The 113,935-nt window shown below is 72.1% G+C and carries 104 protein-coding genes and 1 tRNA gene (2 of these 105 cut by a window edge); 62 read left to right on the top strand and 43 right to left on the bottom strand.

From position 1 onward, the window contains the following. Nucleotides 1-230, top strand: the 3' portion of a protein-coding gene (locus ABD332_RS18610; protein ID WP_344503216.1) for a hypothetical protein. The gene continues 196 nt to the left of window position 1, outside the view; only the last 230 of its 426 coding nucleotides appear in the window; the start codon falls outside the window, past its left edge; it ends in the stop codon at nucleotides 228-230. On the opposite strand, the gene ABD332_RS18605 is transcribed toward ABD332_RS18610, so the two are convergent. Together ABD332_RS18605 and ABD332_RS18600 are read right to left on the bottom strand one after the other, a co-directional pair. Continuing rightward, nucleotides 227-574, bottom strand: coding sequence for a winged helix-turn-helix transcriptional regulator (locus tag ABD332_RS18605; RefSeq protein WP_344503215.1), 348 nt, complete (start codon nucleotides 572-574; stop codon nucleotides 227-229). The two genes, ABD332_RS18610 and ABD332_RS18605, sit on opposite strands and share 4 nt — an antisense overlap. Then, the gene (locus ABD332_RS18600) at nucleotides 574-1,254 is read right to left on the bottom strand and encodes an iron-dependent transcriptional repressor DtxR (RefSeq protein ID WP_344503254.1); all 681 of its coding nucleotides are present in this window, start codon (nucleotides 1,252-1,254) and stop codon (nucleotides 574-576) included. Before ABD332_RS18600 ends, ABD332_RS18605 begins: the two co-directional genes overlap by 1 nt. Nucleotides 1,255-1,457: 203 nt before the next feature. Here ABD332_RS18600 and ABD332_RS18595 point away from each other — a divergent pair, with 203 nt between their 5' ends. Then, complete coding sequence (locus ABD332_RS18595; RefSeq protein WP_344503253.1) at nucleotides 1,458-2,618, top strand: acetoin utilization protein AcuC; 1,161 nt, start codon at nucleotides 1,458-1,460, stop codon at nucleotides 2,616-2,618. Between the two features lie 166 nt (nucleotides 2,619-2,784). On the opposite strand, the gene ABD332_RS18590 is transcribed toward ABD332_RS18595, so the two are convergent. Continuing rightward, complete coding sequence (locus ABD332_RS18590; RefSeq protein WP_344503213.1) at nucleotides 2,785-3,054, bottom strand: DivIVA domain-containing protein; 270 nt, start codon at nucleotides 3,052-3,054, stop codon at nucleotides 2,785-2,787. A 40-nt stretch (nucleotides 3,055-3,094) separates the two neighbouring features. On the opposite strand from ABD332_RS18590, the gene ABD332_RS18585 reads away from it, so the two are divergent. Beyond that, a complete protein-coding gene (locus ABD332_RS18585) occupies nucleotides 3,095-5,665 on the top strand; it encodes a bifunctional acetate--CoA ligase family protein/GNAT family N-acetyltransferase (protein WP_344503212.1) in 2,571 nt (856 codons plus the stop codon). Nucleotides 5,666-6,018: 353 nt separating this feature from the next. Here ABD332_RS18585 and sigB read toward each other — a convergent pair whose 3' ends face one another. The 6 genes from sigB to ABD332_RS18555 form a co-directional block, all read right to left on the bottom strand. Further along, nucleotides 6,019-7,017 carry an RNA polymerase sigma factor SigB gene (gene sigB / locus ABD332_RS18580; protein ID WP_344503211.1) on the bottom strand — a complete coding sequence of 333 codons (999 nt, stop codon included), beginning with the start codon at nucleotides 7,015-7,017 and terminating at the stop codon, nucleotides 6,019-6,021. A gap of 111 nt (nucleotides 7,018-7,128) precedes the next feature. After that, complete coding sequence (dtd, locus tag ABD332_RS18575) at nucleotides 7,129-7,551, bottom strand: D-aminoacyl-tRNA deacylase (RefSeq protein WP_344503210.1); 423 nt, start codon at nucleotides 7,549-7,551, stop codon at nucleotides 7,129-7,131. After that, entirely contained in the window at nucleotides 7,548-9,011 is a 1,464-nt protein-coding gene (locus tag ABD332_RS18570; RefSeq protein WP_344503209.1) for a DUF7782 domain-containing protein, read from the bottom strand. Before ABD332_RS18570 ends, dtd begins: the two co-directional genes overlap by 4 nt. Nucleotides 9,012-9,028: 17 nt before the next feature. Further along, nucleotides 9,029-9,370, bottom strand: a complete 342-nt coding sequence (locus ABD332_RS18565) for a hypothetical protein (protein ID WP_344503208.1) — start codon at nucleotides 9,368-9,370, stop codon at nucleotides 9,029-9,031. Between the two features lie 56 nt (nucleotides 9,371-9,426). Next, the gene (locus tag ABD332_RS18560) at nucleotides 9,427-9,873 is read right to left on the bottom strand and encodes a hypothetical protein (RefSeq protein ID WP_344503207.1); all 447 of its coding nucleotides are present in this window, start codon (nucleotides 9,871-9,873) and stop codon (nucleotides 9,427-9,429) included. A gap of 43 nt (nucleotides 9,874-9,916) precedes the next feature. Continuing rightward, nucleotides 9,917-10,378 carry a heme-degrading domain-containing protein gene (locus tag ABD332_RS18555; RefSeq protein ID WP_344503206.1) on the bottom strand — a complete coding sequence of 154 codons (462 nt, stop codon included), beginning with the start codon at nucleotides 10,376-10,378 and terminating at the stop codon, nucleotides 9,917-9,919. 139 nt (nucleotides 10,379-10,517) lie between these two features. Between ABD332_RS18555 and ABD332_RS18550 the strand changes: the two genes are divergently transcribed. Next, a complete protein-coding gene (locus tag ABD332_RS18550; protein WP_344503205.1) occupies nucleotides 10,518-10,949 on the top strand; it encodes an SRPBCC domain-containing protein in 432 nt (143 codons plus the stop codon). Here the strand turns inward: ABD332_RS18550 and ABD332_RS18545 are convergent. From ABD332_RS18545 to ABD332_RS18530, 4 genes are all read right to left on the bottom strand, one after another. Next, nucleotides 10,933-12,555, bottom strand: a complete 1,623-nt coding sequence (locus ABD332_RS18545; protein ID WP_344503204.1) for a glycosyltransferase 87 family protein — start codon at nucleotides 12,553-12,555, stop codon at nucleotides 10,933-10,935. The two genes, ABD332_RS18550 and ABD332_RS18545, sit on opposite strands and share 17 nt — an antisense overlap. 166 nt (nucleotides 12,556-12,721) lie before the next feature. Continuing rightward, nucleotides 12,722-13,069, bottom strand: a complete 348-nt coding sequence (locus ABD332_RS18540) for a type II toxin-antitoxin system PemK/MazF family toxin (protein WP_344503203.1) — start codon at nucleotides 13,067-13,069, stop codon at nucleotides 12,722-12,724. Next, on the bottom strand, nucleotides 13,066-13,344 hold the full coding sequence (locus tag ABD332_RS18535; RefSeq protein WP_344503202.1) for a hypothetical protein: 279 nt from the start codon (nucleotides 13,342-13,344) through the stop codon (nucleotides 13,066-13,068). The genes ABD332_RS18540 and ABD332_RS18535 overlap by 4 nt, the downstream gene beginning before the upstream one ends. A gap of 143 nt (nucleotides 13,345-13,487) precedes the next feature. Then, nucleotides 13,488-14,147 (bottom strand): DUF998 domain-containing protein, encoded by a 660-nt coding sequence (locus ABD332_RS18530; RefSeq protein ID WP_344503201.1) that lies wholly within the window; start codon nucleotides 14,145-14,147, stop codon nucleotides 13,488-13,490. Nucleotides 14,148-14,454: 307 nt separating this feature from the next. Here ABD332_RS18530 and ABD332_RS18525 point away from each other — a divergent pair, with 307 nt between their 5' ends. The 3 genes from ABD332_RS18525 to ABD332_RS18515 are packed head-to-tail and all read left to right on the top strand — an operon-like array spanning nucleotide 14,455 to nucleotide 15,911. Further along, a complete protein-coding gene (locus ABD332_RS18525; RefSeq protein WP_344503200.1) occupies nucleotides 14,455-15,048 on the top strand; it encodes an HhH-GPD-type base excision DNA repair protein in 594 nt (197 codons plus the stop codon). A 10-nt stretch (nucleotides 15,049-15,058) separates the two neighbouring features. After that, a complete protein-coding gene (gene mscL / locus ABD332_RS18520; protein ID WP_344503199.1) occupies nucleotides 15,059-15,508 on the top strand; it encodes a large conductance mechanosensitive channel protein MscL in 450 nt (149 codons plus the stop codon). A gap of 31 nt (nucleotides 15,509-15,539) precedes the next feature. Further along, nucleotides 15,540-15,911 carry a DUF3099 domain-containing protein gene (locus tag ABD332_RS18515; RefSeq protein WP_344503198.1) on the top strand — a complete coding sequence of 124 codons (372 nt, stop codon included), beginning with the start codon at nucleotides 15,540-15,542 and terminating at the stop codon, nucleotides 15,909-15,911. 118 nt (nucleotides 15,912-16,029) lie between these two features. Here the strand turns inward: ABD332_RS18515 and ABD332_RS18510 are convergent, their stop codons facing one another. Together ABD332_RS18510 and ABD332_RS18505 are read right to left on the bottom strand one after the other, a co-directional pair. Continuing rightward, the gene (locus ABD332_RS18510; protein WP_344503196.1) at nucleotides 16,030-16,923 is read right to left on the bottom strand and encodes a carbohydrate kinase family protein; all 894 of its coding nucleotides are present in this window, start codon (nucleotides 16,921-16,923) and stop codon (nucleotides 16,030-16,032) included. After that, complete coding sequence (locus ABD332_RS18505; protein ID WP_425552231.1) at nucleotides 16,920-17,828, bottom strand: pseudouridine-5'-phosphate glycosidase; 909 nt, start codon at nucleotides 17,826-17,828, stop codon at nucleotides 16,920-16,922. Before ABD332_RS18505 ends, ABD332_RS18510 begins: the two co-directional genes overlap by 4 nt. Nucleotides 17,829-17,890: 62 nt before the next feature. Here ABD332_RS18505 and ABD332_RS18500 point away from each other — a divergent pair, with 62 nt between their 5' ends. Continuing rightward, entirely contained in the window at nucleotides 17,891-18,169 is a 279-nt protein-coding gene (locus ABD332_RS18500; protein ID WP_344503194.1) for a DUF3039 domain-containing protein, read from the top strand. A 142-nt stretch (nucleotides 18,170-18,311) separates the two neighbouring features. Further along, entirely contained in the window at nucleotides 18,312-20,024 is a 1,713-nt protein-coding gene (locus ABD332_RS18495) for a DEAD/DEAH box helicase (RefSeq protein ID WP_344503193.1), read from the top strand. A gap of 1,295 nt (nucleotides 20,025-21,319) precedes the next feature. On the opposite strand, the gene ABD332_RS18490 is transcribed toward ABD332_RS18495, so the two are convergent. Together ABD332_RS18490 and ABD332_RS18485 are read right to left on the bottom strand one after the other, a co-directional pair. Further along, nucleotides 21,320-21,553 carry a DUF7455 domain-containing protein gene (locus ABD332_RS18490; RefSeq protein WP_344503192.1) on the bottom strand — a complete coding sequence of 78 codons (234 nt, stop codon included), beginning with the start codon at nucleotides 21,551-21,553 and terminating at the stop codon, nucleotides 21,320-21,322. A gap of 295 nt (nucleotides 21,554-21,848) precedes the next feature. Further along, on the bottom strand, nucleotides 21,849-23,495 hold the full coding sequence (locus ABD332_RS18485) for an RNA polymerase sigma factor (RefSeq protein WP_344503191.1): 1,647 nt from the start codon (nucleotides 23,493-23,495) through the stop codon (nucleotides 21,849-21,851). A 251-nt stretch (nucleotides 23,496-23,746) separates the two neighbouring features. Between ABD332_RS18485 and ABD332_RS18480 the strand changes: the two genes are divergently transcribed. Next, nucleotides 23,747-24,544, top strand: coding sequence for an inositol monophosphatase family protein (locus tag ABD332_RS18480; protein WP_344503190.1), 798 nt, complete (start codon nucleotides 23,747-23,749; stop codon nucleotides 24,542-24,544). Between the two features lie 40 nt (nucleotides 24,545-24,584). Here the strand turns inward: ABD332_RS18480 and ABD332_RS18475 are convergent, their stop codons facing one another. Continuing rightward, entirely contained in the window at nucleotides 24,585-25,121 is a 537-nt protein-coding gene (locus tag ABD332_RS18475; protein ID WP_344503189.1) for a LytR C-terminal domain-containing protein, read from the bottom strand. Between the two features lie 357 nt (nucleotides 25,122-25,478). On the opposite strand from ABD332_RS18475, the gene ABD332_RS18470 reads away from it, so the two are divergent. After that, nucleotides 25,479-25,775, top strand: a complete 297-nt coding sequence (locus tag ABD332_RS18470; protein ID WP_344503188.1) for a DUF4193 domain-containing protein — start codon at nucleotides 25,479-25,481, stop codon at nucleotides 25,773-25,775. A gap of 79 nt (nucleotides 25,776-25,854) precedes the next feature. Next, nucleotides 25,855-26,652: a hypothetical protein gene (locus tag ABD332_RS18465; RefSeq protein ID WP_344503187.1), complete on the top strand. Its 798-nt coding sequence runs from the start codon at nucleotides 25,855-25,857 to the stop codon at nucleotides 26,650-26,652. Here the strand turns inward: ABD332_RS18465 and ABD332_RS18460 are convergent. After that, entirely contained in the window at nucleotides 26,639-27,079 is a 441-nt protein-coding gene (locus ABD332_RS18460; protein WP_344503186.1) for a DUF3093 domain-containing protein, read from the bottom strand. The genes ABD332_RS18465 and ABD332_RS18460 overlap by 14 nt on opposite strands. 51 nt (nucleotides 27,080-27,130) lie before the next feature. Between ABD332_RS18460 and dut the strand changes: the two genes are divergently transcribed. From dut to ABD332_RS18440, 4 genes are all read left to right on the top strand, one after another. Beyond that, a complete protein-coding gene (gene dut, locus ABD332_RS18455; protein WP_344503185.1) occupies nucleotides 27,131-27,592 on the top strand; it encodes a dUTP diphosphatase in 462 nt (153 codons plus the stop codon). After that, nucleotides 27,589-28,356, top strand: a complete 768-nt coding sequence (locus ABD332_RS18450) for a DUF3710 domain-containing protein (protein ID WP_425552229.1) — start codon at nucleotides 27,589-27,591, stop codon at nucleotides 28,354-28,356. The genes dut and ABD332_RS18450 overlap by 4 nt, the downstream gene beginning before the upstream one ends. Before the next feature lie 63 nt (nucleotides 28,357-28,419). After that, nucleotides 28,420-28,827, top strand: a complete 408-nt coding sequence (locus ABD332_RS18445; protein ID WP_344503184.1) for an OB-fold nucleic acid binding domain-containing protein — start codon at nucleotides 28,420-28,422, stop codon at nucleotides 28,825-28,827. A 6-nt stretch (nucleotides 28,828-28,833) separates the two neighbouring features. Continuing rightward, entirely contained in the window at nucleotides 28,834-29,553 is a 720-nt protein-coding gene (locus tag ABD332_RS18440; protein ID WP_344503183.1) for a DUF3159 domain-containing protein, read from the top strand. A 69-nt stretch (nucleotides 29,554-29,622) separates the two neighbouring features. Here ABD332_RS18440 and ABD332_RS18435 read toward each other — a convergent pair whose 3' ends face one another. Next, the gene (locus tag ABD332_RS18435) at nucleotides 29,623-30,333 is read right to left on the bottom strand and encodes a potassium channel family protein (protein ID WP_344503251.1); all 711 of its coding nucleotides are present in this window, start codon (nucleotides 30,331-30,333) and stop codon (nucleotides 29,623-29,625) included. Beyond that, the gene (locus ABD332_RS18430) at nucleotides 30,330-30,995 is read right to left on the bottom strand and encodes a potassium channel family protein (RefSeq protein WP_344503182.1); all 666 of its coding nucleotides are present in this window, start codon (nucleotides 30,993-30,995) and stop codon (nucleotides 30,330-30,332) included. Before ABD332_RS18430 ends, ABD332_RS18435 begins: the two co-directional genes overlap by 4 nt. 97 nt (nucleotides 30,996-31,092) lie before the next feature. On the opposite strand from ABD332_RS18430, the gene ABD332_RS18425 reads away from it, so the two are divergent. Continuing rightward, entirely contained in the window at nucleotides 31,093-33,102 is a 2,010-nt protein-coding gene (locus ABD332_RS18425; protein WP_344503181.1) for an APC family permease, read from the top strand. Nucleotides 33,103-33,110: 8 nt separating this feature from the next. Further along, nucleotides 33,111-34,274 carry a class I SAM-dependent RNA methyltransferase gene (locus ABD332_RS18420; RefSeq protein WP_344503180.1) on the top strand — a complete coding sequence of 388 codons (1,164 nt, stop codon included), beginning with the start codon at nucleotides 33,111-33,113 and terminating at the stop codon, nucleotides 34,272-34,274. Nucleotides 34,275-34,281: 7 nt separating this feature from the next. Here the strand turns inward: ABD332_RS18420 and ABD332_RS18415 are convergent, their stop codons facing one another. After that, complete coding sequence (locus tag ABD332_RS18415) at nucleotides 34,282-35,823, bottom strand: TROVE domain-containing protein (protein ID WP_344503179.1); 1,542 nt, start codon at nucleotides 35,821-35,823, stop codon at nucleotides 34,282-34,284. 112 nt (nucleotides 35,824-35,935) lie between these two features. Next, nucleotides 35,936-36,003: transfer RNA gene (locus ABD332_RS18410), tRNA-Ser, on the bottom strand. Nucleotides 36,004-36,091: 88 nt separating this feature from the next. Here ABD332_RS18410 and ABD332_RS18405 point away from each other — a divergent pair. From ABD332_RS18405 to ABD332_RS18365, 9 genes are all read left to right on the top strand, one after another. Next, nucleotides 36,092-36,874, top strand: a complete 783-nt coding sequence (locus ABD332_RS18405; protein ID WP_344503178.1) for an RNA ligase family protein — start codon at nucleotides 36,092-36,094, stop codon at nucleotides 36,872-36,874. A 47-nt stretch (nucleotides 36,875-36,921) separates the two neighbouring features. Beyond that, entirely contained in the window at nucleotides 36,922-37,647 is a 726-nt protein-coding gene (aroD, locus tag ABD332_RS18400; protein WP_344503177.1) for a type I 3-dehydroquinate dehydratase, read from the top strand. A gap of 227 nt (nucleotides 37,648-37,874) precedes the next feature. After that, the gene (locus ABD332_RS18395) at nucleotides 37,875-38,144 is read left to right on the top strand and encodes a hypothetical protein (RefSeq protein ID WP_344503176.1); all 270 of its coding nucleotides are present in this window, start codon (nucleotides 37,875-37,877) and stop codon (nucleotides 38,142-38,144) included. 496 nt (nucleotides 38,145-38,640) lie between these two features. Further along, complete coding sequence (locus ABD332_RS18390; RefSeq protein WP_344503175.1) at nucleotides 38,641-40,287, top strand: hypothetical protein; 1,647 nt, start codon at nucleotides 38,641-38,643, stop codon at nucleotides 40,285-40,287. A 31-nt stretch (nucleotides 40,288-40,318) separates the two neighbouring features. Next, entirely contained in the window at nucleotides 40,319-41,569 is a 1,251-nt protein-coding gene (locus ABD332_RS18385) for an ABC transporter substrate-binding protein (protein ID WP_344503174.1), read from the top strand. Between the two features lie 105 nt (nucleotides 41,570-41,674). Then, complete coding sequence (gene dxs, locus ABD332_RS18380) at nucleotides 41,675-43,627, top strand: 1-deoxy-D-xylulose-5-phosphate synthase (RefSeq protein WP_344503173.1); 1,953 nt, start codon at nucleotides 41,675-41,677, stop codon at nucleotides 43,625-43,627. A gap of 185 nt (nucleotides 43,628-43,812) precedes the next feature. Further along, on the top strand, nucleotides 43,813-45,225 hold the full coding sequence (locus tag ABD332_RS18375; protein WP_344503172.1) for an outer membrane protein assembly factor BamB family protein: 1,413 nt from the start codon (nucleotides 43,813-43,815) through the stop codon (nucleotides 45,223-45,225). A 31-nt stretch (nucleotides 45,226-45,256) separates the two neighbouring features. Beyond that, nucleotides 45,257-46,630, top strand: coding sequence for an outer membrane protein assembly factor BamB family protein (locus ABD332_RS18370; RefSeq protein WP_344503171.1), 1,374 nt, complete (start codon nucleotides 45,257-45,259; stop codon nucleotides 46,628-46,630). 126 nt (nucleotides 46,631-46,756) lie between these two features. Next, nucleotides 46,757-48,019 carry a hypothetical protein gene (locus tag ABD332_RS18365; protein ID WP_344503170.1) on the top strand — a complete coding sequence of 421 codons (1,263 nt, stop codon included), beginning with the start codon at nucleotides 46,757-46,759 and terminating at the stop codon, nucleotides 48,017-48,019. Between the two features lie 112 nt (nucleotides 48,020-48,131). Here the strand turns inward: ABD332_RS18365 and ABD332_RS18360 are convergent, their stop codons facing one another. After that, on the bottom strand, nucleotides 48,132-49,499 hold the full coding sequence (locus ABD332_RS18360; RefSeq protein ID WP_344503168.1) for an outer membrane protein assembly factor BamB family protein: 1,368 nt from the start codon (nucleotides 49,497-49,499) through the stop codon (nucleotides 48,132-48,134). 182 nt (nucleotides 49,500-49,681) lie between these two features. Here ABD332_RS18360 and ABD332_RS18355 point away from each other — a divergent pair, with 182 nt between their 5' ends. From ABD332_RS18355 to ABD332_RS18345, 3 genes are all read left to right on the top strand, one after another. After that, the gene (locus tag ABD332_RS18355) at nucleotides 49,682-50,347 is read left to right on the top strand and encodes a response regulator transcription factor (RefSeq protein WP_344503167.1); all 666 of its coding nucleotides are present in this window, start codon (nucleotides 49,682-49,684) and stop codon (nucleotides 50,345-50,347) included. Continuing rightward, the gene (locus ABD332_RS18350) at nucleotides 50,344-51,546 is read left to right on the top strand and encodes a sensor histidine kinase (RefSeq protein WP_344503166.1); all 1,203 of its coding nucleotides are present in this window, start codon (nucleotides 50,344-50,346) and stop codon (nucleotides 51,544-51,546) included. The genes ABD332_RS18355 and ABD332_RS18350 overlap by 4 nt, the downstream gene beginning before the upstream one ends. A gap of 82 nt (nucleotides 51,547-51,628) precedes the next feature. Next, nucleotides 51,629-53,386: a diguanylate cyclase domain-containing protein gene (locus ABD332_RS18345; protein ID WP_344503164.1), complete on the top strand. Its 1,758-nt coding sequence runs from the start codon at nucleotides 51,629-51,631 to the stop codon at nucleotides 53,384-53,386. Nucleotides 53,387-53,673: 287 nt separating this feature from the next. Here ABD332_RS18345 and ABD332_RS18340 read toward each other — a convergent pair whose 3' ends face one another. The 4 genes from ABD332_RS18340 to ABD332_RS18325 form a co-directional block, all read right to left on the bottom strand. Beyond that, on the bottom strand, nucleotides 53,674-54,768 hold the full coding sequence (locus ABD332_RS18340; protein WP_344503162.1) for a peptidoglycan DD-metalloendopeptidase family protein: 1,095 nt from the start codon (nucleotides 54,766-54,768) through the stop codon (nucleotides 53,674-53,676). A gap of 123 nt (nucleotides 54,769-54,891) precedes the next feature. Then, nucleotides 54,892-56,961: a 3-hydroxyacyl-CoA dehydrogenase NAD-binding domain-containing protein gene (locus tag ABD332_RS18335; protein ID WP_344503161.1), complete on the bottom strand. Its 2,070-nt coding sequence runs from the start codon at nucleotides 56,959-56,961 to the stop codon at nucleotides 54,892-54,894. Beyond that, nucleotides 56,958-58,151, bottom strand: a complete 1,194-nt coding sequence (locus ABD332_RS18330) for a thiolase family protein (RefSeq protein ID WP_344503160.1) — start codon at nucleotides 58,149-58,151, stop codon at nucleotides 56,958-56,960. The genes ABD332_RS18335 and ABD332_RS18330 overlap by 4 nt, the downstream gene beginning before the upstream one ends. 101 nt (nucleotides 58,152-58,252) lie before the next feature. After that, the gene (locus ABD332_RS18325) at nucleotides 58,253-59,527 is read right to left on the bottom strand and encodes an HRDC domain-containing protein (RefSeq protein WP_344503159.1); all 1,275 of its coding nucleotides are present in this window, start codon (nucleotides 59,525-59,527) and stop codon (nucleotides 58,253-58,255) included. Between the two features lie 472 nt (nucleotides 59,528-59,999). On the opposite strand from ABD332_RS18325, the gene ABD332_RS18320 reads away from it, so the two are divergent. Both ABD332_RS18320 and ABD332_RS18315 read left to right on the top strand, forming a co-directional pair. Next, nucleotides 60,000-60,941, top strand: a complete 942-nt coding sequence (locus ABD332_RS18320; protein ID WP_344503158.1) for a S1C family serine protease — start codon at nucleotides 60,000-60,002, stop codon at nucleotides 60,939-60,941. 93 nt (nucleotides 60,942-61,034) lie between these two features. Beyond that, on the top strand, nucleotides 61,035-61,853 hold the full coding sequence (locus ABD332_RS18315; RefSeq protein ID WP_344503156.1) for a hypothetical protein: 819 nt from the start codon (nucleotides 61,035-61,037) through the stop codon (nucleotides 61,851-61,853). Between the two features lie 46 nt (nucleotides 61,854-61,899). Here the strand turns inward: ABD332_RS18315 and ABD332_RS18310 are convergent, their stop codons facing one another. Further along, entirely contained in the window at nucleotides 61,900-62,448 is a 549-nt protein-coding gene (locus ABD332_RS18310; RefSeq protein ID WP_344503155.1) for a DUF3000 domain-containing protein, read from the bottom strand. A gap of 81 nt (nucleotides 62,449-62,529) precedes the next feature. Here ABD332_RS18310 and hemE point away from each other — a divergent pair, with 81 nt between their 5' ends. Continuing rightward, nucleotides 62,530-63,537, top strand: a complete 1,008-nt coding sequence (gene hemE / locus ABD332_RS18305; RefSeq protein ID WP_344503154.1) for a uroporphyrinogen decarboxylase — start codon at nucleotides 62,530-62,532, stop codon at nucleotides 63,535-63,537. 6 nt (nucleotides 63,538-63,543) lie between these two features. Here the strand turns inward: hemE and ABD332_RS18300 are convergent, their stop codons facing one another. Both ABD332_RS18300 and ABD332_RS18295 read right to left on the bottom strand, forming a co-directional pair. Then, nucleotides 63,544-64,689, bottom strand: a complete 1,146-nt coding sequence (locus ABD332_RS18300) for a HEAT repeat domain-containing protein (RefSeq protein ID WP_344503153.1) — start codon at nucleotides 64,687-64,689, stop codon at nucleotides 63,544-63,546. Nucleotides 64,690-64,815: 126 nt separating this feature from the next. Next, nucleotides 64,816-65,571 (bottom strand): SDR family NAD(P)-dependent oxidoreductase, encoded by a 756-nt coding sequence (locus ABD332_RS18295; protein WP_344503152.1) that lies wholly within the window; start codon nucleotides 65,569-65,571, stop codon nucleotides 64,816-64,818. 58 nt (nucleotides 65,572-65,629) lie between these two features. Here ABD332_RS18295 and hemG point away from each other — a divergent pair, with 58 nt between their 5' ends. The 4 genes from hemG to ABD332_RS18275 all read left to right on the top strand — a co-directional run bounded on the left by hemG (nucleotide 65,630) and on the right by ABD332_RS18275 (nucleotide 70,995). Further along, entirely contained in the window at nucleotides 65,630-67,003 is a 1,374-nt protein-coding gene (hemG, locus tag ABD332_RS18290) for a protoporphyrinogen oxidase (protein ID WP_344503151.1), read from the top strand. A 4-nt stretch (nucleotides 67,004-67,007) separates the two neighbouring features. Continuing rightward, nucleotides 67,008-67,706, top strand: a complete 699-nt coding sequence (gene hemQ, locus ABD332_RS18285; protein ID WP_344503150.1) for a hydrogen peroxide-dependent heme synthase — start codon at nucleotides 67,008-67,010, stop codon at nucleotides 67,704-67,706. A gap of 623 nt (nucleotides 67,707-68,329) precedes the next feature. Then, nucleotides 68,330-69,448, top strand: coding sequence for an ATP-dependent DNA ligase (locus ABD332_RS18280; RefSeq protein ID WP_344503149.1), 1,119 nt, complete (start codon nucleotides 68,330-68,332; stop codon nucleotides 69,446-69,448). After that, nucleotides 69,445-70,995 (top strand): alpha/beta hydrolase, encoded by a 1,551-nt coding sequence (locus ABD332_RS18275; RefSeq protein WP_344503148.1) that lies wholly within the window; start codon nucleotides 69,445-69,447, stop codon nucleotides 70,993-70,995. Before ABD332_RS18280 ends, ABD332_RS18275 begins: the two co-directional genes overlap by 4 nt. Here the strand turns inward: ABD332_RS18275 and ligD are convergent, their stop codons facing one another. After that, on the bottom strand, nucleotides 70,996-72,012 hold the full coding sequence (gene ligD / locus ABD332_RS18270) for a non-homologous end-joining DNA ligase (protein ID WP_344503147.1): 1,017 nt from the start codon (nucleotides 72,010-72,012) through the stop codon (nucleotides 70,996-70,998). It lies immediately after the preceding gene. A 48-nt stretch (nucleotides 72,013-72,060) separates the two neighbouring features. Continuing rightward, nucleotides 72,061-73,497: a hypothetical protein gene (locus ABD332_RS18265; protein WP_344503146.1), complete on the bottom strand. Its 1,437-nt coding sequence runs from the start codon at nucleotides 73,495-73,497 to the stop codon at nucleotides 72,061-72,063. 155 nt (nucleotides 73,498-73,652) lie between these two features. Here ABD332_RS18265 and msrB point away from each other — a divergent pair, with 155 nt between their 5' ends. Both msrB and ABD332_RS18255 read left to right on the top strand, forming a co-directional pair. Then, complete coding sequence (gene msrB, locus ABD332_RS18260; protein WP_344503145.1) at nucleotides 73,653-74,063, top strand: peptide-methionine (R)-S-oxide reductase MsrB; 411 nt, start codon at nucleotides 73,653-73,655, stop codon at nucleotides 74,061-74,063. A 28-nt stretch (nucleotides 74,064-74,091) separates the two neighbouring features. Beyond that, on the top strand, nucleotides 74,092-74,532 hold the full coding sequence (locus ABD332_RS18255) for a hypothetical protein (RefSeq protein WP_344503144.1): 441 nt from the start codon (nucleotides 74,092-74,094) through the stop codon (nucleotides 74,530-74,532). Here ABD332_RS18255 and ABD332_RS18250 read toward each other — a convergent pair. After that, nucleotides 74,529-75,296 (bottom strand): ABC transporter permease, encoded by a 768-nt coding sequence (locus ABD332_RS18250; RefSeq protein WP_344503143.1) that lies wholly within the window; start codon nucleotides 75,294-75,296, stop codon nucleotides 74,529-74,531. The genes ABD332_RS18255 and ABD332_RS18250 overlap by 4 nt on opposite strands. After that, a complete protein-coding gene (locus ABD332_RS18245) occupies nucleotides 75,289-76,242 on the bottom strand; it encodes an ATP-binding cassette domain-containing protein (protein ID WP_344503142.1) in 954 nt (317 codons plus the stop codon). The genes ABD332_RS18250 and ABD332_RS18245 overlap by 8 nt, the downstream gene beginning before the upstream one ends. Nucleotides 76,243-76,322: 80 nt before the next feature. On the opposite strand from ABD332_RS18245, the gene ABD332_RS18240 reads away from it, so the two are divergent. The 8 genes from ABD332_RS18240 (at nucleotide 76,323) to ABD332_RS18205 (ending at nucleotide 85,390) form a co-directional block, all read left to right on the top strand. Then, nucleotides 76,323-77,075 carry a TetR/AcrR family transcriptional regulator gene (locus tag ABD332_RS18240; protein ID WP_344503141.1) on the top strand — a complete coding sequence of 251 codons (753 nt, stop codon included), beginning with the start codon at nucleotides 76,323-76,325 and terminating at the stop codon, nucleotides 77,073-77,075. A gap of 154 nt (nucleotides 77,076-77,229) precedes the next feature. Further along, entirely contained in the window at nucleotides 77,230-79,524 is a 2,295-nt protein-coding gene (locus tag ABD332_RS18235) for a hypothetical protein (protein ID WP_344503140.1), read from the top strand. A gap of 18 nt (nucleotides 79,525-79,542) precedes the next feature. Continuing rightward, nucleotides 79,543-80,445, top strand: coding sequence for a methyltransferase domain-containing protein (locus tag ABD332_RS18230; RefSeq protein ID WP_344503139.1), 903 nt, complete (start codon nucleotides 79,543-79,545; stop codon nucleotides 80,443-80,445). Then, nucleotides 80,442-81,971, top strand: coding sequence for a deoxyguanosinetriphosphate triphosphohydrolase family protein (locus ABD332_RS18225; RefSeq protein ID WP_344503138.1), 1,530 nt, complete (start codon nucleotides 80,442-80,444; stop codon nucleotides 81,969-81,971). The genes ABD332_RS18230 and ABD332_RS18225 overlap by 4 nt, the downstream gene beginning before the upstream one ends. 5 nt (nucleotides 81,972-81,976) lie before the next feature. After that, entirely contained in the window at nucleotides 81,977-82,441 is a 465-nt protein-coding gene (locus ABD332_RS18220; RefSeq protein WP_344503137.1) for a GNAT family N-acetyltransferase, read from the top strand. A gap of 53 nt (nucleotides 82,442-82,494) precedes the next feature. Further along, nucleotides 82,495-83,580 (top strand): hypothetical protein, encoded by a 1,086-nt coding sequence (locus ABD332_RS18215; RefSeq protein WP_344503136.1) that lies wholly within the window; start codon nucleotides 82,495-82,497, stop codon nucleotides 83,578-83,580. Nucleotides 83,581-83,588: 8 nt separating this feature from the next. Continuing rightward, entirely contained in the window at nucleotides 83,589-84,962 is a 1,374-nt protein-coding gene (locus ABD332_RS18210) for an FAD-dependent oxidoreductase (RefSeq protein WP_344503135.1), read from the top strand. 2 nt (nucleotides 84,963-84,964) lie between these two features. Then, nucleotides 84,965-85,390 (top strand): GNAT family N-acetyltransferase, encoded by a 426-nt coding sequence (locus tag ABD332_RS18205; RefSeq protein WP_425552236.1) that lies wholly within the window; start codon nucleotides 84,965-84,967, stop codon nucleotides 85,388-85,390. A gap of 93 nt (nucleotides 85,391-85,483) precedes the next feature. On the opposite strand, the gene ABD332_RS18200 is transcribed toward ABD332_RS18205, so the two are convergent. From ABD332_RS18200 to ABD332_RS18175, 6 genes are all read right to left on the bottom strand, one after another. Continuing rightward, the gene (locus tag ABD332_RS18200) at nucleotides 85,484-86,419 is read right to left on the bottom strand and encodes a DNA-3-methyladenine glycosylase family protein (RefSeq protein WP_425552228.1); all 936 of its coding nucleotides are present in this window, start codon (nucleotides 86,417-86,419) and stop codon (nucleotides 85,484-85,486) included. Continuing rightward, complete coding sequence (locus tag ABD332_RS18195; protein WP_344503133.1) at nucleotides 86,416-87,357, bottom strand: hypothetical protein; 942 nt, start codon at nucleotides 87,355-87,357, stop codon at nucleotides 86,416-86,418. Before ABD332_RS18195 ends, ABD332_RS18200 begins: the two co-directional genes overlap by 4 nt. Beyond that, nucleotides 87,354-89,831 carry an AAA family ATPase gene (locus ABD332_RS18190; RefSeq protein ID WP_344503132.1) on the bottom strand — a complete coding sequence of 826 codons (2,478 nt, stop codon included), beginning with the start codon at nucleotides 89,829-89,831 and terminating at the stop codon, nucleotides 87,354-87,356. Before ABD332_RS18190 ends, ABD332_RS18195 begins: the two co-directional genes overlap by 4 nt. Before the next feature lies 1 nt (nucleotide 89,832). Continuing rightward, nucleotides 89,833-90,984 carry a metallophosphoesterase family protein gene (locus tag ABD332_RS18185; protein WP_344503131.1) on the bottom strand — a complete coding sequence of 384 codons (1,152 nt, stop codon included), beginning with the start codon at nucleotides 90,982-90,984 and terminating at the stop codon, nucleotides 89,833-89,835. Between the two features lie 22 nt (nucleotides 90,985-91,006). Beyond that, complete coding sequence (locus ABD332_RS18180) at nucleotides 91,007-92,770, bottom strand: ATP-binding protein (protein WP_344503130.1); 1,764 nt, start codon at nucleotides 92,768-92,770, stop codon at nucleotides 91,007-91,009. Nucleotides 92,771-92,970: 200 nt separating this feature from the next. Continuing rightward, complete coding sequence (locus tag ABD332_RS18175; RefSeq protein WP_425552235.1) at nucleotides 92,971-93,678, bottom strand: pyrimidine reductase family protein; 708 nt, start codon at nucleotides 93,676-93,678, stop codon at nucleotides 92,971-92,973. Between the two features lie 186 nt (nucleotides 93,679-93,864). Here ABD332_RS18175 and ABD332_RS18170 point away from each other — a divergent pair, with 186 nt between their 5' ends. The 9 genes from ABD332_RS18170 (at nucleotide 93,865) to ABD332_RS18130 (ending at nucleotide 105,090) form a co-directional block, all read left to right on the top strand. After that, nucleotides 93,865-94,410 (top strand): plasmid pRiA4b ORF-3 family protein, encoded by a 546-nt coding sequence (locus tag ABD332_RS18170; protein WP_344503128.1) that lies wholly within the window; start codon nucleotides 93,865-93,867, stop codon nucleotides 94,408-94,410. Between the two features lie 413 nt (nucleotides 94,411-94,823). Further along, the gene (locus ABD332_RS18165; RefSeq protein WP_344503127.1) at nucleotides 94,824-96,137 is read left to right on the top strand and encodes an ABC transporter substrate-binding protein; all 1,314 of its coding nucleotides are present in this window, start codon (nucleotides 94,824-94,826) and stop codon (nucleotides 96,135-96,137) included. 87 nt (nucleotides 96,138-96,224) lie between these two features. After that, entirely contained in the window at nucleotides 96,225-97,211 is a 987-nt protein-coding gene (locus ABD332_RS18160; protein WP_344503126.1) for a carbohydrate ABC transporter permease, read from the top strand. Between the two features lie 94 nt (nucleotides 97,212-97,305). After that, nucleotides 97,306-98,205, top strand: a complete 900-nt coding sequence (locus ABD332_RS18155) for a carbohydrate ABC transporter permease (protein WP_344503249.1) — start codon at nucleotides 97,306-97,308, stop codon at nucleotides 98,203-98,205. Beyond that, entirely contained in the window at nucleotides 98,202-99,605 is a 1,404-nt protein-coding gene (locus tag ABD332_RS18150; RefSeq protein WP_344503125.1) for a GH1 family beta-glucosidase, read from the top strand. Before ABD332_RS18155 ends, ABD332_RS18150 begins: the two co-directional genes overlap by 4 nt. 1 nt (nucleotide 99,606) lies before the next feature. After that, nucleotides 99,607-100,638: a LacI family DNA-binding transcriptional regulator gene (locus ABD332_RS18145; protein WP_344503124.1), complete on the top strand. Its 1,032-nt coding sequence runs from the start codon at nucleotides 99,607-99,609 to the stop codon at nucleotides 100,636-100,638. A gap of 38 nt (nucleotides 100,639-100,676) precedes the next feature. Further along, entirely contained in the window at nucleotides 100,677-103,112 is a 2,436-nt protein-coding gene (locus ABD332_RS18140) for a glycoside hydrolase family 94 protein (RefSeq protein ID WP_344503123.1), read from the top strand. A gap of 92 nt (nucleotides 103,113-103,204) precedes the next feature. Then, nucleotides 103,205-104,263 (top strand): LacI family DNA-binding transcriptional regulator, encoded by a 1,059-nt coding sequence (locus tag ABD332_RS18135; protein ID WP_344503122.1) that lies wholly within the window; start codon nucleotides 103,205-103,207, stop codon nucleotides 104,261-104,263. A gap of 407 nt (nucleotides 104,264-104,670) precedes the next feature. Further along, complete coding sequence (locus ABD332_RS18130) at nucleotides 104,671-105,090, top strand: hypothetical protein (protein ID WP_344503121.1); 420 nt, start codon at nucleotides 104,671-104,673, stop codon at nucleotides 105,088-105,090. A gap of 93 nt (nucleotides 105,091-105,183) precedes the next feature. On the opposite strand, the gene ABD332_RS18125 is transcribed toward ABD332_RS18130, so the two are convergent. Continuing rightward, nucleotides 105,184-106,407 (bottom strand): acyl-CoA dehydrogenase family protein, encoded by a 1,224-nt coding sequence (locus ABD332_RS18125; RefSeq protein ID WP_344503120.1) that lies wholly within the window; start codon nucleotides 106,405-106,407, stop codon nucleotides 105,184-105,186. Beyond that, a complete protein-coding gene (locus ABD332_RS18120; RefSeq protein ID WP_344503119.1) occupies nucleotides 106,407-107,432 on the bottom strand; it encodes a phosphotransferase family protein in 1,026 nt (341 codons plus the stop codon). Before ABD332_RS18120 ends, ABD332_RS18125 begins: the two co-directional genes overlap by 1 nt. A 257-nt stretch (nucleotides 107,433-107,689) precedes the next feature. Between ABD332_RS18120 and ABD332_RS18115 the strand changes: the two genes are divergently transcribed. From ABD332_RS18115 to cydC, 6 genes are all read left to right on the top strand, one after another. Next, the gene (locus tag ABD332_RS18115; protein ID WP_344503118.1) at nucleotides 107,690-108,463 is read left to right on the top strand and encodes an ACT domain-containing protein; all 774 of its coding nucleotides are present in this window, start codon (nucleotides 107,690-107,692) and stop codon (nucleotides 108,461-108,463) included. Between the two features lies 1 nt (nucleotide 108,464). Further along, the gene (locus tag ABD332_RS18110; protein ID WP_344503117.1) at nucleotides 108,465-109,001 is read left to right on the top strand and encodes an ACT domain-containing protein; all 537 of its coding nucleotides are present in this window, start codon (nucleotides 108,465-108,467) and stop codon (nucleotides 108,999-109,001) included. Nucleotides 109,002-109,109: 108 nt separating this feature from the next. Beyond that, nucleotides 109,110-110,357 (top strand): cytochrome ubiquinol oxidase subunit I, encoded by a 1,248-nt coding sequence (locus ABD332_RS18105; protein WP_344503116.1) that lies wholly within the window; start codon nucleotides 109,110-109,112, stop codon nucleotides 110,355-110,357. Beyond that, nucleotides 110,354-111,313, top strand: a complete 960-nt coding sequence (locus ABD332_RS18100; RefSeq protein ID WP_344503115.1) for a cytochrome d ubiquinol oxidase subunit II — start codon at nucleotides 110,354-110,356, stop codon at nucleotides 111,311-111,313. Before ABD332_RS18105 ends, ABD332_RS18100 begins: the two co-directional genes overlap by 4 nt. Before the next feature lie 15 nt (nucleotides 111,314-111,328). Beyond that, entirely contained in the window at nucleotides 111,329-113,110 is a 1,782-nt protein-coding gene (cydD, locus tag ABD332_RS18095) for a thiol reductant ABC exporter subunit CydD (protein WP_344503114.1), read from the top strand. After that, nucleotides 113,107-113,935, top strand: the 5' portion of a protein-coding gene (gene cydC, locus ABD332_RS18090; protein WP_344503113.1) for a thiol reductant ABC exporter subunit CydC. 743 nt of this gene lie beyond the right edge of the window; 829 of the gene's 1,572 nt are visible here — the first part of the coding sequence; it begins with the start codon at nucleotides 113,107-113,109; its stop codon lies off the right edge, out of view. The genes cydD and cydC overlap by 4 nt, the downstream gene beginning before the upstream one ends.

The following is a 113,935-nucleotide window of genomic DNA, read 5'->3' as shown; positions in this document are numbered from 1 at the left end:
CGCACATCCTGAGCGATCAGCTGCAGGTGTCGGAGGCCGAGTTCTGGGCCTGCGTGCGCGACGGCGCCAGGCCGGACCGTGGGGAGCCGGTCCGCCGGCAGCCGTCGCTGCCGGCCGACCTCGTGCACCTGCTGATCACGCGGGTCGGCGTGGACGAGCGGGCGGTGGCCGCGATGACCAGGGACGAGGCGCTCGACCGGCTGCGACGGTTCTGGTCGGAGGGTGGCTAAGCGGTGGTGCGGGCGTCGTAGTGTTCGCGGGCCTGGGCGACGTCGGCGCGGTGGCGTTCCGCCCAGGTGGTGATGGCGAGCAGGGCGGCGTGCAGCTCGGCGGCCATGGGGGTGAGGGAGTACTCGACCCGTGGCGGGACCGTCGGGTAGACGGTCCGCACGAGCATCCCGTCACGCTCCAGGTTGCGCAGCGTGAGGGTCAGCATGCGGCGGCTGATGCCGGTGATGGCCCGCTCCAGCTCGGTGAACCGGATCGGGCCGTCGGCGGCGGCCACCATGATGCACACGCTCCACTTGCCGGCGACGCGGTCGACCAGCTCCTGGACCGTGCACCCGGGATGCATCAGTGGGCCGCGACGAACACCCGCGACGCGACCTCCCGGGGCAGCCGGATGCGCTCGCCGGCCCGGTCGATGCTGACGCCGTCGCGCTCCTGGGCCACGGTGACCGTGGCGCCGGGGTCGATGCCGGCGGTGTGGAGCTGGCGCAGGACGTCGGCGTCGGTCTGGACGCTCTCGCAGATGCGGCTCACCACGACGGCCCCGGCGAGGCCGGGGAAGGCGAGGTTGCGCTCGGGGTCGGACAGGTCGTGGGGCGTGGCGCTGCCCTCGAGGCTCTCCAGTCCCGGGATCGGGTTGCCGTACGGCGAGCGGGTCGGGCGCCCCAGCAGCTCATACACCCGCTGCTCGACGGCGTCGCTCATGACGTGCTCCCAGCGGCACGCCTCTTCGTGCGCCTCCTCGTAGGGCAGGCCGATCACGTTGACCAGCAGCAGCTCGGCGAGGCGGTGCTTGCGCATGACGGCGACCGCGTGCACGCGGCCCTCGTCGGTCAGCGCGAGGTGGCGGTCACCCTCGACGATCAGCAGGCCGTCACGCTCCATGCGGGCGACGGTCTGGCTGACGGTGGGTCCGCTCTGGTGGAGTCGCTCGGCGATGCGGGCGCGCTTGGGGACGACGCCCTCCTCCTCGAGCTCCAGGATCGTCTTCAAGTACATCTCGGTGGTATCGACCAGGTCGTTCACTGCCTTGCCCTCCCGGTACGCGATGGTACTCGTCGCGTACGTCAAGATTGGAACGTGACAGCCAACCAGGCGATCTTGGACGGTGCCGTCGTCGCCGAGCTGGTGTGGGAAGCGGGGGTCACCGCTTCACGCAATCCTACCGGCGCGCGCAGGGTACCCGCGCACAGTGGAACGGAGGGGCCGGTCACGTGAACACACTGGTCATGTGGGACGACGCGCTGCTGCGGTACGACATGGGCGAGCACCCCCTCGATCCGGTGCGGGTCGAGCTGACCATGGCGCTCGCCCGTGAGCTGGGCGTCCTCGACCGTGAAGGGGTCACGCTGCGGGCGCCGGAGCCGGCGAGCGACGACGTGCTCGGCACCGTCCACGACCCGGACTACATCGCCGTGGTCCGTGCCGCGTCGACCGGCCGGCGGCTGAGCATCATGGGGCTCGGCACGTCGGACAACCCGACGTTCCCCGGCATGCACGACGCCAGCGCCCTCATCGCCGGCGCCACCCGCGCCGCGGCGGAGGCGGTCTGGCTCGGAGAGGCGGACCGGGCCGTCAGCATCGCCGGCGGGCTGCACCACGCGATGCCCGCCCGCGCGGCCGGCTTCTGCGTCTACAACGACCCCGCGGTCGCGATCGCTCGCGTGCTGGAGCTCGGGGCCGAGCGGGTCGCGTACGTCGACATCGACGTACATCACGGCGACGGGGTCCAGGAGATCTTCTACGACGACCCCCGGGTCCTGACCGTCAGCCTCCACGAGTCGCCGCGGACGCTCTTCCCGGGGACCGGGTACCCCGACGAGACCGGCGGGCCGGGCGCGGAGGGCTCCGCGGTCAACGTCGCGCTGCCGCCCGGCACCGACGACGCCGCCTGGCTGCGCGCGTTCCACGCCGTCGTGCCCGGGGTGCTGCGCGCGTTCCGGCCGCAGCTGCTGTTCACGCAGTGCGGCGCCGACACGTACCGGCACGACCCCCTGGCCAACCTGTGGCTGACGGTGGACGGGCAGCGGGCCGCGTACCTCGCGCTGCGCGACCTCGCCACCGAGGTGGCCGGCGGCAAGTGGGTCGCCAGCGGCGGCGGCGGGTACGCGCTCGTCGAGTGCGTCCCGCGGGCCTGGACGCACCTGCTCGCGGTCGTCACCGGCGAGGCCATCGACCCGCAGACGCCGATCCCGGCGTCGTGGCAGTCGCTCGCGGCGAGCAAGCGCTCCAACAACCCCGTGCCGACGTCGATGACCGACGGAGGGTCGGGGGAGTGGACGCCGTGGGTGCCGGGCCAGACCCCCGACGCCGTGGACCGGGCGATCATGGCGACCCGCGCGGCGGCGTTCCCGTTCTTCGGCCTCGACCCCCACGACCCGCGCGACTGACGCCGAACAGCAGGACCGTCACCGTCAGGCCGCCGCTGTACGCCGGACCGTCACGGTCAAGTAGACGCCGACGGCCGTGGCCGACGTCGTACGGCCGGACCTGCACGCCGACGCCACAGGCCGTGGCCCACGCCGTACACCGGGCGGCAAACGGCACAAGGTCGAGCTAATGCCGCACGACGGCCTCGAGCCTGGTCAGGCGCTGCTTGATCCGGTCGAGCTCGGCCAGCATCGCCGACTCGGCCGCCGTCGACGTGCCGAACGAGGTCTCCGGCGAGGGCGTGCCCCGCAGCGTGGACAGCTCGTCGTGCAGCGCGGTCAGCGCCTGCGCGACGACGTCCAGGAACGCGTCGACCTCGTCCTCGTCATAGCCGCGCTTGCCGAACGCCGCCTTCGTGAACCGGACGGCTTGCACGTCGGCCGGGGTGAGCATCATCCGAACACCGTACTAAACCCGGCAGTGCGAACATGAAGGCGTGACCGAATCACCGGAGCGGGCCGCGGACGTCCTGCTGTCGGACGGCACGACCGTCCACTTGCGACCGATCCGGCCCGACGACGCCGACCGGATCGTCGCGCTGCACTCGCGGTTCTCGGAGCGGACCCGGTATCTGCGGTACTTCTCCGCGTACCCGCGGATCCCGCAGCGGGACCTCGACCGGTTCGTCAACGTCGACCACCACGACCGGGAGGCGTTCGTCATCGAGCACGGCGGCGAGCTCATCGCCGTCGGCCGCTACGAGCGGCTCGGCGCCGGCTCGCACCAGGCGGAGGTCGCGTTCGTCGTCGAGGACGCGCACCAGGGCCGCGGCATCGGCTCGGTCCTCATCGAGCACCTCGTCGCCGCCGCGTCGCAGGAGGGCATCACCGAGTTCGAGGCCGACGTCCTGCCGGTCAACCAGGCGATGCTGCGCGTGTTCATGGCCGCCGGCTTCTCCATCGAGCGCGAGTTCGCCGACGGCGTCGTGCACCTGTGGTTCCCGATCGCGGCGACCCCCGACTCGATGCGCGTGCAGTGGGCCCGCGAGCAGCGCGCCGAGACCCGCTCGATCGGCCGGCTGCTCAACCCGCGGGGCGTCGCCGTCTATGGTGCCCGCGCCGACGGCTCCGGCATCGGCGCCGCCATCCTCGCCCACCTCAAGGCGGCCGGGTTCACCGGCCCGATCATCCCCGTGCACCCGTCGGCGCCGACCGTCGGCGGCCTGCCGGCGGTGCCCGTCCTCGCCGGCCATCCGGAGCCCGTGGATCTGGCGGTGGTGTCGGTACCGGCGGAGGCGGTGCCCTCCGTCGTCGCCGACTGCGCCGCGGCCGGGGTGCACGGGCTCGTCGTCGTGTCCGCCGGGTTCGCCGAGGCCGGACCCGCCGGTGCCGAGGCGCAGGCCGCCCTGCTGCGCGCCGTCCGCAGCCGCGGCATGCGCCTCGTCGGCCCCAACTGCCTCGGCATCGCCAACACCGACCCGGGCGTCCAGCTCAACGCGACCCTCGCGCCGCTCCTGCCGCGCCGCGGCCGGGTCGGCTTCTTCAGCCAGTCCGCCGCGCTCGGCACCGCGCTGCTCGCCGAGGCCGACCGCCGGGGGCTCGGCCTGTCGACCTTCGTGTCCGCCGGCAACCGCGCCGACGTGTCCGGCAACGACGCCCTCCAGTACTGGCGCGAAGACCCCCAGACGGACGCGGTGCTGCTCTACCTGGAGACGTTCGGCAACCCGCGCAAGTTCGCCCGCATCGCCCGCGAGCTGGCCCGGCGCAAACCGGTCGCCGCCGTCGCGAGCCCCGTGCGGCCGCCCGCCCTCGACGCCGTCGCCACCGGCCCGGACGCCCGCGGGGTCGCCGCCCTCTTCGCCAGCTCCGGTGTGATCCGCGTCGACACGGTCGCCGAGCTCTTCGACGTCGGCCTGCTCATCGCCGGCCAGCCCCTGCCGACCGGCGACCGCGTCGCCGTCGTCACCAACGCCGCAGCCCTCGGCGTCCTGACCGTCGCGAAGGCGCCGGCGGCCGGGCTGCGCGTCGCCTCCGTCCGCGACCTCGGCCCTTCCGTCGGCGACGCGGACTTCGTCCAGGCCGTGCGGGAAGCGCTCGCCGACGACTCGGCCGACGCGGTCATCGCCGCCTACGCGCCCGCTCTGGCCCTCCCGGGCGAGCTCGGCGTCGCGGAGCTGCTGCGCGCGCTGGAGCCCGGCCGTCCCCTCGCGGTCGTCCTGCCCGCCGACCCGTCCTTCGCCGTCGCGCCCGCCTACCGCTCCGGCGACCCGTTGGCGCTGCCGACGTATCCGGCGGTCGAGGAGGCGGTGCGTGCCCTGGGCCGCGTCGCCCGCTACGCCGCCTGGCGCCGCGAACCCGTCGGCACCGTGCCGTCGTTTCCGCCCGCCCCGGCTGCGTCCTCTGCGTCCTCTGCGGACTCTGTGGACGAGCTGCTCGCGGCGTACGGCATCCCGGTGGTCCCGTCCTTGCGCGCTTCCGGCGCGTCGGTCCCGGCGGTCGCCGAGTCGCTGGGCCTGCCCGTCGCCCTGAAGGTCGCGACGAAGCCGTGGCGGCACCGCATCGACCTCGGCGCGGTCCGGCTCAACCTCACGTCGCCCGACCTGGTCACGGAGGCCTACCAGGAGCTCGAACGCCTCTTCGGCGCCGGCGTGGAGGTCCTCGTCCAGCCGATGGTCGCCCCCGGCGTCGCGTGCGTCGTCGAGGTCGTGGACGACCCCGCCTTCGGCCCGGTCGTCGGCTTCGGCCTCGGCGGTGAGGCCGCGGACCTGCTCGGCGACCGCGCGTGGCGCCCCGCCCCGCTCACCGACCGCGACGCGGCCGCCCTGGTCCGGGCCCCGCGCGCCGCGCCGCTGCTGACCGGGTACCGCGGCTCCGCACCCGTCGACCTGGACGCCCTCGCCGACCTGCTGCTGCGCATCGGCCGCCTGGCCGAGGACCAGCCGACCGTGTCGTCGCTGTCCCTGAACCCGATCCTGGCCCGCCCCGAAGGCCTGGCGGTACTTCACGCGACCGCCACGTTCACGTCCCCGCTGCCACGCCCCGACAGTGGCCCCCGCCGCCTGTACTGAGGCGCTGTACTTCCGCGGAGAATCCCAATGCGGCGCACTGCCCGCGCCGAGACGCGAGGCAGGGCCAGCGGCTGCGCCGCATCCGGTGGCCGCCCCCGCCTGCGCCCAGCAGCGGGGTGCCCCGGTCCCGTGATCCAAGGACGGTTCTGGTCGTATGGGCGGCCGGATCCGTCCTTCGATCACCGCGAAGATCGATCTGGGCGCCTGGTGCAGGGGCGGCATCCGGCCGCATGCCGTCGCGTCGCTGCCGTGATCCGTAGACACGACGGCGCCTTGGTCGACAGGGACGTCTGGCTGTCGCCGCAGCCACAGGTTCCTGTCGATCAAGGCGCCGAGGTGCGCGGATGCGGAGCTCAGCTGGCGTAGGCCTCGAGGCGCTTGGCGCGGGACGGGTGGCGGAGCTTCAGGAGGGTGACCTTCTCGATCTGGCGGATGCGCTCGCGGGACAGGCCGAACTCGCGGCCGACCTCGTCGAGGGTGCGCTGGCGGCCGTCGTCGAGGCCGAAGCGGAGCCTGATCACGGCCTGCTCGCGCTGGGAGAGGGTGGAGAGGACGATCTCGACCTCGGACTTCAGCATGCCCTGGGAGACGCTGTCGCCGGGCTCCTCGCGCGGGTCGATGCGGGCGACGAAGTCGCCGAGGGCGCTCTCGCCGTCCTCGCCGACGGCCTGGTCGAGGCTGACCGGCTCGCGGTCGTATGAGATCAGCTCGATGACCTGGTACTCCTCGATGCCCAGGGCGGCGGCGATCTCGGCGACGACCGGCTCGCGGCCGAGGGTGGCGGAGAGGTCGCGGCGGACCCGGACCATGCGGTTGACCTGCTCGACCATGTGCACCGGGATGCGGATGGTGCGGGCCTGGTCGGCCATGGCGCGGGTGATGGCCTGCCGGATCCACCAGGTGGCGTACGTGGAGAACTTGTAGCCCTTGGTGTAGTCGAACTTCTCCGCGGCGCGGATGAGGCCGAGGTTGCCCTCCTGGATGAGGTCCAGGAACGCCATGCCGCGGCCGGTGTACCGCTTGGCGATGCTGACCACCAGGCGCAGGTTGGCCTCGAGCAGGTGCGCCTTGGCGGCGCGGCCCTCGCGGACGACGACCTCGTAGGTGTTCATCCAGGCGGGGTGGACGTCGCCCGCGCTGAGCTTCTCCTCCGCGTAGAGCCCGGCCTCGATCCGCTTGGAGAGGTCGACCTCCTGCTCGGCGGTGAGCAGCTTGGTCCGTCCGATGGTGTTGAGGTATGCGCGAACGAGGTCCGCTGAGACGCCCGTGTTGTCGATCTGGGGCTCGTGCTGCTCGTCGGTCTCGACGTCGACTGCGTTGAACTCCGTGGTGTCACTCAGCGGCTGGGCCACTTCGCTCGCCTCCCGTGTGCAAGTGGCGCGATCATTCCTACGGGAGAAGCTTCGCCCAGCGGGCGTGAAGTGGCGGTGAGGCGGCCGAGCCGTGGCACGAATCCGTGAGTCCTAGATTTCGAGCATCACCGTGTGGGGTCCGACGTTCACGCTCTCGACCAGCATGTGGGTCCGGAAGCGCCCGGTTTCCACCACTGCGCCCCGGTCTCGCAGGTGCTGGCAGAACGCCTCGATGAGCGGCTCCGCTGCCTCCGGGCGGGCGGCGGCGATCCAGGTGGGTCGGCGGCCCTTGCGCGCGTCGCCGTACAGCGTGAACTGCGAGACGACCAGCAGCGGCGCGCCCAGGTCGGCGGCGGACTTCTCCTCGGGAAGGATGCGCAGCTCGTGCACCTTCCGGGCAAGGGTCGCAGCCGTCGTCAAGTCGTCGGTGTGCGTGACACCGACCAGGACGAGCAGGCCGGAGCCGATCGACCCCACGACCGCGTCGTCGACGGTGACCGATGCGCGGCTCACCGTCTGTACGAGCGCCCTCACGAGGCGGGCAGCAGGATGCCGCGCTCCACGAGGTGGGCGACCAGGGGGACCGCCACGTCGGCGAGGACGTCCGGCGGTACATCGTGCGCGGCCGCCAAGACGTCGACCTGGTCGCGCAAGGTGACGGAGCCGTTGCAGGCGCCGACGAGGGTGAGGGCCACCGGGTCGACCTCCTCGCGCCACCGCAGCCCGTCGGGCAGCGCGAGGACCTGGCGGCCGACCTCCCATCCGTCGGGCCCCTGGGTGGCCTCCTGCCGCAGGGTGAGGCCCGGCGCCGCGGCGAACCGCGTGCCCAGCAGGTCACCCGACCGCAGGAAGTCCTGGCGGGCGAACCAGTCGCCGATCAGCGGCCCGAGCGGCCCGTCGACGGTCTGCCGCAGGTCCTCGATCCGCACCGTCGGGTCGTCGTGGCCGCCGGCGCGCAGCGTGATGAGGCCGAACCCGACCGCGTCGACCTTCCGCGCGTCGAACCAGTCGAGCCAGGCCGCCGCGATGGCCGGCTGTTGCACGGGGTCGACGGAGGCGTCGGAGAGCCACAGGTTGACGTACGCGACCGGGTCGGACACCTCCCGCTGGATCACCCACGCGTCGAGGCCGGTCCCGGCGAGCCAGTCGGCGACCCGGTCCTCCCACGACTCGCCGCTGACGTGCAGCCAGTTGGCCAGGAACTGCATGTGACCGCCGTCGGTGAGCAGGCCCGGGGCGGCGGCGACGAGCTCGGCGCAGACCGCGTCCCCGGGGCGGCCGGAGTCACGGTACGTGTGGTCCGTCGTCCCCGGTCCGGCGACGAACGGCGGGTTGCTCACGACCAGGTCGAAGCGGCGCCCGGCGACCGGTGCGGTCATGTCCCCGTGCAGCAGCTCCCAGTCCAGGCCGTTGAGGGCGGCGGTCGTCGCGGCGAAGCGCAGCGCGCGGGGGAGCAGGTCGGTGGCGGTGACCTTCGCCGCGTGCGTCGACAGGTGCAGCGCCTGCACCCCGCAGCCGGTGCCCAGGTCGAGCGCCGTGGCCACCGGGTCGCGCAGGGCGGCGGCGGCGAGCGTGGTGGAGGCGCCGCCGATGCCGAGCACGTGGTCGCCGGGCAGCGGCCGCCCGGGTCGCATCCCGGCGGACAGGTCGGCCACGACCCACCAGTCGCCGTACGGCTCCAGCTCGACGGCCGCCCGTACGCCATCCCCATCCGCTTCCAGCAGCGGCAGCGCGGCGGCGAGCGGCAGGGGATCGAGCGCCTCGGCGACGGCGGGCAAGGGCAAGGTCTGGCCGCACACGAAGAGCCGCACGAGGGTGGCGAGCCGGCCGGGCTGCTCCTCGGTGCGCTTGAGCGCGGCGCGGAAGTCGTTGCGGGCGAGGGCGGCCGTCGCGGCCTCACCCAGCAGGTCCTTGATGCCCTGGGAGGTGTACCGGGCGGAGGTCAGCGCCTCGCGGAGCCGGGCGAGACCGTCGGCGTCGAGCAGTGCGTCCACCCTGACATCCTGCTACGTCAACGTTGGTCGATTCCTAAACAGGCCACGACGCGCGTGGCGTCGGCGGTGAGGAAGAGCTGGAAGTGCGTCGGCGGGTCCTCGACCTTCGCCTCGCCGATGCGCAGCGGCCGGCCGCCGGCGATCTGCAGCCGGGCGATCGCGTCGTCGCCGCCGAGCATCGGGGTGCCGATCTTCGCCATGTGCTGGGCCCGCCGCGAGTAGCTGCGCGCGAGCTGATCGGCCGGCACGGTGTCGTCCCACACGACGTATTCCGCGCCGGCCCGGATCGCGTCCTTGCAGGCCACGAACGCTTCCCCCGGCACCTCGTCGAGGAGCCGGAGCAGTGCTTCACGCTCCATGACCTATGTGACCATAAAGCCGGACTTTTCGTTAGCCCCCCGCACGAACTCCGGTGTCAGCTGACGCAGTTCTTCAGCTTCTTGACCACCGCGGCCGGCACGTGCGACCGGCAGGCGCCGTCGGTGCCGCCGGCGATCGCCAGCCACTGCTTCTTCCCGGTGTCGTACTGGAACAGGACCGTCGCCTTGTCCATCGCCTCGGGCTGGGTCACCGCCGTCGCCCAGTCGTCGGCGCAGCTGATGTCGGTCAGCCCCTTGCCGATGTCGACCGCGTTGGAGACGTCGAGGTTCGCCACGAACGCCTTCTCCAGCGTCGCCGCGTCGACCGGGCACCCCGCCTGCGGGCTCGCGCCGGGCTTGGTCGGCGCCGGGCCGGTCTGCGGCGTCAGGGACTCTTGCACGCTGGGTGCCGCGACCGCGCCGTTGTTCGTCGGCGCGTCGTCGGAGCAGCCGGTCAGTGCGAGGGCCGCGGTGGCGGCGACGCACACGAGAAGTCGCTTCATCACACGCGGAATCCTCGGCCCGCCCGCGCGCTGAGACAACCCTCTATCTATCGAGGAACAGCCCTACTGCCTCGACGACGAGCGCGTGGTCCTCGGCCTGCGGCAGCCCCGACACGGTCACGACCCCGACGACGCCGACGTCCACGACCCGGATCGGGAACGCGCCGCCGTGCGTGGCGTAGTCGGCCGGGTCGACGCCGTACGCCGCGTCCATCGCCTTGCCCTGCGCGGCCATCCGCCGCCCCACCAGATACGAGGACGCGTTCAGCCGCTCCACGACCCTGATCTTGCGCTCGATCCAGCGGTCGTTGTCGGGTGCCGTGCCGGGCAGTGCCGCGTGGAACAGCTGGTGACCGTGCCGGCGGATGTCGATCGTGATCGGCAGCCCGCGCTCCTTGCCCAGACGCACCAGCAGCGACCCCAGCGTCCAGGCGTCGTCGTTGTCGAACCGCGTGAACCGCAGCCGCTCCTCCTGCGCCTCAAGCTCGGCGATCAGGTCTTCCACGCAAGGCTCCTCGGTTCGTCGTCGCGGCCACTGTACCGGTGGGCCTGCTGCTGCTCGGGTTGACGCCGCGGCCACTGTACGGGCGGCGGGGCCAAGTCGGGCGCAAGCGCCTCCCAAGTCACCTCGGCACGATACGGGTATGAGGACTTCGACCTGCAGCCTGTACATCGCCGCCGACCCGGCCCGCGTCTGGCAAGCGATCACCGAGCCCGCCTTCACCCGGCGCTTCTACCTCGGCCTCGCGGTCGACTCGCAGTTCATCCCGGGCGCACCCATCGTCTACCGGGCCGCGGCCGGCCCCGTCCCCGACGTGCTGCACGGGCACATCGTGCACGTCGAGGAGGGGCGGCTGCTGGTGCACAACCTGTACACCGGCATCGGCGCGGAGCAGGAGGTGCACTGCTGGCTGACGTGGGAGATCACCGCCGCCGAGCCGGGACTCTGCCGGGTCTCGCTCACCTGCGACGACCTCGACCGCGAGCCCGACCCGGAGCGCGACGACGCCTGGTCGCGGATCCTGAGCCGCCTCAAGTCGGTGCTGGAGGCGGAGCGGTTCACGCCAGGTTCGTGAAGCTGGCCGCGACCTCCCCGCTCGCGTCCAGCACGTCGAGGCGGCCGTGGCTTAGGTTCGCGCTGCGGAACGAGAACGTGCGCACCCCCGCGTCCGCCTCCAGCAGCGGGATGCTGCGGGCCGCCCCGCCCGGCGCCGAGGTGTACCGCAGCCCCGCCACCTCGGTCCCGACCACGCCGTTGACCCGGACCTTCGTCTTCTCCCGCCGGATCATGTACGCGATCGGCTCACCCGCGGCCGGCGTGCCGGTGAAGTAGAAGTAGCGCGGGTTGGTGAGGTCGCCGGCCGAGTACGCCTTGAACGTCGGGTCGGCGCCGGCAGGCAGCGGCGTGAGCGCGAGCGCGGCGAGCCCCGCCACGGCCGCGACCGCGATCCGCCTCGTCGTGCGGAGCCGCGCGCTCCGGTCGAGCCGCAGCGCGGCGCCCCCGACCCCCGCGACACAGACGGCGACCAGCCCGAGCGAGCGGGCGTTCTCCAGCAGGAACTGCCAGCCCGGGTACAGCGCCACGCCGCGCAGCACGACCCCCAGCGACAGCGTCATCACGACCAGCAGCACGACCCCGGCCACCCGCCGCCACGCCCCCTCGGCCGCGACCAGCAGCATCGCCGCGAGCACCGTCCACACCTGGTGGTGCGTCCACGACACCGGCGACGCCGCCACGGTCGCGCAGCCCACCAGGACCGCCGCCCGCACCGGCTCCCCGTGCAGGTGCAGCGCCCTGGCCCGCAGCAGCGCGGCCCCGCAGATCGCCGCGATCAGCACCGCCCACACGACCGGCAGCGTCGCGGGCGACAGCCCGATCCGCAGCAGCATCCCGTGCACCGACTGGTTGCCCAGCGAGGCGAGGTCGCCGATGCGCGACGTCTGGAAGATGGTGCCGCCCCAGTACCGCACGCTGGCCCCCGGCATGAGCACCGCCGCGACCCCCGCGCACGCCACGAACGCCGCCCCCGCCCGCGCCGCGTCCTTGTACCGCCGCGCCACCAGGAAGTACACGACGAACAGCAGCGGCGTGAGCTTGATCGCCGCCGCCACCCCGACCAGAATCCCCCGGAACCGCGCCGGCACCACCTGCCCCGCATCGACCAGCGCCAGCAGCACGATGAAGATGCTCACCTGCCCGAACCGCAGGTTGCTCTGCACCGGCGCCGACACCAGCAACGCCGTGGCCACCCCGGCCGCCATCAGCCCCCGCGTGAAGAACCGGCTCCCCACGCCTCCGCCGCTCTGCGCCGCGGTGCCTGTCACGGTCGAGGTGCCGGTCGAGGTGCCGGTCGCGGTGCCGGTCGCGGTGCTGGATCTGGTCACCGTGCGGGCGATGGCGATCACGGCCGCGCAGGTCATCGCCAGCCACAGCACGCCGAGGGTCGCCTCGGGCAGCATGCTCAGCGGCCTGAAGAGCACCATCGCGAACGGCGGGTACGTGAACGGCCCCCCGTTCTCGGCCACGTAGTCGTAGAGCGGCCCGTCGAACTTCGCCGCCCCGTAGTAGATGTGCAGGTCCGACAGGCGCTGCGCATCAGGCCGCCGCCACACCAGCGCGGCCGACACCGCCGCGATCCCCCCGAACACGGCCCATGCCGCGACCACCCTGCGCTCGAACATCGCACCAGGCTATGGCGCCCGATCAACCCTGGCGGCCCCCGCTCATCAGCGTTTCCCGAGGTAGCGGCCCTGTCCCGGCGCCCAGACGCCCTGTCCTTGTCCGGAACGCTACAACCGCCCGGTGGCCGCGCTCACAGGACGAGCGCCGAAGGCTCGGGACCGGCGGTCAGAACGGAGGCTCCGATGTGAACTGCGAGACCCAGCGCTCGACCTCGTCAAGGGTTGCCGGCCGCGCCGCACCGAGCGCGCGACCGGTGAGGCGTTGTCGCGAGATCGCACGTACGTACTCCGGCATGACGAAACTCGGCTCGGTGCGCAGGCCGGCCTCACGCCCGAGAGGGATGTGGTGTCGGAGTCGCCGGTCGCGCGAGGTGATCGGCGCGACGACCGCCATCTCGATGGGCCACGCGTGATAGCCCGCCGGGGACAGCACCAGCACCGGCCGCCGCCCGCCCTGCTCATGGCCGATGACGGGACTCAGGTCGGCGATGAGCACGTCGCCCCGACGGATCACGGGTTGAGCTCCGGGAACTCGGCCCGCGCGTCGCCGAGGCCGTCGCCCGAGGTCAGGTCCCACAGGCGACCCTCGGCGAGATACTCGGCGAAGCCGACCGGGTCCTCCTTCTCCAGCCGCTCGTAGTCGAGCGTGGCCTGGCGCATCGCCTCTTCCCGCTCCAGCCTCCGCGCGGTCTCTTCGAGCAGGGCGAACATCGTCGTGTTGCGACTCGCGGCGACGGCCGCGAACACGTCCCTCGCCTCGGTCGACACGCTGACCGTCGTCTTCGCCATAGTCAACACTATAGCATTCCCCATATGTATGGCCACATGGCCACTGATCCTAGGCATTCAGCGTTTCCGCGGTCAACTTCGATCAGCCGTCGTCGAGCAGGGCGCCGTCGGCGACACCCTGCTCCCTGTTCCCGCCGGGCCCTTCAGCATCCGGGGAGGGCTCGGTACAGCTTGACGGAGACGGCCGCGAGCCAGGTCCAGATGACGATCACGGCCGCGACGAAGCCCAGGGTCAGGGCCGGCGCGCTGTTGCCGGAGGCGATGCCGGCGAAACCGGCGAGGAACAGCACGCCGGACACCCGGCTGTACACGGCCCAGCCCTTGCCGCCCTCGCGGCCGAAGCGGCGGGCGACGACGAAGCACGCCACGATCACGCAGAGGAAGCCGATGCCGCCCGCGGCGAGGTGCCCGATGCCGTGCCAGCTCACCGTTCCCGGTCCTTCAGGTGTACCGGCGGGGAAGCCCATCGCCGGGTCGGCCCGCAGTGCACCGGCCGCCACGAGGCTCGCCCCGTAGACCGCCACGAGCCGCGCCGCCCACGGACTTCCCGGCAGCGCGCGGTGCAGCCCGACGGCGGCCGCGATCACCATCAGGCCGGTCAGGACGAAGTTGGTGATCTGGATCCAGCCGAGACCGCCGTTGGACAGCAGGCTCCAGGCGTGCCGGGTCAGATCGAACCCGTCACGGGTCAGCGCCTGCGCGAGGCTGACGCCGACGTAGAACGGCCCGGCGAGCACGCCGTAGCCGAGCAGCGACCGGGTGACCCGGTTGGCACGGATGTGGTCCGGAACGGTGGTGGTCATGGCGGGGGTCCTTCCTTCGTGGCGACCTGTCACCCGTCTCTCGAACGACCACCCCACGATCCGACACGACGCCGATGTGACGCCGGTCACATCGCATGCTGCGATCGTGACACCCGTCCAGCTCGGGAGGATGACGACATGCCGTTCTCATTTCTCGACGAGATGCGGGACCGTCAAGGACGCCGCGGCGGTCATCGACGCGCGGTGGCCCGTGGAGAAGCGGGCCAATACCTGGATGCAGGACAAAGACTCGTACAACCCGGAGCTGCCACCGTTCTGAGACGGGCCGGCAAGGCAAGATGTACGCATGCCGTTCTCGTTGCCGATTCCCGCTGAGGCGAATGCGCTGCTCGACCGGGACCCGCTGGCGTTGCTGGTCGGGATGACGCTGGATCAGCAGATTCCGCTGGAAAAGGCGTTCTCGTCGCCCTGGGTGCTTTCGCAGCGGTTGGGGCATGAGCCGACGGCGGAGGAGCTGGCGGAGTTCGACCCTGACGCGCTGGTGGAGATCTTCGCGACGCCGCCGGCGCTGCACCGGTTTCCGAAGGCGATGGCGGCCCGGGTGCAGGAGGTGTGCCGGGTGCTCGTCGACCGGTACGACGGGGACACCGCCGCGATGTGGACCGGTGTCGCCTCCGGGGGCGAGCTGCTGCGGCGGGTGCAGGCGCTGCCGGGCTTCGGCAAGCAGAAGGCGCAGATCTTCGTGGCGCTGCTCGGCAAGCAGTACAGCGTGCAGCCCGACGGCTGGCGCGAGGCGGCCGGCGGATACGGCGAGGTCGGCTCGCACCGCTCCGTCGCCGACATCGTCGACGGCGACTCCCTCGGAAAGGTCAGGGAGTTCAAGAAACAGATGAAGGCGGCGGCGAAAGCACCGGGTGCGCCGGGGCGGCCGGGGTCGTAGTGTGCCTACCGTGCTGAAGGGTTTCAAGGACTTTATCTCGCGCGGCAATGTCATCGAGCTTGCCGTCGCCGTCGTCATCGGGGCCGCGTTCAACGACGTGGTCAAGGCGTTCACGGACGGCTTCCTGCAACCACTGATCAAGCTGACCGGCGGCATCGGGGTCGACGACAAGAACCAGGGGCTGAAGATCGGGTCGCAGTTCCTGGCGTGGCCGGCGTTCCTGAACTCGGTGATCGGGTTCCTGCTGACCGCGGCGACCGTCTACTTCCTCGTGGTGCTGCCGATGAACAAGTTGGCCGAGCGGCGCAAGCGGGGCATCGAGCCGGAGCCGTCCGCGCCCGCCGAAGACATCCGGCTGCTGACCGAGATCCGCGACCTGCTCGCGACCGGCAGCGTCAACCGGCCGACGGACCCCAGCGGCGGCGTGCATGCGGCGCCGGTGAAGCCGTCGGACACCTGATCCGCGAAACGTGGCAGACTCGGTGGTGATGATGGGACGCAGGCAGAAACCGCAGCTGATCACCACCGCCGAGCGTTCGCCCGAGCAGGAGCTTCGATCCCGCGAGCGGCGGTATGTGGCGATGATGCTGCTGCGCGGCCTCTGCGTGATCGTCGCGGCGGTGCTGGTCACGGCGAAGGTGCCGCTGCTGTGGCTGTGGCTGAGCCTGCTGGTGGCCGGGGCGCTGGTCCTGCCGTGGGCGGCGGTGCTGCTCGCCAACGACAGGGGGCCGCGGCCCGAGCACCTGCTCCGCAACAAGCTGCAGTCCCGGCGGCAGCCGCAGCAGTCGCACCCCGATCCGGGCCACGCGCTCAGCGACCGCGAGCACGCGGAGCCCAAGGAGCCCAAGGTCATCGACGGCTGAAGCGACGGCCCCTGGACGGCCAGGGGCCGGGCGCGGCACTACGGACGGCCGCCGACCTTGGACACCGCCAGGGCGCGGAGCTACGGGCAGCCACCTTGGACACCGCCAGGTCGCGGAGCTACGGGCGGCCGCCGACCTTGGACACCGCCAGGGCGCCGAGCCGGGCGCCGCCGGCCAGCGCTTCCGCGGGTGACGCGCCGGTGAGCCACGCCGCCAGAAACCCCGCGGCGAACGCGTCGCCGGCGCCGGTCGGGTCGATCACCCGTGCGACCGGCGCCGCTGGTACATGGACGGGTGCGGCGGAAGGTCCGGCCCAGGTCGCCCCGGCGGCCCCCGACTTCACCACCACCGCGCCGGCCCGGTCCAGCAGCGCCGTCGCCAGCGAGGCCGCGGTGCCGTCCCCGGCGAGGACCTGCGCCTCGTCCAGGTTGGCGAAGAGCAGATCGACGTCCGGTACCGACGCCCAGAACGACGACCCGAGGCGCTGCAGCGGCGCGGCCGACGCGGCGTCGAGGCTGGTCGTGAGGCCGCGGCGGCGCGCCTCGACCAGCGCGTGACGGCCGGCGGGCGCGCAGTCGGGGTCGAACAGGACATACGCGGACAGGTGCAGGTGCCTGGCGCCGGGTGTCGCGGCGAGCGCCAGATCGAGGGCGCGGTCGACGTCGGCGGGGGACAGGAGCTGGTTAGCGCCCCGGTCGGTGAACATCGTCCGCTCCGCGTCGGAGGCGAGCACCACCACCGTCCCGGTCGCGACCTCCGGCACGCGGCGGACGGTGGTCGTGACGCCCGCCTCGACCAGCTCGGCCAGGCGCGCGGAGCCGGGCTCGTCGTCGCCGGCGACCCCCGCGAACACCACCGGGTGCCCGACGGAGCCGAGCCAGGCGGCCGTGTTGGCCGCGGACCCGCCGCCCCGGATCGCGACCGAGGCGAGCGTGTCGGAGCCGATGGCGAGGGGCCCCTCGTGGACCGTGACGATGTCGGTGACCACGTCACCGACGACGACGACCGTCACAGCGCCGCGGCGATGCGGGCCGCCAGGTCGGCGTTGCGCAGGATGATCCTCACGTTCACGTCCAGCGAGCGGCCCTCGGTGGCGGCGTGGAAGTGCGACAGCAGGTGGGGGGTGACGTCCTTGCCCGTCACGTGGTCGCGCTCCAGCCCGGCGAGGCCCTCGGCCAGGACGCGGTCGTGCAGGTCGGGGTCGAGCTGCTCGTCGACCGGCAGTGGGTTGGCGATGATCGTCGCCCCCTGGTGTACTGCCTGAGCCCGGGCCGCCCGCACGATGGCCGCCGCGCCGGCCGGGTCGTCGACGGACCAGTCCAGATCGAACCCGCCGTCGGTGAGGTAGAAGCCGGGGAAGCGGCGGGTCCCGTACCCCACGACGCTCACGCCCAGCGTCTCCAGCCGCTCCAACGTGGCGCCGACGTCCAGGATCGACTTCACCCCGGCGCAGACCACGGTGATCGGCAGCCGGGACAGCGCCGTCAGGTCGGCCGACTCGTCGAACGTCGTGCCCGCGCCGCGGTGCACCCCGCCGAGCCCGCCTGTGGCGAAGACCGCGATGCCGGCCGCGATCGCGATCGCCGAGGTCGCCGCCACCGTCGTCGCGCCGTCGGCCCGCCCCGCCGCGGCGGGGGCCAGGTCGCGCACGGAGAGCTTCACGACGTCGTCGCTGCCGGCCAGGTGCACGATCTCCTCGTCGGACAGGCCGACCACGATCTCGCCGCCGAGCATGCCGATCGTCGCCGGGACGGCGCCCGCGGCCCGCACCGTCGCCTCGATGTCCCTCGCGACGGTCAGGTTCGACGGCCGGGGCAGCCCGTGCGAGATGATGGTGCTCTCCAGCGCGACGACCGGCGCGCCGGCTTCCCTGGCGGCCGCGACCTCGGCTCCGTAACGGATGGCATGGTTGATCACCACGCAACGATAACCCCGCTCGCCGTGCGGCATCGTGGCCGTCGGCCTGGCAGACTGGGACCGTGACAACGACTCCCGAGACTCCAGGCGGTGGCGGCTCGACGCTCACGGACGAGCGCGTCGAGGAGCAGACCGACTATCGCTATGACGCCGGCGACCACGAGAAGTTCTCGCACTACGCGCCCAAGGACAAGATCATGCAGGCCATGATCGAGGGCACGCCGGTGCGGGCGCTGTGCGGCAAGCTGTGGGTGCCGTCGCGCGACCCGAGCCGGTTCCCGGTTTGTCCGGTCTGCAAGGACATCTACGAAAACGTGGTGCACAACGACGACCCGTCCTGACGGTCGTCCTCCTCTCACAGTGACGTTCGGCGCGGATCGGCACCTGGCCCGTCCGCGCCCGCTAGGCTGAGCAACGCCTTCGCGGTCCACCAAGACCCGGAGGCGTTTCCGTGTGGGTTCATGGTCCTCGAGGGGGTGCCGCATGCCGCCGCGTCCGGTGGTGCAGGCAGGACAGACGCTCCGGGTGTGGCAGCGCAAGGCCTTGATGGAGTACCTGCGCGGCAAGCGCGATGACTTCCTCGCCGTCGCCACGCCCGGCGCCGGCAAGACGACGTTCGCCCTGCGGATCGCCCTGGAGCTGTTCGCCGACGGCACCATCGACAACGTCACGGTCGTCACGCCGACCGAGCACCTGAAGAAGCAGTGGGCGGAGGCCGCCGCCCGTGTCGGGATCGACCTCGACCCGGGCTTCCGCAACGCCGACGTGCACACGTCGTCCGACTTCCACGGGACGGTCGTCACCTACGCGCAGGTCGGCATCGCTCCGGAGGTACACAAGCGGCGGACGATCACGAGAAAGACCCTTGTCGTCCTGGACGAGATCCACCACGCCGGCGACTCGAAGTCGTGGGGCGACGGGGTCAAGGCCGCGTTCGAGCCCGCCGTGCGGCGGCTGATGCTGACCGGCACCCCGTTCCGGTCCGACGAGAACCCGATCCCGTTCGTGCAGTACGAGCGGGGCAACGACGGCATCGCCCGCTCCCGCTCCGACACCACCTACGGCTACGCCGAGGCCCTCGCCGACGGCGTCGTGCGGCCCGTCATCTTCCTCGCCTACTCGGGTGAGACGCGCTGGCGCACCTCCGCCGGCGACGAGCTGGCCGCCCGCCTCGGCGAACCCATGACCCAGGACCTCATCGCCCAGGCGTGGCGCACCGCCCTCGACCCGACCGGCGACTGGATGTCGCAGGTCCTGCGCGCCGCCGACGCCCGCCTGCAGGTGCTGCGCGGCGGCGGCATGCCAGACGCGGGCGGCCTCGTCATCGCCAGCGACCAGACCGCCGCCCGCGCCTACGCGAGGGTCCTCGGCGAGATCACCGGCGAGAAGGCCGTCGTGGTCCTCTCCGACGACCAGGGCTCCTCCGGCCGCATCGCCTCGTTCGCCGCGTCGCAGGAGCGCTGGATGGTTGCCGTCCGGATGGTTTCCGAAGGCGTCGACATCCCGCGTCTGGCCGTCGGCGTGTACGCCACCAGCGCCTCCACCCCGCTCTTCTTCGCCCAGGCGATCGGCCGCTTCGTGCGCGCCCGCGGCACCAACGAGACCGCGACCGTCTTCGTGCCGAGCGTGCCGCACCTGCTGGAGCTCGCCTCCGAGATGGAGGCGCAGCGCAACCACGTCCTCGGCGCCCCGAAGACGAAGGAAGGCTTCGAGGACGACCTGCTGGAGCGCGCCCAGCGCGAGGAGAAGGTCGGCGACGACCTGCTGAAGAGCTTCGAGGCCCTCTCCGCGACGGCCGAGCTCGACCAAGTCATCTTCGACGGGACCGCCTTCGGCGTGCCGGCGCAGACCGGCTCCGCCGAGGAGGAGGAGTACCTGGGGCTGCCCGGCCTCCTCACCGCCGACCAGGTGTCCACGCTGCTCAACAAGCGCCAGGCCGAGCAGCTCGCGGCCGAGAAGCGCCGCGCCCCGGCCGCCGCCGCCACCATGGCTCCCGAACCTCCGAAAACCGCCGGCGAGCGCCGCATCGTCCTGCGCCGCCAGCTGAACACCCTGGTCGCCGCCCACCACCACCGCACCAACCTGCCCCACGGCAAGATCCACGCCGAACTCCGCCGCCTCTGCGGCGGCCCCCCGAGCGCCCAGGCGACGATCGAGCAGCTCGAGGAGCGGATCGCCACCATCCAGACCATGTAACCCGCCCTCGCTCCAGCCCGTGGTTGATCAAGTAGCGGATCCGGCCGCGATACCGACCGGATCCGCCATTCGATCAAGGCGGCCCCTCGGCCGCGGCGGTTCTCGTGCCGCTGAGCCCGGGTGAAGATCCGATTCGTCGCGTTTGAGCCGTCGGCCGCCGGTGAGAATGCGCGCTGGGGGACCGAACAGCGGCACGGCTGGGTTCTCGCCGTTGCCGATGGTGATCGAAGGACGGGGCTGGTCGCCCGGGCGACCGCAGCGATCCTTGGATCATGGTGGCGGCGGATGCGTAGTGGTTCTTGGGACGCTCGGCCCAGGTGAAGATGCGATTGGTCGCGGTTGGGGCGATTCTCGCCGGTGAGAATGCGCGGTGGGGGAGCGAGCGGCGGTGCGGGTTGGTCTTCCGGATGCCGGCTCGCGTAGCGGTGTTGGTTGTCGGTGTTGCTGGTGGTGATCGAAGGACGGGGCTGGTCGTCCGGGTGGCCACGACGATCCTTCGATCATGGTGGTGGCCGACGCTGTGGTGGTTCTTGTGCCGTCCGGTCCGGGTGGTGATGCGATTTGTCGCGTTTGGGGCGAATCTGCCGCTGGGGTCGCGCGAGTGAGTGGTGGCGCGGGTGGTCCGTGACGGTGAGTGCGGCATTGGCGGTTGTCGAGGGGACCGAAGAAGGGCGCTGGGCGGGCCGATCTTTCCGTTCACGGGTGGTCGGACTGGTCGCCGATCATGGGGGTGATGGGCGTGGGCCGGGGCTTCAGTGCGGCCTGTGATGGTGGGGCGGCACGCGGCGGCACCAGCACGCGCGGCCGTCGGTGAGAGGGTGGCCAGCGCAAGAGCGCGTGGCCGCCGGGAAGGAGCCCGCTGCCGGCGAGAGGGCGCGCAGCGTCAGAAGAGGCGGCCGGCCCGAGCCGGGAAGGAGCACGGTCGCCGGGAAGAGCCTGCCGTCGGCGAGGGCGAGAGAGTGCGCGGCGTCAGAAGGAGCGGCCAGCCCGAGTCAGGTAGGGGCGGCGCGACCGACGGGAGAGTGCGCAGTCGTCAGAAGAAACGTCGCGGCCGGGCGAGAGGTGTGCGTGACTGTCGGGAGGAGGGGCGCCGCTGGTGAGAGCACGCGTGAGTACCCGAAGGGGGGCGGTCGCCGGTACGAGCGTGGTCACCGGAAGGAACGCGTGGTCGCCCGGTGAGCGGGTGGTCGGCGGGCGAGCGCGCGGGGGTCAGGTGAGCGCCGGGAACGGGGCCGGGCCTGGAGATGGCCGTAGGGCGCCCGGGATGCCGGGACGCCCTACGTGCGCGGTATTGGTCAGCTGGCCGTGATCTCGGTGCCGCGCCACGTGAAGTCTGGGGCGACGGCCACCTCCACCGCGATCTTGACCAGTTGGTCGGCGTACTTGTTTGCGTGATGTCCACAGAAGATCAGGTCGCCGCCTTCGGCGAGCCGAACTCGTAGTTTGCCTGCCGCGCTGCAGCGGTCGCACCGTTCCTCGGCGGCTGGGGGCGCTGCCGTCTCCGGCGGCGGCGTGAGGGTCGGGGTCATCGCCTTCCTCCTCTGATCGTCACCGACGAACGCTTCCTTGCGTCGTTCACAGATGGTTCAACACCGTGTTGCCCGACATCGTTCCCACCTCGCGTGCGGGACCGATGTCACATTTCTGTCGTGCCCGCGGGAGCCGGAACTGCAACACCCGCTACGTGCTTCCTATCGCGCCACGGCGGCGATCACAAGTGGGTTGAGGCGGCGGCGCCCCTCCCTCATGCCCTCGGTGACCGGAAACACACCCGGGCTGCCCCAAAAGGGACAGCCCGGGTTCGCGCACAGCGGAATGCGAGGATCAGTCGAGGTAGTCGCGCAGGACCTGCGAACGCGACGGGTGGCGCAGCTTCGACATGGTCTTCGACTCGATCTGGCGGATGCGCTCGCGGGTCACGCCGTAGACCTGGCCGATCTCATCGAGGGTCCGCGGCTGGCCGTCGGTGAGGCCGAACCGCAGCCGCACCACGCCCGCCTCCCGCTCCGAGAGGGTCTGCAGCACCTGCTGGAGCTGGTCCTGCAGGAGCGAGAAGGACACCGCGTCGACCGCGACGACCGCCTCGGAGTCCTCGATGAAGTCGCCGAGCTGGCTGTCGCCCTCGTCGCCGATGGTCTGGTCGAGGGAGATGGGCTCACGCGCGTACTGCTGGATCTCCAGCACCTTCTCCGGCGTGATGTCCATCTCCTTGGCCAGCTCCTCCGGGGTGGGCTCGCGGCCCAGGTCCTGGAGCAGCTCGCGCTGGATGCGGCCGAGCTTGTTGATCACTTCGACCATGTGCACCGGGATGCGGATGGTGCGGGCCTGGTCGGCCATGGCGCGGGTGATGGCCTGCCGGATCCACCAGGTGGCGTACGTGGAGAACTTGTAGCCCTTGGTGTAGTCGAACTTCTCGACGGCGCGGATGAGGCCGAGGTTGCCCTCCTGGATGAGGTCCAGGAAGGCCATGCCGCGGCCCGTGTACCGCTTCGCGAGCGAGACGACCAGACGCAGGTTGGCCTCGAGCAGGTGGTTCTTGGCGCGCTCGCCGTCGCGGGAGATCCACATGAAGTCGCGGCTGGCCGGCATGACCATCGGCTCGCCCGCGTCCTCGGCGGCCCGCAGCCGCTCGGCCGCGTAGAGGCCCGCCTCGATCCGCTTGGCCAGCTCGACCTCCTGCTCGGCGTTCAGCAGGGGGACCTTGCCGATCTGCTTCAGGTAGGCACGGACCGAGTCGGCCGACGCCGTCAGCTCCGCGTCGCGGCGGGCCTGCTTGAGCGCCTCGGACTCCTCGTCGTCCCACGCGAAGTCGTCGTCGGTCGCGGTGGCCTCGGCGTCGGCCTCGACGGCCTTCACGACCTCGACCGGCTCCTCGACGACCACGTCCTCGATCTCCGCCGCGAGCTCGGCGTCGTCGATCTCCTCGAGCTCCGGCTCCTCGCCGGCGCCCTTCGGGGCGGCCGGGTCGGCGTCGCCGGGGACGGCCTTCTTGACGGGCCCGGCGGCCTTCTTCGCCGGCACCGCCTTCTTGGCCGGCGCGGCCTTCGCCGGAGCGGTCGCTGCCGCGACCGGGGCGGCCTTCTTGGCGGGAGCTGCTGGTGTCGGTGCCTTCTTCACGGGCGCCCTCTCCACCCCCGAATCCGGTGTGGACTCGACGGCTGTCAGCGGCTTGGCGACCGGCGCCTTGCGCGCGGGTGCGGCCTTGGCGGTGGCCGCCTTGGATGCAGGGGTCGCGGACCGTGCCGCCGCGACCCGGCGCCGCCCGTTGGCGGAGTCGTCGACGACGACGGTGACTCCCGCCTCGGCGAGACTCCTGAGCAGCTTCTTGGCGTGTGCGGGGGTCACATCTGCGGTGTCGACCGCCTGCGCGACCTCCGCCGACGTGAGGTGGCCGCCATTGGCGGCCGCACGCGCGATCAGCGAGTCGGCGAGCGAGCGTACGTCGACGCTGGGCTGGTGAGCTGCTGTCACGAACGACCTTCCGGTGCGATGAGCGAGCGACGGCCGGTGCGGCCGAGTTCGCGCACGGCGCGGCCGTGCTGAGTGGGCCTGGGTGCTTTTGGTGGCGCCCGTGTGCCGTGCGTCCGGGGCGGATTCACGAGCGACAGCGGGCAGCGCGTGAATTGTAACGCTCTCTCGCCCCAACATCCCGCCTAGCGGGCCTAGACGCCACGTTGTGACCGAACGGATGGGCGGATCAGGGCCCTGACAGGATGGGTCGTATGGATCGCGGACACGAACTGCTGGCCCTCGCGGTGCCCATCGCCCGGGAGGCTGCGGCCCTCGCCCGGGCCATGCGCGCCGCCGGCGTGGACCCCGTGGCGACCAAGTCCACGCTCACCGACGTGGTCACGGCCGCCGACCAGGCGGTCGAGCGGCAGGTCCGGGAGGCCATCCGGCACGCCCGGCCGGGCGACGCCGTGCTGGGCGAGGAGTACGGGGACTCTCAACAGGCGAGCGCGGTGCGCTGGATCCTCGACCCGATCGACGGCACCGTGAACTACCTCTACGACCTGCCGCAGTACGCTGTCTCGCTCGCCGCGGAGGTCGACGGCGTCGTGGTGGCGGGGGTGGTCATCAACGCCGCGACCGGTCGCGAGTGGACCGCGGTGCTCGGCGGCGGCTCCCACGCCGACGGCCGGCGGCTGTCCGGCTCCCGGCAGACCGATCTCCGTCAGGCGCTCGTCGGCACCGGCTTCGGGTACGCCGCCGACCGCCGCCTCCACCAGGCGGCCGTGCTCGCCGGTCTGATCGGCGACATCCGCGACGTGCGTCGCCTCGGGGCCGCCGCGATCGACCTGTGCCTGGCCGCGGAGGGCAGCCTCGACGCGTACTACGAGAAGGGCCTCAACGCCTGGGACCACGCCGCCGGTGGCCTGGTCGCCGCGGAGGCGGGTCTGCTCGTGACGGGCCTGGCGGGCGCCGTGCCCGGCCCGGACATGGTGGTGGCCGCCCCGCCGGCGCTGCACAAGGCCCTCCACGACCGCCTGGTGGAGCTGGACGCGGACAAGGGCCCCTGAGAAGGCAACTGAGAAGGCACTGAGAGGCCCTGAGGAGCCGCTAGGCCTCGGCGCAGGTGCCCTCGGGCAGCTCGGGGTTGCCCAGCGCGCCGATCGACTGCTTGACCTCGGTCACCGTCGGCAGCTGCTGGAACTTCGCGCCCAGGATGACGTCGACCTTGTCGTCCTGCCGGTTCTTGTCGAACTCGTCCTCGGACTTGTCGAGGAAATACGCCCGGACGAGCCACGCGGCGCCGACGGCCTTCGGGCCGAAGCGGAGGACCGCGACCTTCGTCTCGGGCTTCTTCACCGCCGGGTTGGGCGCCGCGTTCTGCACCGTGGCCTTGAACCCTCGGCTGGCGAAGTCATTGGTGATCTCGCCGGCCAGGCCGGGCTTCGAGGTCGCGTTGAAGACGTTGAGGTTGACCTGCTTCTCCTCGGGCAACCTGTTGTTGACCATCACCGCGTCCTGCGCGCATTCGTTGGCCGATACCGGACCGGTCTGGCGGTCCTTGATCAACGCGATGGTCACGAACACCGCCGCGGTGACCACGAGCAGCCCAACCAGGGCCAGTGCCCTTACCCGCGCGAAACTCATGGCCGTGTTATCTCCCCGCCCCAGAGCGACTCCGTCACCAGATAGACGCTCTGGCTGCCGGGAAGGTTAGCGCCTGTCGGAGATCCATGTTGAAGTCCCCACCCGGCATACCGCAAAGTTCCTACTCGCCGTTGCGGGATGACTCCCCACGGAAACCGTCAGGTGGAGGTAAGGTCGCATCCGCTGAGCCCGGCGGGCAACTTGTCGGGACGACGTTGTGTCGCATGGGTCACATTGGGAACAAGTTTCCGCGAGTGGGCGTACAACAAACGCACGAGGGCGGTAAGGTACGCCGCCCGTTGGACGTTACACCGGGCGCGACACCTACGGGCGAATGAATTGGGAGTGTGAACACCGATGGCCACCGACTACGACGCGCCGCGTCGCGACGAGGTCGACCTGGGGGAGGACAGCCTCGAAGAGCTGAAGTCCCGCCGGACCGATGCGCAGTCGGCGATCGTCGACGTGGACGAGACCGACCTGGGAGAGACGTTCGAGCTTCCCGGCGCCGACCTCGCCGACGAGGACATGACGGTCAAGGTCCTGCCGATGCAGGCCGACGAGTTCCGCTGCTCGCGCTGTTTCCTGGTGCACCACCGCAGCCAGCTCGCCGCCGAGCGCAACGGGGAGCTGATCTGCCGGGAGTGCGCCTGACCGCAAGTTGATCACGCGGATCTGGCGAAGGCGTGCTTGAGTCGTAGGCGGCACCGTTTCACACCTGCGGAGGTAGACGATGGCCCAGCCCGACGAGCTCGCCGAGAACCAGCCCGTGGAGGGCACCCAGGGCGAGGCGGCAGACGAGGCCGAGCTGTCAGCCGCCGTGACGGCCCTGACCGACGAAGGCGTCGAGCAGAAGGAGCGCCGGCGCCTGCTCGGCCGGCTGGTGCGCCTCGAGATCCGCGAGCGGGGCGTCAAGGACCTGTTCCGGCCGAAGAAGGCGATCGCCTGGATCACGGACAGCGTGACGAGGGTCGCACCGCACATTCCCGTGCGCGACCTGGACACACTGGTCGCGCACCACGGAGGGCTGACCGGCGACGCGCTCGCCGAGCGGCTCATCCGCAACGCGTCCCGGGTCACCGCCGGCATCGGCGCCGCGGGCGGCGGCGTGGCCGCCGTCGAGTGGGCCGTGACGCCCAGCCTGCTGTCCGCGCCGGTCCTGCTGGCCGCGGAGACGGTCGCGGTGGTCGCCGTGGAGATGAAGCTGATCGGCGAGCTGCACGCCGTCTACGGCCGCCCGGTGGAGGGCACCGGCGCCGAGCGCGCCGTGGTGCTGGTCCAGGCCTGGGCGGAGCGCCGTGGCGTCAACCCGCTGCGGGTCGGCGGCAGCGTCGCGGCCGCCATGGGCACCGCGCTGCGCAAGGAGCTGCGTGACCGGCTGCTCAAGCGCTTCGGGCGCAACCTGAGCACCCTGGGGCCGTTCCTGACCGGGGCGGCCGTCGGCGGGTTCCTCAACCGTCGCGCGACCATGTCCCTCGGCGCCGACATCAAGAAGGATCTGCAGCCGGGCCGGAAGGTCATCGAGGGCTGAGCGCCGCCGCGAGCTTCTCCGGGTGGCGGGTGCTGATCAGCCAGTACGGCGTGGGATCGGCGTCGTCCGCGACGTCGACGCGGACCGCACCGGCGACCCACGGCCGCTGGATCACGAACGCCTCCGGGTCCGCGTAGGGCCCCAGCAGGTCGCGCTTGTCCGCGGCCGACAGCGCCGTCACCTCACCGATGTATCGCAGCGGGATGTGCGCGTCGTCGACCCGCAGCTCGCCGTTGGACACCTCGACACGGATGCGGCCCAGCCGCCACAGCCCCACGGTGGCCAGCGGCAGCAGCACCACGTACGGGATCCAGGTCGCCAGGCCGGGCGCGCCGAGCTTGACCTCGGCCGCGAGGAGCGCTGCGACCGCCACCGCGGGCAGCCAGAGCCACCACGCGACGGTGAGACGCTCACGGTACGAAGTCACGTGTGCGAGGGTACGTGTCCGGAGCCCGGGGGCACCCGGCAGGATGGAGGCATGACGGTGGAGGTTCACGTCCGGCGGCTCGACCCCGAGCTGCCGCTGCCGGCGTACGCGCACCCCGGCGACGCCGGCGCCGACCTGGTCGCGGCCTGTGACCTCGACCTCGCACCCGGGGAGCGGGCGCTGGTCCCCACGGGGATCGCCATCGCCCTGCCCGACGGTTACGTCGGGCTCGTCCACCCGAGGTCGGGTCTCGCGCACCGCCTCGGTGTGACGGTGCTCAACGCGCCGGGCACCATCGACGCGGGGTACCGCGGGGAGATCCTGGTGAACCTGGTCAATCACGATCGGGTGATCACGGCAAAAATCAGCCGGGGTGACCGGATTGCCCAGCTTGTGGTCCAGCGCGTGGAGCGGGCACACTTCCACGGCGTCGACCATCTTCCCGATACTGTGCGCGGAGCCGGCGGTCACGGATCAACCGGTGGTCATGCTGAACTGGAGGCAGAGCAGTGATCTTCTCGCGCAAGAGCGGGAGCGGGCGGCACGCGAAGGACGACACCCGCGCGGGCGGTGCCCGCAGGCTCGAGGAGGAGCTGGGCCTGGTCGACGACGACCCTGAGGAGCCCGTCGCGTCCAAGGCCGACCGGCCCGAAGGCCCGTACGACATCACCGAGGCGCCCGCCGGCATCCCCCAGCTCGACCTGGGTGCGCTCAAGGTGCCCGCGGTCGACGACGTGGAGGTCCGCGTACAGGCGGACAACGAGGGCAAGATCCAGCAGATCGTGCTCGTCAACAACGACAGCGCGCTGCAGCTCGGGGTCTTCGCCGCACCGCGCAGCGAGGGCATCTGGGACGAGGTCCGCGGCGAGATCCGCAAGCAGTTGTTCGCCGACGGCGTCGCGGCCGAGGACGCCGACGGCGAGTGGGGCACCGAGCTGCGCGCCCGCGTCCGTACCCCCGACGGCCTGACGGACATCCGCTTCGTCGGCATCGACGGCCCCCGCTGGCTCGTGCGTGCGGTCTTCCAGGGCCCCGCCGCCGTCGACCCGGGTGTCGCGCCGCCGCTGGTGGCGTGCCTGCGCAACCTGGTGGTCGACCGGGGTCACGAGGCCATGCCGGTCCGCGAGCCGCTCCCGCTGCACCTGCCGAAGGAGGTCGCCGAGGCGACCGCCAACGACGGCTCGGCCGAGGTCGCGCTCACCGACGCGGCCAACGGTGCCGATGAGGCAAACGGGGCGGACCGCAGAAAGCCGTCACCGAGGCCCCGGCGCAAATAACACCCGTGAGCTGTACCGTCGTAGTGGGTGTCATGTCTGGCCGAGGAGGGTGGCACCGACGTCATGACCACGGACAGTGAGAAAGTCGTCGATCCGTCCGTCGAGCAGGCGCGCGGGCTGCGGAAGTTCTTCCGCCGCCTCACCGCCAGCGAGGCGGAGCTCGACGCCGAAGAGCTGCAACGCGACGCCAAGCAGTGCGGCAGCATGCCCGCGCTCGCCTGCGTCCGCGGTCAGGTCGTGAGCCTGAAGGGCCGGTTGCGCACGGTGGTCTACACCCCGCGCACCAACCTGCCCACCCTCGAGGCGGAGCTGTTCGACGGCAGTGACCTGGTGACCCTGGTCTTCCTGGGCCGCCGGCACATCGCGGGCATCGAGCCGGGTCGAGCGATCACGGCGAGGGGGCGCATCGCGGTCCGCGACGGCCGTAAGGTGCTCTACAACCCGTATTACGAGCTCGACACACCCAGATGAGGCCGGATGCAACCAGGTAAGACCGCGGAGACCGACCCCGACGAGGAAGCCCCGCTGCCCCCGTTCTCGGTGCAGATGTCCGAGCAGCTGGGCGGCGTGCGCGGCCTCATCGAGTCGAGCATCCCGATCACGCTCTTCATCGTGGTCAACTTCCTGGGCGACCACTTCGGCTGGTGGTCGCTGCGGACCTCCCTGATCGTCGCGGTCGCCGCCGCGCTCTCCATGGCCGTCTACCGGCTCAGCCGCCGCGAGTCGGTCCGCCACGCGGTCAACGGCGTCGTCGGCATCGCGATCGGCGCGTACCTGGCCTGGAAGAGCGGCGACGCCAAGGACATCTACCTGCCGGGCATGGCCCTCACCGCCGCGTACGCGGTCGGCATGCTGGCCTCCGTCGCCTTCCGCCGCCCGCTGGTCGGGTGGCTCTGGTCCGTCATGCTCGACAAGGGCGGCAACCGCTGGCGCGAGAACCCCCGCCTGCGCCGCTCCTTCGCCTGGCTCACCGTCCTCTGGGCCGTCGTCTACCTGGCGAAGCTCGGCGTGCAGATCCAGCTCTGGCGCGCCGGCGACGCGGACCTGCTCGGCGTCGCCCGCCTGGCGCTCGGCTGGCCGCCGTACGCCCTGCTGGCCGCCCTGACCGTCTGGCAGGCCCGCCGCATCATCCGCGCCTCCGAACCCGAGCCCGACCGGCCTGAGCCCGCCCGCCCGGAGGTCCGCCCCGCCGACTGACAGCGTTTTCCGTGATCCGGAAGAGTTTGTGTCGCTATGGCAGCACAAAGTCTTCCGGATCATGAGAGGTCAGAAGAACTGAGGGCCGCGCTTCTTGCGGGTGTTCTCGACCGAGTCGGCGCCGAGGATGACGGCGCGGACCGCGTCCTCCATCTCCGACGTGACGACGAACACCAGCTCGTCGCCGGCCTCCAGCGGGTCGTCGGGGGTCGGGACGAGGACGCGCTTGCCGCGCAGGATGGCGACCAGCGCGGAGTCGTGCGGCAGCGGCACCTCGCGCACCGGGTGGCCGACGTACGGCGCGGTCTCCGGCAGCGTGATCTCCACCAGGTTGGCCTCGGACTGGCGGAAGGTCATCAGCCTGACCAGGTCGCCGACGGAGACGGCCTCCTCGACGAGGGCGGCCATGAGGCGGGGCTTGCTGACGGAGACGTCGACGCCCCACTGCTCGTTGAAGAGCCACTCGTTCTCGGCGCGGTTGATGCGGGCGACCACCCGCGGCACCGCGAACTCGGTCTTGGCCAGCAGCGAGACGACCAGGTTGACCTTGTCGTCGCCGGTGGCGGCGACGACCACGTCGCAGGAGGAGAGGTCGGCCTCCTGCAGCGAGGACAGCTCGCACGCGTCGGCGAGGATCCACTCGGCGGCGGGGACCCGCTCGGGGCGGACCATGCGCGGCACCCGCTCGATGAGCATGACCTGGTGGCCGTTGTCGACCAGCTCGGTGGCGATGGAGCGGCCGACGTTGCCGGCACCGGCGATGGCGATCCGCATGATCAGTGTCCCCCTTCGGGTGCGGAGCCGGTGACCTTCGTCACGGATGCGATCATCTCGTCGGTCACGAGCATGAAGGCGAGGTCGCCGTCCTGGATCACGGTCGACGAGGTCGGGAGCATGGCGAGGCCGAAGCGCATCAGGTACGCGAGCCGGGTGCCGCTGCGGGCCTCCAGGTCGCCGACCGAGTGGCCGATCCAGTCGGGGTGCATCGGGATCTCCATGATGGAGACCGTGCTGGTCGGGTCGCGCCAGATCTCGACGTTGCCCTCGGGGACCAGGTGGCGCAGCATGCGGTCCGCCGTCCACCGGACGGTGGCGACGGTCGGGATGCCGAGCCGCTCGTACACCTCGGCGCGCTTCGGGTCGTAGATGCGGGCGACGACCCGCTCGACGCCGAAGGTCTCGCGGGCGACCCGGGCGGAGATGATGTTGGAGTTGTCGCCGGAGGAGACGGCGGCGAAGGCGTCGGCGCGCTCGATGCCCGCGGACAGCAGCACGTCGCGGTCGAAGCCGACGCCGGTGACGGTCGCGCCGGTGAAGTCCCCGCCCAGGCGACGGAAGGCGTCGGCGTCGGAGTCGATCACCGCGACCGAGTGGCCGCGCTGCTCGAGGCTGATCGCGAGGGTCGAGCCCACGCGTCCGCACCCCATGATCACCACGTGCACGTAACGCCTCCGATGTGTGCGGCTCTCGTGTTGAGGATGCCATGCGCGGGTCGGACCGGTGTATCCGGCAGGCGCGCGACCCGTACGCTTAGCGGTCGTGGCCAGTTCCACCTCCCTGATGAAGCGGCTGCTCCTGGGCCGACCGTTCCGCTCGGACCGGCTGAAACACACGCTGCTGCCCAAGCGCATCGCCCTCCCGGTCTTCGCCTCCGACGCGCTGTCGTCGGTCGCGTACGCGCCGGACGAGATCCTGCTGACGCTGTCGATCGCGGGTGCGACCTCGCTGCTGGTGTCGCCGTGGATCGGCCTGGCCGTCGCTGTGGTGATGCTCACGGTCGTGGCGAGCTACCGGCAGAACGTGCACGCGTACCCGTCCGGTGGTGGCGACTACGAGGTGGCGTCGGTCAACCTCGGCCCGCGGTTCGGCGTCGCGGTCGCCAGCGCGCTGCTCGTCGACTACGTGCTGACCGTCGCCGTGTCGACCGCGTCCGGCGTGGCGAACCTCGGGTCGGTGCTGCCGTGGGTCGCCACCCACAAGGTCGCCATCGCGATCATCGCGATCGCCCTACTGACCGCGCTCAACCTGCGCGGCATCCGCGAGTCGGGCAGCGCGTTCGCGATCCCGACCTACGGGTTCATGATCGTGATGATCGGCATGATCCTCACGGGCTTCTTCAAGATCTTCATCCTGGGTGACGATCTGCGGGCGCCGAGCGCCGGGCTGCAGATCGCGGCCGAGCAGGTGCACCTCAACCAGTGGGCGATGGCGTTCCTGCTGCTGCGGACCTTCTCGTCCGGCTGTGCCGCGCTCACCGGTGTCGAGGCGATCTCCAACGGCGTGCCCGCGTTCAAGGAGCCGAAGAGCAAGAACGCGGCGACCACGCTGCTGCTGCTCGGCAGCATCTCGATCACGATGCTGCTCGGCATCATCCTGCTGGCCCGCAAGACCGGCCTGCAGTTCGTCGAGGACCCCGCCCGACAGATCATCGGCGGCCCGCACGACTACGTGCAGAAGACGGTCACCACCCAGCTCGGCGAGACGGTCTTCGGGTCCGGCTCGATCATGCTGTACGTCGTCGCCGTCATCACCGCGCTGATCCTGTTCCTCGCCGCCAACACCGCCTTCAACGGCTTCCCCGTGCTCGGCTCGATCCTCGCCCAGGACCGCTACCTGCCACGCCAGCTGCACACCCGCGGCGACCGGCTCGCCTTCTCCAACGGCATCATCCTGCTGGCGCTCGCCGCGATGGTGCTCATCATCGGGTTCCAGGGCGAGGTCACGCGGCTGATCCAGCTGTACATCGTGGGCGTGTTCGTGTCGTTCACGCTGTCGCAGGCCGGCATGATCCGGCACTGGAACCGGCTGCTGCGCACCGTCCGCGACAAGAGCACCAGGTCCCGCATGATCCGGTCCCGGACGATCAACATGATCGGCCTGAGCATGACCGGCGCCGTGCTCGTCGTCGTGCTCATCACGAAGTTCCTGCTCGGCGCGTACATCGCCATCATCGCGATGATCGTCATCTACTTCCTGATGGTCGGCATCAAGAAGCACTACGACACGGTCGCCCGCGAGCTGACCCCGTCGGAGGACCGTCCCGTCCTGCCGTCGCGCAACCACGCGGTCGTCCTCGTCAGCAAGGTGCACCGCCCGACGCTGCGGGCCGTCGCCTACGCGCAGGCCACCCGGCCCGACTCGCTCACCGCGCTGACCGTCAACGTCGACGACCACGACACCCGGGCGCTGCAGGCCGAGTGGGAGCGCCGCGGCATCCCGGCGCCGCTGACGGTCGTCGACAGCCCGTACCGCGAGATCACCCGCCCCATCCTGGACTTCGTGCGGTCGAAGCGGCGCGACTCGCCCCGCGACGTGGTCACCGTCTTCATCCCCGAGTACGTGGTCGGGCGCTGGTGGGAGCACCTGCTGCACAACCAGAGCGCGCTGCGGCTGAAGGGGCGCCTGCTCTTCGAGCCCGGCGTCATGGTGACCAGCGTGCCCTGGCAGCTGAGCTCCATCGACGACGTCGACATCGCCAAGCTCGACGCCGCGTTCACGCGCGGGCCGCAGCGAGGCCCACGCCGTACACAGGAAACCCCCCCTGAATGAGCGACTGGATGACACTGCTGGAGCTCGAAGTCGGCTCGGTCGCCCACGGCGGGCACTGCGTGGCCAGGCACGACGGCCGGGTGATCTTCGTCCGGCACGCGCTGCCGGGGGAGCGGGTCCTCGCGCGGATCACCGACGAACGCAAGGGCTTCCTGCGCGCCGACGCCGTCGAGATCCTGCTGCCGTCGCCGGACCGCGTCATCCCGCCGTGCCCGTTCTCCGGCCCCGGGGCCTGCGGCGGCTGCGACTGGCAGCACGCCGACCCCGCCGCCCAGCGCCGCCTGAAGTCCCAGGTCCTCGGTGAGCAGCTGGCGCGACTCGCCGGTGTTTCCGCGTCGGTACCGGTGGAGGCCCTCCCCGGTGGCGCGCTCGGCTGGCGCACCCGGGTCCAGTACGCCGTCGACGACGAGGGGCGGGCCGGGTTTCACCGGCACCGGTCGAGCGAGGTCATCCCCGTCGACCGCTGCCGGATCGCGCACCCGGCGATCCAGGCGCTGCCCGTCACCACCCGCCGCTGGCCTCCCGGCTCGACCGTCGAGGCCGTCGCGGCGTCCGGCGGCGAGACCGCGGTGCTGACCCGGGCCGGGCGCAGCGGCGCGCTCACCGGACCGCCCGTCCGCGTCCGCGAGGTCGCCGCCGGGCACGACTGGAGCGTCGACGCCGGCGGCTTCTGGCAGGTGCACCCGCACGCCGTCGCCGCCTTCACCGGCGCCGTGCTGGAGATGCTGCGGCCGGCGGAGGGGGAGCGGGCCTGGGACCTGTACGGCGGGGTCGGCCTCTTCGCCGCCACCCTCGCCCCGCACTGCGGCCCGGTCACCGTCGTCGAGGGCGACCGGCGGGCCGTCGCCGCGGGCCGCAAGGCGCTGCGCTCGGTGGCCAACATCCGGTTCGTCAACGACGACGTGGCGGCGGCGATCGGCAACCCGCGCTGGCGCAGCGTCGACCTGGTCGTGCTGGACCCGCCCCGGGCGGGTGCGGGCCGCGAGGTGGTCACGGCCGTCGCGGCCAGGTCACCGCGCGCCATCGCCTATGTCGCGTGCGACCCGGCCGCGTTCGCCCGCGATGCCGGTCTGCTGCTGGGCCTCGGGTATCAGCTGCCGGAGATCCGTGCCTTCGACAGCTTCCCGATGACCCAGCACTTCGAGACGATCGGGCTCTTCACCCGGACCTAGCCGTTGTTCAGAACGGCCATGTCCCGCGCTCGCCGGCCTCCAGCAGGGGGATCATGCCGAAGCCCGCGTCGGTGAGGCTGCCGAACGTCCAGCGGTTGCGCTCCTGCGGGGTGTGGCCCATGCGGTATCCGGCGAGGTTCCACGTGAACAGCGGCGTGCCCGCCGGCAGCGACGTCGACACGTCACCGTCGAACGACGCCTGCTCGTCGGTCAGGATCACCACCCGGTCCTGCTTGCGGTAGTGCTCCCGCACCGCCGAGGCCGTGTCGGTACCGCCGTTGTGGAAGTGCCCCTTCGCCTTGAACCGGTCGATGCCGCGCAGCAGCGACTCGCCCGGTTCGACCGGGAACACGGTGGTCCGGGTCGAGAACGACACGACCTTCGCCCGCTCGCACCGCAGCGCCAGCGCCAACCCGAAGATCACCGCCGCGTCCCACCGCATGAGCGTGCCGTCCTTGGAGAACACCGAGTGCATCGAGCCCGACGTGTCGATCAGGATCAGCGTGTCACCGGGCAGGAACGGGATGCTCGCCAGGCTCTGGTTCAACGCCCGCTCCAGCGCCCACGCCCACCGCAGCGACGGCGCCGCCCGGTACGCCGACAGGAACCGCATCGGCAGCTGCCGCGACCGCGCCACCTCGCCCGGATCCGCCAGCTTCGCCGCGACCTGCCCCGCGACCGCGTCCGACACCCCGACCTGGTCGAAGTTCCGCAGGTTCCGGAGCAGGGCCATGTACCCCATCGACGGGATGAGGGCTTCCCACAGGCGGTTCTTCGGCAGCCGGGAGCCGCCCAGCGACAGCGCGTCCTCCCAGGTCATGCCGGCGGCGCGCAGGCGCCCCGCGTCGAGCAGCACGGACGGGTCCCCGGCCGCGTCGGCCCGCAGGCGGGCGTTGGCGGCGATCATCGGGAGCGACTCGGCCACGCGCGGCTCGGGCCGGTTGTGCCGGCGGTCGAGCGCGAACGTGAACAGGTCGCCCTGTGCCGGGCCGGCCGGGGCCGGGTGGGTCAGGTCGAGCACGTCGGCGAACCGGAACGCGTGGCTGGCGGTGTCGTACTTGAGCAGGTTGCGCTCCGTGTACAGCCGCTTCGCCGCGTCGGCGACGCCACGCTTCACCGGCTTCGGCACCGACCGGCCGTAGCGCGACGCCCAGTACGCGAGGAGCTCACCCGGCTCGTCGGCGCGCTGCAGCACGTCGGCGACGACCTGCCGGTGCTCGCCGGTGCCGTTGACCAGGCCGGCGGCGAGACGGGCGCGGACGTACTCGGCGGCGCCGACCAGCGACGCGGAGCGCAGGTTCGCCCCGCCGCGCAGCCAGCGCAGGAACCGGGCGGTCCACTCCGGGTGGCGCACGGCGGCGGCGCCGACGAGCTCGCGGTAGCGCTGGTCGCGGTCGCCGGCCGACTCGTAGAACGTCTGCTCGCCGACCATGTTGGCGACGGCGAGCAGGAACAGCTCCGACCGCAGGTCGCGCGAGTAGCCCGGGCCTCCCTGGTAGGTGACCCCGTCGGGGCGCCGCTTCGTCTGCTGCGAGTTGAACTTGGCCATGAGGAATCACCGTCCCTTTGCGGAAAAAGACAGAGATGTCCCGTCGTGGTGACCCGAGATCCAGGCGGCGCCGGCACAAAGTGCTCTGTCCGCTGAGCTACACCCCGATGAGCCGGGGCGGCAGGATTCGAACCTGCGACCTCTCGATTAACAGTCGAAGTATCCGGTGCCTGCGCACCGGGTCACCACGGCGGGACATCTTGTGCCGGGAACCGTAGCAGCGGTTAATCGCGTGCCGCGCCGTATTTTCCTGCCCGATGATGTGGCGATGTTCGATGTCCGTGCCGTCGATCTGCGGCTGCTCAACTCGCTGACGAAGTACCCGTCGATTCCGACGTACCACACCCTGGATCCCCGCAACGGGGGTCTGACCTCCCCTGCCACGGTGTTTCCCGGCGACGTCATCGCGACGGAGAAGGTCGACGGGACCAACAGCCGGATCGTCCTGCTGCCCGACGGCTCGTACCTCATCGGATCGCGCGAGGAGCTCCTGTACGCGAAGGGCGACCTCATCGGTAACCCTGCCCTCGGCATCGTGGGGCAGCTGAAGCCGGTCGCCGCGGGTCTGCCGGCCGGGGACGGGATCCGTGTCTATTTCCTGGAGCTCTACGGCGGCAAGGTCGGCGGGGCGGCCAGGCAGTACACGAGCGACTCCACGCTCTTCGGCTGGCGGCTCTTCGACGTGGTCGACCTGCCTGACTGGTCCACGCCGCTGTCGCTTTCCTCCGCCGCTGTGTCCGCGTGGCGAGAGGCCGGCGGGCAGCCGTTCGTGCCGGAGTCCACGCTGGCCGCGCTCGCTGCCGCCGCGGGGCTCTCGCTCACGCCGCGGCTGTGGCACCGGGCCGGCTCGGCGCTGCCGCCGGGGATCGCGGAGATGCAGGAGCTGCTGACCGACTCGCTGCCGGCGACGCTGGTGGGGCTCGACGGTGCGCCGGGCCGGGCCGAGGGGATCGTGCTGCGCGCGCCCGACCGGTCGGTGATCGCGAAGGCCCGCTTCCAGGACTACGAGCGGACCCTGCGCCGGCGGGGATCTGTCGTACCGCGCACGTAGACTCCCCCTGTCGCTTCGCTTGAGGCGGACGGTGGGGGGAGTGCTGCATGGCAACGCTGCGGGAGCGGCTCGCCGAAGAGGTGCCGCTGGTCGCGGTCAGCTTCGGCGACGAGGACGCCGGGCGGGACGCGGCGCAGGCCCGTGACCTGCGCGTCGACGTCGCCGAGCTGCGCGTCGACTGGTTTGCCTCGACCGACCCCGAGCACGCGCTGCGCCAGGTCCGGCCGTTCGCCGGCATGCCGACGCTCGCCACGATCCGCTCGAAGGACGAGGGTGGCTACTGGGCGGGCGACGAGCCCTCGCGCCTGCGGCTCTACGAGACCCTCATGCCCGAGGTCGACGCCGTCGACGTGGAGCTGGCCTCCACCGAGATCCGCGCCGGTGTCGTCGCCGCCGCCCGCTCCCACGGCACGGTGGTCGTGCTGTCGCACCACGACTTCACGGCCACCCCGGCCGCGGCGCGCCTGGACGAGCTCGCCGAGGAGGGCTTCGCCGCCGGCGCCGACCTGGTCAAGATCAGCACCATGGCCCAGGGCCCCGACGACCTGCGCACCCTCACCGACTTCACCCTCCGCCATCACCACCGCGGCGTGATCGCCATCGGCATGGGCCCCGAGGGCGCCGCTTCCCGGCTCATGCTGCCCGTCCTGGGCTCGCGGATCACCTATTCGTTCATCGGCGGCCGTCCCGCCCCCGGCCAGCTGCCCTTCGAGGAGACGGTGCGGCTGCTGGAGCTGTTCTCGCCCCGCTTCGCCGACCGGCGTGCCGCATGACCGAGCCGGCCGACCCTCAGCGCCCGTCCCAGCCTTCCTCGCCGGATCCTGCGGCATCGCCGGAGTCTCCACTGTCGGCCGGGTCGTCAGACGCGGCCGGGGCCGGGGAGTCTGGTGCTGCGGCGCCCGGGGGTTCGCCGCTCGGGGCCGCGGGAGCCGGGGCGGGTGGCGGCGAGGGCCGGCCGCGACGGGATCAGTGGCGGCCGGTGCGTCGGACGGTGGCACAGGTGACGATCGCGTTCACCGTGCTGTTCCTCGTGCCGCTGATCAGGCTGGTCCTGGGGCTCGACTCCGGTGGGCCGAAGGTCGAGCGGAGCCCTGCCGCCTGGACCGTCTGGATGGCGAGCCTGACGGTGATGGTCGTGGGCGCGCTCGTCGCGGTGAAGGCGCTGCGGACCGACGACAGGAGCACCGAGGTCAAGCTGTCGTGGTGGTGCGGCGGCTTATGGCTCGTCGGCTTCGTGCTGACGATCGTCTACTCAGGCATGCTCGGCTGACCGAGCCCGGAGTTCGCCGGTCACGGTTGGTCCGCTGACAAGGCCAGCGAGCCGCCGGTCACGGTTGGCCAGGCGGCGGTTGTCGCGCGGGGATGGGTGGCTGGTCGAGCGGCGGTTTGATCGATTGGTTGGTCGATCGGGCGGTGGGGTTGTTGCCTGGGGTAGGTGCTGGTCGGGCAGTGGGTCGCCGGTCGGGGTTGGTCGGGCGGTGGGGTTCGCTCCGAGTGGGTGGCTGATTGGGCTGCGGGTTTGCTGGTCGGGGTTGGTCGGGGTTGGTCGGGCGGCGGATTTGCTCGGGGCGGGGTGACTGGTCGGGCAGCGGGTTTGTTTGGCGGGGGTTGGTCGGCTGGGCGGGCGGTGACTGGGCGGTGGGGTTCTCCGGGGATGGTCGGCTGGTCGGGCAGTCGGTTTGGCGCCTGGTGGGGCGGCGGGGTGTGCGGCGGGGCCCTATCTTCTGTGTCGTGCCGCATGGCGCAGTCCGCGATACGGAGGAACCATGACCCAGCCGCCCGGGCCCGACGAGTCCACGGGACCGGCCCAGCCGTCCGAGCCGGTGCCGCCGGTGGATTCCGGGCAGCCGCGCACCGTTCCGCTGCCGGGGGAGTCCGGCCCGGAGGCTGAGGGTGTCGCTCCTTCTGTGCCGGGTGCGGTTGCCGGGGAGACCGGCTCGGCCGGTGCCGCGTCGGCGGACGGCGGCGAGGCCGGCGCCGGAGATGGTGCGCGGATCAGGCCGCCCGTCCCCGCGGCGCAGGAGCACGGGGCGGGCGCGTACGGGCAGCCCGGCCATCCGGGTCAGCCGCAGCAGCCCGGGCAGCCCGGCCATCTAGGACAGTCGCCGTATCCGGGGCAGCCCGGCTATCAGGGGCAGCCGCCGTACCCCGGGCAGCCCGGCTACCAAGGGCAGCCGCCGTATCCGGGGCAGCCGTACTACCCGGGGCAGGCGCCGTATCCAGGGCAGGCGCCTTATCCGGGGCAGGGGCAGTTCGGTTACCCGGGGCAGCCTGGTGCGTATGGGGCGCCGCAGTATCCGGCTGGGGGGAATGACCAGTCGCAGGGGTACGGGGGTGTGTACGACCCGGCGCAGGCGTACGCGATCTATCAGATGATGCCCGTCGCGGGGGTGATCGGTGAGGGTGACCCGCTGGTCAGTCCCGACTTCGCGGGCTGGTGGCGGCGCAGTATGGCGATCCTGCGGCGGGGCTGGGACAAGCTCGCGTTGCTGCAGATCATCGGGTTGGTGGTGATGCTGGCGTACAGCGTGGCGCTGTCGATGGTGAGCCTGGACGTGTCGGACGATCTGAGCCAGACGGACCCGGTCACGGGGGCGCCGGTCCCGTCGGATCCCGGGCAGTTGTTCGCGGCGTTGGGGCTGATCCTGCTCGGGTCGTTCGTCGGGGTGTTCGTCTCGTTCGTGGTGTCGATCGCGTCCAACCATGTGGCGGTGACGATCGCGGCGGGGCTGCGGCCGCGGCTCGGTGCGGCGCTGCTGCTCGCGGCGCGGCGGGTGTTTCCGCTGCTGGGGTGGCAGATGCTGGCGGGGCTGATCATCTGCGTCGGGTTCTGTGCGTGCTTCCTGCCGGCGATCTACCTCGCCGCGGTGTTCACGCTGTTGCCGGCGGTGGTGACGTTCGAGCGGGGCGCGTCGGCGATCTCCCGCTGCTTCAAGCTGTTCCACCAGGATCTCGGGGCCTCGATCAGCCGGATCGCGACGGCGCTCGCGCTCGGGTTCGCCGCCGCGTTCGTCGGGGCCATCGTCGGCATCATCGTCCAGGGTGGGACCGGCGGGGCGTCGTCGCTCTCGCTGGAGCCGGTGAGGGTCACCGGGGCCGACGGGAAGATCGTGCTCGGGATGGTGCTCGCCTCCGTCGTGTCGGAGGTGATCGCCCGGGCGGGTGCGGTGGTGACGGCGCCGATGTCGCTGGCGACGTACGCGGACATGCGGGCCAGGGTCGAAGGGCTGAGCACGGCGACGCTGGCGAACGAGATCGGCCTGGCACCCGAGGCCGCCCAGTACAACGGCCAGCATCCGGGCCAGCACCCGGGCCAGCACCCGGGCCAGCATCCGGAGCAGCCGCCGGTGCCCGTACAGGAGCAGCAGCCGGGACAGGGGTCGGACCAGGACTGGATGCCGCCGAACCGCTGACGAGGCCGCAAACGGCGAAGATACTGAAAAAGTGGGATTTAGCCGGAGAACGCTGCTCGTCGCCGGCGGGCTGACCGTCCTCGGGCTGCCCGGCTGCGCGGTCAGCGGGGACGAGATCGGCGACGACGGGTCGGGCAAGGTCGAGGTGTTCTCGTGGTGGGCGGGGCCCGGCGAGAAGGAAGGGCTGGAGGCGCTCGTCGCCGACTTCCGCCGGGTCAACCCCGGGGTCGAGTTCGACAACGCCGCCGTCGCGGGCGGGGCGGGCACGGTCGCCCGGACCGTGCTCGCGACCCGGCTGGAGAACGACGACCCGCCCGACTCCTACCAGGCGCACGCCGGTCTCGAGCTCGACAACGACGTCGCGGCCGGCTACCTCGAGGACGTCCGCTACCTGTACGACCAGCAGCGCTGGCGCGAGCGACTGCCGAAGGGCCTGGTCGAGGCGCTGACGTTCGACGGCAAGATCTACTCGGTGCCGGTGAACATCCACCGCGCCAACCTGCTCTGGCACAACCCGGCGGTGCTGAAGGCGCACGGCCTGACGCCGCCGATCAGCTGGTCGCAGTTCCTGAGCCAGGCGGCCGTGCTGCGGGGCAAGGGCGTCCTGCCGCTGTCGATCGGACCCACCTGGACGCAGAAGCACCTGCTCGAGTGCGTGCTGCTCGGCGAGCTCGGCGCCGACGGGTACACCGGACTCTGGAGCGGCGCGACGGACTGGAAGAGCGCGCCGGTGCAGGAGGCGTTGACGCTGTTCGTGCGGGTCCTCGACCAGTCCGACGTCGCGACCGCCGCCGGGGACTGGCAGCCGGCGCTGGACAAGGTCGTCGCCGGCACCGCCGCCTACAACGTGATGGGGGACTGGGCCGACGCGTACCTGCGGACCAAGGGCCTCGCGTTCCAGCAGGGCTACTCGGTGGTGGCGAGCCCCGGCTCGGAGAAGGTGTACGACTTCCTGTCCGACTCGTTCACGCTGCCGCGCGGGGCGCCGCACCGGCGGGCCGCCGAGCAGTGGCTGATCGAGTGCGGCTCGGTCAGCGGGCAGGACGCGTTCAACCCGCAGAAGGGGTCCGTGCCGGCGCGGCTCGACGCCGACAAGGCGAAGTACACCGGCTATCTCGCGCAGGCGATCGCCGAGTGGACCGACAGCTCCACCCGGGTGGTGGGGTCGCTCACGCACGGTGTCGTCGCCGGGACGAAGCGCAGCGCGGCGATCGACGCGGCCCTGACGCTGTTCGTGCAGGACAGGGACACCGTGAGGTTCGCCGCGGCGGCAAGTGGTTGAAGCCGTGTGCGACAGCCGGTGACCAGGTAACGAGCATGTGTGGAAGCTGTCAAGATTCGTCCGGCCGACGTGCGCCGATGCGCGCCCCCGTTAGAGTTGAGCCCCATGAGCACTGAAGAGACCGAGGCCGCCACCCTGCTGAGCTCCATCCGCAGCCCGGGTGACCTCCGTGACCTCTCGACGGAGCAGCTGGAGGTGCTCGCGGCGGAGATCCGCGACTTCCTCGTCGCCAAGGTCTCCCGCACCGGCGGCCACCTCGGCCCCAACCTCGGTGTGGTGGAGCTGACCCTCGCCCTGCACCGCGTCTTCGACTCGCCGAAGGACCGCATCCTCTTCGACACCGGCCACCAGGCCTACGTCCACAAGATCGTGAGCGGCCGCCAGGACGGCTTCGACCTGCTCCGCCAGCGCGGGGGGCTCACCGGCTACCCGAGCCAGGCCGAGAGCGAGCACGACATCATCGAGAACTCGCACGCCTCGACCGCGCTGTCCTATGCGGACGGCTTGGCGAAGGCGTTCGCGCTGCGCGGCGAGCCGCGGCACGTCGTCGCGGTCGTCGGTGACGGCGCGCTCACCGGCGGTATGTGCTGGGAGGCGCTGAACAACATCGCCGGCGCGAAGAACCCGCTCGTCATCGTCGTCAACGACAACGGGCGCTCCTACTCCCCGACGATCGGCGGCCTCGCCGACCACCTGTCCAACCTGCGGCTCAACCCGAGCTACGAGAAGGTCCTCGACCTGGTCAAGGACTCCCTCGGCCGGACGCCGCTGGTCGGCCCGCCGCTGTACGAGGTGCTCCACGCGGTCAAGAAGGGCATCAAGGACGCGGTCGCGCCGCAGGCAATGTTCGAAGACCTCGGCATCAAATACGTCGGACCCGTCGACGGCCACGACCAGGTGGCGGTCGAGTCGGCGCTGCGCAAGGCGAAGTCGTTCGGCGGCCCGGTGATCGTGCACGCCGTGACCCGCAAGGGCTTCGGCTACCGGCCCGCCGAGGAGGACGAGGCCGACTGCCTGCACGGCCCCGGCAGCGCCTTCGACATCGAGACCGGCAAGCTGCTCGCCCCGGCCGCGGTGAAGTGGACCGGCGTGTTCGCCGACGAGCTCGTCGCGATCGCCGACGAGCGCGCCGACATCGTCGGGATCACCGCCGCCATGGCGGAGCCGACCGGCATCGCGAAGCTCATGAAGAAGTACCCCGAGCGGGCGTACGACGTGGGCATCGCCGAGCAGCACGCGGCGACGTCGGCGGCCGGGCTCGCGATCGGCGGCCTGCACCCGGTGGTCGCGGTCTACGCGACGTTCCTCAACCGCGCGTTCGACCAGGTGCTGCTCGACGTGGCGATGCACAAGCTGCCCGTGACGTTCGTGCTCGACCGGGCCGGCATCACCGGCCCCGACGGCCCGTCGCACTACGGCATCTGGGACATGGCGGTCTTCGGCGTGGTCCCCGGCCTGCGGCTGGCCGCGCCCCGCGACGCGCAGACCGTCCGCGAGGAGCTGCGCGAGGCCGTGAGCATCGAAGACGGCCCGACGATCGTGCGCTTCCCGACCGGCGCGGTCCCCGCGGACCTGCCCGCGGTGCGGCGCGTCGGCGGGGTCGACGGCTTCGGCGGGGTCGACGTGCTCAGCGAGCACGAGCGCAAGGACGTGCTGCTGGTCAGCGTCGGCGCGTTCGCGCACCTGGCGGTCGACGCGGCCGCCCGCCTCGCCGAGCAGGGCTATGGCGTCACCGTCGTCGACCCGCGGTGGGTCCGGCCGGTGCCGGTCGAGCTGGTCGGCCTGGCCCGCGAGCACCGCCTGGTCGTCACCATCGAGGACGGCGTCCGCACCGGCGGCGTCGGCGACGCGATCGCCAAGTCGCTGCGCGACGCCGACGTGTGGGTCCCGCTGCGCGACCTCGGCGTCCCGCAGGCCTGGCACCCGCACGGCACGCGCGCCGAGATCCTCTCGGAGCTGGGCCTGACCGCGCAGGACGTGTCCCGCCAGGTCACCGAGTGGGTCAGCCGCCTCGACGAGACCGAGCAGCCCACGGTCCCCGCCCGCGCCCGCACCTGACCCCAGCGCCACCGGAACGGCGGATCCTTCTTCGGATCCGCCGTTTCGCCTGTGTACGACCTGAGCCCGCACCTCGCGAAGCGCAGGGCGACGGGAACGCCGGTCACGTGGTCCGCGCGGCGGTGGGGGCGGAGGCACAGCCCACGGGCACGCAACCGGGGCGTCGGCGTGGGACTCTGACTCACATGGCTGAGACCGTGATCGAGCTCGACCTCAGCAGCCCGTGGGAGCCGCCGGAGGTTCCCGCGCCGCCACGGCGGCGGCTGAGGACCCGGTTGGTGGCGGTCTGTGCGGTGCTCGCCGCCGCGCTCGGCTCGCTCGGCGCGGCCGGTCCGGGGACGCGGCTCACCCCGCTCTACCGGATCGGGGACCAGGTGCGCAGCGTCACCGTCTTCGGTGACATGCTGTTCATCGACCGGTTTCAGCAGTCGGTCTCCGACCCGCGGATCGAGGGGCACCGCCGCTCGGACGGTGCGCGCCTGTGGGACTTCCCGACCACTCCGCAGCAGCAGCCGGCGAGCGTCAGCGACGGCGCGCTGATCCTGATGCGGTACTCCGACGAGGACGACGGGTTCAGCACCAGGCTGACGGTGGTCGACTCGGCCACCGGCCGGCAGCTGTGGTCCCGGCAGAATGCGTCGTTCATCGGTACCCGCGACCACCTCGTCATCGTTGAGCAGCAGCTCGAACAGCGCAGGATCGTCGTGTCCACGCCGGAGGAGCAGCCCGACCCGAGGGTCAACCGAGCCTGGGACGGGGCGCCGCGGCACGTGCTCGCGCTCGACGAGCGCACCGGGGTCACGGTCTGGGAGCACGAGGCGCCGCCCCGTGCCGCGCTCAGCTACACCTGGGAAGGTCGGTACCCCACCGGCCGCGTCACCGGCGTCTACCAGCTCGACCAGTCGGGGCTGGTGACCCATCGGGACATCCGCACCGGGGCCGTGCTGTCGACCGTGCAGCTGGCCTGGTCGGGCGTGCCGGCCATGTTCGGCACCGGGGTCGGCTGGCAGTTCGCCCCCGACGCGGTCCCGCACCGTGCCCTGGTCTACCCGGACGGGGAGCGTGGCGCGATCGTGTTCGACCTCACCGACGGGCGGGCACTGTTCCGCACCGACGCGTCCCTCTACGAGGGTCTGTACCCGTGCGCGGCCGACCTGTTCTGCGCGGCCGACGAGCGCGGCATCGTCACGTACGACGGCACCACCGGCGCGCCCAGGTGGCGGCTCGGCCCGTACCGGGAGGTGATCGGCGGGGCGGGCGGCCGGCTCCTGGTCAGCACGTTGGAGCAGGCGACGGGCGATGCGCCCCCGCTGGCCGTCGTCGACGCGCGGACCGGGAAGATCGTCACGGACCTCGCCGGCTGGCGGCTGATCCGCGAGGCGAGCCCGCAGCGGCTCCTGCTGTGGCGCCCGCTCGACCAGCGCACCGCGGTGCTCGGCCAGCTCGACCCGGCGACCGGACGCATCACCGTCTTCGGCCGGTCCGGGGACTGGTACGGGCCACCCAGTTGCAGCGCGGACGGCGACACCCTCGCGTGCGTCATGGTGGGTGAGCTGACCGTCTGGCGCCTGCCGCCCCGCCCGGACACTGACGGGTGACGCGACAGGGGGGTCATGGCACCCTGGGGCCGTGGCGGAGACCGTGATCGAGCTCGACCTCAGCGTCCCGTGGCAGCCGCCGGAGCCGCCCGAGCCCCGGCGCCGGCTGCAGGGGCGGTGGGTCGCCGTCGCCACGGCCCTCACCGTGACCCTCGGCCTGCTCGTCTCGGCCGGCCCACGGTCCGGGGCGGGTCTGCTCTACACGATCGAACAGCAGGTCCTCCGGGCCCAGACCGCCGGCGGGAGGCTGTTCTTCGCCCGGTACCAGGGAACCGACCCCGGACCGATGATCGAGGCACACGACCTCATCGACGGCGAGCTGCTGTGGCACCGCTCGGCCGAGGCGCAGCAGCAGCTGGTGACCGCGGGCGACGACGTGGTCCTGCTGATGAGCGAGGACCGGACCGGCGCCGGCGACTCCAGCGCCCTCGTCGTGCTCGACGCGGCCACCGGCCAGGAGCTGTGGAAGCGCTCGCACGTCACGTTCACCGGCACGACCGGCGACGTGGTCGTCGTCGAGGACGTGCCCGACGAGCGGCGCGTCGAGGTCGTGTGGCCGGACTCCGAATCGGACGTCAACCGCGCCTTCGCGCAGCCGGAGCGGCGGTTCCTGGGCCTGTCCGCGCGGACCGGGGGGCAAATCTGGGCCGTCACGGTCCCGCAGGGCTCCGACGTGAACGTCAGCTATTCCAACACGTACCAGTCGCGGCTCGACCGGTTCGACGTGCTCGGCCGGGACGGGCGGCTGACGCGGTGGGACGCCCGGACCGGCCGGGTCCGCGCGACCCATCAGCTCGCCTGGTCGGGCGTCTCGGCCATGTTCGACGCCGGATGGCACGACGAGACGGGCCGCGCCGCCGACCGGGTCGTCGTCTACCCCGAAGGCTCACCGGCTTCGCAGGTGTACGAGCTGCCGACCGGCCGACTGCTGTTCCACTGGCCCGGTGCGCAGGGCAGTGGCCTCTTCCGCTGCGCGGTCGACCTCTTCTGCTCCGGCGACAGCGGCGGCATGGACGCCTACGACAGCACCACCGGCCAGCACCGCTGGCACCTCGACGAGCAGACCCACGCGCTCGGCATGGCCGGTCGGCGCCTGATCACCGGCTCGCGCTTCGACCCGTCGGATCCCGGGCCCGTCGCGCTCGTCGACAGCCGCACCGGCACCGTCTTCAAGCAGCTGACCGGCTGGCACGTGCTCACCACCGGCCGGCGGCCGCTGCTGTGGCGGCTCGTGGACATGCGCACCGCCATGCTCGGCGAGCTCGACCCGGCGACCGGCGTGGTCGCCGTCTTCGCCCGCGCCGAGAACTGGTTCGGCAACCCGGAGTGCTCCGTCGACGGCGAGGCCCTCGCCTGCATCGTGGTCGGCGGCCTGTCCGTGTGGCGCCTCCCGTCCCGGCACTGACCGCGGCTTACCCGTACGCGGTCTCCGGACCGCCCCTCGTCCGGCGGCCGGTCCGAGTGGCGGTGCGGTCCACCGTTGTCCGTGTGGCGGCTGCCGGGCCGGTGATGATCGGCGCACAATGGAGCCGTGCCGGTGAGCACGGTCACCATCGATCTGGGCGTCATCGACGGCGGTTGGGACCACGTCGACGACGACACCGCCGGGCTGCCCCGCGGCTGGGGGCTGGCCGCCGTCCTGGCGATGCTGCTCTCCCTGGTGTCCGCCGCGCCGGCGCCGGGGCGCCCGCACGAGGTGACCCGCCAGCCACTGCGCAACGGCGACTACCACGTCGCCGGCGGGGCGCTCTTCGTGCTCGACAGTGACCGCACCCCGACGCCGGTGGAGGCCTACGACGCCACCGACGGCACGCTGCGGTGGATGTTCACCCCCGAGGGGCTGGCCCAGCTGTCGTACGTGGACATCCGCGGCGAACTGGCGGTCCTCTCGCCGGACCTGTGCCGCTCCGGCGTCACCGGCACCACCGTCGCGGTGACCCGGGCGACCGGGCGGGAGCAGTGGCGGGCCGTCGGCGTGCCCGTGCGCACCCCGCCCGGCGGCACCGGCACCGTCGTCATGCGCAGCCTCTGGTCCGACGGCTGCCGTGCCCTCGCCGACAACACGCCCACCGCGGGAGTGCTGCGCTGGCAGCTCATCGACACCGCGGGCCTCGTCCAGTGGGACACCGCCGTCGACCCCGGCACCCGCGTGGCCGTCGACGCCGCCGCGACCGGTGCCACGTGGGCGGCGCTGCTGGACGGCGCCGGCGGGCTCAGCACCGTCGACCTCGTCACCGGCGCGCGCACCGCCCCAGTCCAGGGCATCGCGGGGCCCGCCGACGACCTTGTCGCCGTCGTCGACGACCTGCTGCTCGTCGCCCGGTCGGACGTGCCGACGGGCAGCACCCGGATCACGGCGTACAGTCGCGGCCTCGTCGAACGCTGGAAGGCCCAGGTGCCGACCGGCATCGGCAGCCCGCTCACGATCCTGCCGTGCGACGCGGCGCTGTGCGTCAGCGGCGAACGCACCGCGGCCGTCGACCCGTCCGACGGCGCGCTGCTGTGGATCGTGCCGAGGGCGCTGCCGGCCGTCGCACCCGGCGGCGCCCCGGCCATGGCCGCCGACACCGGCATCACCGTCCCGCCCGGCTGGAGCTTCCTCGCCGCCGCCGGCCCCCGCGTCCTGATCGGCCTGCAGACCGACCGCGACACGCTGCTCGCCTGGTCCGACCGCGGCCCGGCGCCGGCCCCGTCGGTCTCGGTCCCCGGCGCCCTCGTCTCGTGCGAGATCGACGCGGCCCTCGTCGCCTGCGCCACCGAAAGCGACGAGGTCGTCCTGCTCCGCCTGCCGTAGACCCGCGGGCCGTCGCTTTATCCGGCTGAGCTCCTCGCGGCTCGCTCGCAGCTGCCGTCGCGGCTGACCGGCGCGCTCGCGGAGGCGGCCTGCGGCTTCGGCCGTGGACGACTCACAGCCGCCACAGGCGGAGGCTGTCGCCGTCGGCCAGGCACGACAGGCGGTGGCCGCGTAGCGCGCACCGGGAGGGGATCGGGCTCACCTGGCCGAGGATCTCGACCTCCCCGGTGCGCAGGTTCACCCGCCCGATCCGTGAGCCGTTGCCGTCGGGCTTCTGGACCAGCGCCCACGTGGCGCCGGCGGTCGCGGCGGTCCCGGCGGCGTCGTCGCTGCCGTCCGTGGCCGTCGGGATCAGCCCCCAGCCGGTCAGCTCGCTGCGGTCGTTGCCGGTCTCCCAGTCGACGATGCGGATCCGCATGAAGTCCTCGCGGTCCCGGGCGACCAGTACACCGGAGCCGACCGCATCCATCTGGATCTGCCGGCGCCAGCGCTGCACGCCGGTCCGCGGGTCGATGACGGCGATGTCGCGCCAGTTGGGCACGCACACCATCGGGCCGCACGCGACGACGACCGGACCGTAGGCCAGCTCGGCGATCGGCACCGGCTCGGCCGACTGGAAGAGCAGCCGCCACCGGAACTCCAGCGGCGTGTGCCCGTAGCTGGTGATCATCGCCCCGTCGAGGCCGACGGCGACGACGACGAGCATGTCGCCGACGATGCGGACGCTCTGCGGCGGGCCGTCGGCGAGCTCGGGCACCTCCGCGGCGCTGAGCACCGCGCCGGTCGCGGCGGCCCGGATCTCGGTGTGCCCTGTCGTATACCAGATCGCGAACCAGTCGCTGCCGGGCACGTCGGGGGAGACCAGCCGGCCGCCGGCCGGCATCTGGAACTGCCACCGCACGATCCCGGTCTCCGCGTCGATCGCCGCCAGGTGGACCGGCGTCTGCGGGGTGTTGCGCTGCGGCACCGCCGGCGGGCACGTGCCGGTGCGCTCGTCGACGAGCAGCAGCCCGGGCCGGTCGTCGATGCGCAGCACCGCGACCGGTGCGCCCGCCGCGTACCACTGCTGGCGGCCGTCGGCCGGGTCGAGCCGCTCCAGGCTCCAGCCGGTGGCATCGGTGCACGGGCGGTGGCGGATGTAGGCGCGGTCCGCGGCGAGGTAGACCTGGCCGGAGTTCGGCAGGATCCTGCGGCTCCAGCGCTCCTCGCCCGTGCCCCAGTCGTACGCGGTGACGGCCGGGTCCTCCCGCAGCGCGTACAGCATGCCGCGGTCGGCGACGAACCCGACGGTGTGCTCGGCCAGGACGCCGAGGTCCTCCACGGACGAGCCCGCGCCGGAGCCGCCGGTGAACGTCGCGAGCAGCGCCAGCACCATCACGAACGGCCACTGCCGCCGGCCTGGCACCGCCGGTGGCGGCCCGGCCTCCAGCCGATCGTCCTGGTCGTTGACGACGCCGAGATCGATCAGCCGCTCTTCCACATGTTCAGGGTGCCCGGCGCGGGCCATGGTCGCCAACGGTCCGGTATACGTTGGCTGACGCCGCCGCTTCCGACGACGGCTGCCGCCGCCTTCCGGCGGCGGTGCGAGCCGCTCCGTGGCGGCTCACGCGGACTTCACAGCCGGTGCCTGACACTGGCCCGACCGGGTGGGGGTGATGTGGCGTGCGCGTGCTGGTGGTCGAGGACGAGCGGCACCTCGCCGACGCGATCGTGCGAGGGCTGCGACGACAGGGCATGGCGGTCGACGTCTCGTACGACGGCACCCAGGGCCACGAGATGGCCATGGTCACCCGCTATGACGTGGTCGTGCTGGACCGCGACCTGCCCGGAGTCCACGGCGACGACATCTGCGCCGACCTGGTCGCGTCCGGGGCGCTGACCCGGGTCCTGATGCTGACCGCGAGCGGCAGCGTCGCCGACCGGGTCGAAGGTTTACAGATCGGCGCCGACGACTACCTGACGAAGCCGTTCGCGTTCGACGAGCTGGTCGCGCGGGTCCAGGCGCTGGGCCGCCGGGCGACCCCGGCCGCCCCGCCCGTGCTGACCATCGCCGACCTCGTGCTCGATCAGGCCAAGCGGGTCGCGACCCGGGGCGGGCAGCCGCTCGACCTGACCCGCAAGGAGTTCGGGCTGCTGGAGGAGCTGCTGAAGGCCCGCGGCGCCGTCGTGTCCAGCGAGGAGCTGCTCGAGCGCGTGTGGGACGCCAACGCCGACCCGTTCACCACGACCGTGCGGGTCACGATGATGACCCTGCGCAAGAAGCTCGGCGACCCCGCGCTCATCGAGACCGTCGTCGGCGCCGGATACAGGACCAGGCCACCCGAATGACGATCTACGACGCCCGCCGCGCAGCCGTGTTCCGCCCGACGCTGCGGCTGCGGCTCACCCTGCTCAACGGCATCCTGCTCGTCGGCGCCGGGCTCGTGCTCGTGGTGCTGGCCTACATCCTCGTCGACAGCGCGATCCGGCCCGCCGATGAGCTGCAGCCCGGCACCCGGATCGTCCTGCAGGACGGCAGCGAGGTCGACGCCCGCCAGTGGCAGACGGAGCTCGCCGACGCCGCCGAATGGGAGCTCGTGACCCGCGGCAGCCTCGCGCTGCTGCTCATCGGCGCGGTCGGGGTCGCCGGCGCGTACGTCGTCGCCGGCCGGGCGCTGCGCCCACTGCAGAAGGTCACCACCACCGCGCAGCGGCTCACCGGCGAGACCCTCGACGCCCGGATCAACTACGACGGCGCCGACGACGAGGTGTCGGAGCTGGCGAAGACGTTCGACGCGATGCTCGACCGGATCAGCGAGGCGTTCGACACCCAGAAACGCTTCGTCGCCAACGCCTCCCACGAGCTGCGGACCCCCCTCGCCGTCATGCGGACCGAGGTCGACGTCACCCTCGACGACCCGGAGGCCGACGTCGAGGAGTTCCGCCGGATGTCCAACGTCGTGCGCGACGCGTCCATGCGGGCCAACGCGCTCGTCGAGTCGCTGCTGCTGCTGGCGCGCACCGAGGCGCAGGCCGGCCGGCGGCTCGGGCGGAAGGTCCCCACCGACCTGGCCACCGGCGTCACCGTCGCCATGTCCGCGATGGGCAAGGAGATCACCCGGCTCACCCTGGACGTGACCACCGACCTGGCGCCGGCGCGGGTCGTCGGCGACCCCGGGCTGCTCGAACGGCTCGCCGGCAACCTCGTCGAGAACGCCGTCCGGTACAACCACCTCGGCGGGCGCATCTGGGTCCGCACCGGCACGGACGAGACCCTCGCCTGGCTCGTCGTGGGTAACACCGGCTTCGAGGTCGCCCCGGCCGACGTGCCCGTGCTCTTCGAGCCCTTCCGGCGCGGCGGGCGGGAGCGCACCGGTGCCCGCGGCTCGGGGCTGGGCCTGTCGATCGTCCGCGCGGTCTGCGAGGCGCACGGGGGAGGGGTCAGCGCCGTCGCCCTGGACGGCGGCGGCCTCGAGGTGACCGTCAGCCTCCCCGCGGCGGCGGTCACGCCGGTGCTGACGGGCACGGCGCCGGTCAAACCTCAGTGACGCTGTGATCGCGGGCACAGTTTCTCAGTTCCGCCCTCTTCGCCGCCGATGAGACCTCCACAGACACGTCGGAGGAACGCGGATGCGGCTGCGCAGTTGGCTGGTGGTGGGCATCAGCGCCGCCCTGCTGCTGGCGATCGGGGCGGTCGGCATCTCGGTCAACCGCTCCGCGCTGCGGGCCGCGGAGACCGTGCACCGCGCCGACACCCTCGCCCTCGCCACCAACAACGGCGGCCTGGTCGAGCAGCTGCTTTTCCTCTCGGCGAAGGAGCTCAACGACTTCGTCGCGAGCCACCCCCTGTCGCTGACCCCCGGTGACGCGGGCGACCGGGCCGCGCTCGTCGAGTACGCCAAGAAGTCGACGTTCTTCTCGTACGGCGTCGTCCTCACCGACCTCACCGGCAACCCGGTCAACGCCACGAAGGCCGCGAATCTGTTCCCCGACCAGGCGGCGGTCGGCTGGAAGCCGCTGATCTCCGGGCTGGCGCTGGGCAGGCCCGGCTTCTCCTCCCTGATGACGGTCAAGGACACCCTCGTCCAGGCGGTCGCCGTGCCGATCGTCGTCGGCAGCGATCCCGTCGCGCTCATCTATGGCTTCATCCCGGTCCTGAAGGGGCAGCTCCAGGTGTACCTGGAAAAGCTCAGCGACCCGTCGCACCTCTCCCTTGTCGTGGACGCCGGCGGCACCGTCGGCGCATCCAGCGACCCTTCGGCGGTCGGCACCATGGTCGACTCGGAGATCATCAAGAAGATCGGCTCCGAGGAGTCGGTGTTCGTCACGTACCGCTCCGGCGGCAGGTCCATGATCGCCGCCGTCCACGGTGGGCTGCCCGGCGGCTGGGCGTACGTGCGGACCCAGTCCACCGCCACCTTCGACGGCCCGGTCCGCAACCGCAGCCTCACCATCAACCTGGCGCTGCTCACCATGCTCCTCGTCGGCGTCGCCGGGCTCGCCGTCCTCGGGTACCGCTCGCAGCTCGTCCGACGCCGTGCCGAGGAGCGCTTCGCCGCCCTCGTCGAGCACGCCCCGGACGTCGTCACCGTCCTGGACGACGACGGGTCCGTCGTGTACTCCAGCCCCAGCGGCAAACGGATACTCGGCTTCGTCGCCGTCGGCACGTCCGTCTTCGACCTGCTGCACCCCGACGACCGCCAGCACGTCCGCGAACGCTTCGCCGCGCTGCTGAGCGAGAAGGGCGGCCTGGAGCGCATGCAGGTCCGGGTCTCGCAGGCCGACGGCAACCACCGCTGGTTCGACTTCACCGCCTCCAACCAGCTGCACAACGCCGCACTCAACGGCGTCGTCATCAACGCCCGCGACATCACCGACAGCCGCGAGATGCAGGACCGCCTCGCCCACGACGCCCACCACGACCCGCTCACCGGCCTGCCCAACCGCCGCCGCCTGCAGGAGCGCCTCACCGCCTCCCTGCAGCACACCCCCGTCGGCGTGCTCTTCGTCGACCTCGACGGCTTCAAGCCCGTCAACGACGAGCTCGGTCACGAGGCCGGCGACGAGCTCCTGCGCCAGGTCGGCGGGCGCCTCTCCCTCTGCCTGCGCCCCACGGACGTGCTGGCCCGCGTCGGCGGCGACGAGTTCGTCCTGCTCCTGCCCGGCGTCGTCACCCCCGACGACGCCGCCGCCCTCGCGACCAGGCTGCGCGCGTCACTGTCGGAACCCTTCCACGTCGTGGGCAACGAGGTCCGCATCGGCGCCAGCGTCGGCCTCCACCTCGCCGGCCCGGGCGAGGACCCGGACGAGGTCCTCCGCACCGCCGACCAGGCCATGTACGCCGCCAAACGCGGCCCCGACCGCCCCGGCCGCCACCGCGCGCTGTAATTCCCCCCACCGCTGCCGCGGCGGGTCCCGGCGGGGATTCTCACCCGCGGCCCCAATGCGCCGCTCCGCGCCGCACTGCCCGCGCCGAGACGCGAGGCAGACCAGGCGGCGCATGCGCGCCGCATCCGATGCGCACTCCCGCGACCCTGCCTGGGCCGCCGATCTTCGCTTGCTCCGCGGTGATCGAATTGCAGTTCTGGTCGTCATGACGGCCAGATTCGTCATTCGATCAAACGTGCAGATGGGCCCGCGCACCGATCCGTCGCGCGCGGTGGGGAGTTGCAGCGTCAGCCGATGGGGGCGCCGTGGGTGCGCATGAAGGGGAGGGGGTCGATGGCGTTCTGGGGGCCGGTGGGCGGGGCGTTGATGTGGACCTCGAAGTGCAGGTGCGGGGCGGAGGAGTTGCCGGAGCTGCCGACGTAGCCGATGACCTGGCCGGCCTTGACCTGCTCGCCGGGCTGGACCAGGGCCTTGCGGACCATGTGGCAGTACAGGGTGGCGATGCCGCCGGGGTGCTGGATCTTCACGTACCAGCCGCAGCCGCCGACCGAGGCGCTGCCCGTCTGGTCGCAGCTGTGGCCGGCCTCGATGTTGCAGACGACCTCGGCGACGGTGCCGGCGGAGGCGGCGTGGATCGGGGTGCCGGTGAAGGACATGATGTCGACGCCGATGTGGCTGGGGTTGTTGGCGGTACGGAAGCCGGGGCGGGCCCGGAAGCCGGGCAGCGGGTTGGTCCACGCGCCGAAAGCCGGTGCGGCGGGGGCGGCGACGGGCTGGTTGGCCGCGGTGCACGGGGGCGGGGTCGCGGTGCGGCGCACGTAGGCGTCGGAGACGAACGTGCCTTCCGGCAGGCGGTTCCACATGGGGGTGACGCGCTGCGTGCCCACGATGTTCTCGCCGCGCTGCTGGCAGACGAGCGTCAGCGGGGTGCCGTCGGCCAGGGCGGCGATGAGCGGGGCGCCGTGCGCGGGGCCGGTGCGGGCCTTCAGCGGGATGGAGCCGGAGGCGACGGTGCCGGTGGTCGTGTTCGCGGCGGCCGGCACCGCGGCGGGGGCGACGGGGGCGGCCGGGCCGCAGGCGGGGATGGCACCGCCGCGGCGGATCCACGCGTCGGAGACGTAGGAGCCGTCGGTGAGCCGGTCCCACAGGTCCGTGACCCGGACGCTGCCCTGGTTGATGAGCTGGCCCTTGACCTGGCAGTCGATGGCGACGGAACTGCCGTGCGGCAGGGTCCGTAGCGGTGCCGTCCACACGGCGCTGCCGGCCCGGACGTTCAGCGGGCGTTTCGGGGAGACCACGGTCGCCGTCGAGGCGGCCTGCGCATCGACCGGATACGCCAGCGTCAGCAGGAACAGCGCGGCGACGGACATGATTTTGCGCATGGTGCACCCCCGGGGACGAGTGAGCCGTGCAGCCGGGGGGACTGCGAGCGAACCCCGCCAACGCTAGGCGTCGGCGGGGTCCAAATCCGATATTTACCGAAACATCTGCTCGATAGGGTGAACTTACGGCGCGTTGGCCACGCCCGGTGGGAGGAAGCGGGCGCCGGTCACCTTCTCGGAGATGCCTTCGCGGTCGAGGTACGGCGTGACCCCGCCGAGGTGCAGCGGCCAGCCCGCGCCGAGGATCATGCACAGGTCGATGTCGCGCGGGTCGGCGACGACCCCCTCGTCCAGCATCAGCCGGATCTCGCGGGCCAGGGCCGCCGTCGCCTCGTCGCGCAGCTCCTCGGCCGTCGACGGTGAGGAGCCGACCTCCAGCAGCGCGAGCACCTCCGGGTCGGGGTTGCCCTCGGCGTCGGTGAAGCCGCGCTTGCCGGCCGCGACGACCCGGCCCAGGTTGGCCGACACGCCGAACCGGTCCGGGAACGCCGCGTGCAGCGTCCCCGCCACGTGGTGCGCGACGGCCGGGCCGACCATGCCGAGCAGCGCCATCGGCCGCATCGGCAGGCCGAGCGGGTCGAGGGCGGAGTCGGCCACCTCGATCGGGGTGCCGTTGTCGACGGCGGCGGTGACGACCCCCAGGAAGCGGGTCAGCAGCCGGTTGACCACGAACGCCGGCCGGTCCGCCACGAGCACCGAGGACTTCTTGAGCGCCTTGCCGACGGCGAACGCGGTGGCGAGCGTCGCGTCGTCGGTCTGCTCGGCGCGGACGATCTCCAGCAGCGGCATCATCGCGACCGGGTTGAAGAAGTGCAGCCCGACGACCCGCTCGGGGTGGGCGAGCCCGGCGGCCTGCTCGCTGACGGACAGCGAGGAGGTGTTGGTCGCCAGGACGCAGTCGTCGCGGACGATCTTCTCGACCTCGGCCCAGACCTGCTTCTTGACGCCGAGGTCCTCGAAGACGGCCTCGAGCACCAGGTCGGCGTCGGCGAAGGCGGCCTTGTCGGCCGAGCCGCTGACGAGGCCCCGGTACTTGGCGGCCTTGCCCGGGTCGAGGCGCTTCTTCGACACGAGCTTGTCGATCTCGGCGAGCACGTAGCCGACACCCTTGTCGACGCGGGCCTGGTCGAGGTCGGTGAGCACGACCGGGACCTCGAGCCGGCGCACGAAGAGCAGTGCCAGCTGCGAGGCCATCAGGCCGGCGCCGACGATGCCGACCTTGTTGACGTCGCGGGCGAGGCCCTTGTCGGGCGCGCCGGCGGGCCGCTTCGCGCGGCGCTGCACGAGGTCGAACCCGTAGAGGCTGGCCCGGGACTGGTCGCCCATGAGGAGGTCGGCGAGCGCCTCGTCCTCGGCCGCCGTGCCCTCCTCAAACGTTGCACTGCGAGCCAGCGCCAGCAGTTCGAGGGCCTTGTTGGCGGAGTTGACGGCGCCGTGCAGCCGCTCGTCGAGCTGGTGCTTGGCGAAGTACAGCACGCCGTCCCACATGTCCCGGTCGATCTCCGGGCGCGTGACGGTGACCGTGCCGTCGACGACACCCTCCGCCCAGGCGAGGGACCGCTCCAGGTAGTCGGCCGGCTCGAAGATCTCGTCGGCGATGCCGAGCTCGCGGGCCTGAGCCGGCTTGAGGGTCTTCTGGGTGAGCGGGTTCTGGATGATGACCTGCGCGGCCGGGGCGATGCCGATGAGGTTCGGCAACAGCTGGGTGCCGCCCCAGCCGGGCACGAGACCGATCGCGACCTCGGGCAGGGCGAGCGCCGCGGCGCCGGCGGAGACCGTCCGGTAGTGGCAGTGCAGCGCCACCTCCAGGCCGCCGCCCATCGCCGCGCCGTTGATGAAGGCGAACGTCGGTACCGTGGAATCCTTGAGCTTGCGGAACACCTTGTGGCCGTAGCGGCCGAGCTCCAGGGCCTGCTCGCGCTCGGTGAGCAGCGGCATGGCGGTGATGTCGGCGCCGACGCAGAAGATGTACGGCTTGCCGGTGACCGCGATGAACTTCGGCGCGGCTGCGACGGCCTCGTCGATCGCCGCCTCCAGGCTGGCCAGCCCGCCCGGGCCGAACGAGTTGGGCTTGGTGTGGTCGAAGCCGTTGTCGAGCGTGATGACCGCGGCGCGGTCCCGCGAGGGCAGGGTCACGAAGCGCAGCAGCGCCTTGGTCACGACCTCGTTCGGGTTGCTGATGGTCGTGCTCACTTGCCGCCCTCCCAGTTCGGGTTCTCCCAGATCACGGACGCGCCCATGCCGATGCCGACACACATGGCGGTGAGGCCGTAGCGGACCTCGGGGTGCTCGGCGAACTGCCGCGACAGCTGCGTCATGAGCCGCACGCCGGAGGACGCCAGCGGGTGCCCGACGGCGATCGCGCCGCCCCACGGGTTGACCCGCGGGTCGTCGTCGGCGATGCCGAAGTGGTCGAGGAACGCCAGGACCTGCACGGCGAAGGCCTCGTTGAGCTCGAACAGGCCGATGTCGTCGATGCCCAGGCCGGCCTGGCGCAGCGCCTTCTCGGTCGCCGGGACCGGGCCGAAGCCCATGACCTCGGGCTCGACGCCGACGAAGCCGTAGGAGACGAGGCGCATGCCGACGGGCAGGCCCAGCTCGCGGGCGACGTCCTCGGCCGCGATGATGGCGGCGGTGGCGCCGTCGTTGAGGCCTGCGGCGTTGCCGGCGGTGACCTTGCCGTGCGGGCGGAACGGGGTCTTGAGCGTGCCGAGCTTCTCGAGGCTGGTGTCGCGGGGCGCCTCGTCGACCGTGGCCAGGCCCCAGCCGGCCTCCGGGTCGCGGGTGGCGACGCTGACCAGGTCGGGCTGCAGCTTGCCGGCCTTGTAGGCGGCGGCGGTCTTGACCTGCGACGCGTAGCCGAACTTGTCGGCGCGCTCCTTGGTGATGCCGGGGAGCCGGTCGTGCAGGTTCTCCGCGGTGGCGCCCATGACGAGCGCCGAGGGGTCGACGAGCTTCTCGGCGATGATGCGCGGGTTGGGGTCGACGCCCTCGCCCATCGGGTGGCGGCCCATGTGCTCGACGCCGCCGGCGATCGCGACGTCGTAGGCGCCGAACGCGATGCCGCCGGCGACGGTGGTCACCGCGGTCAGGGCGCCGGCGCACATGCGGTCGATCGAGTAGCCGGGGACGGTCTTGGGCAGGCCCGACAGCAGGGCGGCGGTGCGGCCGATGGTCAGGCCCTGGTCGCCGATCTGCGTCGTGGCCGCGATCGCGACCTCGTCGACCCGCTCCGGCGGCAGCTGCGGGTTGCGGCGCAGCAGCTCCCGGATACAGCGGATGACGAGGTCGTCGGCGCGGGTGTTGGCATACATCCCACCGGCCTTGCCGAACGGGGTGCGCACGCCGTCGACGAAGACGACGTCGCGGACGGGACGGGGCACGGGTGTCCTCCTAGCGACGAATTACCGGCAATGTTACTCGCCAGTAAGTCCGCTGCGCCTGTGGATCCGCCCACACCCCGCCGTCCTGCTCGGAAGGCGCCCTACTCGGAAGGCACCTCCAGCGCCGCGGTGAGACCGGGCGTCACCAGCGCGACCTGCCACGGGCGCGCGCCGTAGCCGGACAGCACCGCGCCGACCGCCTCCTCGGTGAGCTCCTCCGGAGGGGACCAGGCGAGCCGCCGTACCGAATCCGGGGTGATCAGGTTCTCCGGCGGCACCCGGTTGGCGGTGGCGAGGCTGGTCACCAGCTCGCGGCAGCGCGCCAGCCGGCCCGCCGCGACCGGGTCCCGCTCGGCCCACCGGTGCGGCGGCGGAGGACCGTCGGACGGCGGGGTGGTGGGCAGCTCCCGGTCCGTCAGCGTCCTGGCGTCCGACAGCGCGGCCAGCCACGTCGGCGCGAGCCGGCGCACCGACCGCCCGCCGAACCCGGCCAGGGCCAGCAGCGTCCGCTCGTCCTTCGGGTCGGCCTCGGCCGCCGCGATGATGGCCGCGTCGGCGAGGACCCGGCCGGGGCTCGCGTCGCGCCGGGCGGCGATCTCGTCGCGGGCGTGCCACAGCGCGCGGACCCGGGCGAGCGCGCGGGCGCCCCGGACCCGGTGGATGCCCGACGTGCGGCGCCACGGGTCGGCCCGCACCCGCGGCGGGTCGCCGGCGGAGGCGACCAGCGCGGCGAACTCCTGCGCCGCCCACTCCGTCTTGCCCTGCTCGTGCAGCTCCTCGGCGAGCGTGTCGCGCAGCTGCAGCAGCAGCTCGACGTCCAGCGCCGCGTATGTCAGCCAGGAGGTCGGCAGCGGCCTCGTCGACCAGTCGGCCGCCGAGTGGTGCTTCTCCAGGGTGTACCCCAGCAGCGACTCCGTCAGGGCGGCCAGGCCGACCCGTTCGAAGCCGCACAGCCGCGCCGCGAGCTCCGTGTCGAAGAGCCGGGTGGGGCGTAGCCCGAGCTCCGTCAGGCACGGCAGATCCTGACTGGCGGCGTGCAGGATCCACTCGGTGGGCGAGATCACCTCGTCGAGCTCTGGCAGCTGTCCGAAGGGCAGGGGGTCGATCAGGACGGTGCCGGCACCGGCACGGCGCAGTTGCACGAGATAGGCCCGGTGCGTGTACCGGTAGCCGGAGGCGCGCTCGGCGTCCACGGCCACTGGGCCGCTGCCCTGAGCGAACCGCTCAACGGCACGCGCGAGCTCGGCCCGGTCGGTGATCGGCTCGGGCGTCCCGTCTCGGGGGGCGGTCAGCAGGACGGGCTCGGTCTTGTCGTCCGGTTTGTCCGGACTGTCTGGCTCCTCGTCCCGACGCCGCGCGGGGGGTTCGTCGGTCACCCGGACCACGGTACGTTGCGGCACCGGAACGCCGATGCAGCCGGGTCCGGCGCGTCGGTTTCCGTCCGCCCGCGGACCGCTCCGGCGACCGGTTCACGGATCGTTCCGGCGGCCGGTTCACGGGCCGTTCCGGTGGCCCGCGACACGTCATTTCGGGACGGACAAAGCCCGCCCGTGCCGGTACGGTCGCGAGCGCGGGCGGAAGTGGTACTTCCGGTTCTGTCCGTTGGTTGCCTCGGAGGTCGCGGGGCTTGTGTGAGCGGTTTAGGGTGGGGCCGACTGCGAGGCCGCACATCGACCGGGTCGCGGGACAAACGGGTGGAAAAGTGACAGGAAGGAAACGAGAAGCATGACGGCCGGGTATGACCCTTCCAACCCGGTGGCTTCCGGAACCTCCGATTCGTACGATCGTCCGCGGCACACGGACCGATTCGGCGAAGATTCGGAGCGGCTCGGTCCACTTCCTCCACGTATGACCCAGACCGGAGCGTTCCCGGCCGCCGGCGTGTCGCCCGCGGACGGGCCGGCCACCGGTGGCTTCCCGGCCCAGCCGACCAGCGCCTGGCCGGTCTCGGCACCCGCCGGGCCGGCGCCGCACAGTGGGCCGCCGCACCTCGTGCAACACCCGCAGCAGCCGGCCGCGGGCCGTGGCCGCAGCGGAGTCCTCGCCCTGGTCATCGCCGTGGTCCTGCTCGTGGTCGTCGGCGTGCAGGCGGCGTTCATCATTCGTCTCGAGTCCCGCCTGGACAAGGCCGAGAAGGCCGCCACCGCCGCGAAGACCACGGACGAGACCCGCCTCAAGGCGCTCGAGGACCGCGCCGACAAGCTCGAGGCGAAGACCGGCGGCAACCTCGACGCCGCCGCGGTCGCCGAGAGCGTCCGCCCGAGCGTGTTCCGCGTCACCACCAAGTACGCGACCGGCACGTCGTTCGCGCTCGGCAAGGCCCCCTCGGGCGGCGGCACGAACCTCATCACGAATTACCACGTCGTGCAGGAGGCGTACGAGAAGGGTGAGCGCGACGTCAGCATCGAGCGGACCAACCAGCGCTTCCCGGCGAAGATCATCGAGGCGCACCCCGACAAGGACCTGGCGCTGCTGCACACCGACGAGGAGTTCGCCCGGCTCGTCCCGGCCGCGCAGGTGCCGAAGGTCGGCGAGCCCGTGCTCGTCGTCGGCGCGCCGCTCGGCCTGGAGGACACCGTCACCACCGGCGTCGTCAGCGCGTTCCGCTCGATGAGCGGTGAGGACCTCATGCAGTTCGACGCGGCGATCAACCCCGGCAACTCCGGCGGCCCCGTGTTCAACGCCAAGAAGGAAGTGGTCGGCGTCGCGACGCTGAAGGCGCGCGAGGCCGAAGGCATCGGCCTGGCCATCCCGATCTCGGTGGTCTGCCAAACGATCAGCATCTGCTGACAGCTGCACCACGCCGCCGCGTCCCGGTCGCGACGGCAGCTACACCCCTGGCCGGGGCGCTTGCCCGGAAGGATTCTCAGGAGGAAAACGACCATGACATACCCCGGCAACCCCCAGGGGAACCCGAACGAGGGCTACGCCTACCCCGACCCGAACGCGCCGCAGGGGGCCTACCCGCCGCCGGCCGCGCCGCAGAACCCGTACGGCGCCCCGGTGCCGCCGCAGCCCGCCCCGACCCACGACCAGGGTTACGGCCAGCCGCAGTTCAACCCGTACGACCAGGGCACGCAGCAGATGCCGGCCTACGGCGAGCCGCAGCCGGCCGCCTACAACCTCGAGCCGTCGGTCTCCGCGCCGCCGACCTCGCCGATGATGGCGAACCCGCCGATGTCGGCCCCGCCGATGTCCGGCCCGCCGATGTCGGCGCCGCCCACCGCGTACGGCCCCGTCTCCGGCCCGCCCGGGTACGCCCAGGGCGGCTACCAGACCCCCGGCCAGGCCCCGAAGAAGAGCGTGGCGGTGCCGATCCTCGCCAGCCTGCTCGCCCTCGCGGTCATCGCCGCCGGCGTGTTCGTCGGGCTGTACTTCGACAAGAGCGGCAAGCTCGACAAGTCGGAGAAGCTCGCGTCGCAGCGCCAGGACACCATCACCTCGACGCAGGGCGAGCTGGACAAGACCAAGGGCGACCTGAAGTCGAAGGCCGACGAGCTCGCCAAGGCGCAGCAGGAGCTGCGCGGCGTCACGGCCGACAGCACCGAGGCGAAGCGTCAGCGCGACGTCATCGGCAAGTGCCTGTCGCTGCTGATCGAGGCGCTGGACGCGTCCAACAAGGGCGACAAGACGACGCTGCAGAACAAGATCACCGAGATGAAGAAGCCGTGCGACGAGGCCGACACGCTGCTCGGGCTCTGAATCACTGAGAGGGCGGGCTCTTTTTCGAAAGGGCCCGCCCTTTGCTTTATCGGAGTGCTGTCACGCCCGGCGGGGGCAGGCCGGCCGTCGAGGCGAGCAGCGCGCACCAGGCGCTCACATGGGACTGCAGGTCGCCGTCGGTCGGCGTCCATGACGCCCGGATCTCCAGGTCGGCCGCGGTCGGCGGGCCGGCGAGGTCGCCGAAGCGGGTCGACAGCGTCTGCGTGACCGTCCCGCCGATCGCCGTGTAGGACGCGCCGTGGCTCTCCAGGGCGTCGGTCAGCCAGCTCCAGCCGACCTGCGGCAGCAGCGGGTCCGCGGCGAGCTCCGCCTCCATCTCGGCCGTCACGTACGTGACGAGCCGCATCGTGCCGTCCCACGCGTCGTGGCCGGCCGGGTCGTGCAGCAGGATCAGCCGCCCGGTCGCGACCTCGTCACCGTCGCGCAGCACGGTGCCGCTCATCGCGTGGGCGAACGGCGCGAGCCGCTGCGGCGCCGGCATCTCCTCGAGCTCGATCTCGGGCCGCGCCGTGAACGCGCGCAGCTCCTCCACCGCCCGGGTGAACGTTGGGGGAGTCGCGGTCGATGGCGCCATACCGGAAGAGTAAGGCCGCGGAGCCGCTCGGGGGGTGCCGCCGCGCCGCCGAAGTGCACGCAGTGAAACGATGACCTCGCTATGACTGACAATTTGCTGAGACTCGCCGCCCGCGGGCAGGCGGTGCCGCACCCGCCCGTCTGGTTCATGCGCCAGGCCGGCCGATCCCTGCCTGAGTACCGCGCGGTGCGCGCCGGCATCGGCATGCTCGAGTCGTGCCGCCGCCCAGACCTGGTCTGCGAGATCACCCTCCAGCCGGTCCGCCGCCACAACGTCGACGCCGCGATCCTCTTCAGCGACATCGTCGTGCCGCTCCAGGCCGCCGGCGTCGACCTGGACATCGTCGCCGGCACCGGCCCCGTCGTCGCCTCACCCGTCGCCACGATGGCCGACGTCGACTCGCTGCCCGCGCTGGACCCTCAGGCGGTCGGGTTCGTCGCCGAGTCGATCCGGCTGCTGCTCGCCGAGCTGGGCGAGACCGCGCTGATCGGTTTCGCCGGGGCGCCGTTCACGCTCGCCAGCTACCTCGTGGAGGGCGGGCCGTCACGGCACCACGTGAAGACGAAGGCCCTCATGTACGGGGCGCCCGACGTCTGGCACGCCCTGTGCGCGCGGCTCGCCGACATCACCCTCACGTTCCTCCAGGTGCAGGCCGAGGCGGGCGTGCACGCGGTGCAGCTCTTCGACTCGTGGGCCGGGGCGCTGTCGGAGGCCGACTACCGGCGCTTCGTCCTGCCGCACTCCCGTCGCGTCCTTGACGGGATCGCCGGCATCCCGAAGATCCATTTCGGCGTCGGTACCGGTGAGCTCCTGCCCGCCATGGCGGAGGCCGGCGCCGACGTGGTCGGGGTGGACTGGCGCACGCCGCTGGACGTGGCCGCGGGCCGGGTGCCGGGCAAGGCCCTGCAGGGCAACCTCGACCCGTGCGTGCTGTTCGCGCCGTGGGAGGTCGTGGAGGCCGAGGTGCGCCGGGTGGTCGCCGAGGGCCGCAAGGCGCCGGGACACATCTTCAACCTCGGGCACGGCGTCATGCCCGAGACCGACCCGGACGTGCTGACCAGGGTCGTCTCACTCGTGCATTCCCTCTAGTACGTCCTAATACGTCGGGCTCCAGCGCCACCAGCCGTGGTCGCCGGCGAGCTGGGCCAGTCGCGAGCCGAGCATCAGCGACGTGGCGCGGGCCTCGCCGGCGAGCCGGGCGTGCACCTGCTCGGCGATCTCCGGCGCCCGGTACTCGGCGTGCTCCAGCAGCTGGAGCGTCACCGACCACCAGTAGCGGTCCTCGTCGCTGGCGTGCGGGGCGCCGCAGGTGAACCACTCGGCCAGCCCGTCGAGCAGGTCGTCGCCGACGCCGTCGGGGTCCGTCAGCCGCAGCGCCGCGCACACCCGCGCGACCACGTCGTCGTCCCAGCCCGACAGGTGCCCGCGGACCAGCGTGTGCAGCGACGGGTGCCCGAGCGCGCCGGCGGCGTCGATCTCCAGCGAGAACACGTTGTCGCGGGCGAGCCGCTCCTGCAGCACCGGCAGGATCCGCTCGTCGCGGCGCCGGGCCAGGCCCAGCAGCGCCTCGCACCTGGTGTCGTCGTGCGGGTCGTCGAGCCGCACGACCAGCGCGTCGCGCAGCACCGGGGCGTCGACCTCCGACAGCTGGGTGCCGAGCGCGAAACACGCCCAGTCGCGCACGTCGTCGTCCGGGTCGTTGCTCAGTACCAGCAGCGCCCGCACGGTGTCGTCGGGCGGTGCCTCACCCAGGACGCTCGGCAACGCCTGCGCGACCGCCCGCCGCACCCGTGCGTCCGCGTGGTGGATCAGCGGCAGCAGCAGAGGCAGCGCCTCGTCGTCGTAGCACCAGGCGACCGCGTCGGCGAGCTCGGCCGGCGTCGTCGTCGTGTCCGCCAGCAGCGCCGAGATCGTCCTCGCGGTCGGCTCCACGTCGTCGACCGGCACCGCCCGCGCGGCGCCCGCCGCTGCCGCCGCCGCGGCGGCCACGGCCGGGTCGGCCGGGTCGGTGGGGTCGGTGGGGTCGGCCAGGTGGTCGGCCAGGTCGGCGATGACGTCGGCGAGCGGGTCCGAGCCGCCGTTGCCCGATTCGAGCTGGCCGGTGCCGATCTGCCACGGGTCGGTGGTCCAGGGCTCGGCGGTCCACGGTTCGGCGGACCAGGGCGTGTGGCCACCGCCGGGGGCCGGCGCGCGGTCGCTCGGCTCGTCCGGGGACGGTCGGGAGGACGCGAGGTCGCTCATCCGAGAGAGTGTGCTCGCCTCCGGCGAGATCTTCCAGAGGGGTTCGTCCCACAGATGGACATCTCGCTGGTCAGAATCGCCCGACCCGACGACATATCGACGCACTTCGGGTGTACGTCCCAGGGCTCACCGTCCCCGGCTGTCCAGTCGCAGCGACTGCCACGAGCCGTCCACCGCCCACCCGCCGTCGACGGAGAGCGCGGCGCCGTTGACAAACCCGGACCGCTCCGGGTCCGCGAGGAACGCCACCGCCTTGGCGATGTCCCCGGGCTGCGCGAACCGTGCCATCGGCACGTGCTCGGTGATGTCGGTGTCCGCGTACGCCCCCGACGCCTGCGACTCGTCGTCCATCTCCGTCTTCACCCAGCCGGGGCAGACGGCGTTGACCCGGACGCCACGCCCGCCCCATTCCACCGCGAGCGTGCGCGTCATGCCGATCAGGCCGTGTTTGCTCGAGTTGTACGCCACCCGGTCGGCCACACCCATCAGCCCGGCGACCGAGGCCACGTTGACGATCGACCCCGAGCCGCGCACGAGCATCCGCCGCCCGAACGCCTTGCACAGCAGGAACGGGCCGGTCAGGTTCACGTCCAGGACCCGCCGCCACTGCGCCGCGTCGGTCTCCTCGGCCGGCGCGATCGACGCGATGCCGGCGTTGTTCACGAGGACGTCGCAGCCCCCGTACACCGACTCGACCTCGGCCACGAACCGCGCCACGGTCGCCTCGTCCGACACGTCCCCTTCGAACATCAGTCCGTCGAGGTCCGCCGCCCTCGTGTCGATGACCGCCAGCTGGTACCCCTCCTCAGCCAGCAACTCAGCGGTCTTCCGCCCGATGCCCTGCGCCGCACCCGTGACGACTGCCACTCGCGTTTCTGTCATACGCCGACCATAGACTCGGGGACATGAGCGGGGCGGCACCTGATCGGGGGGCGAGGGCGTGACCGAGGGAGCGCGGCGGCGGGTCGTGGTGATCGGCGGCGGCATCGCCGGCCTGGCCGCGGCGCACCGGCTGCGCGAGCGGGCCCCGCACCTCGACGTGATCCTGATCGACCAGAGCGACCGGCCGGGTGGCAAGCTGCGCACCGTCGAGCTGGCCGGCGGCCCGGTCGAGCGCGGCGCCGAGTCGTTCCTGTCCGGCGACCCGGCCGGCGGCCCGAGCGCCGCCGTCCGCCTGGCCGAGCAGGTCGGCCTCGGCGACGCCATCGTGCACCCCGCCACCTCCAAGGCCGCGGTCGCCGCCGGCGGCACCCTCCACGACCTGCCGCCCGGCACCCTGATGGGCATCCCCGTCGACACCGACCCACCCGAGCGCCCCGCCGCCGCGCCCCTCCTGCGACCAGGCGAGGACGTCACCGTCGGCGCCCTGGTCCGCCCCCGCCGCGGCGACCTCGTCGTCGACAGGTTCGTCGAGCCCCTCCTCGGCGGCGTCTATGCCGGCCGCGCCGACCACCTGTCCCTGCGGATGGCGCTGCCCGCCCTGGCCGACGCCGCGGAGCGCTCCGACACCCTCACCGGGGCGGTCAGGGCCGCCCTGGCCGCCCGGCGGAGCACGCCCGGCGCGCCGGTGTTCAGCGCGATCCGCGGCGGCATGAGCCGGCTGGTCGACGCGGTCGCCGCCACCCTGCCCGACGTCCGGCTCGGCCTTCCCGTGCGGGACCTGCGCCGGGACGGCTCCCGGTGGCGGCTCACCATCGGCTCGACCCACTCGCCGTCCACGCTGGCGGCCGACGCCGTCGTCCTCGCCGTGCCCGCCACCCCCGCGGCGCGCCTGCTGTCCACCGCCGGCCTGCGCGGCGTGCCGCTGGACTATGCCAGCGTCGGGCTCGTCGCGCTGGCGCTGCCGGCCACGAAGCTGCCCGAGCTGTCGGGGCTGCTGGTGCCGGCGACGGAGGGGTTCGCGGTCAAGGCGGTGACGTTCTTCGACCAGAAGTGGTCGCACCTGCGGCGGTCCGGGCTCACCATCGTCCGCGCCTCCGTCGGCCGGGCCGGCGACGAGGCGCAGCTCCAGCGCTCCGACGCCGATCTGCTCGACCTGGTCCGTGCCGAGGTGGCCCGGCTGATCGGCGCCGACCGGCTGCCCGACCCCGTGGACGCGGCGGTGTTCCGGTGGGGAGGGGCGCTTCCGCAGTACGCGCCGCATCATCGCGACCGGGTCGGGCAGCTGCGGGCGGAGCTGACGGCCCACAGCACCGCACCCGGACATCCGCCGCTCACGGTCGCCGGCGCCGCCTATGACGGCGTCGGGATCCCGGCCTGCGTCACGTCGGGGCGGACTGCTGCCGACGCCCTGCTCGAGGCACTGGAAGGATAGGGACATGACCACCAACGCCGCGCGCATCCGCGAGCTGAACGACTCGATCCGCTACACGATGTGGTCGGTGTTCCAGGCGAAGACCCCGCTCGACCCGTCGGCCCGCGCCGAGGTCGCCGCGGAGGCGGCCGGGTTCCTCGCCGACCTGGCCGCGAAGGACGTCGTGGTCCGCGGCACCTATGACGTGGCGGGGCTGCGGGCCGACGCCGACCTCATGATCTGGTGGCACGCCCCGAGCGCCGAGGCGCTGCAGGAGGCGTATGCCGCGCTGCGCCGCACGGCCCTCGGCGCCCACCTCGCGCCCGTCTGGTCGCAGATGGCGCTGCACCGGCCCGCGGAGTTCAACAAGAGCCACATCCCGGCGTTCCTCGCCGACGAGGAGGCCCGGGCCTGGGTCTGCGTGTATCCGTTCGTCCGGTCGTATGAGTGGTATCTCCTGCCCGACGAGGAGCGCCGCGCCATGCTCGCCGAGCACGGCAAGATGGCCCGCGGGTATGCCGACGTCCGCGCCAACACGGTGGCCAGCTTCGCGCTCGGCGACTACGAGTGGATGCTCGCCTTCGAGGCGGACGACCTGCACCGGATCGTCGACCTGATGCGGGACCTGCGCGCCTCGACCGCCCGGCGACACGTCCGCGAGGAGGTCCCCTTCTACACCGGCCGCCGCCGGGACATCGCCGACCTGGTCGCCAACCTGCCGTAACCCACCCGGGGGGACGGCCGCCGCGCGACCCGGAAGCCCTGTGCCCGGGCCGCGGCGCGCCGCCGCGTGCGCGCCGCCGAGCGATGACCGCGCGACTTCAGACGACCTTGCGCTAGCGCGTCTGCGGTCCGCGGCTGGGTGCGGCGTGGGGTGGTGGTCGCGTGATCCGGAAGACCCTGTGCTCTTGTGTCCGCGGTGCGCCGCCGGGTGCGCAATGTCGGCAGTGGTCGCGTAACTCCCGTCGCGTGATCCGGAAGACTTTGTGTTTCGTGGGTCTGCGGTGCGCCGTCGGGTGCGCAACGTCGGCGGTGGTCGCGTGATCCGGAAGACCTCGTGTTGTGCGTCTGCGGGGCGGGGCGTGGGGTGGTGGTCGCGTGATCCGGAAGACCTCGTGTTGTGCGTCGGGATGCGGCGTTGGGTGTGGGAGGTCGGCAGCTGGGGGAGTGTGGCCGGGGTGTGCCACGGCGTTGGCGGCGTCCGCACCGTTCCCACGTCCTTCGAGATGCCGTCGCGTGATCCGGAAGGGCTTGTGTGTCCCGGAGGCGGTGTGGGGGCGGGAGGCTGGCGGATCATGGGGGAGCGGCTGGGGCATGCCCGGGGCCGGAAACAGCTAGTGTGGCAGGGTGGATCTGCCGGTGATGCCTCCCGTCGAGCCGATGCTGGCCAAGAGTATTCCCAGCCTGCCGAGCGCGGAGGGGATGAGCTACGAGCCGAAGTGGGACGGGTTCCGCTGCATCGTGTTCCGCGACGGTGACGAGGTCGAGCTCGCCAGCCGGGGCGGCAAGACGCTGACACGTTACTTCCCCGAGGTCGTCAAGCAGGTCCTGGCGCAGCTGCCGGAGCGCTGCGTCGTCGACGGCGAGATCATCGTGATCCGGCGTGGGGAAGGCGAGCCGAAGCTCGACTTCGAGCTGCTCGGGCAGCGGATCCATCCGGCGGCGTCGCGGGTCAACCTGCTGGCGGAGCAGACGCCGGCGTCGTTCGTCGCGTTCGACCTGCTCGCGGTCGGGGACGAGGCGCTGGTCGAGGTGGGTTACGCGCAGCGACGCGCCAGGCTGGTCGAGGCGCTGTCGGGCGTCGTGGCGCCGGTGCACGTGACGCCGGTGACGACGGACATCGAGGTGGCGCGGGACTGGTTCGCGCGCTTCGAGGGCGCCGGGCTCGACGGAGTGATCGCGAAGCCGGCCGGGGGTGCCTACGAGCCAGGCAAGCGCAGCATGTTCAAGATCAAGCACGCGCGCACGGCCGACGCCGTCGTGGCTGGGTTCCGGTGGCACAAGGACGGGCCGATCGTCGGGTCGCTGCTGCTCGGGCTGTATGACGAGGAGGGCCGCCTGCACCACGTCGGGGTGGCCGCGTCGTTCACCCGGGAGCGCCGGGCCGAGCTGGTCGAGGAGCTCGAGGCGTACCGGGAGGGCGTCGTCGACCACCCGTGGAACTGGGCGGGCCAGATGCCCGGCGCCGCCGCCGCGAGCCTCGAGTCGGTGCCGGCCGGCGACGCCGCGACCAGGCTCCCGGGCGGTGTGAGCCGCTGGACCGGAAAGAAGGACCTGTCGTTCGTGCCGCTGCGGCCGGAGCTCGTCGTCGAGGTCGGCTACGACGCGATGGAGGGCGACCGCTTCCGGCACACCGCCCAGTTCAAGCGCTGGCGGCCCGACCGCGAGCCGCACTCGTGCACGTATGAGCAGCTCGACCGGCCCATCCGCTTCGACGTGGAGTCCGTGCTGGCAGGGCGGCCTTGAGCGCTCGCGTCGCACGACGTTCACTCGCGGTCCTGCTGGTCACGGCGCTGCTCGGCGGGTGCGGCAGCCTTCCCACGGACCCGTCGCAGGAGGCGCGGCGGCTGGACCGGCCGGCGGCCGCGCCCACGACCTCGTCCGGCGTGAAGGTCGAGCCGGCGCAGTGGAAGCCGTGCCCCGACGTCTACAAGGGGATCTTCTCCAGCCCGCCGCAGAACGTGAAGTACGACTGCGCCACGGTCAAGGTCCCGCAGGACTGGCACAACCCCGAAGGCTCCGGCACGTTCGACGTCGCGATGGTCCGCGGCCGGTCGACGACGCAGCGGGACCGGGTGGGGTCGCTGTTCATCAACCCGGGCGGGCCGGGGGCGTCGGGCGTCGAGTATGCCGTCTACCGGTCGGTGTACCTGCCGGCCGAGGTCGTCCGCCGCTTCGACGTGATCGGCTTCGATCCGCGCGGCATCGGCAGGTCGTCGCCGGTGAAGTGCTTCTCCGACGCCGACCTGGACGCCAACTTCGGCATCGACCCCGACCCGCAGACCGACGCGACGTTCGGTGAGTCGGTCGCGCTGACCCGCAAGCTCGCGCAGAGCTGCGGCGACAAGTACGGCGACAAGCTGCGCTACTACTCCACCGAGCAGACCGCCCGGGACATGGACGCGCTGCGGGCGGCGGTCGGCGAGCAGCAGATGACGTACCTCGGCTACAGCTACGGCACCCTGCTCGGCGCCGTCTACGCGCAGCTGTTCCCGAAGAACGTGCGCGCGTTCGTGCTCGACGGGGCGGTCGACCCGACGCTGTCGATGCAGGACTCCGCGGAGAAGCAGGCCGCCGGGTTCGAGCACGCCTTCGACAACTTCACCACCTGGTGCAAGGCCAACGTGACCGCCTGCCCGATCGGGCCCGACCCGCGGGCCGTGGTCACGAAGGCAATCGCGGACGCCCGGACCAGCCCCGTGCCGGGCAAGGGGCGCAACGCGACCGCCGGCTGGGTCTTCACCGCGGTGGTGTCGTCGCTGTACAGCGAGTCCGGCTGGCGGGTCCTCGCGCAGGCGATGCAGGACCTGCGCAACGGCAAGCCGGAGAAGATGTTCCAGCTCGCCGACTCGTACGCGGAGCGCGACCCGGAGGGCAAGTACACCAACATGTTCGACGCCAACGCCGCCGTCGGGTGCGCGGACAGCGACGACACCCCGACGGTAGAGCAGGCCAGGGCGTTGCAGCCGCAGTGGCGGCAGAAGTACCCGCTGTTCGGCGGGGCGCTCGCACTCAACCTGATCTGCGCGCAATGGCCCGGCAAGCGCGACCCGTACCCGACGGGCGCGGCGACCGGCTCGGCGCCGATCGTCGTCATCGGCACGCTCGGCGACCCGGCCACCCCGTACGAGCAGGCGCCGGCGCTGGCGAAGATGCTGGGCGTCGGCACGCTGATCACGTGGAAGGGCGAGGGCCACACCGCCTACCCGAAGACCGGCTGCGTGATCGACGCCGTCAACCGGTACCTGATCGACCTGCGCGTCCCGCCGGCCGAGCTCACCTGCGAGAAGTAGCTACTGCTCCACGTTGTTGCGGGCCCGGCTCGGCTGGACCCGCATCGGCTCGCCGGGCATCTTCGGGTACTCCGGCGGGTACGGCATGTCGCCCTCGCCGTTCGCCGCGTCACGCTCGGCCCACTCCAGCAGCGGGGTGATGTCGTGGGGCGACTCGTCGATGCCGGCGTGGGCGTCGCCGAGCTTCGTGATCCGCTCCGGCACCGTCCGCAGGTCGAAGTCGTCGGGCTCGACGTCCGGCAGCTCCTCCCAGCGCAGCGGCGTCGACGCGGTGGCCCGGGCGTTGGCGCGCAGCGAGTACGCGCACGCGATCGTCCGGTCGCGGGCCATCTGGTTGAAGTCGACGAACACCCGCGCGCCCCGCTCCTCCTTCCACCACTTGGTGGTCACGAGGTCGGGCCGGCGCCGCTCCACCTCGCGCGCCAGGGCGATCACCGCCCGGCGCGCCTCGACGAACGTCCACTTCGGCTCGATCCGCACGTACACGTGGACACCGCGCCCACCGCTGGTCTTCGGCCAGCCCTTCCAGCCGAGCTCGTCGAGGACGGCCTTGAGCTCGCCCGCCACGACGGCCGCGTCGGCGAAGTCGGTGCCCGGCTGCGGGTCCAGGTCGATGCGCAGCTCGTCGGGGTGGTCGACGTGTGCCTTGCGCACCGGCCACGGGTGGAACACGATCGTGCCCATCTGCGCCGCCCACGCCACGTGCGCGAGGTCGGCGGGGCACAGCTCGTCGGCCTTGCGCCCGCTGGGGAACGCGATCTGCGCCGTCTCGAGCCACGGCGGCACGCCCCGGGCGGGGACTCGCTTCTGGAAGAACATCTCGCCGCCGATCCCCTCGGGGAACCGCTGCAACGTCGTCGGGCGGTTGCCCAGCGCCCGCATGATCCCGTCGCCGACGGCCACGTAGTACTCGAACACGTCGCGCTTGGTGAAGCCGCGCTCCGGGAACATGACCCTGTCGGGACTGGTCAGCCGCACCGGCCGCCCAGCGACCTCGATCTCCAGCGCATCGGCCATGCCAAGCACCCTACGCGCCGCGGCTCTGTCGTGCGGGTAGCCTCGCGGTCACGGCCTGCGGGTCGTCTGAGGGCTGGGCCTGCGCCGCGGCATCGGCGCCGCTGCCCGGCCCGCGCGGCCGCGGTTCGCCGGCGTCCTGCGCGTCGGCTCCTGCTCCTGGGCGGTGTCCTCGCCCCGGTCGCCCAGCCTGGTGAAGTACAGGATGCCGGCCCCGCCGATGATGAACGCGAACCCGATCGTCGTCATCATCGACGACGTGCCGGTCACCGGCAGCGTGCCGGCGGACGTGCCCACACCCGAGCCCGCTGCGCTGCCGCTGCCCGATCCGGTGCCGCCGGGCGTGGTGACGCCCCCGCCGCCGGGTGTGGTGCCGCCGTTGGCGTTGCCACCCCCGCCGCCCGGGGTCGTGCCGCCGTTGGCGTTGCCCCCGCCACCACCGGGCGTCGCCCCGCCGGGGGTCGTCCCACCGCCGGGCGTGCCGCCACCGCCAGGCGTGGTTCCGCCACCGCCGGGTGTACCGCCGCCACCGCCAGGCGTGTTGCCACCGTTGCCGTTGCCGCCGCCGTTGCCGTTGCCGCCACCGCCGGGCGTGCTCGGCCCGCCCGATCCAGTCCCGTTGCCGCCGCCGTTGTGCGAGCCGCCGGGTCCGCCGCCGTACCCACCGCCGCCGTTGCCCTGGCCGCCGTTGCCGGAGCCATTGCCGCCGCCGTGATGCCCGCCGCCGTGACCGGCATTACCCCCGCCGTTGCCGTTGCCGCCACCGTGCCCGCCGTTGCCGTTGCCGCCACCGTGCCCGCCGTTGCCGTTGCTGCCACCGTGCCCGGCGTGGCTGTGGCCGCCGCCGTTGGTCGAGCCGCTGTAGCCGTTGCCGTAACCGCCGCCGGAACTGTGCCCGCCGTTGCCGGAACCATGCCCGCCGGTGCCGTGGTGCCCGCCGCCCTGACTGTGGCCGCCGCTTCCGTAGCCACCGCCAGCCGAACCGCCGTAGCCGTCGCCGGAGCTGTGCCCGCCCTGACCGTGCCCGCCCTGACCGTGGCCGCCGTGTCCGTAGCCGCCGGCCGAGCCGCCGTTGCCGTAGCCGTAGCCGCCGCCGTTGCCGTGCCCGCCCTGGCCGTGGCTGCTGTTGCCGTAGCCGCCGCTGGCCGAGCCGGCCTGGCCGTGGCCGCCGTTGCCGTGGTCGCAGCCGCAGCCGGGACCGTCGTCATCGCCGCCGGTGGAGTGGCCCGCGTAGAGGGGGCCGCCGGTGCCGGCGTGGGTGGGGGCGTCGTACCGCCAGTCGCGGGTGTCGCCCGGCCCGTAGCCGGCGGGGCCGCTGCCCGGGTGGGAGGTCTCGCCGCACAGCTCGAGGGTGCCGCTCCACGACGTGCCGCAGCCGTCGACGCGCATCTCGGTGGCCGAGGACGCGGCGTGCGCCGCGGTGGCCAGCGGCGTGATGCCCGCCGCGCCTGCCGCGCCGACCGCAACCGCCGTGTAGAGCAACCTCATCGTCCTGTCCCGTCCACTCGCCCGCTGTGTAACAAAAGTCCGAATCGTGGCTTTCGTCGGTCCAACGAGGTGAGGGCGGAGACGTCGCGGGCCAGGGGGCGTCACGTTCTCGGGCCGTAATGGTCGTCCGGCGCGGGGCCGCCTACCGTTGAGGCATGACCGAGCCACTTGTCGACCTGCCCACCACCGACGCCGAGTGGCGCGTGCGGCTGTCCCCGGAGGAGTTCCGGGTCCTGCGCCGCGCGGGCACCGAGGCACCCTGGACCGGCGAGTACGTCAACACCAAGACCGCCGGTGTCTACAACTGCCGGGCGTGCGGCGCCCAGCTCTTCGAGAGCTCGTCCAAGTTCGACTCGCACTGCGGCTGGCCGAGCTTCGACGACGCCATCCCGGGCACCGTGAAGGAGATCGAGGACGACAGCCTGGGCATGGTCCGCACCGAGATCCGCTGCGCCAGGTGCGACTCCCACCTGGGCCACGTCTTCCGCGGCGAGCGCATGACGGACAAGGACACCCGCCACTGCGTCAACAGCCTATCGATCAGGCTGGATCCGGCTTCTAGCTAGACACTCACCGATCTGCCATGATCACCGCGTGCCCCGAAGATCGACGTGGGCCAGGGTGATCATGGCGATCCTGGCCTTGCCGCTGCTGCTCGGCTGCCTGAACTGCTGCGACGCCATCCCGTCCTCGGTCGACGACGTCCTGCCCGAGAAGGGCCGCCCGCAGTTCACCCAGGACCAGGTGGCCGGGGTGTGGACGAGCGAGTGCGGCGGCAAGGTCAGCATCCGCGACGACGGCACCTACCACGCGGAGGGTCTCGTCCTGGACGACGACGGGGACGTGCCGCCGTTGACCGGCGACGGCAGCTGGTCCATCGTCGCGAAGGACGAGCACAACGACCAGCGCATCTTCCTGAACTTCGGCGAGCACTCCGCCGTCCAGCTCAGGGCCGAGCGCGCCGACCGGTTCGAGCACCTGGAGATCCAGGTCGACGACGCCCAGGACGCCCACGACTGCCGGATGAACCGCTAGGCACGGGTCTTCGAGCGGAAGAGCAGGGCCGCCGCGGCCATCGACACGGCCATGATGGCCACGCACCAGGCGGCCGCCTTCCACGGGGCGGAGCCGACCGGCTGGTCGAGCAGCAGGCCGCGCAGGCTCTCGGTGATCGGTGTGACGGGCTGGTTGCCGGCGAAGCCGCGCAGCCACGAGGGCATGGTGTCGATCGGGACGAAGGCGCTGCTGGCGTACGGGAGGAACGTGATCCCGAACGTGTAACCGCCGGCCGCCTCGGGGGAGGACGCGAGCAGTCCGAGCGCCGCCGCCAGCCATGACACGGCGGCGATGGTGAGCACGAGCACGCCAAGAGCGGCGAGCCACTGCGCGGCGGAGGCGTGCGGGCGGAACCCGATCGCGAACGCGACGCCGAAGACCAGCGCGCTGGAGAACACGTTGCGGGCGAGGCTGGCGGCGACGTGGCCGGCGAGGACGGCCGGGCCGCCGACGTCGAGGGAGCGGAGGCGGTCGATGATGCCGCCGGTCATGTCGCTGGCGACGGAGCCCGCGGTCATGGCGGAGCCGAACGTGACGCAGAGCAGCATGACGCCGGGCACGACGTAGGTGACGTAGGCGGTGCCGGTGTCGATGGCGCCGCCGAACAGGTAGACGAAGACGACCATCAGCATCACCGGCAGCACCAGCGACATGATGAGCGCCTCGACGTTGCGGCGGCCGAGACGCAGCGACCTGCCCCCCATGGTCAGCCACTGGACCGGGGCGGTGGCGAGGCTAGACATTGGCGGGCTCCTTCACTGACGCGGACGCAGAGGTGAGGGCGAGGAAGACGTCGTCGAGCGTGGCGCTGTGCAGCGAGAACCGGAGCACGTCGGCGCCGTGGGGGTCGATCTCGTCCAGGACGGCGCGGACGTGCGCGGCGCTGCCGTCGGTGGTGACGCCGACGGTGAGGCGGCCGGCGTCGTGCTGCACCACCCGGGCGCCGAAGTGGGCCAGCGCCGTGTCCCAGGACGAGCGCGACGCCATCTCCAGGTCGAGGCGCTGGTCGCCGAAGCGCGCCTTCAGCTCGGCCGGGGTGCCTGAGGCGACGACCCGGCCGTGGTCGACGACGGCGATGCGGTCGGCGAGCTGGTCGGCCTCCTCCAGGTACTGCGTGGTGAGGAAGACGGTGACGCCGGTGCTGACCAGGCCGGCGATCACCTGCCACATCGCCTGCCGGCTGGTGAGGTCCAGGCCGGTGGTCGGCTCGTCGAGGAAGATCACCGACGGGGTGCCGACGAGGCCGGCGGCGAGGTCGAGCCGGCGCCGCATGCCGCCGGAGTAGGTGCCGGCGCGCCGGTCGGCGGCGGCGGTCAGGTCGAAGCGCTCGAGGAGCTCGCCGGCGCGCTTCCTGGCCGCGGCGGCGGTGAGGCCGCTGAGCCTGCCCATCATGCGGAGGTTCTCGGCGCCGGTCTGCAGCTCGTCGACCGCCGCGTACTGCCCGGTGAGGCTGACCGCTGCGCGGACCTGCCGGCGCTGGCGGACCACGTCGTAGCCGGCGACGCGGCACCGGCCGCCGTCGGGGCGCAGGAGCGTGGCGAGGATGCGCACCGTGGTGGTCTTGCCGGCGCCGTTGGGTCCGAGCAGGGAGAACACGGTGCCGGCCGGCACCGCCAGGTCGACGCCGGTGAGGACGTCGAGCCTGCCGTACGACTTCGTGAGGCCGGTCGCCTCGACGGCGAGGGTCATGAGGCACGCTCCAAGATTGTTTACTGCGTATGTCGTACGCACTACTGCGTAAGTTATACGCAGAAGTAGGATCTGGGTCAATGGAGAAGGAACTGCCCTCGAGCCTGGCCGTCGCCTGGGGCCTGCGCGCCCGGCCCGGCAAGGGGCCGCGACCTGGGCTGACGCTGGATCGGATCGTCGCCGCGGGCGTGCGGGTGGCCGCGGCGGAGGGCCTCGGCGCGGTGTCGATGAGCCGGGTGGCGGCCGAGCTCGGTGCGGCCACGATGTCGCTGTACCGCTACGTCGCCGCGAAGAACGAGCTGCTCGACCTGATGGTCGACGCCGCGGTCGGCCACCCGCCGCCGATGCCGCCGGGCGAGGGCTGGCGGGAGGGGATGCTGCGCTTCGCCCGCGCGCACCTGGAGATCCTGCGCCGCCAGCCGTGGATGGTGCGGGTGCCGATCACCTCGCCGCCGCTGACGCCCAACCACGTCGCCTGGATGGACCACGGCCTCGCGGTGCTGGCGGAAACGCCCCTCGAGGAGCACGAGAAGCTCTCCACGATCATGACGGTGAGCGGCATCACCCGGAGCTGGGCGCTGCTGACCGCCGACATCACCGCGGCGGCGCAGGCGTCGGGGACGACCGCCGACGAGGCGATGCTGACCTATGGCCAGCTGCTCGGCAGGCTGGCCGACCCCCAGCGGTTCCCCGCGATCGGCAGGCTTCTCGCGACCGGCATACTCGACGTGCCCGACGAGACGCCGGACACCGACTTCGAGTTCGGCCTGGCGCGCGTCATGGACGGCATCCAGACCCTGATCGACCGAAGGTGCGCCGGGGACACCTGCTGACCGCAGGATGCCGCGAAACGGGTGCTCCCTGTAAGCGTTGATAATGTGCGACGGTCATCTCGGGAGAACGGCGGAGCATGTGGCGGTAACCGTGGAACAGCCGACGTCGGCGACACCTTCGCCAGCCCGCGCCCGGCGAAGGCCGCCCGCCTGGGTGCCGCCTGTCACGCTCGGTGTTCTGATCATCATCGGACTGCGGTTCTACGGGGTCCCGGTCTGGACGACGGCGATCTTCGCCGGCTACGTCGCCCTCGGGATCGCACTGCCGGGCATGCTGCTCTGGCGGGCGGTCCGCGGCCGGTCCGGCTGGCTCGTCGAAGACGTCGCGGCGGGTCTCGCCGTCGGCTACTCGTGCGAGGTGATGACCTACATCGCCGCCAGGTGGATCGGCGTGCCCCTGCTGACGGCCGCATGGCCGGTCGCGACGATCGCGGTCTTCCTGCTCGTGCCGAAACTGCGGCGCTACTGGCGTGGCACCGACCGCGCCGATGAGAAGACGCCGTTCTGGTTCTCGGCGATCCTGTCGGGCGGCGGGCTGGTGCTCTTCTACTGGAGCATCATCCGGTTCTTCCGCACGCACGGTCTGGTCGAGCCCGGCTCGCTGAGCCCCGACATCGACTCCCCGTTCCACCTGGCGCTGCTCGGTGACGCCAAGCACCACATGCCGCTCGCCTCGCCGTGGCTGCCGGAGCAGCCGGTGCTCTACCACTGGTTCGTCTACGCCGAGATGGCCTCCACCTCCTGGATCACCGGGATCGAGCCGGAGGTCCTGCTGCTGCGCCTGTCGCCGCTGCCGATGATCCTCGGGCTGCTGGTGTTGATGGCCGTCCTCGGCAAGCGGCTCACCGGCCAGTGGTGGTGCGGGGCGGCCGCCGTGGTCATCACCTTCTTCGTGCTCACCCCGACGCCGTACCAGTGGCCGCTGAACACGTGGTTCTCCGCCTACGGCACCAACGTCTACGAGGACGGCTCGTCGCTGCGCGCCCAGCTGTGGACGAGCCCGACACAGACGTTCGGCGCGATTCTGTTCGCCGCGCTCGTGCTCGTGCTGGTGGACGTGCTCACGGAGAGCAACCGGAAGCGCTGGCTGCTGGTGGCCCTGCTGATGGCGGCGATCACCGGCGGCAAGGCGACGTTCCTGCCCATGCTGCTCGCCGGCGTGCTCCTGGTCATCGCGGTGCGCCTGCTGGTCCGTCGCCAGGTCCGCCCGCCCGCGCTGATCGTCGCCGGCGTCGCGTTCCTCGCGCTGCTGTTCGCGCAGTTCGTCCTGTTCGGCGGGGCGGCGCAGGGCCTGGCGATCGACCCGCTGCACTTCGCCCAGATCTCCGGCGCGCCTTTCACGGCCAAGTTCGCGGTGCCTGGCCAGGCCGGGCTGCTGCGGCTGCTGCTGGTCGCGGCGATCACGGTCGCCTGCTGGGCCTGCATCTGGCCGGGCCTGGTCGGGCTGACGCGGTTCGTGTGGCGCCGCCGTCCCGACCTGCAGATTCCAGCCGAGCCGGTCGTCCTGGTGCTCGGGATCGGCCTGTCCGGCATCGGCGCGCTGTTCGTCTTCGGGCACGAGGGCGGCGCCGAGGGGTGGTTCATGGTCTCCGGCCGCCCATACCTGTCGCTCGCGGCGGTGGTCGGCCTGGCGATGATCACGCCGTCCGGCGTGCCCACCCGGCGGATGCTGACCTGGGTGTACGGCGCGATCGCCGTCGGCGCCGCGAGCCTGATCGTGATCCACCAGCTCGGCCAGACGTGGGTCCCCACGGCGGCTCGCGCCGGCAGCTCCGCCAAGAGCGCGTTCTACCTCGTCTGGCCATATGCGGCGGTGTTCGGGCTGCTCGGCATCGCCGTGCTGCTCGTGATCCGCTCGTCCTTCCCGGCCAAGGGCACCGTCGTCGTCAGCCTGCTGGCCGGCGTCTGCCTGGTCACGACGCCGCTGCACCTGCACGAGACGACCCGCCAGGCCGAGGACACCGGCTGGCGCGACATCAACCAGTACCAGCAGTTCATCCCGGCGGGCACGATGCAGGCCGGGCGGTGGCTGCGTGACCACTCCGGCCCCGACGACCTGGTCGCCACGAACGCGCACTGCTTCGTCCTCGCCGGCGAGAACCCCACCCAGTGCGACAACCGGCATTTCGCCTTCGCTGCGTACAGTGAGCGCCGCTTCCTCATCGAAGGCTGGGGATTCACGAGCCGTGCCCATGAGGTGGCCGCCGAGATCGGCGTGAACGACGTGGTCGTGCCGTACTGGAACCAGCAGCTGCTCTCCGACAACGACGCGGCGTTCATTTCGCCGTCGGCGGCGACGATCGACAAGCTGCGCGACCAGTATGGTGTGCGGTGGCTGTTCGTCCTCGAGGCCTCGGACCCCTCCGCAGTCTCAGCCTCGCCGTCGCTTGGTGAGTTCGCGCAGCTCAGGCACCGTGCAGGGAAGATCGCTGTCTACGAGATCCGCTGAGGGATGATGAACGACACTGTGACTGACGCCCCCGCGATGGAGCCGACCGCCGCGGGCCGCCAGGCCCGCCTGGCACAGGTGCTCGCCTGCCCCGCCTGTCACGCACCGTTACAGCTCGATGGCGGCGAGATCGTCGCCTGCGCGGCCTGCGGTCACACGGGCAAGCGCCTCTGGAAAAACGGAAGTGGTCAGCTGAAGTTCGGCGGGTTCGACTCCGAGGAGCTCACCGCCGACGCGCTGAACCGGATCAAGGAGCACGTCAAGAAGCGGTTCAACAAGGTGTACCCGACGGCGATCAAGGTGCTGTCGCCGGTCATGGACCGCAACCTGATCATGCCGTTCCTGCGCAGCTTCAACCTGGAGCACGACCTCGTCGCCGACTTCGGCTGCGGCACGCACCGCCGCGACCAGCGGGTCATCTGCATGGACGGCGGCACCTACCCCAACGTCGACATCGTCACCGACCTGCGGCGCCTGCCGCTGGCCGAGGGCAGCCTCGCCGGCGGGATCAGCATCGCCGTCCTGGAGCACGTGCCCGACCCGGCGGCGCACATCGCCGAGATGCACCGCGTGCTGCGCCCCGGCGGCCGGATGCTCGTGTTCGTGCCGTTCATGCAGCCGTTCCACGCCTCGCCGTACGACTTCCAGCGCTACACCGAGGTCGGGCTGCGCGAGCAGTTCCCGCAGTTCGAGGTCCTCAGCGTCAAGGTCGGCGCCGGCCCCACGTCCGGCATGCTGTGGACGCTGCAGGAGTGGCTGGCGATGCTGCTGTCGTTCGGCAGCATGCGGCTGTACCGGGCGATCCTGCCCCTCACCTGGATCCTGTCCCCGCTGAAGCTCCTCGACCTGCTGCTGGCGCACCACCCGGCGGCCGCGGTGACCGCGAGCGGCTTCGTCATCGAGGTCCGCAAGCCGGCATGAGGGAGTCGCGACTTTTCGGCGGCCGGGGCCCCTCCTCCGGGGACCTGACCGGCAACCCGTTCCGTGCGGACCGGGACCGGATCGTCGCGTCCCCGTTCTTCGCCCGCCTCGGCGGCGTCACCCAGGTGATCAGCCCGGGCGGGTCGGGGCTGCTGGTGCACAACCGGCTCACCCACAGCCTCAAGGTCGCGAGCGTCGCCCGCGGCATCGTGGAGCGGCTGTGCTCGCCCCAGTGCGGGGCACAGCCGCTGCTGGACAAGCTCGGCGGCTGCGACGCCGACGTCGTGGAGGCGGCGGCGCTCGCGCACGACCTCGGGCACCCGCCGTTCGGGCACCTCGGCGAGCGGGTCCTGGACCGGCTCGCCCGGCAGCGGCTGGGGCTGCCGGACGGGTTCGAGGGCAACGCGCAGTCGTACCGCATCGTCACGAGCACCGAGATCAGCGGCTCGACCGTCGGGCTGGACCTCACCGCCGCGGTCCGGGCGGCCATGGCGAAGTACCCGTGGACCCGGCGGACCTACCCTTCGCCACACGTACACCTGATGCGTCCGACACCTCGTGGTGCCGGGGTGGACCCGGAGGACCCCTCGGCGGGGTCGCTGAAGTTCGGCGCCTACGTGACCGAGCTCGCCGACCTGCGCCAGGCCCGCGCGCCGTTCGACGGGCTGCTCGCGCAGTGGCAGCAGACCGCGGAGGCGTCCGTGATGGACACCGCCGACGACATCGCCTACGCCATCCACGACCTCGAGGACTTCCACCGGGTCGGGGTCCTGCAGCAGGGCGCCGTCGCCACCGAGCTGATGGCGTGGCAGCGCGACGCGACCGCGCTGCGCTCGTCCGACCTCAGCCTCGCCGAGCTCCGTGGCTCCGCCCGCCGGCCGGGGCACTCGGTGGAGCTGCTGCGCCGCGACCTGTTCCGCAAGGACGGCTGGATCAGCGACGACGACGCGTTCTGGGCGGCCGTCGAGCACGTGCGGCACGAGCTCGTCGACGGGCTGCTCGCGGCGCCGTTCGACGGCTCGATCGAGGCGGAGCAGGGCGTCGCGCGTTTCTCGGCCCGCTGGACGCGGCGGCTCATCGACGCCATCAACGTGCTCCCGGACCCGCCGATGCGCGCCGGGCACGTCGCGCTCGGCACCGCGCAGTGGCACGAGGTACAGGTGCTGAAGTTCGTGCACCACCGGTTCGTCCTGGAGCGGCCCGACCTGGCGCTGCACCAGCGGGGGCAGGCCCGGCTGCTGAGCGCGCTCGTCGAGGCGCTGCACGCGTGGCTGGTCGACCCCGACGAGGCGGCGCGGCTGCCGCGGCGGCTGCACGACCTGGTCGACATGGCGTATGCGGAGGTCCGCGACCTGACCGCGGCCGACTACGGTCTCGCCTCGGGGGATCTGGACCGGATGGCGATGGCCCGCGGCCGGGCGATCGTCGACTTCGTGGCGGCGCTCACCGACGGGCAGGCGGTCGGGCTGCTCGACGCGCTGTCCGGGCGGTCGCGGCAGCTGTGGACGGACGCCTTCGTATTGTGAGCGTCATGCTCACGCTGCGCCCGCTCACCCCGTCCGAGTTCACGTCCTTCACCGCCGCGCTGAAGGCGGCCTATGCGCTCGACGAGGTGCAGGCGGGGCGCGGCTCCCCGGCCGAGGTCGAGGCGCGGATCGAGCGGCAGTTCGCGACGTGGCTGCCCGACGGCCTCGCCACCGAGGGGCACCTGCTCTACGCGGGCGTCGTGGACGGCGACGTGGTCGGGCACCTGTGGATCGGGCTGCCGACGCCCGACCGGGCGCAGGCGTGGATCTACGAGATCTCCGTCGAGGAGGCGCACCGCCGCCGCGGCCACGGCCGGGCGCTGATGCTCGCCGCCGAAGAGGAACTGCGCGCCCGCGGCGTGACCCGGGTCGGCCTCAACGTCTTCGGTCACAACCCGGGGGCGCTGCGCCTGTACGAATCGTTGGGGTTCGAGACGACTTCGCGGCAGATGTCGAAGACACTTCCGTAAACACACGCATCAATAGGTGGACAACGTCACTCTGGTACCACTAGAAAGGGTCAGTGACCACCGAGAGTGATCTTCCGGCGACTGGGCGACGCGTGGACTGGCGCCGCTTTCACTGGGGGCCGATCGGCGTCGCGGTCGCCGGCGTCGTGACGGTGACACTGACGGCGATCATGGTGTATCCGTTGACGCAGCCCGATCGCCGGGCATCAGTGGACGGCCTGACCCCCGAGGAGCGCCGCTCCGCGGAGCGGGCGGGGCTGCCCGGCTCCGGTGCCTCGACGTCGCCCTCGGCGTCCCGGTCCCCGTCACCGTCGGTGTCGGCCGGCGCGTCGCCGTCCGCCGTGCCGAGGGTCGTGTCGCGGGGCGGTGGGAAGCCCGCCGCCGGCAACACCGGCGTGATCGCCGGCACGGCGCTGACCGTGCTCACGGGCGACCAGACGCTGTCCGTCGACAACGCCGTGGTCTCGAACGCCGACATCCGCGGGTACGTCCGCATCACCGGGAAGAACGTGACGATCCGCAACTCGATCGTGCGGGGCGGGGCGGCGCGCTGCTCGGCCGCCGTGATCGAGGTCGTCGGCAGCGCGGTCATCGAGGACGTCGAGATCGCCCCGGCCAACCCCAACGCGTGCCTCGACGGCGTGTGGGCCACCGCCACGACCCTGACCCGGGTCAACATCCACGGCACCGTCGACGGCGTGAAGGCCGGCAACGACGTCGTCATCCAGGACTCCTGGATCCACGACCTGACGTTCTTCAGCACCGGCGCCCCGGGCGCGACCGTCAACGACGCCGTCGACACCCGCGGCAAGCGCCGCATCACGTTGCGGCACAACGTGCTCTACCCGGGCGCCGAAGCCAACGCCGCCTTCCAGATCACGCAGGAGGGCGGCGCCAGCGGTGACGTGCGCGTCGAGAACAACTGGCTCGACGGCGGCTCCTGCGTGCTCAACTTCGCCCACCGCGGCGGCGGCCCCACCCCGATGACCGGCATCGCCGTGGTGAACAACCGCTTCGGCCGCAACACCAGATACGTCTGCCCCATTCTCATCAGTACGCAGACCACGCTGAGCGCCAATTCCGGAAACGTCTGGGACGACACCGGCGCGCCGATCCCCGCGCCGGACAAACACGATTAAATGATCTGGTGACCGCTTCACTGGAACGTCTGGTCGTCATCGGCTGCGACGCCGCAGGGATGAGCGCCGCCTCGCAGGCCCGCCGCCGCCGACCCGCCGCCGACCTGCGGATCGTGGCGTTCGAGAAGGGGCAGCACGTCTCCTATTCGGCGTGCGGCATCCCGTACCTGGTGGCCGGCGACGTCTCCACCCCGGACGACCTGGTCGCTCGTACGCCCGAGGAGTTCCGCAAGCTCGACATCGACCTGCGCCTCGGCTGCGAGGTCGTGGGGATCTCGCTGCCCTCCCGCTCCGTGACCGTCCGGTCCGGGGAGCGCACCTACGACGAACCCTTCGACCAGCTCGTCATCGCCACCGGCGGCGTGCCGGCCCGCCCCGACGTCCCGGGCGCCGACGCCGACGGGATCCACGGCGTACAGACGCTGGAGGACGGCATCCGGCTGCTGTCGTTCCTGGAGGACCGTGCGCCGAAGCGCGCGGTGGTCGTCGGTGCCGGGTACATCGGCCTCGAGATGGCGGAGGCGATGATCCGCCGCGGTCTGGAGGTCACCCTCATCGACGCCGCCGACCAGCCCATGCGCACCCTCGACCCCGACATGGCCGGCCTCGTCGCGAACGCGCTGCGCGACCTCGGCGTCGACCTGCGGCTGTCGTGCCGCCTCTCGGGCTTCTCGTCGGACGCCGGCCGGGTCACCGCGGTCCGCACCGACGCCGGGACGCTGTCGGCCGACGTCGTCATTCTCGGCCTCGGTACGAAACCCAACAGCGCCCTCGCGGCCGACGCGGGCATCGCGGTCGGCGCGTCCGGCGGCATCGTCGTCGACCGCCGCCAGCGCACGTCTGCGGAGGGCGTCTGGGCCGCCGGCGACTGCGTCGAGGTGCACCACCTGATCTCGCAGCGCCCCACCGCGATCGCCCTCGGCACCCACGCCAACAAGCAGGGCCGCGCCGCGGGCATCAACATCGGCGGCGGCTACGCCACCTTCCCCGGCGTCGTCGGCACCGCCGTGTCGAAGATCTGCTCGCACGAGGTCGCCCGCACCGGCCTCACCACCGCCGAGGCTTTGGGTGCGGGCTTCGAGGTGTTCTCCGCCGTCACCGAGTCGACCACCCGCGCCGGCTACTTCCCCGGGGCCCTCCCCATCACCACGAAGCTGATCGCCGAACGCACCACCGGCCGCCTCCTGGGCGCCCAGATCGTCGGCCAGGAAGGCGCCGCGAAGCGCATCGACGCCCTCGCCGTCGCCCTCTGGCACGGCATGACCGTCGAGGAGATGACCGGCCTGGACCTCTCCTACGCCCCGCCCTTCGCCCCGGTCTGGGACCCCGTCCTCATCGCCGCCCGCAAGACCGCCGAGCAGCTGGCTAGGCTCAGGCCGTGATCATCCACAGCGCGCCCTTCGCCTCGTTGGACGTCTTCACCCTGTACGCCATCCTCCGCCTCCGCAGCGACGTCTTCGTCGTCGAGCAGGCGTCCCCCTACCCCGAGCTGGACGGCCGCGACACCGAACCCGCCACCGTCCACATCTGGCTCAGCGACCCCGCCGGCGCCGTCACCGCCTGCCTGCGCGTCCTCACCGACACGGACGGCACCGCCCGCATCGGCCGCGTGGTCACCGCCGCCACCCACCGGGGCCAGGGCCTCGCCGCCCGCCTTCTCGCCGAGGCGGTCGCCCTGATCGGCCCCCGCCCCGCGGTCCTGGACGCCCAGACGACGGCCGTCCGCGTGTACGAACGGTTCGGCTTCGTCGCCACAGGCACCCCCTACCTCGAGGACGGCATCGAACACATCACCATGCGCCGAACCTGACCGAGCTGCCGGCCGATCCTCATGATCCGGAAGAGTTTGTGCTGCTCTGGCGACACGAACTCTTCCGGATCATGGGAGGGGCACACAGCGAGGTCAGAAGCGGGCGAAGCTGCGTAGGGGCATGCGGGGGCCGAACTTGGGGGCGGTGATGCCCGCGGCGGCCAGCAGGCCGCAGACGCGGCCGCGGTGGCCGGCGTACGGGGCGAGCAGCTCCAGCATGTGCTCGTCGGTGCCGCGGGCCGCGCCGGTCAGGGCGTAGGCCACGACGTTCTTGATGTGGTAGTCGCCGACGGAGACGGCGTCGGGGTCGCCGTAGGCGGCGCGGGTGACCTCGGCGGCGGTCCAGGGGCCGATGCCGCGGATGGTGAGCAGCCGCGCGACGGCGTCGGCGGCGGTGGTGCAGCGCTCCAGGCGGGATGCTTCGGCGGCGACGCGGCGCAGGGCGTCGGCGCGTTTCTGTTCGATGCCGAAGGGGTGGAACACCCAGTAGGGCGCGGCGGCGATCGCCTCGGGTGGAGGGGGCAGGCGGAGCCGGGGATGGGGGCCGGGGGCGGGGTCGGTGCTGAAGTGGCGCAGGAGGCGCACGTAGCCGTCGCGGGCCTCCTTGCCGGTGACCTTCTGGCCGAGGACGGCCGGGACCAGGTGGTGGAAGACCCGGCCGGTCGCGCCGATGCGCAGGCCCGAGTGCTCGCGGGCGAGGCGGTACAGGAGCGGGTGCTGACGGGCGAGGTCGAGGAAGCCGGTGAGGTCGTCCCGGAGCCCGGCCACGGCGTCGGCACGGTCGAGGAGCCAGTCGGCGCCCGGGCCGTAGGCGGTCGCGACCAGCGAGGAACCAGCGGCCGGCGAGGAACCAGCGACCGGCGAGGTTCCCGTGAGCGTCAGCTGGAGTGTGCCCGGGCCGTCGGGTGTACGGGTGGCGAACCAGCCCTCCCGCGCGCCGACGGACAGCGTCGGGTCGCCGTTGATGAGGCACAGGCCGCGCAGCGTCCCCGCCAGGTCGTAGCGGGGCGGGCAGTCGAACGTCCTCACCGGGCGGCCTTGGCGAGGGCGCGGTGCAGGAGGCGGGCGTCGCCGAGCATGGCGCGCAGCTTACGCTCCAGGCCCGCGATCGGGATGAGGTTCTGCGGGGCCCGCGGGTCCTTGTAGGCGCTGGAGGCGAAGCGGGGGAGGGTGACCGCCGACAGGTGTGCGAGGGCGATCGCGTCGGCGGGGAGCAGGTCGGCGGAGCACTCGGCCCGCACGATGCCCGCCCACGGCGACCCTTCCGGTCCCGGCAGCCGCAGGTACCAGGCGAACCGGTGCCACGAGGTGCCGAGGAGGAACACGGGGGAGCGCTGGCCGCCGCGCAGCCCGGTGACGACGGCGGTCAGCTCCGCCGGCAGGTACTCGACGCGGTGGGTCTTGATGTAGCCCAGGGCGCGGGGCAGGTGCGCGCGCTCCTGCAGCGGGCCGTCGACGATGAGCAGGTCGCCGTCGTCGCGCTCCTCGCCGGACACGCCGACCTCCAGTGCCCGCATGTGCCGCTGTACGCCCAGCGCCAGGTCCTTCGGCTCGCCCCGGGAGACCCGGATCGCCGGGTAGCGGACGGCGCCGGTGACCAGGGGCGGGGCCAGCTCGAACGGGGTGAACAGGCCGCGCTCGATGCGGGTCGTGGCGATCGCGGCGGCGCCCCGGTCGAGGTCGCAGCGCACGACGCCGGCCGCGTAGGAGGCGGCGACGCCTGGGTACGTGACGCCGTCGTCGTCGGTGGCCCAGACCCGCGCGTCGATGCGCTGGACGCCGTCGACGACGAGGACGGTGCCGGGCGGCCGCAGCCCGGCGGGCGCGTCGACGCCCCGCCAGGCCTGGGCGGGCAGCTCGACGTCGGGCTGGATCTGCGCGCTGCTCTGCGCCTGCGGACCGTCCGCGGCGGCGGCCTCGAACGCCACCCCGTAGGACGGGTCCCACGCGTCGACGTGAAACTTCACAGTCCGACCCGTTCCACCCGGGCGGTGCGCGCGTCCCTGCGCACCTCGAACCTGACGGGGATGCGCTCGGCGAGCGCGCCGACGTGCGTGACGACGCCGACCATCCGGTCGCCGCGCGCGGCGAGGGCCTCCAGGGTCGCCGCGACGGTGTCCAATGTGGACTGGTCGAGGGTGCCGAAGCCTTCGTCGAGGACGATCGACTCGAGGCTCGCCGACGCCGTCGACAGGCCGGCCAGCTGCTCCGACAGGGCGAGGGCGAGGGCGAGGGACGCCTGGAACGTCTCACCGCCGGACAGCGTCCGCACCGCGCGCCGCAGGCCGGCGTCGTGGTGGTCGACGACGTAGAACTCGCCCTTCTCGTGGCCGAGGTCGTACTGCCCGCCGGACAGCTCCCGCAGCGTCCGCGACGCGCCGTCGACGAGCGTGTCGAGGGCCTCGGCGAGCAGCCACCGCTCGAAGCGGTCGGCCCGCAGGTGCTGGGCGAGGGCCTTCGCGACCTGCGCCTCCCGCGCGACCTCGTCGCGCTGCGCGGTCAGCCGGGCGGCCTCGGCGCGCCGCTCCTCGATCCGCCGGTGCGCCGCTTCCGCCCGCTCCACGGCGACGGCGGCCTCGCGGGCCGGGTCGGCGCCGGGCGCGGGCAGCCCCGCGTCGGCGAAGCGCGCCCGCAGCTCGTCGCGGACCGCGGTGACCCGCGCCTCGGCGTCCTGGACCGCCTCGGCGGCCGCGGGGCGGCGGGCCTGCCGCTCGCCGGCGGCGGTGCCGGCCCAGCCGGTCAGCGCCGCCCACGCGTCGGCGAGGTCGTCGCGGTCCGCGGGCGGCGGGCCGAACGCGGCGAGCGCGTCGCGGGCCGCGTCGAACGCCTTCCACGCCGCGCGCAGCTGGTCCTCGGCTCGGTCGGCGGCGCCGGCGGCCCTACGGTGCGCCTCGCGCGCCTTGCGGACCTCGGCGCCGGCCTTCTCCAGTCCACTGTGGAGCTTCGCGATCGTGTCGAGGTCGCGGCGCAGGGCGTCGGGCGCCGGCGCGCCGTCCAGCGCCCTGTCCAGTGTGGACATCCGGGCGTCGACCTGCTCGGCGTGCGCCCGCGCCGCGGCGAGCCCCCGGTCGAGGTCGCGCACGATCTTGTCCTGGTCGGCGACGACCCGCTCGGCGGCGTCGCTGCGCTTGCGGGCCGCGTCGCCGGCCGCCTTGGCCGCCGCGACCGCCGGCTCGAGCGGCGTCTCCGGCAGCGTCCGCACGGTCTGGGTGCACACCGGGCACTCGTCGCCGACCCGCAGGTGCGGCCGCAGCGCGGTGGCCCGGTCGACGGCGACCGCGGTCTGGTAGGCCTCCCTGGCCGCCTCCAGCGCTCCCATCGCGTCGGCGGCCTTGGTACGAGCCACCCCCAACGCGGCGGTGGCCTTCCCGTGCTCCTGCTCGGCCGCCGCGACGGTCGCGTGGACGGTGGCGGCCTCGCCGGCGAGCCGGTCGCGCTCGGCGTGCGCGTCGAGGAGCCGCCGCAGCGCGGTCTGGTCGCCGGCGCCCTGCAGCTCGCCGCGCAGCTTCTCCTCCCGCTCCTCCACGGTGCGGACCGCGTCGGCGGCGGCCGTGACCGCGGCGCGGGCCTGCGCCGCACCCGCCGCCAGGGTGCCCGCGTCGGCCGGCACCCGCAGCCGGGTCAGCCGGTCGATGTCGGCGTCCAGGTCGGTGAGCGTGGCCGCGGCGGCGACGGCGAGCTTCGCCGCGTCGGCCAGCTGCGGCCCGATCCGGTCGACGTCGCCGGCGAGCGCCCGGAGCGTCTCCGCCCTCGCGACCGCCGCGGCGAGGGCCGCGTCGTCCACGTCTGACATGCCGCTGAGCTGCTCGCCGAGGACCTTCAGCTTCGCGTCGGCGGCGCTGCCGCGCAGGTTCGCGCGCTCGCGGATCTGCCCGTACACGTCGAGACCCAGCAGATTGACGAGGATCTTCTGCCGCTCGGCCGGCTTGGCGTGCAGGAACGCCGCGAACTCGCCCTGCGGCAGCACCACGCACTTGGTGAACTGCTCGTAGGGCAGGCCGATCACGCTCTGCACCGCCAGGTCGACCTCCATGGGCGTGCCGGCCAGCACGGTGCCCATGTCCTCGGCGCTGAGCCCGCTGTCGAAGCGCGACAGGTCGAAGCCGTGCGGGAGCGCCTCCAGGCCGGCGTGCTTGGTGCTGACCGCGCCCTTGCCGTCGCGGCGCACGACCCGGGCGAGGACGTAGCGCACGCCCGCGGACTCGAACACGAACCGCACCCTCGCCTCGGTCGCCGACGGGGCGAGCGCGTTGGCGATCGCGCGCCGGTCGCCCCAGCGGGGGACGGTGCCGTAGAGCGCGAACGTGATCGCGTCGAGAATCGTCGACTTGCCGGAGCCGGTCGGCCCGACGAGCGCGAAGAAGTCCGTGTCGGTGAAGTCGACGGTCGTCGGCCGCCGGAAGACGGTGAACCCGTCCAGGTCCAAGCGAATGGGCCGCATGTCAGTTCCTCGCCTCCTGGACTTCGTCGTGCAGCTGGTGGAACAGCTTGACCGTGGCGTCGTCCGCGTGGCCCTTCTGGCCGAGGTAGTCGGCGAACAGCTCGCCCGCGGACCGGCCGGCGCGCGCCGCGGCCCGCTCGGCGGCCTTCGGGTCGGGCAGCAGCTTCGGGTCGATGCGCACCTCCAGGGCCTTCGGCAGCAGCTCCTGGACCTCCTCGCGGAGGCCCGCCCGGGGCTGCTCCGACACGTACACCCGCAGCCACGCCTCACCGGTGTCCAGGGTGGCCAGCTGGGCGAGCGTGCCACGGACCGTCCGCAGCGGGGTCGCGACCGGCAGGGGCACCTCGCGGACCCGCGCCGCGGTGCTGGTGGTCACGTCGACGACCGCGACGGCGGAGAAGTTCTCCTCCTCGCCGAAGTCGATCGGCAGCGGGCTGCCGCAGTAGCGGATCGGGCATGGCCCGTTGACGGTCTGCGCCCGGTGCAGGTGGCCGAGCGCGACGTAGTGCGCCGAGGACGGGAAGACCGACGCGGGCACGGCGTAGCCCATGATGGTGTGCGCCTCGCGCTCGCCGCCGCCCATCGTCGCGCCGATGACCGTGAGGTGCCCGGTGATCAGGTTGACGGTGTCGCGCCCGAACCCCTTGGCGAGGGTGGCGAGCAGGCCGCCGATGTGGTGCGCGTAGCTCTGCGCGCTCTCCGCCGCGCTGAGGTCGAACATCTCCGCCGCCCGCAGCGCGTACCGCTGGGACACGAACGGCAGCGCGGCGAGCCGCCACTCCTCGCCGTCCCGCGTCCGCCCCGGAAGCAGCAGCTCCTCGGGCTTCGTGAGGGCGCCGCGGATGGTGATGCCGGCCGCGTCCGCCCACGGCCGGAGCGCATCGAGGGCCTGGCCGTTGTCGTGGTTGCCGCCGATGACGACGACGTCCGCGCCCGTCTTGCGCAGCGCCGACAGCCCCCGCGTGACGATCTTCGTGGCGTCGGCGGGCGGGCTCGCCGAGTCGTACAGGTCCCCGGCGACGATCACCAGGTCGGGCTGCTCGGCCTCGGCCACGTCGACGAGTGCCTTGAGGGCCGCGATGTGGTCGTTGGCCCGCGACTGTCCTTTGAGGACCTTGCCGACGTGCCAGTCCGAGGTGTGCAGGATCCGCACCGGTGCAGTCCTTTCGCAGTGACTAGAAGGGGATCTCGTCGTCGGTGATGCCGCCGCCGACCCGCGCGACGACCGCGAACGAGTCGTTGGCCTGGGCGATCGAGCGCAGCGTCGCGCTCGGCGCGGCGCCCGCCTCCGCGGGCCGGGTCGCCCACGACGGAAACGGGAACTCGATGCACAACGGCACCGGGATCTCCGGCTGCGACACGAACATGGTGCCGGGCTTGGCGAGCAGGGCTCGCTGGCGCTGGGCCGGGGGCAGGAACCCGTACTCCGGCCGGGACGCCTCCGCGGGGTCGAGCCGGCCCACGACCCGGATCGCGGAGTTGGCCACGATGCGCCGCTCGACCTCGCTCGCCGTCTGCTGCGCGCCGATCAGCACGACGCCCAGGGACCGCCCGCGCTCGGCGATGTCGAGCAGCACCTCCTTGATCGGGCTGGTGCCCTCCCGCGGCGCGTACTTGTTGAGCTCGTCGAGCACCACGAACAGCAGCGGCTTCGCCGTGCCCGCCTTCTCCTTGCGCTCGAACTCGCTGCGCAGCGTCACGCCGACCACGAAGCGCTGCGCCCGGTCCGGCAGGTTGTGCAGGTCGACCACGGTCACCTGGGCGCTCTCGGCGGTGTTGACCGCGTGCGGCCGGCGGGTGGCGAGGTCGCCGCGGATCAGCCGGGACAGGTCCTTCTTGCTGCCGATCAACCGGCGGGCGAACGCGTTGACCGTGCCGAGCCCGACCGCGCTGCCCGCCCACTGCCCGCGGGTCGCGTCGTCGTTGAGCTGCTCCACCAGGTAGTCGACGAGGTCGGCGTACGAGTTGAGGCGGGTGCCGTCGACGGCGACGCCGCCCTCCGCGGGCTGCGCGATGCGCGCCAGGTGGGCCGTGACCGAGTGGACCACCATCGTGTACTGCTGGCGCTCGTCGTCCGCGTCGGCGAACACGTACGGCAGCAGGCGGTCGGTGCAGAACTCCTGCAGCGTCCAGTAGAAGCTGTCGACCCCGGTCAGCCGGCTGCTGACGTCCGGCGTGCCGGAGGAGTCGCCGGCCCTTGGCGGCGCGTAGACCCGCACGTCGGGGAACGGGCCGGCGACCAGCCCGAGCCGCGCGTAGTTGGCCTCCGTCGCCGCGTCGAGGCGGCTGTTGGGGTGGTCGAGGAACAGCAGGTCCTCGCCCTTGACGTTGAAGATGAGCGCGCGGGTGTTGGCGGTCTCGCCGGCGCCGCCCAGGACGCCGGACCGGAACACCGAGTAGAGCAGGAACGTGGCGAAGCTCGTCTTCGTCGCCACCCCGGAGATGCCGGAGATCGACACGTGGGCGCCGCGGCTGCCGTCGAGGAAGTCCGCGTTGATGTACATCGCGGCGCCGTCCCGGCCGAAGCCCATCGGGATCGTGCGGTCCATCCGGTCGAAGTAGAGGGCGCCGGCCCGCGCGTCGCCCTGCGCCCGGTGGACGACGGCGCCGGGGGTCGGCGGGACGTACACCTCGGGATCGACGCGGGTCGTGGTGATCTCGGCCGCCTCCTGCACCGTCGCCGGCAGCGTGCCGTCGGCGACGAGGAACACGTCGGAGTCGAACACGACGCCCTCGTGCCGGGCCCTGACCGCGGTCACCACGCCGGCGATCTTCACCGATGGCTGGCCGGGGAGCTCACGCTCGGTGACGACGACGTCGTCGAGCTGGAGGTAGGCGTCGTCGTTCACGGCGACCCAGAACGTGAGCGGGGTCGCGTCGGCGGTGCCGAGGACCCGGCCGACGACCGGCCCGTCCTTCGTATCGTCCGTAACGTCCATCCGGTCGACCCCCAGTACATGTGTTCGCCTGTGCATCGTGCCCCAAGACCACCGGCGGATCGAAGCCACCACGCCCACCTGTGGACGCGTTCACGTTCGTTCACACGGCCAAACCACCGCAAAACAGTCGCAAGGCGATCGCGCGTCCACAGGTTGGGGACACTTGTCCACAGGCCTGTGGACAGCGGTGTGGATTCGGTTCAGCGCCCGTACCGCAGCAGCAGCTGACCATCGGCCAGCAAGGCGTGACGCAGCGTGAGGTGCTCGGGGGTCGGTGCCAGGGGTCCGGCGGTGATCCTGCCCGCTCCGGGGCCGGCGAGCAACGGCGACACCGTCAGGCACAGCTCGTCGACGAGGCCCGCCGCGGTGAGCGACCCGAACAGTCGCGGCCCGCCCTCGCTGAGGATCTGGGCGTGGCCGTCCGCGCGGAGGCGTCCAATCGCCGTGGCCAGGTCCACGTGGTGGTCACCCGCCCGGATGACGTCCGCCACCGGCTCGAGGTGCGCGGTGTCCGTCCCGTGCCGGGTGACGACGACCGGCCGGACCGGCGCGTCGGCGAGGGCGGGCTGTGCGGGGTCGAGGTCCGCCCGGCCGGAGACGATGACCAGGGTCGGGTACTCGCTCAGCCCGTGCTCCAGGCGCCACCGCCGCCGCTGCTCGTCCAGGCGCAGCGCGCGGTAGCCCTCGTCGCGGACCGTGCCGGCGCCGACGAGCAGCGCGTCGCAGCGCATCCGCAGGATCCCGAAGACCCGCTTGTCCTCCGGCCCCGACAGGCCCGCCGACTTGCCGTCGAGCGTCCCCGCGCCGTCGAGGCTCGCCACGAAGTTCACCCGCACGGAGGGCTCCGGCGGCGGCGCGTACAGGTCGACGAGCGTTGCCTGGTCGACGTCTCCCGGATGCGGGTACAGCTGCTGCACCAGCCAACCTTAGGGCCCCGGCGCACCCGTCACGGGAGGGGTGGGCGCCGGCTCGCGGTGCTGGCAGTCGCACCGGTTGCCGCCGGGGCAGTCGGCGTGCCGTTTCTCCCGACACGCAGGACAGATCACCACTTCAGGGTGCGCCGCCATACCGCCTCGGTCAACAATGACTGCACCATGGCGCGCGCGATCATCCAACTCCGCATCACGCTCGACGGCGTCGAGCCCACCGTGTGGCGACGGGTCCTCATCCCGGGCGGCTTCACCCTCGACCGTGTCCACCGTGTCGTGCAGTTCGCGATGGGCTGGGGCGACCGTCACCTGCACGTCTTCGACATCGACGGCGTTCAGTACGGGGTGCCCGACCCCGACGGCCTGCTCGACGTCCGGGACGAGCTCGACACCCGCCTGGACGCGGTCGCCCAGAAGGACGCCCGCCTGCGGTACACCTACGACTTCGGCGACTGGTGGGAGCACGACCTGACGGTCGAGGACGTGTTCCCCGCCGATCCGGACACGGCCTACCCGGTGTGCACCGCCGGCGAGCGCGGCTGCCCGCCCGACGACGTGGGCGGGCCCGAGGGCTACCGCGACCTGGTCGCCGTCCTGGCCGACCCGGACCACCCGGACCACGCCCCGATGCGCGAGTGGCTCGGCCGCTCCTTCGACCCGACGTCCTTCGATCCCGCCCGGGTGAGCACGCTCCTGCGCCGCATGACGTAAGCCCGACGAACGTCGATCGATTACATCGATCCATGACGCTTTCATGGAACTGTCGTGCGGCGACAGCTGTCGATGGCGCGCGTCCGCGTGCCCGGATTGACTTCCGTCGCTGAGATCGCCGCGCTGGAAGCGACCATGTCGCGGTAAAGGCGGACAAAACCGCTCGTCGAAATCTCGCGGTAACGAAATGGGAACGCTCCCACTGCCCCATTGACACCTGGCGGACGAGGCGCCAGTCTCATGGGAGCGCTCCCGTGGCTGTGGCCGGTGACACACCCCGCGGCCACGGGGCCACTCAAATGCTCGACCCGCCATACCCCGCGACACCCGAACGACGGACTTCACACCCGGGTCCGCCGTCGATGCATCACACCCCCACCACACACCCATCACGACCTGAGAGAGGGGTCAGGATGAGCGTCACCTCACGCCGTCTGCGTTCGATCGCCGCGGCCACGCTCGCCGTGGGTCTTACCCTCGGTATGACCACCGCGTGCAGTGCGAAGAAGGACGACGAGCCCAGCGCCGACGGCACGGGCCCGGTCACCATCTCGCTGTCCTACTTCGGCACGCCCGGCTTCAACCAGGCGGTCAAGGACTTCGAGGCCGCCAACCCGAACATCAAGGTCGACGTGAAGAACGAAGGCCAGACCAAGGACTTCGCTCCGAAGCTCGCCCAGTGGATCTCCGCCGGCAGCGGCGCGAGTGACGTGGTCATGCTCGAAGAGGGCATGCTGCTGCAGTACCTGAAGGACAACAAGGGCTTCGCCAACCTGCTGGACCTGGGTGCGGCGTCGCTGGAGAAGGACTACCTGGCCTTCAAGTGGAAGAACGCCTTCACCGCGGACGGCAAGAAGCTCGTCGGCCTCGGCACCGACGTCGGCCCCCTGGCGATGTGCTACCGCACCGACCTCTTCCAGAAGGCCGGCCTGCCGGTTGACCGCGACGCGGTCAGCAAGCTGTGGCCGACCTGGCAGGAGTACGTCAAGCAGGGCGAGATCTTCAAGTCGAAGAACACCGGCGCCGCCTGGACCGACTCGGCGACGAGCATCATGCAGCCGTACATCATGCAGAACGCGGACAGCTGGTTCTACGACAAGAGCGACAAGTACATCGGCGACACCAACAAGGCCGTCAAGGACGCCTACGACCTGGGCATGGACATGGCCGCCAAGGGCCTGACCGCGAAGCTCGCCCGCTGGCAGGCGGACTGGGACGCCGCGTTCAAGAACGCCGCGTTCGCGACCGTGCCGTGCCCGCCGTGGTACACGGGTGTCATCAAGGAGCGCGCCGGCGACGCCGGCAAGAACAAGTGGGACATCGCGACCATCCCCGGTAAGGGTGGCAACTGGGGCGGCTCCTACCTCGCGGTGCCCGAGCAGAGCAAGCACAAGAAGCAGGCCTTCGAGCTGATCAAGTTCATCACCGGCAAGCAGGGTGGCCTGGACGCGTTCGCCGAGGCGGGCCCGCTGCCCTCGTCGATCGCCGCGCTGGACGACCCGAAGATCACCGAGGCGAAGAACGAGTACTTCAACAACGCCCCGGTCGGCAAGATCTACGCCGGTGCGGCCAAGGATCTCAAGCCGATCTACCTCGGCCCGAAGCACCAGGCGCTGTGGGAGAACGGGTTCGAGCCGGCCATGCAGGCCGCCGAGCAGGGCAAGCTGAGCGCCCAGGCGGGCTGGGACAAGGCCATCAAGGACAGCAAGGCACTCGCCGAAGGCTGACCGATGCGTTGACGGCGGAGGCGGCGTCGAACCTGACGCCGCCTCCGTCCTCCACATAGCCCGTTGATCGGAAGGGATCCACCCCCCATGGCTACCAACGTCGGCGAGGTCACCGGGCCTCGCCACGGGCGCGCCCCCGCCGGGCCACCGAAACCAGCGTCGCGGCGCTCCGTGCGGGTCGGGCGGCTCGACCTGCGACTGTCGCCGTACCTGTTCGTCGCGCCGTTCTTCGTCCTGTTCGCGGTGTTCGGCGCGTACCCGCTGGTCTACACCGCCATCCTGTCGACCCGGAAGAACACCCTGACGGGTGGCGACGCGGGCTTCGTCGGGCTCGAGAACTACCGCAAGGTCCTCTGGGACGAGCACTTCTGGATCGTCATCTTCAACACGTTCGGCCTGTTCATCGTCGCGACCGTGCCGCAGCTCATCTTCGCGCTGCTCATCGCGAGCTGGCTCAACAAGAAGATGCGGGCCCGCACCGCGATCCGCATGGGTGTCCTCATCCCCAACATCACCTCGGTCGCCGCCGTCGGCATCGTCTTCGGCCTGATCTTCGCCGACCGGTACGGCCTGGCGAACTGGCTGCTGCAGAGCCTGCACCTGAACCCCGTCGAGTGGCGCAACCACCGCTGGTCGTCGTGGACCGCGATCGCGTTCATGGTCGACTGGCGCTGGACCGGCTACAACGCCCTCATCTACCTGGCGGCGATGCAGGCGATCCCGAAGGAGCTGTACGAGTCGGCGTCGCTGGACGGCGCGTCCGCGGCCCGCCGGTTCTGGCGGATCACCGTGCCGCTCATCCAGCCGACGATCCTCTTCACCGTGATCATCTCGACGATCGGCGGCATGCAGCTGTTCACCGAGCCGCTGCTGTTCAACTACGGCCGCATCCAGGGTGGCTCGCTCAACGAGTTCCAGACCGTCGCGATGTACATCTACGAGACCACGTTCACGAACAACTACAACGTGGGCCGCGGCGCCGCGATCTCCTGGCTGCTGTTCGTGATCATTCTGATCTTCGCACTGATCAACTTCGCTCTGGTGCGCCGATCCGTCAAGGGGCAGACCTCATGAGCGGCCAGCGGAGCGGCTCGGGCCGCTCATCATGTGACAGGTTTGGCTCAGGCCGACGCCGGAGCGCAGCGGAGGTGGCGGCATGAGCACGACCATGACAAGGCCCCGGAGCGTGCCGGGCACGCCGCCACCGGGGAAGAAGGGTCGGGTCCGTAGCGCCTCGGCCGCGCTCTGGGACGCCAGCCCGCTGACGTACCTCGCGCTGATCATCACGATCGTGCTGTCGGTCTTCCCGATCCTGTGGTCCTTCATCGTGGCCTCGCGGGACAACAGCGCCGTCACCGACATCCCGCCGCCGCTCACGCCCGGCCCGAACTTCTTCGACAACGCCTCGCGGGTGCTGGCCAACACCGACGCCAACTTCGTCTACGGCCTGATCAACTCGGCCATCGTGTCGTCGTGTGTAACCTTGTCAGTGGTGTTCTTCTCCACGCTCGCAGGCTTCGCCTTCGCGAAGCTGAAGTTCCGCGGGAAGAACGCCCTGCTGCTGATCATCATCCTCACGATGATGATCCCGACCCAGGTCAACATCATTCCGCTGTACCTGCTCATGGTGAAGTTCGACTGGACGAACACCCTCCAGGCGGTCATCGTGCCGTTCCTGGTCAAGGGCTTCGGCGTGTTCATGATCCGGCAGTACGCGGAGTCCGCGATCAGCGACGAGCTCATCGAGGCCGCCCGCGTCGACGGCGCCTCCACCTGGCGGACGTACTGGTCGGTCGTGCTGCCCGCGCTGCGTCCGGCGGCGGCGGTGCTGGGCCTGCTCACGTTCATGGAGACCTGGAACGACTTCCTCTGGCCGTACGTCGTGCTCAATGGCGACACCCCGACCGTGCAAGTTTCACTGAACATTCTCGCCACCGGTTATTACAAGACCGACTACGTGCAAGTCTTTACCGGGACAGCTCTTGCGATCGTGCCGCTGCTCCTGGTGTTCATCGCATTCGGCCGTCAGATCATCGGCGGCATCATGGAAGGTTCGGTCAAGGCGTGACCAGCATCGACCCGCTGACGTTCCCACCCGGTTTCGTGTGGGGTGCGGCGACCGCGTCGTACCAGATCGAGGGGGCCGCCCAGGAGGACGGCCGCACCCCCTCGATCTGGGACACGTTCAGCCACACCCCGGGCAAGACACTGGGCGGGGACACCGGCGACGTGGCCTGCGATCATTACCACCGCTTCCGCGAGGACGTGGGGCTGATGAAGGACCTGGGCATCAACGCCTACCGGTTCTCCGTCGCGTGGCCGCGCGTCCAGCCGGGCGGGTCGGGGTCGGCCAACGCCAAGGGCCTGGACTTCTACCGGCGGCTCGTCGACGAGCTGCTGTCGCACGACATCACCCCCTGGGTGACGCTGTACCACTGGGACCTGCCCCAGGAGCTGGAAGACGCGGGCGGCTGGCCCGCCCGCGACACCGCGGCCCGGTTCGCCGACTACGCCACGCTGGTGCACGGCGCGCTCGGCGACCGGGTCCGCCACTGGACGACGTTCAACGAGCCGTGGTGCTCGGCGTTCCTCGGCTACGCGTCGGGCGTCCACGCGCCGGGCCGCCAGCACGCGCCCGACGCCCTGGCCGCCATGCACCACCTGCTCCTCGGCCACGGCCAGGCGATCGAGTCGATCCGCGCCGCGGATCCCACCGCGCAGCTGGGCATCACGCTCAACCTGTACGCGATCTCCGCGGCCGACGAGACGAAGCCCGGGGACCTCGACGCGGCCCGGCGCATCGACGGGCTCGCCAACCGGATCTTCCTCGACCCGGTGCTGCTCGGCTCGTACCCGGCGGACGTGATGGCCGACCTGCGGGGGATCAGCGACTTCGGCTTCGTCCGCGACGGCGACCACAAGCAGATCGCGCAGCCGCTGGACCTGCTGGGCATCAACTACTACAGCCGCCACGTGGTGGCCGGCGAGGACCCCGACGTCCCCGCCGAGCCCTACTGGCGGGCGCCGACGTCGTGGCCCGGCAGCGAGACCGTCCGGTTCCTCAAGCGGCCCGGCGTCCCCGTCACCGACATGAACTGGGAGGTCGACGCCCCGGGCCTCACCGAGACGCTGACCCGCGTCGCCCGCGACTACCCGGCGGTCCCGCTGTACATCACGGAGAACGGCGCCGCGTACATCGACACCGTCACCGACGAGGGCACGGTGGAGGACACCGACCGGGTCGCCTACTTCGACGCGCACTTCCGGGCCTGCCACGACGCGATCGCCGCCGGCGCACCGCTGAGCGGCTACTTCGCCTGGTCGCTGCTGGACAACTTCGAATGGGCGTGGGGCTACACCAAGCGGTTCGGCATGATCCGGGTCGACTACGACACGCAGCAGCGCACGGTCAAGGCCAGCGGCCACCGGTTCCGCGAGGTCATCAAGCACAACGGCCTCGGCGAGTAACGTGCGCCGCCCGACGCTGGACGAGGTGGCCGCGCGCGCCGGCGTCGGGCGCGGCACAGTCTCCCGGGTGATCAACGGCTCGCCGCAGGTCAGCCCGGAGGCTCGCGCCGCCGTCGCCCGTGCCGTCGAAGAGCTCGGGTACGTGCCCAACCGGGCCGCCCGCGCCCTCGTCACCCGCCGCACCGACTCGGTCGCCCTCGTGGTGTCCGAGTCGGAGGAGCGGGTCTTCGGCGAGCCGTTCTTCGCCGGCATCGTCCGTGGCGTCAGCAACGTGCTGGCCGACACGTCCCTGCAGCTGTGGCTCGCGATGGCGCAGTCGCCGTCGCAGCGGCTCATGGTCGAGCGGCACCTGTCCGACCAGCACGTGGACGGGGTGCTGCTGCTCTCCCTGCACGACGACGACCCGCTCCCGGCGCTGCTCGGCAAGCGGGGGCTGCCGACCGTCCTCGGCGGGCGGCCGGCGCACATGCTCGAGATCGAGCAGGCGGGCGGGGGCGACAACGAGGTCGCCTACGTGGACAACGACAACGAGGGCGGCGCTCGCACCGCCGTCGAGCACCTGATCGGCCTCGGTCGCCACTGCATCGCGGTGATCGCCGGCCCGCAGGACATGGCGGTGGGCATCGCCCGCCTTCGCGGTTACCGGGAGGCGCTGCGCCTGGCGTCCCTCCCGCACGATCAGCGACTCATCGCGTACGGCGACTTCAGCGAGGCGAGCGGGGCCGACGCGATGCACCGCCTCATCCATCTCAACCCCGGACTCGACGCCGTCTTCGCCGCCTCCGACCTGATGGCCGCCGGCGCCATCCGCGCCCTGCGTGAGCTGGGCCGGCGGGTGCCCGCCGACGTGGCCGTGGTCGGGTTCGAGGACTCCGCCGTGGCCCGGCAGACCCAGCCGCCGCTCACCACCGTGCACCAGTCGGTGGAGGGCATGGGGCGCGAGATGGCCAGGCTCCTGCTGGCCCGCATCGCCGGCGGGCCGGCCCACTCGACTGTGCTCGACACGCACCTCGTGGTCCGCGAGTCCGCCTGAAGCAGCGCAGTCTCTATCCCCCCAGCAGGAGGCACACCGTGCGCTTCGGCCACTTCGACGACGAACGCCGCGAGTACGTCATCGACCGACCAGACACCCCGCTGCCCTGGATCAACTACCTCGGCACCGAGGCGTACTTCGGCATCATCTCCAACACCGCCGGCGGCTACTCGTTCTACCGCGACGCCCGGCTGCGCCGGCTGACCCGCTACCGGTACAACAACGCGCCGATGGACCTCGGCGGCCGCTACATCTACCTGCGCGACGAAGCCGAGTTCTGGTCGCCCACCTGGCAGCCGACGCAGACCGAGCTCGACGACTACGAGTGCCGGCACGGGCTGTCCTACACGCGTGTCGCCTCCCGGTACCGCGGGATCAAGGCCGAGACGCTCTACTTCGTGCCGCTCGGCGAGACCCTCGAGGTGTGGCGGCTCAAGGTCACGAACGAGCGGGACACGGCCGTGTCGCTGTCGGCGTTCTCGTCGATCGAGTTCTGCCTGTGGGACGCGCAGGACGACGCCACCAACTACCAGCGCAACTTCAACACCGGCCAGGTCGAGGTCGTCGACGGCGTCATCTACCACAAGACGGAGTACCGGGAGCGCCGCGACCACTTCGCCTACTTCGCGTGCAGCGAGCCGCTCGCCGGCTTCGACACGTCCCGGGAGGCGTTCCTCGGCCCCTACCGCTCCTGGGACCGGCCCCTCGCCGTCGAGCGCGGCGAGTCCGGCGACTCGATCGCCCACGGCTGGCAGCCGCACGGGTCGCACCACGTGAAGCTCACCCTCGAGCCGGGGGAGACCCGCGAGATCGGCTTCGTCCTCGGGTACTGGGAGAACCCCCGCGACGCGAAGTTCGACCCGCCGGGCTCGCAGACGATCAACAAGGCCGGCGCGCAGGCGAAGGTCGCCACCTGGCTGGCCCAGGAGACCGTCGACGCCGGCCTCGCCGCGCTCGCCGCGCGCTGGGAGGAGCTGCTCGGCGGGCTGCGCGTGCAGACCCCCGACGCCGACACCGACCGCATGGTGAACATCTGGAACGCGTACCAGAACATGGTCACGTTCAACATGAGCCGGTCGACGTCGCTGTACGAGTCGGGGATCGGCCGCGGGATGGGCTTCCGCGACTCGAACCAGGACCTGCTCGGCTTCGTCCACATGATCCCGGAGCGGGCCCGCGAGCGGATCCTCGACATCGCCGCCACGCAGCTGCCGACCGGTGGCGCATACCATCAGTACCAGCCGCTGACGAAGCGCGGGAACAACGACATCGGGTCCGGCTTCAACGACGACCCGCTGTGGCTCATCCTCGGCGTCTCCGCGTACATCAAGGAGAGCGGCGACTGGGGCATCCTCGACGAGCCCGTGCCGTTCGACAACGCGCCCGGCAGCGAGCAGTCGCTGTACGAGCACCTCAAGCTGTCGCTCCGGTACACCACCGAACGCCTCGGGCCGCACGGCCTCCCGCTGATCGGCCGGGCCGACTGGAACGACTGCCTCAACCTCAACTGCTTCTCCGACACGCCCGGCGAGCCGTTCCAGACCACGGAGAACGCCACCGGCGGCGTGGCGGAGTCGGTGTTCATCGCCGGCCAGTTCGTCCTCGCCGCCCGCTCGCTCGCCGAGCTGGCTGTTCACAAGGACGACGATCCGGCGGCCTACCTGACCGCCGCGGAGAAGATGACCGGCTCGATCGCCGAGCACGGCTGGGACGGCGCGTGGTTCCGCCGCGCGTACGACTTCCACGGCAACGTTATCGGCTCCGCGTCCAACGACGAGGGCCAGATCTTCATCGAGCCGCAGGGCATGTGCATCATGGGCGGCGTCGGCCTGGACGACGGCACCGCCGTGCGCGCCCTGGCCAGCGTCCGCGAGCGGCTCGCCACCCCGCACGGCATCGTGCTGCAGCAGCCGGCGTTCTCGTCGTACCGCATCGAGCTCGGCGAGATCTCCTCCTACCCGCCGGGGTACAAGGAGAACGCCGGGATCTTCTGCCACACGAACCCGTGGCTCATGATCGCCGAGGCGATGGTCGGCAACGGCGACGGCGCGTTCGACTACTACAAGCGGATCAACCCGTCGGCCCGCGAGGAGATCGGCGACCTGCACCGCTGCGAGCCGTACGTCTACGCGCAGATGATCGCCGGCCGCGACGCGCCCACCCACGGCGAGGCGAAGAACTCCTGGCTGACCGGGACCGCCGCGTGGAACTACGCGGCCGTGACGCAGTGGATCCTGGGCATCCGGCCGGAGCTGTCCGGCCTGCGGATCGCGCCGGTCATCCCCTCGTCCTGGTCCGGTTTCTCGGCGGTACGGCGCTTCCGCGGCGCGACGTACACCATCACGGTCCACAAGGAGCCCGGCGTCCCGGCGACCTCGTGCTCGCTCGTCGTCGACGGCGTGCCCGTCGACGGCGGCGTCCTGCCGGTCGCCCCGGCCGGCAGCTCGGTGCAGGTCGAGGCGCATTTGTCGTAGATCGTTTGGTTTTGCTTTGGCTTTGCCGCCGCGGTGTCGCGATTCTGGGGCACCGCGGCTGCAAGATCGCGAACGTGTGCGCACAATGGGGCGTGTCTTCCACCAACAGCCGCCCCCGTTCCGCGGGCCGCCCCACCCTCGATGAGGTCGCCTCGCGCGCCGGCGTGGGGCGGGGCACGGTCTCGCGGGTCGTCAACGGCTCGCCGCAGGTGAGCCCGGAAGCGCGGGCGGCCGTGCAGAAGGCGATCGACGAGCTCGGCTACGTCCCCAACCGCGCCGCCCGAGCCCTCGTCACGCAGCGCACCGACTCCGTCGCGCTCGTCGTGTCGGAGTCGGAGGAGCGGGTCTTCGGCGAGCCGTTCTTCGCCGGCATCGTCCGCGGCGTCAGCTCCGCCCTCGCCGACACCCAGCTGCAACTGTGGCTCGCCATGGCCCAGTCCCCGGCGGAGCGCCAGCGCGTCGAGCACCACCTCACCAACCAGCACGTCGACGGCGTCATGCTGCTCTCCCTGCACGACGCCGACCCGCTGCCGCAGCTGCTGGAGCAGCGCGGCCTGCCCGTCGTCCTCGGCGGCCGCCCCGCCCGCATGCTGTCGTCCTCCGGCGGCGCCTCCTCCGACGTGGCCTTCGTGGACGCCGACAACGAGGGTGGCGCCCGCCTGGCCGTCGGTCACCTCCTGGACCGCGGCCGCCGCCGGATCGCCGCGATCGCCGGCCCGCAGGACATGGCCGCCGGCGTGTCCCGCCTCGCCGGCTACCGCGAGGCCCTCGACCGCGCCGGCCTGCCCGCCGACGAGTCCCTCATCGCCTACGGCGACTTCAGCGAGGCCTCCGGCGAGGTGGCCGTCCGTGAGCTGCTCGCCCGCGACCCCTCGGTCGACGCCGTCTTCGCCGCCTCCGACCTGATGGCCGTCGGCGCGCTGCGGGCCCTGCGCGAGCTCGGCAAGCGCGTCCCGTCGGACGTCTCCCTGGTCGGCTTCGACGACGTCGCCATCGCCCGCCAGACCGACCCGCCCCTGACCACCGTCCACCAGCCCGTCGAGGCCATGGGCCGCGAGATGGTCCGGCTGCTGCTCGCCCGCATCGCCGGTGCCGCCCCCACCGCCGTCATGGTCGAAACCCACCTGGTCGAACGCGCCAGCACGCTGTAATTCCCCCCACCGCTGCCGCGGCGGGGCCCGGCGGGGATTCTCACCCGCGGCCCCAATGCGCCGCTCCGCGCCGCACTGCTTCTCGTGATCCGGAAGACTTTATGTCGCCAGAGCAGCACAAAGTCTTCCGGATCACGGAAGTTGCCGTCGGCCGTGATCCCCGAGCGGGTGGTGGCTCCCCGTCGCCGATCTTCCGTTGGCCGCCGTTGATCGAATGACGGATCTGGCTGTGATAGCGGCCAGAACTGCAATTCGATCAACCGCGGAGTAGCGCGGAGGCCGGCGGCCGGGGGTGTCGTGGGGAGTGGGTGTGTATCTCCCCGCCGGGGGCAGCGGTGGGGGGATTGCGGCGCAGTTTGCGGGAGGTGGGGATCGGGAAAGCGGTCAATGGAGGAGAGGTGGCTGAGATGACCGCACAGTGGAAGAAGGGTAAGCGGCGCGCGGAGAGCGTGGCTGAGGACGCCTGGGACTATCTGGTGTCCGCGGTCGAGTCGGCGCGTTCGGTCGGCGGGTCGGTGAAGGACCGGGCGTATGACCTCGCGGATGAGGCGTCGAGCCGGTACGGCACGGCGTCGGACCGGGTCGGGTCCGCGGCGGACGAGGCGTGGCACCGGGCGAGCCTGGCGTTCGACGCGTTGTCGGGGCGGAAGCAGCGCAAGCCGTGGGGCTGGATCGCGATCGCCGTGCTCGGTGGGATCGCGGTCGGCTGGGCGGCCGCCGCTTCGGCACCGAAGGCGATCCAGGCGGCGCAGGAGCGCTTCGAGGACGTGGAGGACCTGCCGTCCGCCACGTACGAGGCACCGGCCCCGTACCGCGTCGCGGAATGAGCGAACGGGCCGTCCCCCGAGGCAGGGGGCGGCCCGTTTTCAAGCCCGTCTCCAGGCCCTCTTCAGGCCCTCTTCAGGCCCGTCTTCAGGAGCTCAGCTGTACTTGCGCAGCTCACGCTTGGCGAGGGACGCGCGGTGCACCTCGTCGGGGCCGTCGGCCAGGCGCAGCGTCCGGGCCTGTGACCAGAGGGCGGCGAGCGGGGTGTCCTGGCTGACGCCGGCCGCGCCGTGGGCCTGGATGGCCTTGTCGACGACCCATTCGGTCATCTGCGGCACCGCGATCTTGATCGCCTGGATCTCGGTGTGGGCGCCCTTGTTGCCGACGGTGTCCATCAGCCAGGCGGTCTTCAGGACCAGGAGCCGGGCCTGTTCGATGCGGACGCGGGACTCGGCGATCCAGTCGCGCACCACGCCCTGCTCGGCCAGGGGGCGGCCGAACGCGATCCGCTCGCTGACCCGCTCGCACATCAGCTGCAGGGCGCGCTCCGCCATGCCGATGAGCCGCATGCAGTGGTGGATGCGGCCCGGGCCGAGACGGGCCTGCGCGATCGCGAACCCCGAGCCCTCCTCGGCGATGAGGTGGTCGGCGGGGACCCGTACATCGGCGAACTCCACCTCCGCGTGACCGCCGTGGGCGGCGTCGGTGTAGCCGAACACGTGCATGCCGCGCTTGACGGTGACGCCCGGGGTGTCCCGCGGGACGAGGATCATGCTCTGCTGCCGGTGCCGCTCGGCGGAGGGGTCCGACTTGCCCATCACGATGAAGATGGCGCAGTTGGGGTTCATGGCGCCGGAGGACCACCATTTGCGGCCGTTGATGACGTACGAGTCGCCGTCGCGCTCGATCCGGGTGGCGATGTTGGTCGCGTCGGACGAGGCTACGTCGGGCTCGGTCATGCAGAACGCGGACCGGATCTGGCCTTCCAGCAGGGGTTTGAGCCAGCGGTCCTGCTGCCCCGGCGAGCCGAACCCGGCGAGGACCTCCATGTTGCCGGTGTCTGGCGCGGCGCAGTTGAGGGCCTCGGGCGCCAGGTGCGGGCTGCGGCCGGTGATCTCGGCGAGCGGCGCGTACTGCAGGTTGGTGAGGCCGGCGCCGAAGCGGTCGTCGGGCAGGAACAGGTTCCACAGGCCGCGGTCGCGGGCCGACGCCTTCAGCTCCTCGATGACCGCGGGGCGCGCCCACGGGTCGCCTGGACCCGCGCTGAGCGCGGCCAGCTCCGCCTCGAAGCGGGGCTCGGCCGGATACACCTCCTCCTGCATGAAGTCGGTGAGCTTCTCGTGCAGCTCGGCGGTGCGCGTGTCGAAGCGGAAGTCCATCAGCTCTCTCCGTTGATCGCTGCGAGACCCTGCGCGAGCAGGGGCGGGACCAGCGCGCCGATCTGGTCGAAGCCTGCGCCGACCGTCTGGCCGCTGGTGTAGCGGAAGTGGATGCCCTCGAGGATGACGGCCAGCTTGTAGCAGGCCATCGCGACGTACCAGTGCAGGTCGTCCAGCGCCGCGCCGCTGGAGACGGCGTAGCGCTGGAGCAGCTCGTCGCCGGACGGGAACCCGGCGTCGGCCCCCAGCCCGTCGGCGATCGGGTTGAAGCCGAGCTTCAGGCGGTCCAGCACCGTCCAGTACGCCAGCAGCAGCCCCAGGTCGGTGAGCGGGTCGCCGATGGTGGCCATCTCCCAGTCGAGGACGGCCGCGACCTTCAGGCGGGCGGGGTCGACGATGAGGTTGTCGAGCCGGTAGTCGCCGTGCACGATCGCGGTGGTGGCGGAGACGGGGATCGTGGCGGCGAGCCGGTCCCGCAGCTGTGCGGCGTCGGGCAGGTCGCGGCTCGTCGACTGGGCCAGCTGCTTCGACCAGCGGCGGACCTGCCGCTCCAGGAAGCCCTCGGGCCGGCCGAAGTCGCCCAGGCCGATCCCGGCGGGGTCGACGCGGTGCAGGTCGGCGAGGGTGTCCATCATCGCGAACGCGACCTCGCGCCGCGCCTCCTCGCCGAGCGCGTCGGTCTGCCTGCGGCTGCGCAGCACCACCCCGGGCACCCGGGACATCAGGTAGAACGGCGCGCCGAGGACGCTGTCGTCCTCGCACAGCAGCAGCGCCTCAGGGACCGGCACGGTCGTCGGGCCGAGCGCGGAGATGATCCGGTGCTCCCTGGCCATGTCGTGCGCGGTGGCAAGGACGTGCCCGAGGGGCGGGCGGCGCAGCACGAAGACCTCGTTGACGATGTAGGTCAGGTTGGACCGGCCGCCGGCGATGAGCTCGGCCTGGATGGGTTCGGTGACGAGCCCAGGAGCCTTGTCCTGGAGGTACGCCGCGAGGCGGGCGAGGTCGAGACCGGGCGGGGTGCTCATCCGGCCAGTCCAGGGGTGAGACGCGTTCTCTGTCAAGAGTCGAGCCAGGTATTTCACCGCCAAATGTCCGTTTCCCTGGGGCTTCGGAAGGACCCGGAGACGTTCCGGCATCGATACGGCGGCGAAACGGCGCGGAAACCCGGGATCGGCAAGCTGTTCTCAGCACCAAAGAACGGCAGTACCGGAGAAACAAACAGGTGACGTACACCAACGGCGGCGTACACGTCAGCCAAGGACGAACAGGGAGGTCGACGTCGATGCTGTTGCGGCTGAGAGTGGCGCTACCTGACCGTCCCGGCTCGCTCGGGCAGGTCGCCCGGACGCTGGGTGTGGTCGGCGCCGACATCGTTTCGGTCGTTGTGCTGGAACGGGTCGGTGGCCGCGCGGTGGACGACCTCACCGTGGTGTGGCCGGCTTCGGCCTCCGTCGATCGTGTCCTCACCGGTCTTGCGGCGATCCCAGGCGTTCGCGTGGACGGTGTGTGGCGCGGCACGGAGCTGTCGGAGCCGAGCAGTGGCCGCGAGGTCGCGCTCATCGGACAGGTGGCGGCGAACCCGCAGCACGGCCTGGCAACGGTCGTGGACGCGGCGCCGGCACTGTTCGGAGCGGACTGGGCGGTCGCGATCCTCATCGGATCGGACTGGGCGGGCGGCGGCGCGCGAGCCCAGGCATGGTCCGGCTCCTCGGTGATCTGCGCCAGCTGGCGCACTCCGGATGTCCCCCCACAGGTGGACATCGCACCACTCCGGCCTCGCGCGATCAGCGCTGCTGACGGCATCCATCTTGCTGTCGCGCCTTTTCAACGTGGAGGTCTGGTCCTTGTCGTCGCCCGCGGCGGGGCGGACGGCGACGCTGGAGCACCACCGTTCCACGGTTCCGAGGTGGAGCGGCTGGCGCAGCTGGTCGGTGCAACCGCATCTGTGCTCGGGGATCGGCTGGCGGGGCCTGGCTTGGCGGAGCTGGGTAAGGCGGGAGGCTCCGTTGCAGGAGCCCCCGCGCCCGCCGGCGCAACCATCCCCAGGGTGGCGTGAGATGACCCTCTGGCGCATCCGCGCGACGGTCGACGACCGTCCCGGTTTCCTGTCCGTGCTGACCGCAAGCCTCGCGCTGCGCAAGGTCAACATCCTGTCGGTCCAGGTGCACACCACCGAGTCCGGCGCCGTCGACGACTTCCTCGTGGAGGCGCCCGACGAGCTGACCGTCGCCGACCTCACCGAGGCCGTGCGGCGCGGCCGGGGCCGCGACGCGTGGGTCGCCCAGGCCGACGTGCGGGGCCTCATCGACGAGCCGACCCGGGTCCTCGCCCTGGCGGGGAAGGTCCTGGACGGCTCGGCGACCCTGGAGGAGGCGATCGCGGCGCTGCTCGGCGACTGCGACATCTCCTGGCGGGCGGACACGTCCACGGGCGCCGAGGGCTACACGTCGACCGGCATGCAGCTGCAGGACCCGGCCGGCGGCACCCTGTACGTCCGGCGTCCCGCGCCGGCCTTCACCCCTGCCGAGTACGCCCGGGCGCACGCGCTCGTCGCCCTGGCCCGCGTCGCGGGGAAGCGCAACACGGCAGCCTGAGACGTTCCTCAGCAGCGCTCGTCCTTGGCGGAGGACGGGCGCTGCTTTTTTGTGTCCTGACATGTAGTCTGCCGATATGTTGGTCGGGTACATGTCGGGGGGCAACCTATGAATGCGCTGGATGCCGCGCGGTGGCAGTTCGCCGTGACGGCCTCGCTGCACTTCCTCTTCGTCGCGCTCACGCTCGGTCTGGTGTTCTTCGTGGCGTCGGTGCAGACCCGCTACGTGCGCACCGGCGAGGAGGTGTACGGGCGGATGGCCCGCTTCTGGGGTGTGCTGTACGCGATCAACTACGCGGTCGGCATCGCCACGGGACTCGTCATGGAGTTCGAGATCGGGCTGAACTGGAGCGGCCTCAACCGGCTCACCGGCGATGTGTTCGGCGCACCCCTGGCGATGGAGACCCTGATCGCGTTCGTGCTCGAGTCGACGCTGCTCGGCATGTGGCTCTTCGGCTGGGGCAAGCTGAACAAGAAGCTGCACCTGGCCCTGATCTGGGGCGTCGCCGCGACCGCGCTGCTGTCCGCGTTCTGGGTCATGGTCGCCAACTCGTTCCTGCAGCACCCCGTCGGCTACGCGCTGGACGCGGCCGGCACCGTCCGGCTCACCGACTTCGGCGCGCTGCTCACCAACAGCGCCCTGTGGTTCGCGCTCGGCCACACGGTCTCGGCCGCCATGCTGACCGGCGGCATCTTCGTCGCCGGCGTCAGCGCCTGGCACCTGCGCCGCCGCGACACCGAGGACGGCTTCTTCCGCAGGTCGCTGCGCAACGGCCTGCGCTCCGCGCTGGTCGGCGTGTTCCTCACCATCGGCTTCGGCTACGCCCAGTTCGGCCCGCTCACCGACAACCAGCCGACGAAGCTCGCCGGCGGCGACGAGGCCGTCGCCCAGCAGGCGGCGATGGTCGCGAAGCACGGCCCCGGCGACTACATCCCCAGCAGCATCGTCGGTGCGTCCCTCGGCGTCATGATCATGGTGGCCAACCTGCTGTTCCTGATCCTGCTCGCGGCGCAGCTGCTCACCATCCGCGACACGATCATCAAGCGCCGCTGGGCCCGGCCGATGCTGTGGGTGCTCACCGCCCTTATTCCGGTGCCGTTCCTGACCGCGATCGCCGGCTGGATCGTGCGCGAGGAGGGCCGCCAGCCGTGGGCCGTCTACGGGCTGCTCAAGACCGCCGACGCCGTCTCGCCGATGAGCGACCGGGCGCTGACGCTGTCGACGATCGGCTTCACGGTGCTCGTCGCCGGGCTCGCCCTCACCGACTGGTGGCTGCTCGCCCGCAGGGCCAGACGCGGCCCCGGCGACGAGTTCCTGCCCGAGACCCTGCCCGCACGCGAGGAGGTGCTGGTGTGAGCACGTTCTGGTTCGCAGTTCTGGGGCTGCTGTTCGCGACGTACTTCGCACTCGGCGGGCTCGACCAGGGCGTCGCGCTGCTGCTGCCGCTGTACAGGAGCGACGACGCCAAACGGGGCGCGCTCAACGCCATCGGGCCGATGTTCCTCGGCAACGAGGTGTGGATCGTCGGTGCCGTCGGCGTCCTCGTCGCCGCGTTCCCCCGGCTGGAGGGGGAGCTGTTCGGCGCCGCGTACCCGGTGATCGTCGCCGTGGTGCTCGGCCTCATCGCCCTGAACGCCGGCGTGCAGCTGCGCGGCCGGGCGGTGCGCCGCGGCGGGTTCGACGCGCTCATCACCGGCGGCGGCCTGGTCCTCGCCGCCGGCTGGGGCCTGCTGCTCGGTGTCGTGTTGCACGGTGTACCGGTGGACGCCGGCGGCCACGTGCACGGCTTCGCGCCCCTCGCGAGCCCGGCCGTGTGGCTCACCGCGCTCGCCAACGTCGCTCTCGTCGTGGCCAACGGCGCGGCGTACCTCAACTGGCGCGGCGTCGGCGCACCGTCGAGGACCGGGCCCGCCGCCGCGGCCCTCGTGGCGCTCGCGGCCGGCGCCTGGTATCTGCAGGGCCCGCCGGACATCCGCAACCCGCTGCTCGCCACCGTCCTGGCCGCGGTCGTCGTGGCCGCGCTGGTCTTCGCCGGCGTCGCGAAACGTCCGGGGCGGGCGTTCGTGGCCACGCTTGTGGCGTGCGCCCTACCCGTGATCGCGGTGGCCCTGGCCAGGTACCCGGGCGTGCTAGCGTCCACGATGGACCCGGGTGCGACGGTGACCGTCGAGAGCGCGGCCGCCGGTGGGGACACCCTCCGGCTGCTCGCCATCGGCGCGGCGCCGCTGCTGCCCGTGCTGGTCGCCGTGCAGATCTCCTGCTGGTGGCTGTTCAGGCGGCGGGAGAGTCAGCCCACCCCTCTCTACTGGTAGGGCGCGCGGACGTTCATGGACAGAAGACTGCTGCGGCTCGGGCCGGTCAGGCACTATGCGACGGTGCTGGCCGGCTCGGCCGTCCTGGCCGCGATCCTGATCGTCGGCCAGGCGGTCAGCCTCGCCACGTTGCTGACGGGCTTCACCACGAACGCCGCCCTGACCTGCCTCGCGTTCGTCGTGCTGCGCGGCGCGCACGGCGCCGTCGCGGGCGCGGTCGCCGGGCGCGCGACCGCCCGCGTCAAGGCGCACCTGCGGGCGGAGCTGCTCGGCGCCGCCACCGCCCGCGGCCCCGGCTGGCTGGGCGGGCAGCGCGCCGGCGAGCTCGCCACCCTCGCCGGTCGCGGCGTCGACGGGCTCGACGGGTACCTCTCCTCCTACCTGCCGCAGGTGTTCCTCGCCGTCACGGTCCCGCTCGCCACGCTCGGCTGGCTCGCGTTCACCGACCTCACCTCCGCGATCGTGGTCGGCGTGACGCTGCCGCTCATCCCGGTCTTCGGCGTGCTCGTCGGCAAGCAGACCGGCGCCCGCACCAAGCACCAGTGGCACCTGCTGCAGCGCCTCGGCGGCCACTTCCTCGACACCGTCATCGGCCTGCCGACGCTGCGCACGTTCGGCGCCGAACGGTCACAGGTCCGCCGGGTCCGGGCCATGGCCGACGCCTACCGGGTCGCGACGATGCGGACGCTGCGCCTGGCGTTCCTGTCCGCGCTCGTGCTGGAGCTCGTCGCGACCGTCTCGGTGGCGCTCGTCGCGGTGCCCGTCGGCCTGCGGCTCCTCGACGGGAAGCTGACCCTCGCCGCGGCGCTGGTCGTGCTGCTGCTCGCCCCGGAGGCGTACCTGCCGCTGCGGGCGCTGGGCACCAAGTTCCACGCCAGCCAGGAAGGGCTCGCGGCCTCCGCCGAGATCTTCAAGGTCCTCGACGCCGCGCCGGTTCCGCCGGTACGGGCGGCGCCCCGCCTCCCGGACGCGCGCTTCGCGGGTCTCGTGTTCGACCGCGTGGAGGTGCGCTACGGCGATGTCGTGGCCCTGCGCGACCTTACCCTCGAGGTGATGCACGGCGACAGGGTCGCCCTCGTCGGCCCGAGCGGCGGCGGCAAGTCCACGCTCCTGTCGTTGGTGCTCGGCTTCGTCACGCCGGCGTCGGGCCGGGTGCTCGTCGACGGCGCCGACCTCGCGGACCTCGACCTCACCGCGTGGCGGGCCCGGCTCGCATGGATGCCGCAGCGCCCGCACCTCTTCGCCGGCACCGTCACCGACAACATCCGCCTCGGCGCTCCTCCCGCCTCGCCAGGCGCTTCTCCCGATTCGTCAGGCGCTCTTTCCGGTCTGCCAGGTGCTGCTTCCGGTCTGCCGGGTGCTGCTCCGGATTCGTCGGGCGCTTTTTCCGGTTTATCAGGCGCTCCGCGCCCGCTAAACCGGAAATATCAGCATTCGCCGTGGCTTGACCAGGATGTCGTCGACGCCGCCGTCGCCGCGGACGCCGACGCGTTCATCCGGGCCCTGCCTCAGGGGTACGACACCGACCTCGGCCGGCACGGGCTCTCCAGCGGCCAGCGGCAGCGGCTCGCCATGGCCCGGGCGTTCCTGCGGCGCGACACGGCGGACCTGCTGCTGCTCGACGAGCCGACCGCCCGCCTCGACGCGGCGAGCGAGGCGGCGGTGATCGACGCCGCCGCCCGGCTGGCGGTGGACCGCACCGCCCTGCTCGTCGCGCACCGGCCGGCGCTGCTGTCGATCGCCACCCGCGTCGTCGAGATCAAGGACGGCGTCGCGTCCGCGGTGGTGGCCGCATGAAGCTCATCCCCGCGTCCGCGCTCGTCCGGCTGGTCCTCGCCGGGCTCCTCGGCGTGCTGACGGAGGTCGCCGGGATCGGCCTCGTCGGCACCGCCACCTGGATGATCGTCCGGGCGGCCGAGCAGCCACCCCTGGCGGCGCTGTCGGTGGCGATCGCGGCGGTGCGTGGCTTCGCTCTGGTCAAGGGCGGTCTGCGGTACGCCGAGCGGCTCGCCGGCCACGACGCCGTCCTCCGGGTGCTGGCCGATCTGCGGGCCCGCGCGTTCGCCGCGCTCACCGCGTCCCGCGGGCGGGTGTCGTCCGGCGACGTGCTGAGCCGGGTCGTCTCCGACGTCGACGGGGTGCAGGACGCCGTCCTCCGCGGGGCGCTGCCGGCCGGGGTCGCCGCCGTCGTCGGCCTCGGCGGGGTCGCGGGGCTCGCCGTCGCCGACCCTGCCGCGGGGCTGGCGCTGCTTGCCGGGCTCGTCGTCGCCGGGGTCGTGCTGCCGTGGGCCGGGCACCGCCTCACCGCCGCCCGGAGCGGGGCGATCGCCGCGGCCCGGGGCGAGCTGACGGCCGCGACCGTCGACGTGATGCACGGGGTGGCGGAGCTGTCCGCGTTCGGGGCGCTGCCCGCGGCGCTCGCCGACGCCGAGGCGCGGGGCCACCGGCTCGCCGCGCTGGAGGCCCGGTCCGCGACCGTGGCCGCGGTCGTCGGCGGGATCGCCGCGGTCGTCCCGGCCGCGCTGGCGGTCTGGGTCGGCGTGGTCGCCGGCGGTTCGTCGGCGGCGGTGCTCGCGCTGGTTGCGCTCGCCGTCGGGGAGGTCGTGGTGCCGCTCGCCGGGG

Origin of the sequence: Dactylosporangium maewongense (genome assembly GCF_039531485.1) — a bacterium.
Taxonomy (GTDB): Bacteria; Actinomycetota; Actinomycetes; order Mycobacteriales; family Micromonosporaceae; genus Dactylosporangium; species Dactylosporangium maewongense.
The sequence above is the reverse complement of the archived record's forward strand: the minus strand, read 5'-3'. Positions and strand labels throughout refer to the sequence as shown.

Coding starts and splice junctions, on each gene's coding strand:
- ABD332_RS18125 (WP_344503120.1), bottom strand. CDS start 106,407: ATGGACTTCCGCTTCGACACGCGCACCGCCGAGCTGCACGAGAAGCTC.
- dut (WP_344503185.1), top strand. CDS start 27,131: ATGACGGTGGAGGTTCACGTCCGGCGGCTCGACCCCGAGCTGCCGCTG.
- ABD332_RS18475 (WP_344503189.1), bottom strand. CDS start 25,121: ATGAGTTTCGCGCGGGTAAGGGCACTGGCCCTGGTTGGGCTGCTCGTG.
- ABD332_RS18180 (WP_344503130.1), bottom strand. CDS start 92,770: ATGGACGTTACGGACGATACGAAGGACGGGCCGGTCGTCGGCCGGGTC.
- ABD332_RS18390 (WP_344503175.1), top strand. CDS start 38,641: ATGACCCAGCCGCCCGGGCCCGACGAGTCCACGGGACCGGCCCAGCCG.
- ABD332_RS18315 (WP_344503156.1), top strand. CDS start 61,035: ATGACATACCCCGGCAACCCCCAGGGGAACCCGAACGAGGGCTACGCC.
- ABD332_RS18470 (WP_344503188.1), top strand. CDS start 25,479: ATGGCCACCGACTACGACGCGCCGCGTCGCGACGAGGTCGACCTGGGG.
- aroD (WP_344503177.1), top strand. CDS start 36,922: ATGGCAACGCTGCGGGAGCGGCTCGCCGAAGAGGTGCCGCTGGTCGCG.
- ABD332_RS18480 (WP_344503190.1), top strand. CDS start 23,747: ATGGATCGCGGACACGAACTGCTGGCCCTCGCGGTGCCCATCGCCCGG.
- hemE (WP_344503154.1), top strand. CDS start 62,530: ATGACTGACAATTTGCTGAGACTCGCCGCCCGCGGGCAGGCGGTGCCG.
- ABD332_RS18405 (WP_344503178.1), top strand. CDS start 36,092: ATGTTCGATGTCCGTGCCGTCGATCTGCGGCTGCTCAACTCGCTGACG.
- ABD332_RS18340 (WP_344503162.1), bottom strand. CDS start 54,768: ATGCGCAAAATCATGTCCGTCGCCGCGCTGTTCCTGCTGACGCTGGCG.
- ABD332_RS18375 (WP_344503172.1), top strand. CDS start 43,813: ATGGCTGAGACCGTGATCGAGCTCGACCTCAGCAGCCCGTGGGAGCCG.
- ABD332_RS18345 (WP_344503164.1), top strand. CDS start 51,629: ATGCGGCTGCGCAGTTGGCTGGTGGTGGGCATCAGCGCCGCCCTGCTG.
- ABD332_RS18245 (WP_344503142.1), bottom strand. CDS start 76,242: ATGACCCTCGCCGTCGAGGCGACCGGCCTCACGAAGTCGTACGGCAGG.
- ABD332_RS18105 (WP_344503116.1), top strand. CDS start 109,110: ATGAATGCGCTGGATGCCGCGCGGTGGCAGTTCGCCGTGACGGCCTCG.
- ABD332_RS18165 (WP_344503127.1), top strand. CDS start 94,824: ATGAGCGTCACCTCACGCCGTCTGCGTTCGATCGCCGCGGCCACGCTC.
- ABD332_RS18115 (WP_344503118.1), top strand. CDS start 107,690: ATGCTGTTGCGGCTGAGAGTGGCGCTACCTGACCGTCCCGGCTCGCTC.
- ABD332_RS18170 (WP_344503128.1), top strand. CDS start 93,865: ATGGCGCGCGCGATCATCCAACTCCGCATCACGCTCGACGGCGTCGAG.
- ABD332_RS18590 (WP_344503213.1), bottom strand. CDS start 3,054: ATGATGCTCACCCCGGCCGACGTGCAAGCCGTCCGGTTCACGAAGGCG.
- ABD332_RS18565 (WP_344503208.1), bottom strand. CDS start 9,370: ATGGAGCGTGAAGCACTGCTCCGGCTCCTCGACGAGGTGCCGGGGGAA.
- ABD332_RS18310 (WP_344503155.1), bottom strand. CDS start 62,448: ATGGCGCCATCGACCGCGACTCCCCCAACGTTCACCCGGGCGGTGGAG.
- ligD (WP_344503147.1), bottom strand. CDS start 72,012: ATGGCCGATGCGCTGGAGATCGAGGTCGCTGGGCGGCCGGTGCGGCTG.
- ABD332_RS18300 (WP_344503153.1), bottom strand. CDS start 64,689: ATGAGCGACCTCGCGTCCTCCCGACCGTCCCCGGACGAGCCGAGCGAC.
- ABD332_RS18530 (WP_344503201.1), bottom strand. CDS start 14,147: ATGACCACCACCGTTCCGGACCACATCCGTGCCAACCGGGTCACCCGG.
- ABD332_RS18490 (WP_344503192.1), bottom strand. CDS start 21,553: ATGACCCCGACCCTCACGCCGCCGCCGGAGACGGCAGCGCCCCCAGCC.
- ABD332_RS18110 (WP_344503117.1), top strand. CDS start 108,465: ATGACCCTCTGGCGCATCCGCGCGACGGTCGACGACCGTCCCGGTTTC.
- dxs (WP_344503173.1), top strand. CDS start 41,675: ATGAGCACTGAAGAGACCGAGGCCGCCACCCTGCTGAGCTCCATCCGC.
- ABD332_RS18155 (WP_344503249.1), top strand. CDS start 97,306: ATGACAAGGCCCCGGAGCGTGCCGGGCACGCCGCCACCGGGGAAGAAG.
- ABD332_RS18420 (WP_344503180.1), top strand. CDS start 33,111: ATGACACTGCTGGAGCTCGAAGTCGGCTCGGTCGCCCACGGCGGGCAC.
- ABD332_RS18320 (WP_344503158.1), top strand. CDS start 60,000: ATGACCCAGACCGGAGCGTTCCCGGCCGCCGGCGTGTCGCCCGCGGAC.
- ABD332_RS18545 (WP_344503204.1), bottom strand. CDS start 12,555: ATGTTCGAGCGCAGGGTGGTCGCGGCATGGGCCGTGTTCGGGGGGATC.
- ABD332_RS18130 (WP_344503121.1), top strand. CDS start 104,671: ATGACCGCACAGTGGAAGAAGGGTAAGCGGCGCGCGGAGAGCGTGGCT.
- ABD332_RS18550 (WP_344503205.1), top strand. CDS start 10,518: ATGAGGACTTCGACCTGCAGCCTGTACATCGCCGCCGACCCGGCCCGC.
- ABD332_RS18445 (WP_344503184.1), top strand. CDS start 28,420: ATGACCACGGACAGTGAGAAAGTCGTCGATCCGTCCGTCGAGCAGGCG.
- ABD332_RS18415 (WP_344503179.1), bottom strand. CDS start 35,823: ATGGCCAAGTTCAACTCGCAGCAGACGAAGCGGCGCCCCGACGGGGTC.
- ABD332_RS18220 (WP_344503137.1), top strand. CDS start 81,977: ATGCTCACGCTGCGCCCGCTCACCCCGTCCGAGTTCACGTCCTTCACC.
- ABD332_RS18535 (WP_344503202.1), bottom strand. CDS start 13,344: ATGGCGAAGACGACGGTCAGCGTGTCGACCGAGGCGAGGGACGTGTTC.
- ABD332_RS18120 (WP_344503119.1), bottom strand. CDS start 107,432: ATGAGCACCCCGCCCGGTCTCGACCTCGCCCGCCTCGCGGCGTACCTC.
- ABD332_RS18495 (WP_344503193.1), top strand. CDS start 18,312: ATGCCGCCGCGTCCGGTGGTGCAGGCAGGACAGACGCTCCGGGTGTGG.
- ABD332_RS18515 (WP_344503198.1), top strand. CDS start 15,540: ATGGGACGCAGGCAGAAACCGCAGCTGATCACCACCGCCGAGCGTTCG.
- ABD332_RS18560 (WP_344503207.1), bottom strand. CDS start 9,873: ATGAAGCGACTTCTCGTGTGCGTCGCCGCCACCGCGGCCCTCGCACTG.
- hemQ (WP_344503150.1), top strand. CDS start 67,008: ATGACCACCAACGCCGCGCGCATCCGCGAGCTGAACGACTCGATCCGC.
- msrB (WP_344503145.1), top strand. CDS start 73,653: ATGACCGAGCCACTTGTCGACCTGCCCACCACCGACGCCGAGTGGCGC.
- ABD332_RS18190 (WP_344503132.1), bottom strand. CDS start 89,831: ATGCGGCCCATTCGCTTGGACCTGGACGGGTTCACCGTCTTCCGGCGG.
- ABD332_RS18160 (WP_344503126.1), top strand. CDS start 96,225: ATGGCTACCAACGTCGGCGAGGTCACCGGGCCTCGCCACGGGCGCGCC.
- ABD332_RS18350 (WP_344503166.1), top strand. CDS start 50,344: ATGACGATCTACGACGCCCGCCGCGCAGCCGTGTTCCGCCCGACGCTG.
- ABD332_RS18240 (WP_344503141.1), top strand. CDS start 76,323: ATGGAGAAGGAACTGCCCTCGAGCCTGGCCGTCGCCTGGGGCCTGCGC.
- ABD332_RS18440 (WP_344503183.1), top strand. CDS start 28,834: ATGCAACCAGGTAAGACCGCGGAGACCGACCCCGACGAGGAAGCCCCG.
- ABD332_RS18605 (WP_344503215.1), bottom strand. CDS start 574: ATGCATCCCGGGTGCACGGTCCAGGAGCTGGTCGACCGCGTCGCCGGC.
- ABD332_RS18265 (WP_344503146.1), bottom strand. CDS start 73,497: ATGAGGTTGCTCTACACGGCGGTTGCGGTCGGCGCGGCAGGCGCGGCG.
- ABD332_RS18525 (WP_344503200.1), top strand. CDS start 14,455: ATGCCGTTCTCGTTGCCGATTCCCGCTGAGGCGAATGCGCTGCTCGAC.
- ABD332_RS18465 (WP_344503187.1), top strand. CDS start 25,855: ATGGCCCAGCCCGACGAGCTCGCCGAGAACCAGCCCGTGGAGGGCACC.
- cydD (WP_344503114.1), top strand. CDS start 111,329: ATGGACAGAAGACTGCTGCGGCTCGGGCCGGTCAGGCACTATGCGACG.
- ABD332_RS18595 (WP_344503253.1), top strand. CDS start 1,458: ATGTGGGACGACGCGCTGCTGCGGTACGACATGGGCGAGCACCCCCTC.
- ABD332_RS18225 (WP_344503138.1), top strand. CDS start 80,442: ATGAGGGAGTCGCGACTTTTCGGCGGCCGGGGCCCCTCCTCCGGGGAC.
- ABD332_RS18295 (WP_344503152.1), bottom strand. CDS start 65,571: ATGACAGAAACGCGAGTGGCAGTCGTCACGGGTGCGGCGCAGGGCATC.
- ABD332_RS18250 (WP_344503143.1), bottom strand. CDS start 75,296: ATGTCTAGCCTCGCCACCGCCCCGGTCCAGTGGCTGACCATGGGGGGC.